Raw genomic sequence first — 111,917 nt, 5'->3', positions numbered from 1 at the left:
CTCGACGCGATGGCGAAAGCCTTGTTGCTTGAAGCGCTGAACGGCGAACTCCGTCAGTTCGGTCGACGGCCAAAGCTTGTCATCGATGCCGGTAATCATGAGGACGGGCCCGTTGATTCTTTCTACTCGGATGGAAGTTCTATTCGCGTATGCAGCATCTCTCAACGGAATGAAATACCAGTCGAAGCTGTCCTTTCTTGCATCGCCGGCGGCCAGCGCCTTGTCCCATTGCTCATAGGTAAGTGTTCGGGCATAGGGAATCTCTTGGCCGCTCTGCGTCCACGCGCCGTATCCGCTTTCGGGGTACGACGGCCACAAGATGCCGCTGGGCACGTAGGCGACTACCGTCCGAATCTCGGGGTAGGTCGCACCTAGAAGCAATGCAAGTTCGCCGCCTCGCGAGACACCCACGACGCCGATGTGCTTCGCGGCGACGCTAGTTTGAGCCGACATCCAATCCAGTGCCGTGCCAAAGTACTCGAGAGGGATGCGGTCGAGCGTTGGCGGCAAGCCTTCTGCGGCGAAATACGCTAAAGCGAGCGCCGCATACCCGTGGGATGCCAACAATGCCGCCATCTCCTGAGACCAGGCCAGCCCTCCGTTGGAACCACCAACTACGAGCACAGCCCGGTGCGGTCCGGGTTGGGCGGGCTCAAACATCTTGCCGAAAAGCCCGCCCTCTCGTACCTCTCGCGACACGACGCCTGGACCGATATAGACGCGACGAATTGGATGAGAGATCGGCGATGACTCGCCTTCCATCTCCGCAACCATCGTCGCGGTGAGAGGGTCCCTACTCATGCCCGCGAAGCCCTTGGCAAGGTCTCCATCCACTGGCGCCCGAGACCAGAAGAGCCCCATGGCATCCACACCTTCGTATGAGCCCGAAATCGGGGCATGACTACTGAGGTCCACAACTCCGTTGGAGTCCGCCTTGAAGGCGGCACTCGAAAAGAGAACAACATCATTAAAGCTACTCCAGAGCTTCAAGGTGATTGCCACCCCGGGCTGAAGGTCCAGAACACGAATCGCAACGGTCTCGTCAACGAGACAGGTTTGGGGCAATGTGTCGAACTTCATTGGCTAGGAAGGAATGTCAGGTTTTGAGCATATTCCGCCGTGGCCGCGAGCGACCGCTTCTGGCCGAAAGTAGCTGGACAGATCGTCGACGCAGAAGGCCCGAAACAGCCGTCGAAAGAGGAGCCCTGCAACGGAATTCTCTGGCACAACGAGCTTGCCTGGTCGATCAACTGGTCGAATGAGTCAGTGCGGTCACAAGTTGACCGTCTCGAAGTACTGCCCACCCCAGCGAATAGCACCATCGCAGTCCGATCTGTTCGCGCCAGTTGAACTCCCATAGTTCATCACCTACGTGCATGCCGTCTACAAGGCGCTGGAACTGCCGTCGTAGCTGCTTTCCAGATCCCGCCAAGCGGCACCGTAGGCAACAGGATCGTCTATGCGGGCAGTCAGACTACGCAGAAGGCGCTGCGTCCCCAGTTCTTCATCCATATCGCATCGCTTTCGTCGATTGCACGGATTCTGGCCTGACTTCGCAGGGTTGGCCAAAGACCGATCCTGGCCGACTGTAGTCGAAGTGAGGTCGACGCCACCGGGCCCGAAGCGGAAGTGGCCGAGTGCCGGAAGCTGCCGCTCCTGAGCGCATAAAGAGCGCTGAATGCGTTGGCAGACTCAATATCTGTAGTCGTCAGGGTTGAGTTCTTCGAGCACTTGATCAATGCCGGGGTGACCTTGATCAGAGTTCAGTCGCACCAGAAAGCACTTGTTGCGACTGAGCAGGTCCTTGCACCAAACGAAGTCCACGTCTTTGTAGGACGCGTCCTCCTCGTCAATCACCTCGAATCGATACTCATACTCTCTGGCGTACTTGTAGTATTTTGTAGAAATGATCCGAATCTTGACTGCGCGGCCATCAAATGTGACGCAGCCTCGCTCGGTCTTGCGATCTGACCATTTGCGCGTCGTCTGACTAACTGACAGTGGCTTGTTGAACGGCATCGCTGCCGACTTCTTTGCGAGCTTGTCGGCTGCTCGGTTGTAAATGTTCGACTTGTGCCCTTTCACCCACCGTACTTCAACGCGAAGCGGGCACGCATTGACCTCCCTCTTTAAGCTTTTCCAAAGATCAATGTTCTTGACGGGCGTCCCATTTGAGCCCCGCCATGCTCTCTTGGGCCAGATGTTCATCGCACTGACGAAATTCTCGGTTACGTATTGAGAATCCGAGAACAGGAGGATCCTTTTGAACCTACTCAAATCGGGAAACATGCGCCTGGCTTCCTGCAAACCGATGGTGCAGGCCTGAATCTCCATCTCGTCAATAGTCGCGCTCTGGTAGCCGGTCGGCGCGTGCTCGCTTGTCTGCGGGTCCCCAGCCTCGTCCACCCACATTAGCACCACACCCACACCAGCTGCTCTCTTCTTGCCAGGGAAAGACGAGCCATCCGTGTAGATGTTCAAAGCCTCCTCGTCATGGATTCCGCCTTGAGTGATCACGATTCCTCCGTAGAGCTTCTCCTCTCTGCACCTTATTGCTTCGCCCCGCTTCGATCAAGAGCTGCCCTACAGCCCGCCAAACCACTCATATATGTGGATCCGGCGCCGGTTGGAAGTCTGCTTCTGGCTATCACGAGCCGCCGGCCCCAAGGTCTGCGAAGTCGTCGGCGACGCGGATCAATTCGCACGTCTCATGACGCCAGATGAAGACCTCCGGACCAAGCCCTTGTCCATCCGCGAGAAAGACGAGTTGGTCACCTTCGCCGTTATCGCCCAACGATACCGCGGCTGAGGGAAATCCACGCCAGGCTCTCGCACGCCCCGTCTCGGGGACGACGCCATTGAGGGTGCGGGCGAGCCGCTTCCTGTCGGAATCGTCCGCGATGGGATACAGGTCCCAGTCGTCGTTCTCGGTTGCGACAGCGCCTCCGTTGCTTCTCATCATGGCTAGGCGATACGACGTCGGCAAGCTGATGCCCAACGCCTGCTCCGCAGCTTGCACGTAGCGCTCATCCAAATCGAACGGCATCGGATCCTTCCATTGGGAACTTCGGGCGAAGGTCAGCTTCTGGCCGGCTGCGGCTATACGTCGCCTCGACCCACGGCCATGGCGATTTGATAGGCGATGCGCTCAGCCTGCCCCTTTCCGGGATAGTCGTCCGGGACGACCTCAATCGCCTCAACTTCAAGGCGACTTCCAAGTTCAGCGTTTGCCCGAGCCACCCCAGCAAGTATCTCGGACACATGATTCGAGAGGTCAAACTGGACCGTCGCCTCCGTCCGGTCCATCGCGAGTAGCCGAATCAACGCGGGGCCAGTCGACGGTGCCTTGCCAAACCGAACGGAGACAAACACGCACGTTGGCCCGGTCACATGCGGATAGCGGTAGAAAACCGAGCGCTGGATCCGTTTGATGTCCATCTTGAGAGGCAGTATTGAATGACAGGTCTTGGCCGACTGTAGCCGGATCGAGGCAGGCTCCGCAGGACTCCAAGTTTCGTACGTCACGCTTCGAAGCGGACAGAAATCAGTGTCGAAACCTGAGTGCTAGCCGATGCGCCAGCAACGCCAAGGCTGACGTGATGCCAAAGCCCTGGACAAAGGTGAGTATGTCCCAATACCACCATTTGTTTAAGAGGCCGCAGTCGAGGCAGCCTATATGTAGAGGAAGGAGAAGAAACGCTCGAAGTGCCGCAACCACCAGCGCTCCACCTAGAACTCCCATCATGCAGACGAACAACATTACCTTCCATGTCAGGTTCTTTCGGAGCCACCAAAGTACGGCAGCAGTGACCGGAATCAAAAAGCTTCCGAATGGGAGCACACTAAATTGAACGAAATCTGCTATCGGCATGGTCGTCAACCTCTTAGTTCATGCTCCGTCAAAGCGCCAATGGCAGGTGAGACTGAAGGTTCGGTTCTGGCCGAACTCTGCCGCAAGCACGTCAACGTCAATGGGCTCAAAGCAGCTGCCGGATTGACAATGAGCTGTCGTTTCTCAATCCACAAGTATTGGTCTGAAAGCTCATCATGATTATCGGAATTGGCTGGTGTGTCCTTCGCACGTCCCGTAGTGTTTACTCCGAGACCGTTGGCGAACCTGCGATCAGTGACATGAACGAAGCCGTACGCAAGGCTGACGAGACACTGTGGGCCGACTTTCGTGAGTGGATGACTACGAATTCGTCGCCTACGTTGCTGTGGATCTTGCATGAGCATCACAACAATCACGATGGTGTGCTGCAGGTGTTTCTATCCAGAAACCATAGAGGCTCGCCGTTCTGGGACATGCTGACTTGGATAGCAGAACACGGCAAAGGGAGCTATGGGCTTTTCTATGTCAAAGATGACGAAGACACCGATCGCGAGGATTTCAGCAATGTCTTCCGAGTACATCGAATCATGAGCGGCCGCGTTGACGAACTGGCGGATCCCTTCTTTGGGCCAATCATTCCCAATCTTGAACCGACGCACCCCTGGGACCGCGATGCTCCTGACGAGATTGAATAGGCTGCCTCGGCCATTGTGATCGACAGTTCTCAGCGACCTCGCCGACCATCTGCTCCTGGTAGACAGGCGACTATAGGCAGCTACATTCAGTAGGCCCATCGCGGGAACCTGTCATGGTCTTGGGATAAACCGGCACCATCTGACCTTGCTTCGCTCGCCCTGCGCAATAGGTTTGACATTGTTCCTCCAGGCGCGAGCCAAGCCAGTCAACGGCATACGCGATCAGCACGCCCGCTACGCCGAAGACCACGATAACGCCAAGCGCAATCAGTCCAGGCGAAATCCGGCGCTTAGTGTTTGGAGAAGGCTCATTTTGGCCGACTAGATGAATGTCTGTACATGGACGCCCCCAAATATGCCAGGCATTCAGTTGATGATGACTTGAAGGTTCGATTGCACCCGTACATTCGGACTTTCGCTGCGGCTTTTCGCCGCTGTCCCTGATGGGGTTTGCTGGTCGGCTCCTCTATCGGTTGTCCGCACTCCGAGTGCCCCGGACGTTTTGGGCTTCGCCAACCACGGTCTAACCTGTTTTGCCATCACTGCGTGATTGCCTGAGCAATCGGTGGTTCAGTCTCCTGCCTTCTGTGTTGATGGGTTGGGTCGGCTACGCAGCGAGCTGCGGCGGCACGTAGTTAGGTCGGAACTCCCGCCCATGGGCTAGCAGTGCCCAGACCGTTCGCACGTTCTTGTTGGCCAGTGCCACAGCAGCCACGTTCGGATGTCGTCGGTTCAGCAGGCTCGCCAGCCACACGTTGGTGTTCACGGCCTTGCGCTGCGCCGCAACAATGGCCGAGCGCGCGCCGTGAATGAGCAAGGTGCGCAGGTACACGTCCCCGCGCTTGCTGATGCCCAGGAGCGTTGGCTTGCCTCCGCTCGAATTCTGCCTCGGCACGAGGCCGAGCCAAGCCGAGAGCTGCCGGCCGTTGTCGAAGCTGTTCGCATCCGCGATGGAGGCCACCAGAGCACTGGCTCCCAGCGGTCCGATGCCGGGAATCTTCTCGAGCCGGAGGCTGAGCTCGCTGCTGCGATGCCAGACCTTGATTTGGTCCTCGAACTCGTCGACCAGCTTGTCCAATTCCTTGAGGTGCTCGGTTAGGCGAGCGATGAGTCGGCGGAACGTTCCGGGCAGCTGGTTGCTCGCGTCTTCAAGCAGCTCGGGGACTTGCTTGGCGACGTGGCAGATGCCCTTCGGGATGACCAGGCCGAACTCGCCCAGGAGGCTGCGAATCTGGTTCGCCTGCGCCGTGCGGGCGATGACAACGCCTTGGCGCGCGCGATGCAGCGACAGCACGGCTTGCTGCTCGACGCTCTTCACCGGCACGAATCGCATGTTGGGTCTGGTGACGGCCTCGCAGATGGCTTCCGCATCAGCCACGTCGTTCTTGTTGCTCTTCACATACGGCTTGACGAACTGTGGCGACATCAAGCGAACCGTGTGGCCGAAGCCCTGCAGGGTTCGCGCCCAGTGGTGGGCGCTGCCGCACGCCTCCATGCCGATGAGACACCGAGGCAAGTTCACGAAGAATGCCGTCATTTGGTCGCGCCGCAGTTGCTTGCGCAACGCGACCTTGCCATGCTCATCCACTGCGTGAACCTGGAACACGTTCTTTGCCAGGTCAATGCCAACAGTCGTAATCTTCATGGTGGACGCCCCTTTCAGTTCAAGTGGTTGCTGACACTTCCACTGTGGCACATCGATGCCGGTACGGGTGGGGGCGTCCATCCCATTGGTTGTGGCCGTCCTGGGTCACAGCGGAACGTCACTCATAGAAGAAATGACAGTGACCCTTCCCGATTCGCACAGGCCGACCAAGTCGGGCGGAAGTTCTGCTGTGATTTCTGTTCGCGCCAGAACGTAGCTGCAATCCAACTCGTAGTAGCACATTCCGGGGATGCCGAGTAGCTCGAACACGAGCGAGGCTAGCCGACCACCAGAGACCGGTCGCTCGAAGCTGACCGAGTCGATCCCGTCGACTTCACCGCCGCCAACAAATCCGATTTCGCAAAGGTCGTCGTCGTCCGGCGTGAATTCCAGCCGACCGCCGGCATCACTGACGTCACCATACCTTTGCAGAATCGAAACGACCGAAGCAGAAGCAGCGGCGCTGGGCTCGCCGCGGGCAAACTTCTGCACAAATACTGAGTAGCTCATGTTGGTCGAATGTTGACGTGCATTCCGCCGGTGTACACAAATTGAGCCCCGTCGGCGAATGTCGGGTCTTGGCCGAGGCTGTGTGGAAACGCACTCGGCACATGAGTATGCCGAACTCGGCCGCTCGACAGCGCACAGTAGAGACAGAACGCGGCCGTCAGACCAGCGCCGCAACGGGCAGACCGATCTACGCGGCGAGAGTGCGACTAAAAGGGCTCATGCCCCAGCCAATTGCATCGCCTTCATCGTCCTGGTGAATCCCAGCACCTTCATGACCCGCTTGAAGTTGTAGGCCAGCACATGCAAGCTCATCTCGGTGCTCACATGCGCCAGAGTCCTGGTCAGGAAGTGGGTTGATCCCATCCAGTGTTTCAGCGTACCGAACACGTGCTCCACGGTGCGTCGTCGCAAGGTCATGGCGTCGGGCTTGCGATCAAGGCGTTGCTGCACCCGATCAAGCACCGCTTCGTGTTCCCAGCGTCGGATTCGGCGGTAGCTGCTGGTCGTGCACTGGTCTCTCATGGCGCAACCAGGGCAGGCGCTGGGCCAATAGACGTGCAGCTTGTTGTCGTTCTTCTCCAGCGTGCTGAACCTGTAGATCGCTCGTTCACCCGCAGGGCATTGGTATTCGTCGTCCTTCGCGATGTAGATGAAGTCGGTCTTGTCGAAGCGACCCGCGGCCTTGGCGTTCGATGTCATCGGCTTGGGCACGAAGGCCGTGATGCCGTCGTCCTCACAGGCCTTGAGTTCCGTGCCATTGAAGTAGCCCCGGTCGGCGAAGGCTTGAAGTCTGGGCTTGTCCATCGCCTCGCGCGCAGCACGTGCCATCCTGTTGAGCTGCGCGCGGTCGTTGCCGACGTTCGTGACCTCGTGCGCCACGATCAAGTGGTTCTTCGCATCGACCGCCGTCTGGACGTTGTAGCCCACCAAGCCTGAACCCTTTGCCTGCGAGATCATCGAGCGTGCGTCGGGATCGGTGGTTGAACGTTGCCCATCCGGATCGTGCTGCAACTGCTCCTTGGTTTCATCGAGCTGGCGCATCTGATCGCGCAACCTCTTGATCTTGTCCTGCAGCCGCTCGGTCTTGGCTTCGACCTCCGCAGGCTGCGTGCGGTCGGCGGTCTCCAGCGCGTCCAGATAGCGCTGAATGCTTTGCTCGATCTGCTGCTGGCGTTTGTCGATCTTGGCTGGCGTGACGTTGCGGTCCCGGCTGTTCACTGCCTTGAACTTGCTGCCATCGATGGCCACGATGGCCTGCGTGAACAGCTTGAGCTCTCGGCACATGCCGACGAAGCGCTTGCAGACATTGCGGATGCCAGCGCCGTTGTCGTGACGGAAGTCGGCAATGGTCTTGAAGTCCGGGGCCAGCCGGCCGGTGAGCCACATCAACTCGACGTTGCGCTGAGCCTCGCGTTCCAAACGCCGGCTGGACTGGATGCGGTTCAGGTACCCGTAGATGTAGAGCTTGAGCAGCACCGCCGGGTGGTACGCCGGCCGGCCGGTCGCGGCTGGATCTGCTCCTTTGAAGCCGAGTGCTTGAAGATCAAGTTCATCGACAAAAACGTCGACAACGCGCACCGGGTTGTCTTCGCCGATATAGTCATCAAGACATTCCGGCAGCAGTGCAACCTGCTGTCGGTCTTCGCCTTCGATGAATCGCTTCATGGGCACCTCGCTGGGAACGGGTGCCATGATTTTATTTGGATGAGTGCCGACGGCGAAGCGTTTTCACACAGCCTCGGCCGAGAGCCGAAGCCTAGCTCGCGGGCCGGGGAGCTATTACTAGGTCAAGATGGCATGGCTTGTCGCTTACAGGGATTCGGCCGCGTGCAGTCGGGCATCGAGTTGCGCGCACCCGCTGCGCCGTCGCCAAGCTCACCTTGATGTAATTTGGCCCCACTTCTTACAGGTGCCGAGCGTGTAACGGGTGAACGGCCGGCTCATGGCACGCAGGCCAAAAAGACAACGGCCGCCCAGTTTAAGGGGGCGGCCGTCGCATGCGAGGTTCTCTTCGCGCTTGCGCGCTATTTCCACTCCAGGTGGAACCCGTTGCCGGGTGGCGCCATCTCCGTATCTCTCGCCGGAAGATAGCCTTCGTAGAACATTTGAATCAACGTATGGCACCGTTGATTGCTACCGGAGATTGACTCGATTATGGGATGAATGCCGTCGACTGGACCGGTTGGCCTTATCGGGCTGATTCTTTTCACTTTCCGTGTCAGCACTTTTTCATTTACTTGGCAAGGTTTTCACTTTACGTGGCACCCGACACCTAGCGGCTTACACGTCGATATTCGCCGCCCGCAGCGCGTTCTGCTCGATGAACTCGCGACGCGGCTCCACCTCGTCGCCCATCAGCATCGTGAACACACGATCGGCCTCGATCGCGTCGTCGATCTGCACGCGCAGCAGGCGGCGCACGGTCGGGTCCATCGTGGTTTCCCACAGCTGCTCGGGGTTCATCTCGCCCAGGCCCTTGTAGCGCTGGCGCGAGGTGGCGCGCTCGGCTTCGCCGATGAGCCACTTCATGGCCTGGCGGAAGTCGTCGACCTTTTCTTCCTTGGCGCGTTCGCCTTCGCCGCGCTTCACCAGCGCGCCTTCGGGGCTCAGCAGGCCGCGGAAGGTGTTGGCTGCTTCGGCGAGCGCGGCGTAGTCGGCGCCGTGCACGAAGTCTTGCGTGATCACGCTGCTCTTGATGTTGCCGTGGTGGCGGCGGCTGATGCGCAGCAGCGGCTTGTCGGTGCGCGCGTCGAACTCGTTGCTCACCTCGGCCGGAATGCCGGTGGTGTTGAGCTCACGCAGCTTGGCCTGCAGCGCCACGGCCGATGCCTCGGCGGCGGGCGTGGTGTCGAGGTCGAGCGCCACGCCGTCGGCGATGGCGCGCAGTGCCTCGGCGTCCATGAAGTTGCGCAGGCGCGCGATCACGGCCTCGGCCACCTGGTGCTTGCGCGCCAGCTCGCCCAGGGTATCGCCGCTCAGCGTGGTGGAGTTGGCGCCGCCGGTCTGCAGGCTCGCGTCTTTCAGCGCCACCTTGAGCAGGAAGGCGTCGAGCGCGGGGCCGTCCTTCAGGTACTGCTCTTCCTTGCCGACCTTCACCTTGTACAGCGGAGGCTGCGCGATGTAGATGTGGCCGCGCTCAACCAGCTCGGGCATCTGGCGATAGAAGAACGTCAGCAGCAGCGTGCGGATGTGGGCGCCGTCGACGTCGGCGTCGGTCATGATGATGATGCGGTGGTAGCGCAGCTTGGCGACGTTGAAGTCGTCCGCGCCGCCGCCCGCGGTGGTCGCGCCGGCACGGCCGATGCCGGTGCCCAGCGCGGTGATCATCGTGAGAATTTCGTTGCTGGTGAGCAGCTTCTCGTAGCGTGCCTTCTCGACGTTCAGGATCTTGCCGCGTAGCGGCAGGATGGCCTGGAACTTCCGGTCGCGGCCCTGCTTGGCGGAGCCGCCGGCGGAGTCACCCTCCACCAGGTAGACCTCGCACAGCGCCGGATCTTTCTCCTGGCAGTCGGCCAGCTTGCCGGGCAGGCCCATGCCGTCGAGCACGCCCTTGCGGCGCGTCATTTCGCGGGCCTTTCGGGCGGCTTCGCGGGCACGGGCGGCCTCGACGATCTTGCCGCAGATGATCTTGGCGTCGTTCGGGCGTTCCTGCAGGTAGTCGGTGAGCAGCTTGCCGACGATGTCTTCCACCGGCGCGCGCACTTCGCTGGACACCAGCTTGTCCTTGGTCTGGCTCGAGAACTTGGGCTCGGGCACTTTCACGCTCAGCACGCAGCACAGGCCTTCGCGCATGTCGTCGCCGGTGACTTCGACCTTCGCCTTCTTCGCGAACTCGTTCTCTTCGATGTACTTGTTGATGACGCGGGTCATCGCGGCGCGCAGGCCGGTGAGGTGGGTGCCGCCGTCACGCTGCGGGATGTTGTTGGTGAAGCACAGCACCTGCTCGTTGTAGCCGCTGTTCCACTGCATCGCCACTTCGACGCCGATGTGCGTGCCGGGGATGCCGCCGTAAGTGTCGGCCGGGCGCTCGCCTTCGGCATAGAACGAGTTCGGATGCAGGACGGTCTTGCCCTTGTTGATGAACTCGACGAAGCCGCGCACGCCGCCGGCGCCGGAGAAGTCGTCTTCCTTGCCGGTGCGCTCGTCCTTCAGGCGGATGCGCACGCCGTTGTTCAGGAAGCTCAGTTCGCGCAGGCGCTTGCTGAGAATCTCGTAGTGGAAGTCCGAGTTCTCCTTGAAGATCTGGGTGTCAGGAAGAAAGTGCACCTCGGTGCCGCGCTTGTCGGTGTCGCCGATGATCTTCATGGGCGAGACTTCGACGCCGTTCACCGTCTCGAGCAGGCGGTTCTGCACGAAGCCGCGGCTGAATTCGAGTTCGTGGATCTTGCCTTCGCGGCGCACCACCAAACGCAGCATCACGCTCAGCGCGTTCACGCAGCTCACGCCCACGCCGTGCAGGCCGCCCGACACCTTGTAGCTGTTCTGGTTGAACTTGCCGCCGGCGTGCAGTTCGGTGAGCGCAATTTCCGCAGCCGAGCGCTTGGGCTCGTGCTTGTCGTCCATCTTCACGCCGGTCGGGATGCCGCGGCCGTTGTCGGTAACGGAGATCGAGTTGTCGCTGTGGATGGTCACGACGATGTCGTCGCAATGGCCAGCCAGCGCCTCGTCGATGGAGTTGTCGACGACTTCGAACACCAGGTGGTGCAGGCCGGTGCCGTCGGAGGTGTCGCCGATGTACATGCCGGGGCGCTTGCGCACGGCTTCAAGCCCTTCGAGGATCGTGATGGAGCCTTCGCCGTAGCTGGTGTCGGGGGCCACGGTGTCGATCTCGGGGATGTAGACGGGCTCGGTGTGGGGCACGTCGGGCTTGTTTTCTTCAGCACTCATTCGGATATTCCTCTAACTCTCACGGTATTCACGTGATATTTCGGGCTCTCAAAAGCTCAATTCGCAGCCTCTTGAAAGCGCAAACCCGCGGAGGGCCGCGGGCTGTATGCGCAAGGCGCTGCGTGGTGTGTCTGCTAGATACGCATCGGCATCACGACGTACTTGAAAGATGCGTTCTCGGGGATGGTTAACAAGGCCGAGCTGTTGGAATCGGCCAGATCCAGCTTGACCATGTCCTGGTCCATGTTCGACAGCGCGTCGATCAGGTAGGTCACGTTGAAGCCGATTTCGATGGCGTCGCCGCCGTAGTCGATGTCGAGTTCGTCCTGGGCTTCTTCCTGCTCGGCGTTGTTCGACGCGATGCGCAGCGTGCCCGGCTCGATGTTCAGGCGCACGCCCTTGAACTTCTCGCTGGTCAGGATGGCGGTGCGCTGCAGGCTGGCCAGGAGCGGCGCGCGGCCCAGCGTGACGGTGTTCTTGTGGTTCTTCGGGATGACGCGGTTGTAGTCGGGGAACTTGCCCTCGACCAACTTGGTGACGAACTCCATGCCGCCGAAGCTGAACTTGGCCTGGTTGTTCGCGAACTGCATCTCGATGGCGCCTTCGGCGTCGGACAGCAGGCGCTGCATTTCGAGCACGGTCTTTCGCGGCAGGATGACTTCCTGGCGCGGCACTTCGACGTCGAGCGTGGCCGACGAGAACGCCAGGCGGTGGCCGTCGGTGGCCACCAGGCTCAGCTGCTTGCCTTCGGCAACGAACAGGATGCCGTTCAGGTAGTAGCGGATGTCGTGCACGGCCATGGCGAACGACACCTGCGAGAGCAGGTCTTTCAGCGTCTTTTGCGGCACGCTGAACACGGGGCCGAAATTGGCTGCTTCCTGAACCAGCGGAAAGTCTTCGGCGGGCAGCGACTGCAGCGTGAAGCGGCTCTTGCCGCCCTTGAGCACCAGCTTGCTCGCGCTCGATTCGAGGCTCACGGTCTGGTCGGCCGGCATGGTGCGCAGGATGTCGATCAGCTTGCGCGCGCCGATGGTGGTGGTGAAGTTGCCTTCGTCGCCGCCGAGTTCGGCGGTAGTGCGGATCTGGATCTCGAGGTCGCTCGTGGTCAGCTGCAGCTGGCCGCCGGTCTTGCGGATCAGCACGTTCGCCAGGATCGGCAAGGTGTGACGCCGCTCGACGATGCCCGCCACCGACTGCAGCGCGGCGAGGACTTTGTCTTGGTTTGCCTTCAAAACGATCATGTCTTCTTCCTCTTCTCTATCTCTTTGAATCAGCCTGTAAGACGCCATTCTCCGCTGTCGCGAGGGGCACCCTTGATGACATTCGGCGGTCAGCCCTTGAGCGTCTGTTCGAGCACGTGGAGCTGCTGGTTGAGCTCGGTGAGCTGCTGGCGCTCGCCCGAGATCTTGCGCACCGCGTGCAGCACCGTCGTGTGGTCGCGCCCACCGAACAGCTCGCCGATTTCCGGCAGGCTTTTCTGCGTGAGCTCCTTGGCCAGGTACATCGCGATCTGCCGTGGCCGCGCAATGCTGGCCGGGCGTTTCTTGCTGTACATGTCGGCGACCTTGATCTTGTAGTAATCGGCCACCGTCTTCTGGATATTCTCGACGGAGATCTGCCGATTCTGGATCGACAGCAGGTCGCGCAGCGCCTCGCGCGCCAGGGCGATCGAGATCTCCTTCTGGTTGAAACGCGAATACGCCAGGATCTTGCGCAGCGCCCCTTCGAGCTCGCGCACGTTGGAGCGCACGTTCTTGGCGACGAAGAAGGCCACTTCTTCCGGCATTTCGGCCGATTCGGCGCGCGCCTTGTTGATCAGGATGGCCACGCGCATTTCAAGCTCGGGCGGCTCGATGGCCACCGTGAGGCCCGAATCGAAGCGCGAAACCAGGCGCTCGTGGATGTCCGCCAGCCCCTTCGGATAGGTGTCGCTGGTCATCACGATGTGCGACTTCTTGGCGAGCAGGGCTTCGAACGCGTTGAAGAACTCTTCCTGCGTCCGGTCCTTGTTGGCGAAGAACTGCACATCGTCGATCAGCAACAGATCGAGCGAGTGGTAGCGCTCCTTGAACTCATCGAAAGTCTTGCGCTGATAGGCTTTGACCACATCCGAGACGAATTGCTCGGCGTGGATGTAGAGAACTTTGGAATCCGGCTTGTCGGCCAGCAGCCGGTTACCCACAGCGTGCATCAGGTGGGTCTTGCCCAGGCCGACGCCGCCGTAGATGAAAAGCGGGTTGTAAAGATGGCCCGGCATGCCGGCCACGTGCATGGCCGCGGCGCGCGCCATGCGGTTGGCCGTGCCCTCGACCAGGGTGTCGAAAGTGAGGCCGGAATTCAGGCGGTTCTTGAAGCCGGCCGCGGCCGGCTCCTCGCCCGGTCCGGCCACGTCGCGCGGCACGTCCGTTTCGGTCATGACGGCCACGGGTGCAGAGCGCACGGGCACTTCGCGCGGAGCGAGCGCTAACTCGATGGCGACCGGCTGGCCGTACATCTTCTCGGCCATGGCGGCGATCTTGCCGGCGTACTGGGCCCGGATCCAGTCGAGCTTGAAGCGGTTGGCAACGAACACCGTCATGCGCGACAGGTCGTCGGCGACCTGCGCTGTCAGGGGCTTGATCCAGGTGTTGAACTGCTGCTCGGACAGCTCCTGCGCGAGCTGGTCGACGCAGGCCTGCCACAGGCTTTCGCCGATGCCGTCAGTCGACATGGGCGCTTGAAAAAGTGATGAGACCCTCGGGCATTTTTGGTATAGGTATTGTGGATATTCTCTGCTGGAAGGCGCTCGGCATTCTAACTTGTCAAAACCTTATCCACACGCTGGCCGGCATGTCGAAAGGCCCGCAAATCTGCTCGAAGATTGTTCCGGCGGCCAATGTTTGCGATAATTGCGGGTTTCCCTGAAAACCTCATTGCGTCTTTCGGGGGCCATCCGAAACACGCTCCCCAGCGCCCGCAGGTTTTTTCATGCGGAAATCAGGGAATCTGGAACCATCATGAAACGCACATACCAAGCATCCAAAGTCCGCCGCGCCCGTACCCACGGCTTCCTGGTCCGCATGAAGACCCGCGGCGGCCGTGCCGTCATCAACGCACGCCGCGCCAAGGGCCGCAAGCGCCTGGCCGTCTGACGGCAGACCACCTGCCGTTGCCAGCAGCCGACACGTCAGCGCAGGCTCCCGCAGCCAGCGCTTCCGGTCCAACCGGCAATGACGTGCACAGCCCGGCTTCCATGCAGCGGCTCAAGACCCGCGCGCAATTCCAGGCCGTCCTCGCAGGTGCCACCGTGGCGCGCACTGCTCATTTCGCATTGCATCGCTGTGCGCTCGATCTCGCATCGAGCGCACAGCCGTTGTTCGCGTCCGACGACGTCTGGCTGGGTGCCATGGTGCCCAAGCGCTGGGCGCGTCGTGCTGTCACGCGCAATGCCATCAAGCGTCAGATCTACGCCGTGAGTGCCGCTCCCGGCGTCGCCTTGCCGCGTGCTGCGCACGTGGTGCGCCTGCGCGCCGGTTTCGACCGCAAGGAATTCGTGAGCGCCACCTCGGACAAGCTCAAGGCCGCTGTGCGCGCCGAGCTCCAGCAACTGCTGGCGCGGGCTGCGCGCACCCCCGCGGCGCCTGCGGCTCCCTCCTCTTCGCCATGAAACGCCTGCTGATCGGCCTCGTGAAGGCCTACCGCCTGCTGCTGAGCCCCTGGCTCGGCCAGTCGTGCCGCTTCACGCCGACCTGCTCCGTGTATTCGATCGAGGCGCTCGAGGTGCATGGCGCGCTCAAGGGCAGCTACCTGACTCTGCACCGCATCGCGCGCTGCCAGCCCTGGTGCCAGGGCGGCCACGATCCGGTTCCACCGAAATCTCAGCGTCGCACTGACAAGTCAGGATCGCTGTTTTCGTCTCTTCTCTCCTCCGACAAGAAGTCTTCGTCATGAACGATATCCGCCGCACGATACTGTGGGTGATTTTTGGGTTCTCGCTGGTGCTGCTGTGGGACCAATGGCAGGTCTTCAACGGCAACAAGCCGACCTTCCTGCCGTCGACCAAGCCGGCCGCCACGGCCGCCGCTCCAGCCAACGCACCTGCAGCCAGCAACGGCGTGCCGACCGCATCCGGCACCAGCGGCAACGCGGGCGCCGTGCCCACGCAAGCCGCCGCGGCCGCGCCGCGCGAGCAGGTCAACGTGACCACCGACCTGTTCAAGGCAACGATCGACAGCGAAGGCGCCACGGTCAACCACCTCGAACTGCTGAAGTACGACGAAGCCGACCGCACCAAGCACGTGGTGCTGTTCGAAAACGGCTCGTCCGCCACGCGCTACGTCGCGCAGACCGGCCTGCTGAACCAGGTCGACACCGGTGAGCGCTTCCCCAACCACCTGACGCCGATGACGCCGAAGGCCGGTCCGCGCGAAATGGCCGATGGCCAGAACACGCTGGAAGTGGGCTTCGAAAGCGCCCCCGTCGGCGGCCTGAAGTACATCAAGACCTACGTGTTCCACCGCGGTGACTACACCATCGGCGTGCGCCACGAAGTCGTCAACGTGAGCGACCAGCCGCGCGACGCGCAGCTCTACATGCAGCTGCTGCGCCACGGCACGGTGGCCGCCAGCACGATGTTCGGCACCAACACCTTCACCGGTCCGGCCGCGTACACCAACGAGAAGAAGTTCCACAAGCTCGACTTCAAGGACATCGCCAAGGGCAAGATCGAGCCGCCTCCGCCGGCCAACGACGGCTGGATCGCGATGGTGCAGCATTACTTCGTGTCGGCCTGGCTGCTCAAGGGCGACCCGGCCAGCGAGCAGCTGCGCCGCGAGTTCCGCGTGAAGGACCTGGGCGACAACCTCTTCACCGTTGCCATGGTGGCCACGCTGCCGAAGATCGCCCCGGGCGCCACGCAGGTCGTGAACAGCGCGCTGTTCGCCGGCCCCGAGGAAGAAAAGAAGCTCGAGGCCATCGCCCCCGGCCTGGACCTGGTGAAGGACTATGGCATCTTCGCCATCATCTCCAAGCCGCTGTACTGGCTGCTGAACCAGCTGCACGGCATCCTGGGCAACTGGGGCTGGTCGATCGTCGCGCTGGTGGTGCTGCTGAAGGCGGCCTTCTACTGGCTCAACGCCAAGGCCTACGCCAGCATGGCCAAGATGAAGGCCATCAATCCGAAGATCATGGAAATGCGCGAGCGGCTGAAGGACAAGCCGCAGGAAATGCAGCAGGAAATGATGCGGATCTACAAGACCGAAAAGGTCAATCCGATGGGCGGCTGCTTCCCCATCGTGATCCAGATCCCGGTGTTCATCGCGCTCTACTGGGTGCTGCTGTCGTCGGTCGAAATGCGCCACGCACCGTGGATCGGCTGGATCACCGACCTGTCGGCACCGGACCCCTGGTACATCCTGCCGGTCGTGATGACGGCCACCTCGCTGTTCCAGACCTGGCTCAACCCGACGCCGCCCGATCCGATGCAGGCCAAGCTGATGTGGATCATGCCGCTCGCGTTCAGCGTGATGTTCATCTTCTTCCCGGCCGGCCTGGTGCTGTACTGGATCACGAACAACGTGCTGTCGATCGCGCAGCAGTGGTTCATCAACAAGCGACTGGGCGTGCTCGGCACCAAGTAGCCGCACACCACCCCAGCCATCCCACGAAGGGCCGCGTCAGCGGCCCTTTTTGCTGAAAGAATCCGCCCATGCTCGCCCGCACCACCGATCCCATCGTCGCCGTCGCCACAGCCTCGGGGCGCGGGGCGGTCGGCATCGTGCGGGTGTCGGGCGCGAAGCTGGCGCCGTTGATCGAAGCCCTCTGTGGCCGCGTGCTCAAGCCGCGCGAGGCCACCTACCTGCCGTTCCGCGATGCGGACGGCGAGCCTGTCGACCACGGCCTGGCCATTCACTTCCCTTCGCCGAACTCTTTCACTGGCGAGGACGTGCTCGAGCTGCAGGCCCACGGAGGCGCGGTCGTGCTGCAGCTGCTGCTGGCGCGCTGCCTCGAAGCCGCGGCCGAGCCCGACCCCGTCACCGGCCGCCCCCGCCTGCCCGGCCTGCGGGTGGCCGAACCCGGCGAGTTCAGCCAGCGGGCGTTTCTCAACGGAAAGATCGACCTGGCGCAAGCCGAGGCCATTGCCGACCTGATCGACGCCAGCACCGAGGCGGCCGCGCGCAGCGCCGGGCGTTCGCTGTCGGGCGCGTTCTCGCGCGAGATCCACACGCTGCGCGACGCGCTGATCCACCTGCGCATGCTGGTGGAGGCCACGCTCGACTTTCCGGAAGAAGAAATCGACTTCCTGCAGAAGGCCGATGCCACCGGGCAGCTGGCAAGGCTGCAGTCGCAACTCGCCGCCGTGCAGCAGCGCGCGCGCCAGGGCGCGTTGCTGCGCGAAGGCATCAAGGTCGTGATCGCGGGCCAGCCCAACGCGGGCAAGAGCTCGCTGCTCAACGCGCTGGCCGGTGCCGAGTTGGCCATCGTGAGCGCGGTGGCGGGCACCACGCGCGACGTGGTCTCGCAGACCATCCAGATCCATGGCGTGCCGCTGCACGTGGCCGACACCGCCGGCCTGCGCGAGAGCAGCGACGAGGTCGAGCAGATCGGCGTGGCGCGCGCCTGGGGCCAGATCGAAAGCGCCGATGCCGTGCTGTTCCTGCACGACCTCACCCGCGCGCACCTGGACGACTACGCCGCCGCCGATGCGGAGATCCTGGCCGGCCTGCGGCAGAAGCTGCCCGCGAGCGTGCCGGTGCTCGATGTCTGGAACAAGCAGGACGCAGCGCCCGCTACCCACCCCGAACAAGGCATCGCCCTGTCCGCCAAGACCGGCCTGGGTATCGAGGCCCTGCGCGAACAGCTGCTGGCCATGGCCGGCTGGCAGGCCGTGCCCGAGGGCGTGTACCTCGCGCGGGCGCGCCACGTGCAGGCGCTGGCCCGGGTCGAAACGCACCTGGCGCTGGCCGCCAGCCACCTGGCGGCACAGGCCCAGCTGCTCGATCTGCTGGCCGAAGAGTTGCGGCTGGCCCAGAACGCCCTGAACGAGATCACCGGCGAATTCGGCGCGGACGACCTGCTGGGGGTCATCTTTTCGCGCTTCTGCATTGGTAAATAACTACAGGCGACCTGAAAAACGTAAACAGTTGTAGCCGAACCTCGCGGCCATCGCGGATACTTCGGCTCACATCGGGGGCCGAAGAAACATGTCAATCCAGAACCTGAGCCGCGCCATCGCGGAGAACATGAGCACCGACGCGTTTGCGTTGACGTTCAATGTCCAGCAGTGGGAAACGCTGGCGGGCTATCTGCAGCCCATCGATGCCGGCGTCGGTGACATATTGATCGAGCAGGGCACGCCCGACCGCTCGGTGTTCTTCATCGAGAGCGGCGCCATCAGCGTGCACCGTGTCAGCAGCAAGGAGCAGATGCGGCTGGCCGTGCTCACGCCCGGCTCGGTGGTCGGCGAAGGCTCGTTCTTCTCGCGGCAGCCGCATTCGGCCAACGTGGTGGTCACTGGCGCGGGCCGTGTGTGGCGGCTCACGGCGATCCGCTTTGCGGAAATGTCGAACCGCCAGCCCAACATGGCACTGGAGATCGCGATGGCGCTCGGCGCCGTGATCGCCAAGCGCATGGCGCACCGCTCCAAGCGCGTTGCCGTGACCTGACGAAACCCCGATCGCCCGCCGCCGGATAGTCGACCAGCAAGCCAGTTTCCGTTCTGGACCCCGAGAGTAGAGAGTAGTCAGCAAGTAAGCCATGGCCCTGATCTGTCCGGTCTGCAGCACGGAAAACCGTGACGGCGCGAATTTCTGCAGGAGTTGCGGCGTCAAGCTGTCCGCCGCGGGAGACCGGATTCCGCCGCCGCCGAGCCCTGAACGCGAATGGGCCACCACCGCCCCCGCCCAGTTGCGCGCGCCGACCATTCCGGCGCCGCTGTTCGACCCGGAGGAGCCGCCGCCCGCGCGCTCGTCGTTCTTCAGTCGGACGCCCGCCGCGCGGCAGAACGACGAACACTCACAGACCGTGTTGATGGTGCACGACGACGGGTTGCCGCGCTCGCCCGCGCCGCCCGCTGCGTCGCCGGGGCTGGAGTCGACTTGGGCCTCGAAGCCCGAAATGAAGAAGAGACGCCGGGCCAAGGTCCGGCAGTCCGTGCCGGTCGACCGCCCGCCGCGCAAGCGCGTGATCCTGCTGTGGCTCGGCCTGCTGGTGGTTGCGGTGGCGATGATCGTCGCAGGCTGGTACGGCTACGGAACGCGCAAGGCGCCTGCCGCCGCCGAAGGGGCTGCGCCGGCCGTCGAGGCCCCCGCTCCCGCGGCCCCGCCGCTGCCGCCGCCGACCGAGTCGTCACCGCCTGCAGCGCCCGCGGCGCCGGCGGACCCCCAGCCCATCGAGCCAGCCGAGACGCCGCCTGCCGCGGAAGCCGCACCTGCACCCAAGCCCGTTGCCAAGCCGCGCAAGCAGGCGACCGCCGCCGTGCAGCCGTCGAACGCGCCTGAACCCGCTGCTCCGGTCCCCGCTCCCGCTCCGCCGCCGGCACCTGCCGCCCCTGCCGAGCCTCAGGCCATGTGCGGCGACCGCAATTTCATCGCCAAGGCACAGTGCATGGCGGCGCAGTGCCTGAAGCCCGAGTTCAAGGCCCATGCGCAGTGCGAAGCGGTGCGCCGCCAGCAGCGCCTCGAAGAAGAAAAGCGCAACCCGAGCCTGATCAACTGATCGGCCGGGACCGAAGCGAAGGCTGCCGGATCGTCAGCCTTTTTGCAGCCGCTCCACGGCCATGGCCAGCGCGGCAGGCTTGCCGGACAGCACCAGCGTGTCGCCGTCCGACAGCACCGGGTTGTCGGCCAGCGCGCGCGGCTGGCCGTCTTGGCGGCGCAGGCTGGCGACCCGCACGCCCAGCGTGTGCAGCGCCACCTGTTCGAGCGTCTGGCCGACCGCACGTGCGCCGGCGTTGAGGGTGAAGCTGTTGAGGCGCTCGTGGTCGATCTCGTCGGCGTTGTCGTCGTCGGCGCCGTGGAAGTAGCCGCGCAGCAGGTTGTAGCGGGCATCGCGCTGGTCCTGCACCACGCGGATCACGCGCCGCATCGGCACGCCGACCAGCGCCAGCGCATGGCTCGCGAGCATCAGCGAACCTTCGATGGCCTCGGGCACCACCTCTGTGGCGCCTGCGGCCTGCAGCTTTTCGAGATCGTGGTCGTCCTGCGTGCGCACGATCACCGGCACGTGCGGCGCATGGGCGCGCGTGTTGGCCAGCACCTTCATCGCGCCCGGCACGTCGAGATAAGTGACGACCACCGCGCTGGCACGCGCCAGGCCCGCGGCCATCAGGGCCTGCAGCCGCGCCGCGTCGCCGAACACCACCGAGTCGCCGGCGGCAGCGGCCTGGCGCACGCGGTCAGGGTCGAGGTCGAGTGCCATGTACGGAATGCCTTCGCGTTCGAGGATGCGCGCCAGGTTCTGGCCGCAGCGCCCGTAGCCGCAGATGATCACGTGCTGCGCGGTGTTGATGGTCTTGCGCGCGATGCTCGTCATCTGCAGCGACTGCTGCAGCCAATCGCTGGCCACGAGCTTTCGCACGATGGCGTTGCTGTACATGATGATGAAAGGCGTGGCCAGCATCGACAGCACCATCGAGGCCAGCACCGGGTTGGCCAGCCACGGTGGCAGCAGGCTGCGTTCCTGCGCCAGCGTCAACAGCACGAAGCCGAATTCGCCCGCCTGCGCGAGGTAGAGGCCGGTGCGCAGCGACACGCCCGAGGTGGCCCCGAGCACCCGCGCCAGCACCGTCACCAGCCCCAGCTTGAATGCCAGCGGCACCAGCAGCAGCACGCCCACCAGCAGCCAGCGCTCGACCACGATGTGCCAGTCGAGCGACATGCCCACGGTGATGAAGAACAGCCCCAGCAGCACGTCGTGGAAGGGGCGGATGTCGGTCTCGACCTGGTGCTTGTATTCGGTCTCCGACACCAGCATGCCCGCGATGAACGCGCCCAGCGCCAGGCTCAGGCCGGCCAGCTCGGTGAGCCAGGCCAGGCCCAGCGTTATCAGCAACACGTTCAGGATGAAGAGCTCTTCGCTGCGCCGCCGTGCCACCAGCGTGAGCCACCAGCGCATGATGCGCGGGCCGCCGTAGAGCAGCACGCCGATCAAAAAGCTTGCCTTCAGCAGCGCCAGGCCCAGCGCCTTGGCCAGCGCCTCGGGTGGGGCGCCCAATGCGGGAATCAGCACCAGCAGCGGCACCACGGCCAGGTCTTGAAACAGCAGCACGCCCATCACGCGCTTGCCGTGTTCGCTCTCGAGCTCGAGCCGCTCGGCCATCAGCTTGACCACGATGGCCGTGCTGCTCATGGTGAGCGCGCCCGACAGCGCCAGCGCCGTCTGCCAGCCCAGTTGCCACGTCGGGGGCAGCAGCAGCCGGGCGATCAGCAGTGCGCCGACCGTGGCGATGGACATCGTCAGCAGCACCTGCAGCAGGCCCAGCCCGAACACGTGCTTTCGCATCGCGCGCAGCTTCGGCAGGCTGAACTCCAGCCCGATCACGAACATGAGGAACACCACGCCGAATTCGCCCAGGTGCTGGATGCCTTCGGTGTTCTGCGCCAGGGCGAAGGCGTGCGGCCCGATCAACACGCCAGCCGACAGATAGCCCAGCATCGGCGGCAGCTTGAGGGAGCGGCACGCCACCACGCCGATCACCGCGGCCAGGAGATACAACAGCGTGAGATCGAACGAAGACATAGGCGCCGATGCTAGAGCAATGTCCGTGCCCCGGGCTTCCCCGGGCCATGTGATCCCGGGCGCCGGCCGGCCCGTAAAATCCGCAGATGAGCTCCCGCCCCGTTCCGGCCCCAGTGGTCGACCCCGAAGCCATCCTCGCTCGGGCACGCCTCACCTTCGACATCGAAGCCGAAGCCGTCACCGGTCTGAAAGACCGCGTCGGCCCGAGCTTCGTCGATGCGGTGCGCAAGATCCTCGAAGTGCGCGGCCGCGTGGTCGTGATGGGCATGGGCAAGAGCGGCCACGTCGGCCGCAAGATCGCCGCCACCCTCGCCTCCACCGGCACGCCCGCGATGTTCGTGCACCCGGCCGAGGCCAGCCACGGCGACCTCGGCATGATCAAGGCGGTCGACCTGGTGCTGGCCATTTCCAACAGCGGCGAGGTCGACGAACTCACCGTCATCCTGCCGGTCGTCAAGCGCCAGGGCGTGCCCCTGATCGCCATGACCGGCCGCCCCGAATCCACCCTCGCCCGCCATGCCGACATCGTGATCGACGCGGGCGTGTCCAAGGAAGCCTGCCCGCTCAACCTCGCCCCTACCGCAAGCACCACCGCCCAGATGGCGATGGGCGACGCGCTGGCCGTGGCGCTGCTCGACGCGCGCGGCTTCGGCTCGGAAGACTTCGCGCGCTCGCATCCGGGCGGCGCGCTCGGGCGCAAGCTGCTCACCCACGTGAGCGACGTCATGCGCTCGGGCGACGAAGTGCCGCGCGTGCCGCCGTCGGCCAACATCAGCGAGCTGATGCGCGCGATGAGCATCAAGGGCTTCGGCGCCGCCGCGGTGATCGAGCCCGACGGCCGCGCCTCGGGCATCTTCACCGACGGCGATCTGCGCCGGCTGATCGAGGCGGGCGCCGATTTGCGCAGCCCCAAGGCGGTCGACGTCATGCACCGCGACCCGCGCACCATCCGCGTCGACGCGCTGGCGGTGGAAGCCGCCGAGCTGATGGAGCAATGCGGCATCACCCGCCTGTTCGTGATCGACGGTGCGGGGGTGATCGTCGGCGCGATCAACACCAACGACCTGATGCGCGCGAAGGTCATCTGATGCCGCTCGAGTTCCAGGCCGAGACCTTGCTCGCCGCGCAGGACGTGCGCATCGTTTTCTTCGACATCGACGGCGTGCTGACCGATGGCGGCGTGTACTTCACCGAGCACGGCGAAACGCTCAAGCGCTTCAGCATCCTCGACGGCTACGGCCTGAAGCTGCTGCGCAAGGCCGGCATCGTGCCGGCCGTGATCACCGGGCGCGACTCCAAGCCGCTGCGCGTGCGGCTCGAAGCGCTGGGCATCGAGCATGTGCGCTACGGCACCGAAGATAAGCTGCCCGCAGCGCAGGCCATGCTCGACCAGCTCGGCTTTACGTGGGCGCAGGCCGCCGCCATCGGCGACGACTGGCCCGACCTGCCGGTGCTCATGCGCGTCGGCTTCGCGGCGGCACCGGCCAATGCCCATGCGGAAGTGCGCGGCATCGTGCGCTACGTCACCCAGGCGCGCGGCGGCGAAGGCGCGGCGCGCGAATTCTGCGACCTGCTGCTCACGGCCTGCGGCCAATACCGCGCGATGCTCGACGCTGCCCGGGGCCCGACCACATGAACAACGTGAAACGCGCATGGGGCATGGTGCGCGAAGTCCTCGACCGCGCCACGATCTACCTGCCGATCATCCTCACGGCCGCCGTCGCGCTCGGTACCTACTGGCTGGTGCGCAACGCGCCCAAGCTGCTGGAGCCCACGGCCAAGGTCGCGCCCACGCATGAGCCCGATTACTTCATGCGTGAGTTCGTCATCAAGAACTTCCTGCCCAATGGCGACCTGCGCAGCGAATTGCACGGGGTCGAGGGCCGGCACTATCCCGACACCGACACCATCGAGATCGACAAGGTGCGCATGCGCACCGTGTCGCCCGAGGGGCTGGTGACGCGGGGGTCGGCCGACCGCGGCCTGTCGAACTCCGATGGCAGCGAGGTCCAGCTGTTCGGCAATGCGATCGTCATTCGCGATCCTTCGGTGGGGCCGAACGGCAAGCCTGCGCCGCGCCTCGAGTTCCGCGGCGAGTTCCTGCACGCTTATGTCGACACAGAACGCGTCACGTCGAACAAGCCGGTCACGCTCATTCGCGGCACCGACCAGTTCACCGGCGACACGCTCGACTACGACAACCTGAGCGGCGTGGCCAACCTGAACGGCCGGGTGCGCGGCGTGCTGATTCCGTCGGCGGCTCCGGCCGCTCCTGCTCCCGCCAAGAAGCGCTGAAGAAGACATCTCCTGCATGACCACGCCTCCGCTTGTCTTCATCACCGGTGCATCGAGTGGCATCGGCCAGGCGCTGGCCGCGAGCTTCTACGACGCGGGCTACCGCCTGGCGCTGGTCGCCCGGCGCACGGGGGAAATCGAAGCGTGGGCGAATGCCCGGCAACTGAGCGCAGACCGCTACCGGATCTACAGCGCCGACGTGGCGCAGACCGACAGCATCGTCGTCGCCGGCAACGCCTGCATCGCGCAGCAGGGGCTGCCAGACGTGGTGATCGCCAATGCCGGCATCAGCGTCGGCATCGACACCGCCGAGCGCTCCGACCTCGATGTGCTGGCGCAGACCTTTGCCACCAACAACGTCGGTCTCGCCGCCACTTTTCATCCGTTCGTGCGGGCGATGGTGCAGCGCGGCAGCGGGCGGCTGGTTGGCATCGGCAGCGTGGCGTCCATCCGCGGATTGCCGGGGCATGGCGCGTACTGCGCCAGCAAGGCCGGCGTGGTGGCGTACTGCGAGAGCCTGCGCGGCGAATTGTTCAACAGCGGCGTCAAGGTCGTCACCCTCTGCCCGGGCTACATCGACACGCCGCTCACGCAGGGCAACCGGTACGGCATGCCTTTTCTCATGAAGGCGGAAGATTTTGCGGCCCAGGCACTGCGCGCCATCGAGGCAGGCACGAGCTACCGCGTGATTCCCTGGCAGATGGGCGTGATCGCCAAGATCATGCGCATGCTGCCCAACGCCGTGCTCGACCGGGCGGTGCAAGGGCGCGAACGCAAGAAGCGAAGCGGCGAAGCCTGAGCAACAAGCGCCGGGCGATCGCCCATTGAAAAAGGCTCCCGAGGGAGCCTTTTGTCTGTGTGCCTTAGAGCGCAGGGCTTAGTAGCCGCTATTGCCGCCACCACCGTAGCCGCCGCCACCACCACCGCCGGAGCGGCCACCGCCGCCACCGCCACGGGGGCCGGCGCCGTAGGGGCTGCGGAAACCGCCGTCGCCACCACCACCGCCGCCACCGCTGCGGCCACCACCGCCACCGCCGTAGCCGCCGCCACCGCCGGAGCGGCCACCGCCGCCACCACCGTAGCCGCCACCACCGCCGCCGTAGCCTCCGCCACCACCGCCGCCATAACCACCACCGCCGCCGCCGTAGCCGCCACCACCGCTGCGCGGGGGACGAGCTTCCATCGGACGTGCTTCGTTGACGACGACGCTGCGGCCACCAAGGGGCTGGCCGTTCATGCCGTTGATTGCTGCTTGTGCTTCCGCGTCACTGCCCATCTCGACGAAGCCGAAGCCCTTCGAGCGGCCGGTGTCACGTTCCATCATGACCTTGGCGCTGGTCACTGCGCCGAACTGCCCGAAGGCCTGTTCGAGATCTCCGTCGCGCACCGAGTAAGGCAGGTTGCCGACGTACAGTTTGTTGCCCATCAAGGGACTCCTATAAACACATCAAGAAAAGCGATGGAGTCCCGAAAGCATCACTCAAACGAGAGCCGTCGAGTCGCGCGAAACTGACCGATCACCGAACTGCCCCCCGACCAAAATGAAGAGGGAGGCTCGTGCATTATGGGTGAAATATCCGAATTGCAAGCGGGAATTTGCGTCTTGAGGTAGCACCTGTCAAAACTATTGGAAAGCTAGTGCCTACTTGCATTTTTGGGCGAGGTCCTTGGCGCTACATGTAGAATTTGCCCCGTCATTGGGGAGTAGCCGCCTTCCGATTTGCGAGAAGGGCCCGCGTCAACAGACTTGTCCTGCCCCACACAGGACATGGCGCGTGCAGTTAACACACCTGGCGAGACCTTTGACCGTGCAACTTCGGGAATATGGCCGAAGGTGTTGCACGGTCAATTGCGTCCTTCGGCCCAAGGAACCCCACATCCATCATGGAAGCTTTTCTCGTTGCAACCGGCGTAGTTGCGCTCGCCGAAATGGGCGACAAGACCCAACTCCTGGCCCTCTTGCTCGCTGCCCGTTTCAGGAAACCGTGGCCCATCGTCCTGGGCATCTTCGCCGCCACCATCATCAACCACGCGCTGGCGGGTGCCGTCGGCAACTACATCACGCGCTGGCTCGGACCGGAGGTGCTGCGCTGGATCCTGGGCGGCTCGTTCATTGCGATGGCCGTCTGGATGCTGATTCCAGACAAGCTCGACGACGACGATGCCCCGGGCGCGTCGAAGTTCGGCGTCTTCGGCACCACGGTGATCGCGTTCTTCCTCGCCGAGATGGGCGACAAGACCCAGATCGCCACCGTCATGCTTGCCGCCCGCTTCACGCACGACTACTTCTGGGTGGTCGCAGGCACCACGCTGGGCATGATGCTGGCCAACGCGCCGGTGGTGTGGCTCGGCGAGAAGATCGTGCGGCGCGTGCCGATCAAGCTCGTGCACGGCATCTCGGCCGCGATCTTCCTGGTGCTGGGCATCATCATGATCGTCGGCTGGTAATCCGACGGGGCGATATACTGCCCCTTGCGCCGATTTGCTTCAGCTTGCGGGCGCTTTATAAATTCAGCTAAAGACAGGCGCGGCAGACCCGGCTCGTTTTTGGCGAGGCCGGGTTTTTTCATTCATGTCGTCGTCACCACCTTTGGTCGTCACCTCGCAGTCGATGCAGTTCGCAGGCCCGCTGGCCCTGCGCAGCGGCGCGTCGATCAGCGACTACACGCTCGCCTACGAAACCTACGGCACCCTGAACGCCGAGCGCAGCAACGCCGTGCTGGTGTGCCATGCGCTCAATGCCTCGCACCACGTGGCGGGCGTCTACCAGGGCCAGGCCCGCTCCGAGGGCTGGTGGGACAACATGGTGGGCCCCGGCAAGCCGGTCGACACCGACCGCTTCTTCGTGATCGGCGTCAACAACCTCGGCTCCTGCTTCGGCTCGACCGGCCCGATGCACGTCAACCCCGCCACCGGCCGCGTCTACGGCGCCGACTTCCCGGTGGTCACGGTCGAAGACTGGGTCGACGCGCAGGCCGCGCTGCTCGACGCGCTCGGCATCCAGACGCTCGCGGCCGTCATGGGCGGCAGCCTCGGCGGCATGCAGGCACTGTCGTGGACGCTGCAGTACCCCAGCCGCGTGCGCCACGCCGTGGTCGTGGCCAGCGCGCCCAACCTCACGGCCGAGAACATCGCCTTCAACGAAGTCGCGCGCCGCGCCATCGTGACCGACCCCGACTTCCACGGCGGCCACTTCTACGAACACGGCGTGATCCCGAAGCGCGGCCTGCGCATCGCGCGAATGATCGGCCACATCACCTACCTCAGCGACGACGTGATGAACGAGAAGTTCGGCCGCATCCTGCGCAGCGCCGTCGAGGGCGAGGTGGCGGGGCTCGACTACCGCTACTCCACGCAGGATGTCGAGTTCCAGATCGAAAGCTACCTGCGCTACCAGGGCGACAAGTTCAGCGAATACTTCGACGCCAACACCTACCTGCTGATCACCCGCGCGCTCGACTACTTCGACCCCGCGCGCAGCCACGGCGGCAAGCTCAGCACTGCACTGGCTCAGGCCACGGCCAAGTTCCTGCTCGTGAGCTTCAAGACCGATTGGCGCTTCTCGCCCGCGCGCAGCCGCGAACTCGTGAAGGCGCTGCTCGACAACCGCCGCAACGTGAGCTACGCCGAGATCGACGCGCCGCACGGCCACGATGCCTTCCTGCTCGACGACGTGCGCTACATGGGCGTGGTGCGCTCGTACTTCGAGCGCGTCGCCAAGGAATTCCAATGAGCGACCTCGAACACCAAAGATTGATCGCAGAGCTCGTGCCCCAAGGCTCGCGCGTGCTCGACCTCGGCTGCGGCGACGGCGCCCTGCTCGACCTGCTGCAGCGCGAGCGCGGCTGCACCGGCTACGGCGTGGAAATTGCCGACGGCAACGTGCTGCAGTGCATCCGCCGCGGCGTCGACGTGATCCAGCTCAACCTCGACGAAGGCCTGGCGATGTTCGACGACGCCTCCTTCGACGTGGTGCTGCAGATCGACACGCTGCAGCACCTGCGCAATGCCGAAGTGATGTTGCGCGAGACCGCGCGCGTCGGCCGCATCGGTGTTGTCGCCTTTCCCAATTTCGCGCACTGGCCCAACCGCCTGAGCGTGGCGCGCGGCCGCATGCCGGTGACGCGCCGCCTGCCCTACCAGTGGTACGACACGCCCAACATCCGCGTCGGCACCTTCAAGGACTTCGAGGTGCTGGCCGGCAAGAACAACCTGCGCGTGCTCGACGCCTTCGGCCTGCAGGACGGGCGCGACGTGCGCTGGCTGCCCAACGCGCGCGCCAGCACGGCGGTCTTCAAGTTCGAGCGCGGCGGCGGCTGAACCCTTTGGAGCGCACCACCGGATGAGCTTCACGCTTGCACAGCCGGTCCACAGCGAGCTGCTCATCAAGAAGAGCCGCTTCATCGGCTGCGTGCAGCCGGTGGCTGACCGCGCGGCCGCGCTGGCCGTGGTCGCCTCGCTGCGCGCCGAACACCCCGCGGCCGCGCATGTCTGCTGGGCCTTGATGGCCGGCGGCCAGTCGGCCGCGAACGACGATGGCGAGCCCGGCGGCACGGCCGGCCGGCCGATGCTGGAAGTGCTGCGCCACCAGCAGGTCGAGGGCGCGCTCGCGACCGTGGTGCGCTACTTCGGCGGCGTGAAGCTGGGCGCGGGCGGCCTCGTGCGGGCCTACACCGACGCGGTTGCGCAGGCCCTGCTCGGCGCCGAGCTCGTGCCGCTGGTGCGCCAGCGCAGCCTCGGTTGCTCGGTGCCCTATGCGCTCGAAGGACTCGTGCGGCGCGAACTCGTCGCTGCCGGCGCGGTGCTCGACGATGTGCAGCACGGCGACGACGTGGCCTTCGCCTTCTCGCTCCCCGAGCCCGATGCCGACGCTTTCATCGCCCGTCTCGACGATGCTGCGCAAGGGCGCGTCGTCTGGCCGAAGGCGTAACGCGCTTCGCAGGTGCTGAGGGCGCGGGCGCAGTCATCGCGAGAATGCCGCGCGGCGCCACCGGCACCGGCTCGTCGTCGGGCCCGCGCCGCGCCATCTCCGCGGTCACGATGCCGGTCGGCACCGCGAGCACGCCCCAGCCCAGCAGCATCATCACCGAGGCGATCGCGCGGCCCAGGTCGGTCTTGGGCACGAGGTCGCCGAAGCCCACCGTGGCCATCGTCGAGATGGCCCAGTAGATCGCCACCGGAATGCTCGTGAAGCCGTGCACCGGCCCCTCGACCACGTACATCAGCGTGCCCATCACCAGCACCACCAGCATCACGAAGCCGACGAACACCGTGATCTTGCGCCGGCTCGACGCCACGGCAGACACCAGCGCGCGGTACTCCACCGAGTAGCGCGATAGTTTGAAGATGCGGAACACGCGCAACAGGCGCAGCACCCGCACGTCGATCAGGTACGCCATCTCGGGCGCAAAGGCCACCAGAAAAGTCGGCAGCAGCGCAAGCAGGTCGATCACGCCGTAGAAGCTCAGCGCATAGCGCAGCGGCTTGTTCACGCAGCACAGCCGCGCGATGTACTCCAGCGTGAAGAGAATGGTGAACACCCATTCGAGCGCATTGAACAGCGGCCGCCACTGCTCGCGGATCGACTGCACGCTGTCGAGGATCACCACCAGCACGCTGGTCACGATCACCGCGATCAGCGCCAGGTCGAACATCAGGCCCGCGCGCGTGTCGGCCTCGAAGATCACCGTGAACAGCGTACGCCGCCAGCCGTGCGCGGGCTTGTCGAAGCGCGAATCGGTAGCCGACGAAATGGCGCGCGAGGGGTGCGTGGCCTGCGCGGTGGAAGGAGTTTCGGAGTTCGGAAGGCTCATGACGCCGCATTGTCATGTCCACAGTCGATTTATTCAGTTACGCTTCTTGCGCAATGAAGTGCCGCAGGCCATGAGTGCGTTCTTACGATAGTCCCTTTCTTGAGGAGCTCCCCTTTGGCTACACAGTCCCCCTTCTTCGGCAAGCGTGATCGTGACACCGACTCGTTGACATCCCGCCCCGCGCCGCTCGTCGGTTCGGGCACCAATCTCTCCGGAACCCCCGTCAATCCCTCGTCGCTGACCGCACAGCAAGGCGGACTGAACGCCGCTGCTGCTACAGCATCTGCCGCCGCCAAGGAAGGCGGCAGCAAGCTCACCGTCGGCCCGAACATCAAGCTCAAGGGCGTGGAGATCACCGACTGCGACACGCTCGTCGTCGAAGGCCTCGTCGAGGCCACCATGGACTCGCGCCTGATGCAGATCGCCGAACAGGGCGAGTTCAAGGGTTCGGCCGAAATCGACATCGCCGAAATCCGCGGCGTATTCGACGGCAGCCTCACGGTGCGCGAAAAGCTCGTGATCCACTCGACCGGCAAGGTCACCGGCAAGATCCGCTACGGCAAGATCGTGATCGAGGAAGGCGGCCAGCTTTCCGGCGAAATCAGCTTCGGCGCCAAGCCGTCGCTGCACTCCGCAGCCTGAAGCCCGTCAAGCTTTCGGCGGGGTCCACCCAAAGCGCTCCAGCAAGGCACCGGCCGCGGCCGGTGCCTTTTCTTTGGCGCCATTGATGAAGTAGACAAACACGTCGCGCTTCTTCGGCGACACGGCCCAGCCCTGCGCGCGCTCGGCCCAGGTGTCCAGCGCCTTCGGCGCGTAGCCGGTCTTGAGCTTGGCGTCGGCCATCATGAGCCGCGCATAGGCGAAATCGCCTTCGGGCTCCTCGAAGGACGGAAACTTGTCGGCGTCGGTGAACACCGTCGACACCTTGTGCTTCTTCGCGAGGGCCTTGTAGGCGGGCACCATGAAGCTCTCGTGCCGCACGTCCATCACGTGCCGCAGCGCGCGGCTGCCCTCCTTCTTCGGCAGCAGCGCGAGAAAAGCCTCGAAGTCTTCCGCATCGAACTGCTTGGTCGGCATGAACTGCCACACGATCGGCCCGAGCTTGTCGCCGAGCTCGGCCACGCCGCTGTCGATGAAGCGCTTGATCGAATCGCCCGCGCCCGACAGCAGCTTGCGGTTGGTCGCGAAGCGCGAGGCCTTGAGCGAGAACATGAAGTCGGCCGGCGTGTCGTCGTGCCACTTCCTGAAGGTCTCGGGCTTGAAGGTGCTGTAGTAGGTGCCGTTGATCTCGATGGCGCTGACCTTGCGGCTCGCGTAGTTCAACTCCTTCGCGTGCGCGAGCCCCTTGGGATAGAAGTTGTCGCGCCAGGGTTCGTAGGTCCAGCCGCCTATGCCCACCTTGATGTTTGCCTTGCTCACATGGCCCTCCGGGTTGAGATCGCCCGCACTCTACGCGCGGTCGCCTCAAGGCGCAAAATGCGCCTTTTCGTCACCCGCGGAGAACCCACCGATGAACGCCCCCCTGCACCGCGAAATGCCTGCCGGCACGCTCGACGCCGAGCGCGCCCTGTCCGACGTCACCGCCCAATGGGACGGCGACATCCTCAAGCAACTCACCAACTACATCGGCATCCCGGCCAAGTCGCCCGGCTTCGACAAGGACTGGTCGGCCAACGGCTACCTCGAGACCGTGCTGCGCAACGCCGCCGCCTGGGTCGAGGCACAGAAGGTCGAGGGCCTGAAGCTGGAGATCGTGCGCCTCGAAGGCCGCACGCCGGTGCTGTTCTTCGAAGTGCCGGCCACCGGCACCGACATGGGCGAGACCGTACTGATGTACGGCCACCTCGACAAGCAGCCCGAGTTCACCGGCTGGCGCAACGACCTCGGCCCGTGGACGCCCAAGTACGAGAACGGCCTGCTCTACGGCCGCGGCGGTGCCGATGACGGCTACGCGGTGTACGCCAGCATCGCCGCGCTGCAGGCGCTCAAGAGCCAGGGCGCGGCGCACCCGCGCATCGTCGGCCTGATCGAGACCTGCGAGGAAAGCGGCTCCTACGACCTGCTGCCCTACGTCGACGCGCTGCGTCCGCGCCTGGGCAATGTCGAACTGGTGATCTGCCTCGACTCCGGCGCCGGCAACTACGACCAGCTGTGGCTCACCACCTCGCTGCGCGGCATGGCCAGCGGCACGCTCAAGGTGGAAGTGCTGACCGAAGGCATCCACTCCGGCGATGCATCGGGCCTCGTGCCCTCGAGCTTCCGCATCATGCGGCAGGTGCTCGACCGCCTCGAAGACAGCGCCACCGGCCGCCTGCTGCCCGCGAGCTTCCACTGCGAAGTGCCGGCCGACCGGCTGGCGCAGGCCAGGGCCACCGCCGCGATCCTCGGCGAAGAGGTCTACAAGCGCTTTCCGTGGGCGCACTACGATTGCGGCGGCTCGACCATGTTCGCGCTGCCGACCACCACCGATCCGGTCGAGGCCCTGCTCAACCGCACCTGGAAGCCCACGCTGTCGGTGACCGGCGCCGAAGGCTTCCCGGCGCTGAAGGACGCTGGCAACGTGCTGCGTCCGTACACCGCCTTCAAGCTGTCGCTGCGCCTGCCCCCGCTGGTCGATGCGGCCGAGGCGGTGCAGAACCTCAAGACGCTGCTCGAAGACAACGCGCCCTACCAGGCCCGCGTGACCTTCGAGAGCAACGGCGGCGCCACCGGCTGGAACGCACCCACCATCACGCCGTGGTTCGAGGACGCGCTCAACAAGGCCTCGCAGGCGCACTTCGGCGCGTCGTGCGGCTACATCGGCCAAGGCGGCACCATTCCGCTGATGAACATGCTCAGCGCCGGCTTCCCGAAGGCGCAGATGATGGTCTGCGGCGTGCTCGGCCCGAAGAGCAACGCGCACGGCCCCAACGAGTTCCTGCACGTGCCCTACGCCAAGAAGCTCACCGCGGCCGTGGCCGAAGTGATCGCAGCATTGCCGGCAGCGCATCGCGCGGCCACATCGGAGCCGGTGGCCGCTTGAGCGAGGCGCTGCCTTTGCCGCAGCGCGTTTCGCTGTCGACCCCGGACGGCGAGACGCTCGCCCTGCGCCGGCTGCCGGCGCCCGGCCCGGCGCGCGCCGTGATCGCGGTGGTCCATGGGCTCGGCGAGCATGCGGGCCGCTATCACGCGCTCGCCGAATGCCTGCACGAATGGAACTTCGCCGTGTGGGCGCACGACCACTTCGGGCATGGCGAATCGACCGGTGCGCGCGGCGGCCTGCCCAGCGAACTGCGGCTGGTCGACGACCTCGCGCTGGTCATCGACGATGCGCGCCGCGAGAACCCCGGCCTGCCGCTGGTGCTGCTGGGGCACAGCCTGGGCGGACTGGTCGCCGCGAGCCTGGTGGCGCGTGGCGTGCGGCAGGTCGATGGGCTGGTGCTTTCCTCGCCGGGGCTCGATCCGGGCCTGAGCGGTTTCCAGAAGGCGCTGCTCGCGGTGCTGCCGCGCATTGCGCCGAACCTGCGCGTGGGCAACGGCCTCGACGACAACTACCTCTCGCATGACCCGGCGGTGGTGCAGGCCTACCGCGACGATCCGCTCACGCACGACCGCATCGGCAGCCGCCTTGCGCGCTTTCTCGCGTACGAAGGCGAGACGGTGCAGCAGCGGGCTGCGAACTGGCCCGTGCCGACGCTGCTTCTCTATGCGGGCGACGATCGCCTCGTGGTGCCCGCTGCCAGCCGCGCATTCGCTGCGGCGACGGCATCAAGCGGCAAGGTCGAGGCGCACTGCTTCGACACGCTGTACCACGAGATCTTCAACGAGCTCGAAGCCGACGCGGTCTTCGCGGCCCTGCAAAGCTGGCTCAACCGGCGCTTTCCGCCGCTGGCCTGACGGCGCGCACGCGCGCCAGCCAGATCAGCGCCGCGCCAGTCAGCACCACCGGCACCAGCGAACCGAAGTTCAGCAGCCGCCAGCCCTGCGTGGTCACCAGCACGCCCGAGGCGAACGAGGTCAGCGCCAGCGTCGCGAACACGCAGAAGTTGAGCGCGCCCTGCGCGCGGTCGCGCTCCTCGGCGGTGTAGGCCGTGAGCGAGAGCGTGGTGCTGCCGGTGAACAGGAAATTCCAGCCCACGCCCAGCAGGAACAACGCGACGATGAAGTGATGCAGCTCCACGCCCGAGAGCGCGATGGCGATGCAGCCGAGGTTGAGCACCAGCCCCACGCCCATCACTGGCAGCGCCCCGAAGCGGCGGATCAGGTGCCCGGTGAAGAAGCCCGGCGCGAACATGCCGATCACGTGCCATTCGAGCACCAGCGCGGCATCGGAAAACGGCAGGCTGCAGATCTGCATCGCGATGGGCGTCGCGGCCATCAGCAGGTTCATCACGCCGTAGCCAAGCGCGCCCGCGGCGGCAGCCACGATGAACACCGGCTGCCGCATGATCTCGGCCAGCGGTCGGCCGCCGGCTGCCTCCTTCCGCGTGGGCGCGGCCGGGAATTCGATGAAGTGCATCACTGCCATCGACAGCAGCGCCACCAGGGCCAGCGCAACGTAGGCGCCGGCGAACGGCACCGCAAAAGCTTCGCGCGTGGCGGTGGCGAGATTCGGCCCGGCGACAGCGCCAATCAGCCCGCCCGCCATCACCATCGACACCGCCTTCTCGCGCCAGGCCGGCGCCGCCAGCTCGGCAGCGGCGAAGCGGTAGAGCCCCGCGTTGGCGTTGTAGTAGCCCGCAACCACCGTGGCGAAGCACAGCAGCCAGAAGTTCTTCGTGACCGCCGCGAAGCAGCACAGCAGCGACGATGCCACCGCCACCGCCAGCCCGATCTGGAACGAGCCGCGCCGGCCGAAGCGCTGCTGCGTGCGCGCCACCAGCCCGGTGCTGAGCGCGCCGCCCACCACGTAGCTCATCACCGGCAGCGTCGCCATCCAGCCGTGCGGCGCGATGGCCAGCCCCACCAGCCCGTTGATGGCGATGAAGGTCACGTTGTTCGTCAGGAGCAGGCCCTGGCAGATGGCGAGCAGCCACAAGTTGCGGTTCATGGCGCCGTCTCCCGGATCGCGCGCTGCAGGTCGCGCTCGATTTCGCTGAAGACGATCGGCGGCAGCTCGCCCAGCGTGCCTTCGGTGCCGTCGAGTGCCACCGCGCGCACGGTCTGCAGCTCCTTGCCGTCGGGGCTGTCCTGCACGAACCAGCCTTCCTCCAGCTGCAGGCAGATGCGGCGTCCGCCGGGCACGGCCTTGTTGAAGCTGTTGACCATGCCGCCGTCACCCACCTCGCGCTGCCAGCCGCGCGTCTCCAGGCCCATGAGGGCGGCGTTCGACACGGCGCGGCCGCTCCAGTGGGGGAGTTCGCGGCGGGTGCGCAGCGCCTCGTCGAGCACGAAGGCCGGGCGCATCAGCTGCTCGAAGGGCTGCACGATTTCGTAATCGGCCAGCACGGCGGCCCATGCGGTCGCCAGCGACGGGTCGAGTGCCGTGATTTCCAGCGGATGCGGCAGGCCGATGCGCGCGGACTCGGGCAGCTTCACCGCGTCGTCCTGCAGGTTGGCCAGTTCGCCTTCGGCGCTGACGCGGAAGGTGCCTTCGAGCTTGTCCGATGCGTCGAACAAGCCCCAGACCAGCGGCCGGCTGAAGACCCGCAGCACGGGGTGGTTGGCGAAGAAGGGCATGAACTCGTCGGGGCCCCATCGGCGCTGCGTGCACATCGCGGCTTCCAGTCGCTTGATCTGCGTGGTGGCGACGGTCTTTGCCAGCTTGCGCAGCTCCTTCAGCTGGGTGGTCGCGGCGGCGGCCTTGCCGGCGTCGTCGTTCGCGCCCGGCTTGGGCAGCGTCTTGAGGGCCTTGCCCCTGGCGTCGTGCACCACGGGCTGGAAGTTGTCGTCCATGCGCACCTCGAAGCTGCGCGGGCCGAAGTCGAGCGTCAGTCGCGCGCGGGTGTCGAGGCCGAGGTCAGGCACGGTGCGGTCGGCCAGCTGGTCGAGGCTGAGGCCGCGCTGCTCGGCCACTTCGCCGAGCATGCGGTCGGCGCGGGTGCGCAGGTCGTCGTGGCGGGTCTGGCGCGCGAGTTCGGCCAGGTGCATCAGGGCGGCGTCGCTGCCGATTTCGCCGAGCATCACCATCGCGTCGTAGGCCCGCACGCGGTCGAGCGCGGCGCGCCACTGGCGCAGCAGGCCGTAGAGCTGGCGTGCGGTTTCGCCGTCGCCGAGGCGGCCCTGCAAAGCGAACATCCAGCGCTCCTTGGCCGGGCGGCCGTTGCCGATCCACCAGGCCAGCAGCGCGCGGCCGAAGCGCGCGAGGGAATCGGGCGTGAGCGCGTCCAGCAGCGGAGCGAGCCCCGGATAGGGTGCGTCGGGCTTGCCGAGCATCATCGCCATCAGCACGTCGGGCACCACGTCCTGCGGCAGCGCGAGCCCGCCTTGCTTGAGGAGCAGGCGGGGCAGTGACGCCAGCGGCAGGGTCTTCGGCACCACGGGCAGGCTGTCGGGCAGCAACTCTTCGGGGGCGATGGCCAGAAGCTGCGCCACCGCGTCGGCGGCTTCGGCGCCATAGGCGAGCGCCTGCCGGCGTACCGCATCGGCGTGGCCGGCATCGTGCAGCCAGCGCAGCGCGGCTTGCGCCGCCTCGTGCGCCGGGCCGGGTTCGCCCAGCGCGATGGGAACGAGGCCGCGCGCGGCCGCATCCGGGTAACGCGCAAGCCACTCGCCCGCTTCGCGCCGGACCCAGCGGTTGGTGTGGAAGCCCTTGGCGATCCAGCCGGCGAGCGGGTCCCATTCGATGACCGATGCCAGCTCGAACATCGCGCGCGAGCCCTGCTTGAGGAAGCGCGGCAGTCCCGGCAGCGCGGCCGCGCCGAATGCATGGAGGATGGGGCGCATGCGCGAGACATCGCCCATGTAGAGCTCGGGCGCGGGCCCGAGCGTGAACACTGCGATGGCCAGCGATTCGGGCAGGTGCCAGATGTATTCGGCAACGCTCCAGTGGGTGGCCGGAGGTTCGCCGAAGTCTTCCGGCCCGATCTCGCGGCCGTTTGCCGCGACAGCCTCGATGAGCTCGGGGCGCAGGCCCAGCATCCACAGGGCCTTGTGCACCTTGCCGCCCTCGCGGATCTCCGCGGGTGCGTTGGGCTGGTTGCGCGCGAATTCGTCCATCCACTGGTCGGCGCGTTCGCGCGAGACGCGGAGCTCGCGGGTCAGCCAGTCGGACGATTCGCCCGTGGCCTGCAGGTACTGCGGCGGCGGCAGATTGCTCCAGTGCAGCAGCGCCGTCGGCGGCAGTGGCTGCAGCGCCAGCGTCGGGATGACGGGCAGCGCCTGCCGGTTCTTCCAGGGCGGGCGCCGCAGCAGCGCGGGCCAGGCGTCGGGGGCGGCATCGGTCACGTCGGCGGAGCTGTCTTCCTGCAGGCGCGCGAGCGTCTTGCGCTGGCTGTCGTCGCAGGAGGCCTCCAGCGGTTGCTGCCACTCGGGGTTCGCGGCCAGCAACTCCAGGATCAACGCGGCGCCGGCCTGGTGTCGCGCCGGGTTCGCCGACAGCAGTTCGCGCAGCACGAACAGCGGCCAGCGGGCAGCCTGCTTGACGAGGGCGTTCTTGCAGTCGATCTGCTTGACCTGGGCCACGAAGAAACGCACCACGGCTGGGTCATGGATGGCCAGCAGGTCGGTGACGGCTTCCTTGTGCGGGGACGGCTCGAAGAACAGCTCGGCTGCCGCGGCGCCGTGCATGTCGAGCATGCGCAGCCGTGCGGCGCGCGGCGGATAGAAGCTGGAACGGTGGCGGCGAAAGAAGTCGAGGCTGTCGGCCAGGCTGCGTTCGTCCAACAGCGAGCCGCCGCACTGGCCGCAGGGCCGGTCGTTGAACTGTGCGAGCGCTTCGCGCATGCCCTTGGACCACCGCACGGTGCCATCGGGCTGCGCGTCCAGACCTTCTTCTTTCGACTTGCGACTGCCCGCCATGCCATTGCTCTCCATTGATGCCAGCGGGATTGTCGGCCAACACGCACGGGCCAAAAAAAGCGCCCTCGCGGGCGCCGGAATCCTGGAGAACGCAGTCCGTCAGTTCAGGACTGCTTGCCTTGCAGCAGACCGCTGAGCGAACCCAGCAGGTCGTCATGGTTGCCAAGGCCCTGGTCGGGGACCTTGCCGTGCGGCGTGAGCTGGTCGATGAGCGCCGGCAGCATGGTGGCGAGCATCGGCAGCAGCGTTTGCGCATTGATGCCGAGCTTGGACGCGATGCTGGCGATGGTGTCGCTGCCCAGCGCGTTCTGCAGCTGGTCGCCCGACACCGGCTGGTTTTCTCCCTTGCCGATCCACGAACCGATGACGTCGCCCATGCCGGCCTGCTCGAACTTCGAGACCAGACCGCCCAGGCCGCCCTGCCCGCCGTTGTTGGCGAGCAGCCCGCCCAGCGCGCCGGCCAAGCCTCCCAGATCGCCCAATCCGCCGCCTTGCGGTTGCTGCTGTTGCGCAGCGCCTCCGAGCACTTGACCGAGTACCGAATCGAGCAATCCCATGGCTGTTTCCTTGGTGTGTGACAGAACCGTCTGCATTGTTAAATGCCGCGGACCGTAAGCAGAAAGTGGCACGTCCACTTTCGAACTGGCAACGTGACAAATTACTTGGTACGCGCTGTCCGTTTGGGGAGCAATGCGGGGCTGACCCCCTGCACGCCCACCAGGCCCAGCACGGTAACCAGCGAATTCTGCGCGCCTTTCCATGCATCTGTCACGTCAATGGACTCGCTCAACGAATGGAATCCGGAGGCCTTGCCGCCACCGCCGACGATGATCGCGGGAATGCCCAGCGCGATCGGCACGTTGGCGTCGGTGCTGCCGCCGCGCAGCAGCGTCTTGTTGCCGAAGGCGGCGTTCGAGCGGATCGCGGCCTCGACGATCACCGAATCGGGCGGCGTGCGGCCGCCGGGGCGGTCGCCGATGAGCTTGGTGCTCACGCTCAGCGTGCTCACGTTCCAGCGCCTGTTTTCCTCGACCACTGCTTCGTCGATGGCGGCCAGAATCTTCTTCTCCGTTTCGAGAAGCGAGGCCATGTCGTCGGAGCGGATGTCGATGGCCATGCGCGCATCTGGCGCGATGGTGTTGACCGAAGTGCCGCCGCCGACCGTGCCGACAGTGAACGTTGTCTTCGGGAAACTCGGCGTGCGCACGTCGGCGATCTTCGCGATGGCGCGGCCCATGCCGTGGATGGCGCTGGGCACCTGGCCGAACGCGCCGAAGCTGTGGCCGCCGGGACCCTGGAACGTGACCTCGTAGCGGTGGCTCGCGGTGCCGAGCACCAGCACCGCGCCTGGCGACGACGGCTCCAGTCCCACCATGCCGTCGATGTCGAGGTTGTCGCGAAAGATGGCCTTCATGCCGCGCAGGTTGCCGAGTTCTTCCTCGCCGACGTTGGCGACGATCATCAGGTCGCCCACGGTCTGGATCTTGTTTTCGTTCAGCACCTTGAGCCACGACAGAAGCACCGACAGGCCGCGCGTGTCGTCCGCGATGCCGGGTGCGTGCAGCCGGCCGTCGTGCTCCTTCACCTTCACGTCGGTGCCGGCGGGGAACACGGTGTCGAGGTGGGCCGAGATCAGCAGCTTCGGGCCGCCGCCGATGCCCTTGCGCAGGCCGACCACGTTGCCTTCGGCGTCGATCTTCGCGTGCGTCAGTCCCAGCGCCTTCATGCGCGCGAGAAACGCCTCGGCGCGCTTGTGCTCCTTGAAGGGCGGCGCCTCGATCTCGGTCAGCATCTTCAGGTCTTCGACCGAGTGTTCATGGTCGGCCTTGACCGCGTCGAGCAGCTTCTGGATGGCGGGCGAGGCCATCAGCTGGGTGTAGGCCTTGTCGACCTCGGGGCTGACTTGCGCGGGCGTGGGGGCGACGGCCTGGCTCTGGGCGAGCGCGCCCTGTGTGGCGCATAGCAGCGCGGCAATAACGAGAGGTGCAAGGCGCAGAACGCTTGGCAGGCGGGACATCGGCAAAAGTCCTTCTTTTGTCTTAATGAAGTAACGATTGTTTCCCAAGCTTTCCGCGCGCGCGTCGCGGAAAACACCCACCTCGCGGCCCTGCCTAGAGTCCGGCCAGGGACACCAGCGCGGCCAGCGCCGCCGTTTCAGCGCGCAGCACGCGCGCGCCGAGGGTGATGGGAGCGAAGCCGCGGGCGATGGCCTGCTGTTCTTCGGTGCTGCTCAGGCCGCCTTCGGGGCCGCTCAATACAGTCACGCCTTGGTCGTTCGGGGCTTGAAGTGTGTCGGCGAGGCTGCGTGTGCCCTCGGCAAGGCTCAGCACAAGGCGCACGGCCGAGGCTTCATTGGTTTCGAGCCAGCCCGTGAAGGACTGCACCGGATGGATCACCGGCACGCGGTTGCGCCCGCACTGCTCGCAGGCCGCGACCGCGATCGCCTCCCAGTGCGCCCGCTTCTTCTCGGCGCGCTCGCCCGACAGGCGCAGCACGCCGTGGGCAGTGGCCAGCGGCTGGATGCTCGCCACGCCGAGCTCGGTGGCTTTCTCGACCAGCCAGTCCATGCGCTCGTTGGCCGGCATGCCGACCGCAAGGTGCACGGCGCGGGGCGCTTCGCGCTCCACCGGCAGGTGGGCGCCGACGGCCACGGCGACGTCGCTGCGGCCCATGCGCTCGACCGTGGCTGCATATTCGCCGCCCGCGCCGTCGAACAGCGTGAGCGCATCGCCGGGCTGCATCCGCAGCACCTGCACGTGGCGCGCGGCACCCGCCGGCAGCGCCAGGCTGACGCCGGCGCTCAGCGGCACGGAACAGTGAAAACGCGGCATGCTATGAAATCGATAGCTGCGAGCGACCGTTGTACGGCCGTCACAGGGTGGTGCTTTTTCAGTTTTCCTTCAGACACGGCCGTAGGCGAAGCCCGTGATGGCCGAAGTGCCCTCGATTTCGTCGATCACGCGCAGCAGTGGCGTCAGCTCCATGTAGCGGCTGGCGGTGGCGCGGATGTAGGCAATGAAGCGCGGCGTGTCGGCCAGGTACTTGGGCTTGCCGTCGCGCAGCGTGAGGCGCGCGAAGATGCCGGCCACCTTCAGGTGGCGCTGCAGGCCCATCCACTCGACCGCGCGGTAGAAGGCGCCGAAGTCTTCGTCGACAGGCAGGCCGGCCTTGCGCGCAGCCGTCCAGTAGCGGATGGTGATGTCGAGCACGAACTCCTCGTCCCAGCTCAGGAAGGCGTCGCGCATCAGGCTGGCGATGTCGTAGGTGACGGGGCCGTACACGGCGTCCTGGAAGTCGAGCACGCCGAGCGCTGCTCCGTTGCCGATCATCAGGTTGCGCGGCATGAAGTCGCGGTGCACGTAGACGGCGGGCGACGCCAGGTTGCTGTCGACGATCAGCTTGAAGCTGCGATCGAGCCGCTCCTTCAGCTTGCCTTCGACGGCGATGCCGCGGTGGCGGCCGATGTACCACTCGGGGAACAGCGACAGTTCGCGCTCGAGCAGCGCCCGGTCGTAGGGCGGCAGCACGCCGGGCTTGGAGGCCAGTTGCCAGCGGATCAGCGCGTCGATGGCCTGGTCGTAGAGCGGGCGGCTCGCGTCGGGCTTCGCCGGATCGATCACGTCCAGCATGGTCTGGCGGCCCAGGTCGTCGAGCAGGAGAAAGCCGTTCGGCTTGTCCCATTCGAGCACCGTGGGGGCGAGCACGCCGGCGCCGGCCATCAATTGCGCCACCTGGACGAAGGGGGCGCTGTTCTCCTTGTCCGGCGGCGCGTCCATCACGATGCGCGTGGGGGCGGCTGTGTCGGCGGTGTCGAGGCGGAAGTAGCGGCGGAAGCTCGCGTCGGCCGAGGCGAGCCGCACGGTGTCGGGCAACAACCGGTGGGCAGGCGCGATGGCGGCCAGCCAGCCCCGGAACACTTCGGCCCGCTGCGGATCAGTCCAGAGGATGGTCTGGGCGGGGCTTGGGGCTAATGAGGCCGGAGGCGGGGATGCTGTCATGGATAATCGATTCTACAAATCCGCCTGGCGCGGCAATCCCCCTTGGCCGGCTTCCGGCCGATGCGGGTTGCTGCCGGCCCCTGCAACCCGCCGGCCTGCCGCGCCGTCCCCCGACGATTTTTCGTTCCGAACCGATGCCTACGACCCAAAGCCCTCACGCTTGGCACCTTGTGCGCTCGCTGCCCTTCCCGGGCGAGTCGACCGCTTTCCTCGGAACGGCTGGGCGGGAGGCCTGATGAACCGACGTCGTGTCGCCCCGCGGCGCTCGCGCCCGCCGCTACCGCTGGCTGTTTTGTCGCTGGCCCTGATGCACGCACATGGCGCCTCCGCGCAGACGGCCGGCAACTTCGACGCCCCGCTCACGCTGAAGCGCACGCCGCTGCTGACCGAAACCCTGACGCCCGCGGACCGCGGCCAGATGCCCAGCATCGTCACCGGCGACCGCATCTCCGGCCGGCCCGACCTGGAAACCGTGGTCGAGGGCAACGCCACGCTGCGGCGCGGCGCCGTGTCCATCACCGCCGACCGGCTCGAGTACTACCAGCCCGACGACCGCGCCAAGGCCACCGGCAACGTGCGCGTCAACCAGGCCGGCAACGTGTACGAAGGCCCCGAGCTGCAGCTCAAGCTGGAGACCTTCGAGGGCTTCTTCAACAACGTGCGCTACCAGTTCCTCGTGAACGAAGCGCACGGCGAGGCCAAGCGCATCGACTTCGTCGACGCCAACGTGTCGATCGCCCGCGAAGCCACCTACACCACCTGCCGCCGCGAAGACTTCCCGGGCTGGATGCCGGCCTGGTTGCTGACCGCGACCACGATGACCACGGACACCGAGGAAAACGAGGGCGTGGCCAAGAATGCGCGGCTGAGCTTCATGGGCATCACCACGCCGCCCATTCCGAGCGTGAGCTTCCCGCTGTCGAACGAGCGCAAGAGCGGCCTGCTGCCGCCCACCATCGGCATCGACAACACCAACGGCATCGAGATCGCGCAGCCGTACTACTGGAACATCGCGCCCAACCGCGACGCCACGATCACGCCGACGATCATGAGCAAGCGCGGCATCAATTTCAGCAACGAGTTCCGCTACCTCGAGAAGGGGTACAACGGAACGATCCGCTTCGACCTGATGGGCAGCGACCGCCTGATGGGCCAGCGTTACCCCGATCTCGGCAGCACCAAGCGCTGGGGCGTGTGGGGCACGCATCACCAGGACTTCGATGCCAAGGCGCTGGGCCTCGACTCGCTGTCGGCCAACATCAGCATCAACCGGGTGAGCGACAACGACTACTGGCGCGACTTCACGCGCACGCCGTCGCTCGCGCAGCGCCAGCTGCCCAACGATGCATCGCTCAACTGGAGCAAGGGCGACTGGAGCGGCATCGTCCGCACGCTGAAGTACCAGAACCTGCAGTACGACTTGTCGCCGATCGTGCCGGCGTACGACAAGATGCCGCAGATCACGGCCAACTACAACAAGTACGACTGGCACGGCTTCGACGTTTCGCTGAACCTGGACTACACGCACTTCCGCGTGAACACGATCCTGCCGTCGCAGCTCGGCTACGACGCCACCCAGCAATCGCAGCCCGACGGCGACCGTGCCATGGCCGTCGCCTCGATCAGCCGCCCGTTCATCACGCCGAGCTCGTTCGTCATCCCCAAGCTGATGCTGAACGCGGCCTCGTACAACTACTACCTGCCGCAGTCGTCCATTCCGACGGTCACGGTCAACGGTACCCAGTACGTCAACGGCCAGGTCTACAACCCGAGCTCGCTGTATTTCTTCCCGACTTCCAGCAACCGGGCGGTGCCGACCTTCAGCCTCGACAGCGGCCTGACTTTCGAGCGCGACGCCAACTACTTCGGACGCGCCTTCCGCCAGACGCTGGAGCCGCGTGCCTACTACGTCTACACGCCGTATCGCAACCAGAGCATGCTGCCGAACTACGATTCGGCGGCCAACGACTTCAGCTTCGCGACCATCTACACCGAGAACGCGTTCTCGGGCGGCGACCGTGTCTCGGACACCAATGCCCTCACGCTCGGCGTGACCTCGCGCCTGATCGATCCGGCCACCGGCGTCGAGGCCGCGCGCTTCGGCATCGCGCAGCGGCTGCGCTTCAGCGACCAGAAGGTCACGCTGCCCGGCGGCACGCCGGTGACCGACCGCGCGAGCGACCTGCTCGTGGGCGCCCAGATCAACTGGACGCCCAAGTGGAGCCTGGACACCCTCGTGCAGTACAACCCCGACACGCGCAAGTCGGAGCGCTCGGCCATCAGCGCGCGCTACAACCCCGAGCCATATCACAACCTGAGCGCGGCCTTCCGCTACCAGGCGCCCAGCACCCCGACCGCGACCGACGGCAGCAAGTCGATCGACGTGGGCTGGCAATGGCCCATCAACGACCTGTGGGGCGACAAGGGCAAGAACCTCGGCCCCGGCAAGGGCCAGGGCGGCGGACGATGGTATGCGGTCGGCCGGCTCAACTACAGCCTGCAGGACAAGAAACTCACGGACGGCGTGCTCGGCTTCGAGTACGACGGCTGCTGCTGGATCGGGCGCGTGGTGCTGCAGCGCATCACCACGGGCCAGGTGACGGCGAACACCCGCATCATGTTCCAGCTCGAATTCGTCGGCTTCTCCAGCATCGGCTCCAGCCCCATGCAGGCCCTGCGGCAGAACATCCAGCGCTACGAACCCCTGCGCCAACCGGGCGAAGCGCCGAGCCGCTTCACCAATTACGACTGAGACGACTGACTGAGCGACGCCATGAAATACATCCGTTCCATCATCACCCTGGGCTGCCTCGCGGCAGTGGCTGCAACGTCGGGTGCGCAGGGCTTCCGCTCCGGCACCGGCATCACGGACATCATGCGCGCCGGGCCGCGCCTGGGCCCGCCGGCCGCGCGGCCGTCGACGGCGCCTGCCGCGGCGCCCGTGCAGCGCTCGGCTGAATTCATCGTCGCGCTGGTCAACTCGGAGCCCATCACCAACACCGACGTGCAGACGCGCGTGTCGCGGCTGATCAAGGAGAACCCGGACGCAGAGCGCGTTCCCCGCGGCGAGCTCACCCGGCTCGTGCTGGAGCGGCTGATCACGGAGCGTGCCCAGCTTCAGCTCGCGAAGGAAAACGGCATCAAGGTCGACGACGTAGCCATCGACCAGGCCGAGCAGACCGTGGCGCGTCAGAACGAGATCAGCCTGGTCGAGCTGCGCCGCCGCGTGGCCGCCGAAGGCATCGCGCAGCAGGACTTCCGCAACGACCTGCGCGACCAGCTGCTGCTCACGCGCCTGCGTGACCGCGAGGTCGAGTCGAAGGTCAAGATCAGCGACGCCGAGGCCGACGAATACCTGCGCGACCAGCGCAATCAATCCGTCAAGAACGCGGCGCTGGAAAACCTCAACCTCGCGCAGGTGCTGGTGGCCGTTCCCGAGAACGCCACCGACGCCCAGGTGGCCGCGGCACAGAAGAAGGCACAGGACCTCGCCCAGCGCGCCCGCGCCGGCGAAGACTTCGCCAAGCTGGTGCGCGAGAACTCCGATTCGCCGGACCGCGCCAACGGCGGCGCCATCGGCATGCGCAGCGCCGACCGCTATCCGTCGCTGTTCGTCGAGGCCACGCAATCGACCGCGGTGAACGGCATCGCCGGGCCCGTGCGTTCCAGCGCCGGCTTCCACGTGCTCAAGGTCATCGCCAAGGCCCAGATCGGGTCGGGCGACGCCACGGTCACGCAGACCCAAGTGCGCCACATCCTGCTGCTCAACGACCCCAAGCGCACCACGGCGCAGGCGGTTGCGCAACTGGCCGAATTCAAGCGCCGCGTGCAGGCCGGCACCGCCGACTTCGCCGGCCTTGCCCGCGACAACTCGCAGGACGGCAGCGCCAAGGACGGCGGCGACCTCGGCTGGTCGCGCCCGGGCCAGTTCGTGCCCGAATTCGAGGAAGCCATGGACCGGCTCGCGCCGGGCCAGATCAGCGACCCCGTGGTGTCGCGCTTCGGCGTGCACCTGATCCAGGTGGTCGGCCGCCGCGATTCCAAGCTCAGCCAGTCGGAGCAGCGCGAAGCTGCGCGCACCGCGCTGCGCGAACAGCGCGTAGAGGAGGCCTTCACCACCTGGGTGCAGGAAGTGCGCGCACGCGCCTACGTCGAATACCGCGACCCACCGCAATCCTGATTCGATGGCACACATCGCCAGGAAGCGGTTCGGGCAGCACTTTCTGTCCGACGGGGGGATCATCGATGCGATCGTGCGCGAGATCGCGCCGCAGCCTGGCGACGCCATGGTCGAAATCGGGCCGGGGCTCGCGGCGCTGACGCAGCCGCTGGTCGAGCGGCTGGGCCGCCTCACCGTGATCGAGCTCGACCGCGACCTCGCCAAGCGCCTGCGCGAGCATGCGCAGCTCGACGTGATCGAGTCCGATGTGCTGAAGGTCGACTTCGCGGAACTGGCCGCCAGGTTCTCGGCCAAGCCGCTGCGCGTGGTGGGCAACCTGCCCTACAACATCTCCACGCCTATCCTGTTTCACCTGCTGGGTAGTGCCCATCTGGTCGCCGACCAGCACTTCATGCTGCAGAAAGAAGTGATCGACCGCATGGTGGCCAGGCCCGCCACCTCGGACTACAGCCGCCTGAGCGTGATGCTGCAGTGGCGCTACGAGATGCAGAACGTGCTGTTCGTGCCGCCCGAGAGCTTCGACCCGCCGCCGCGCGTGGACAGCGCCGTGGTGCGGATGGTGCCGCTGGCGACGCCGCCGGCGGTCGATGCGGCCCGTCTGGGGGAGATCGTGCAGGTCGCCTTCAGCCAGCGCCGCAAGCTGCTGCGCCACACGCTGGGCAAGTGGCTGCAGGAGCACGGCTTCGCTGGCGAATTCGATGTCCAGCGGCGGGCCGAAGAAGTGCCCGTCGACGAATACGTCGCTCTGGCCCAGGCCATCATCCCGTGAAACCCATGAAAAAAGCCCGTCTGCGACGGGCTTTTTAACGGAGGCTGCAAACGCCTAAGCCTGCTTGCTTAGGCGGCGGCGAGCCAATAACCCGCATTGAAGGGGCTGCTCATGCGCAGCGCCAGGGGCGACACGTCGACCAGTTTGTCGGTCGGCATTTTTTCGCCGGCCGGTTCGGTGGAGGCTGCCGCTGCGGTTGCGGTGGTGTTCACTTCGATGCCATCGAGGGTTTCAGCGTTCGGCTGAGCCTCGTTCGCCCGTTCTGCTTGGCTGGTAGATGCAGAACGGGCTACAGAAAAGAATAGAAGCACCGGAACGGGACCTTGCGGTCGCCCCAGTAGTCCGAGGCGTCGCGGAAGATGTCGAGCAGCTGCTCGCGCGCTTCCTTGTCGAACTTGGCGTTGGCCGGGATCTGCTCCAGCACGATGACGAAACCTGGCTGCGGGCCCGATTTATGCAACGGGTCGGTCATGCAGTCGTACAGCGCGTCGAAGTTCTTCCCGAAGTGGGCCGGGAACGTGAACTGCTGCGCGATCAGGTCGAGCACGTCCTGCTTGGTCTGGGCGTTGCCCAGGTTGGCGTACAGGAAGTGCTGGCCGGCCGCGTTGGCCGCGTCCTGCAGGTCGTTCACGCGGAACGCGCGGATCGATTGCACGATGTTCGGGCGTACGGCACGAAGGGATAAGGTCATCTCCGCTGGTCTTTCCATAGTCATCATCATTTCTTCGGGGCGCTTCGGGGCGCCGCTCAGGTCGTTTTCATCGCTCATGGCGCAATCCGTCTGAAACTCGCATAGTGGTCTGCGGTGTACCAACAGGCCTCGGGCGTCGTGCGTTGTTCACCGCCGCAGACGATTCGTTGTGCACCACGGTTGCGCGAACCGGGCGTCGTAACCGTGTACTCGCGGTAGTGGCCGCGGCGTGCGGGTGGCAAAAGACGCTCGCGATTGCCGAACACCGTGCCGTCCTTGTCATACCGGAAGGGACCGCCACTCAGGATGGCCTGGTAGGTTCGTTGGCCCTGTGCCGGCAATTCGGACAGAGCGATCGTTTCCTCGGTGGACGTTTTTCCGGCGCCGAACCATCCGCGGGCCTCGGCCCCCGTCGTCAACGCCACCAGCATCAGACTGGTGAGCGCAAACTTTGTGACAGAGGACGTGATCGAGGCGTAAGCCGCCATGGGGCACCACAAGAAAAGAGCGGGGGGTTCGAATCGGCGATCAACGTCGGGTTAACCCGCAAATTCAAGCCCGCGAGTGTGCACCACGCTGGCGAAAATAGCAAGCGACTGCTCAAAGTTTGAGCAGTCGCGAAGGGATCGAGTGGCGCTTTAAGTTGGCGGCCACTCTCGCCAAATGGCTTATCTCTCGGCGTTTGCGTCAGCCACTGTCAAGGCTGTCATGTTCACGATGCGCCGAACAGTCGCACTTGCCGTGAGAATGTGCACAGGTTTGGCCGCGCCAAGCAGAACCGGGCCGATCGCGATATTGCCGCCTGCCGCCGTCTTGAGCAGGTTGTAGGAAATATTGGCCGCGTCGATGTTCGGGAAAACCAACAGGTTGGCGTCACCCGCCAGCGCGCTGTGCGGCATGACCACCGCGCGCTGCTTGCTGTCCAGCGCCACGTCGCCGTGCATTTCGCCATCCACTTCCAGCCAGGGCGCCTGCACGCGCAGCAGGTCGAGCGTCTTGCGCATCTTGATGGCACTGGGCTCGTTGCTGGTGCCGAAGTTGGAATGCGACAGCAGCGCCGCCTTCGGCTTCAGGCCGAAGCGCATCATTTCCTCGGCCGCCATGGTCGTGATTTCGGCCAGTTCCTCGGGCGAGGGGTCGTAGTTGACGTGCGTGTCGACCAGGAACACCTGGCGGTCGGGCAGCAGCAGGCCGTTCATGCAGGCGTACACCGGCACGTCCTGCGGCGTGCTCTCGCAGCCGCCGGGGCGCTTGCCGATCACCTGGTCGATGTAGTGCAGGTGGATCAGCGTGGTGCCCCAGGTGCCGCAGATCATGCCGTCCACCTCGTCCTTGTGCAGCAGCATCGCGCCGATCAGCGTGAGGCGGCGGCGCATCTCGATCTTGGCGACCTGGGCGGTGATGCCCTTGCGCTCGGTCATGCGGTGGTAGGTTTGCCAGAAGTCGCGGTAGCGGCGGTCCTGCTCGACGTTGACGATGTCGTAGTCGAGCTCTTCCTTCAGCCGCAGGCCGAACTTCTCGATGCGCTGGGCGATGATGGCCGGGCGGCCGATCAGCGTCGGGCGGGCCAGGCCTTCGTCGACCACGATCTGGGCGGCGCGCAGCACGCGTTCTTCCTCGCCTTCGCAGTACGCCACGCGCTTCTTCGCCGCGCGACGGGCGGTTTCGAAGATCGGCTTCATCGTGGTGCCCGAGGCATAGACGAAGCTTTGCAGCTTGTCGCGGTAGGCGTCCATGTCCTTGATCGGACGGGTCGCAACGCCGCTTTCCTCTGCCGCCTTGGCCACGGCCGGCGCGATCTTCATCATCAGGCGCGGGTCGAAGGGCTTCGGAATCAGGTATTCGGGGCCGAATGACAGCTTTTCACCGACGTAGGCAGCAGCAACGCGCTCGCTCTGCTCGGCCTGCGCCAGATCGGCAATTGCGTGCACCGCGGCGATTTCCATCTCGTCGGTGATCGTGGTCGCGCCCGAATCGAGCGCGCCGCGGAAGATGTACGGGAAACACAGGACGTTGTTGACCTGGTTCGGGTAGTCGGTGCGGCCGGTGGCCATGATCACGTCGTCGCGCACCGCATGGGCGTCTTCGGGCGAGATCTCGGGGTTCGGGTTGGCCAGCGCGAAGATCACCGGGCGCTTGGCCATCTTGGCCACCATTGCCGGCTTCAGCACGCCGCCGGCCGACAGGCCCAGGAACACGTCGGCGCCCTCGATGACCTCGGCGAGCGTGCGCGCGTCGGTCTTCTGCATGTATTGGCGCTTGTCGTCGTCCATCAGCTCGGTGCGGCCTTCGTAGACCACGCCGGCCAGGTCGGTCACGAACACGTTCTCGCGCTTCAGGCCGACCTTGAGCAGCAGGTTCAGGCAGGCCAGCGCCGCGGCACCGGCGCCCGAGGCCACCAGCTTGACTTCGGTGATGTCCTTGCCCGCCACCTTCAGGCCGTTGACCATGGCCGCCGCTACGGTGATGGCAGTGCCGTGCTGGTCGTCGTGGAACACCGGGATCTTCATGCGCTTGCGCAGCTCGCGCTCGACATAGAAGCAATCAGGGGCCTTGATGTCTTCCAGATTGATGGCGCCGAAGGTCGGCTCCAGCGACGCGATGATGTCGACCAGCTTGGCCGGGTCTTTCTCGTCGATTTCGATGTCGAACACGTCGACGCCGGCAAATTTCTTGAAGAGAACGCCCTTGCCTTCCATCACCGGCTTGGACGCCAGCGGGCCGATGTCGCCCAGTCCCAGCACCGCGGTGCCGTTGCTGATGACGGCCACGAGGTTGCCGCGCGAGGTGTACTTGAAGGCGTTGGCCGGGTCCTTGACGATTTCCTCGCAGGGCGCGGCCACGCCGGGCGAGTAGGCCAGCGACAGGTCGCGCTGGTTGACCATCTGCTTGGTCGCCGCGATGGCGATCTTGCCGGGAACGGGAAACTCGTGGTACTCGAGGGCGGCACGTCGCAACTCGGCGCGTTTGTCTTCGGGCGTGGGAGTCGATGAGGTCGAGGGGGTCGAATCTGACATGTGCCGTAGCTCCTGGTGGCGCTTCTTCTGGGGGCGCCGATTGTAGACCTCGGTTCGTAAAGCCATACACCGCATGGCCGGTGCCAACCATGACCAAAAGCACGGGTGCGCTGTCAAGTCGCTGTGGCAATATGCACAGTTCGGATAAAACCTGAAAAAACCTGAAGAGGAGCAACCATGGCCCTGATGGATTTCATCAAGAAACAGTTCATCGACATCATCCAGTGGACCGAGACCGGCGATGGCACGCTGGCCTGGCGCTTCCCGATGGCGGAGATGGAAATCCAGAACGGCGCCTCGCTCACCGTTCGCGAGTCGCAGGTTGCCGTCTTCGTCAACGAAGGCAAGGTGGCCGACGTGTTCGGCCCCGGCATGTACAAGCTCACGACGCAGACGCTGCCCGTGCTCACGTACCTGAAGAACTGGGACAAGCTCTTCGAGTCCCCCTTCAAGAGCGACGTCTATTTCTTCAGCACCCGCCAGCAGGTCGACCAGAAGTGGGGCACGCCCCAGCCGATCACCATCCGCGACAAGGACTTCGGTGCCGTGCGCCTGCGCGCCTTCGGCAACTACTCCTTCCGCATCGGTGACGCCAAGGCCTTCCACACCGAAATCTCCGGCACGCGCGACATCTATTCCGTGGCCGACCTCGACGGCCAGCTGCGCGGCTTGGTGCTGCAGAACATCAGCAACGCCATCGCCTCCAGCGGCGTGCCCTTCCTCGACCTTGCGGCCAACCAGATCCAGTTCGCGCAGGCGCTTGCCGCGCAGCTCGTGCCCGAGTTCGAGAAGATCGGCATCAAGCTCGAGAACATCACGGTCCAGAACGTCTCGCTGCCCGAAGAGCTGCAGAAGATCCTCGACCAGAAGATCGGCATGGGCATGGTCGGCAACGACATGGGCAAGTTCATGCAGTACCAGACGGCGCAGGCCATCCCCAAATTCGCCGAGGGCGCTGCCAATGGCGGCGGCATTGCCGGCGACGCGATGGGCCTGGGCGCTGGCGTGGCGCTCGGCCAGGTGCTCGCGCAGAACCTCGCGCAGGGCCTGAGCCCCAATGCGGCCGCGCAGGCCGCGGCAACGCAGCAGCAACCCGCCGTGGCCGTGGTGAGCCCCACCGACGTGATGACCACGCTCGAGAAGCTCGGCGAACTCAAGACCAAGGGCATCCTCACCCAGGAAGAGTTCGACGCCAAGAAGGTCGAACTACTCAAGAAGCTCGTCTGACCCGGCGCTATGTTCCCGATAGCGCCTGACGCCCGTTCGACGGGCGTCGGAAGCCTCATTGGCTTGAAAAACTCGTGGCCGTCCACGCCATGGCTGATGCGCCATGGCTGAGGAAACCGGCAACCAACGCTACTACCGCGCGCCCTGCCCCGGCTGCGGCGCGCCGGTCGAATTCCGCTCGGCGCAATCGACGCACGCGGTCTGCCCCTATTGCCAGAGCACCGTCGTGCGCCAGGGCGATACGCTCGCGCGCACCGGCAAGATGGCCGAGCTGTTCGACGACTTCAGCCCGCTGCAGCTGTTTGCCGCCGGCCGCATCCAGGACAAGCCCTTCACGCTGATCGGCCGGCTGCAGTACACCTACCCCGGCGGCCGCTGGACCGAATGGATCGCCGCGCTCGACGGCGACCGCACCGCGATCCTCAGCGAGGACAACGGGGCCTACGTCTTCGCGTTGCCCTTCGACCTGCAGCGCGCCGCGCCGCCATGGAACGAACTGCGCGTGGGCGCCACCACCGCCTTCGCCGGCCAGAGCTACACCGTTACCTCGAACGAGCAGGTGGCGCTGACCTCTGCACAAGGCGAACTGCCGCACCTGCCCGAGCTCGGCCGGCCGTTCGCGATGGTCGAGCTGCGCAGCGACAAGGGGCTGGTGCTCAGCATCGACTACGGCACCGCGACGCCCAGCGCCTACCTCGGCCGCTCGGTGCAGCTCGAAGACCTGCAACTCACCGGCCTGCGCGAGGAATCCGCCAAGGACGAGAAGGGTCGCAGCTTCAACTGCCCCAACTGCGGCTCGCCCGTCACCGTCAACCTGGCCGACAGCAAGAGCATCACCTGCGGCTCGTGCAGCAGCATCATCGACCTGTCGCAGGGCATCGGCGGAGAGCTCAGGCACGCCACGCAGGATGAGCCCGTGCGCCCGCTCATCGCGCTCGGCAGCATGGGCCAGCTGCAGGGAGCGCAGTGGCAGGTGGTCGGCTTCCAGCACCGCATGGGCAGCGAGCCCGGCGACGACGAGCAGTTCGGCTGGGACGAATACCTGCTCTACAACAAGAAGCGCGGCTTCAGCTTCCTGGTCGATGCGGAAGACGGCTGGAGCATGGTCAAGCCGACCACCGGCGCGCCGGTGATGGCCGAGAACGGCAGCACCGCCACCTACCTCAGCAAGCGCTACCAGCAGCAGTACGCCTACAACGCCGAGACCACCTACGTGGCGGGCGAGTTCTACTGGCAGGTCGAGCGCGGGCAGAAAACCTTCAACCGAGACTTCGCCAACGGCGGCGCGCTGCTGTCGATGGAGCGCTCTGCCAACGAGCTGACGTGGTCGTCGGGCAGCAAGATCGACAGCGGCGCGGTGGCCACCGCCTTCAAGCTCGACACCAAGAAGGACATGTTCAAGCGCGCCGACGCGCTGCCCGTGAGCGCCGCCTCCGGGCTGGGCTGCGGCACCATCATCCTCATCATCGTCGTGATCATCATCATGCTGATCATCCTGAGCACCTGCAGCAGCTCGTCGGGAGGCTATCGCAGCTCGGGCGGCTCGTATGGCGGTTATTCGAGTGGCGGCGGCCACAAATGACGGCGAAGATGCACGCGATGTCTGACTCTCACCTCACTACTACGACTGGAGGTCCCCATGGGATTTGAATGGCTGAAACCGGGCGTGGTCCTCGGATCGCTCGTGTACGCGCTGATCGGCGTCGTGATCTTCTGGCTCTGCTTTTTGATCATCGACAAGATCACGCCCTATGACCTGTGGGGCGAGATTGTCGAGAAGCAGAACGTGGCGCTGGGGCTGGTGGTTGCCGCGATGAGCCTGGGCATCTGCATCATCGTCGCCGCAGCAATCCATTGAACGACGCGGCCCTGCCCGCGCGCACCCCGGATGCGCGGGGGCCGCAACCCATAGAGATCGCGCTGCTCGCCAGCGTGTTCGTGGTCGCTGCCTGCGGCCTGGTCTACGAACTGAGCGCGGCCGCGCTCAGCTCTTATCTGCTCGGCGACTCGGTGCTGCAGTTCAGCACCATCATCGGCACCTATCTGTTTGCCATGGGCGTGGGCTCCTGGCTCTCGCGCTATTTCGACCGGCAACTGCCGGCGCATTTCCTTCGCATCGAGTTGATGGTGGCGCTGATCGGCGGCGCGCTGCCGGCGATCCTGTTTCTTGCCAACGCCTACGTGCCGAGCGCCTTCCGGCTGCTGCTGTACGGCCTGGTGATGGTTGTCGGCACGCTGGTGGGGCTCGAGATTCCGCTGGTGATGCGCATCCTGAAGCGCAACATCGTGCTCAAGAACCTGGTGTCGCAGGTTCTCACCTTCGACTACCTTGGCGCGCTGGCCGTGTCGGTGGCGTTTCCGCTCATCCTCGTGCCGCAGCTCGGAATGATCCGCACCGGCCTGCTGTTCGGCTTCATGAACGCGGCCGTGGCGGTGTGGGCGCTGTGGTTGTTCCGTCATGAGTTGCGCCGCGTCGGCGCGCATGCGCTGGCCTGCTTTCTCGCACTGGCCGCGCTGGTGGCGGCTTTCGTCTGGGCCGACCACATCACCACGCTGGCAGAAGACAAGTTCTACCAGGACCGTATCGTCTTCAGCGCCACCTCGCCCTACCAGCGCATCGTGGTCACGCGCGGGTTGCTGGGGCACCGCCTGTTCCTCAACGGCAACCTGCAGTTTGCAGAGCGCGACGAGTACCGCTATCACGAAGCGCTGGTGCACCCGGTGATGGCCGCGCAAGGCGCGCCGAAGAAGGTCGCCGTGCTCGGCGGCGGCGACGGCATGGCGGTGCGCGAGATCCTGAAGTACCCCTCGGTCGAGTCGGTCACGCTCGTGGAACTCGATCCGAACATGACGAAACTCTTCACCGATCACGAGACGCTGGCTGCGCTCAACGGCCATTCGCTTTCGTCGCCCAAGGTGAAGATCGTCAACACCGACGCCTTCCAGTGGCTGCAGCAGCCGGGCGACATGTTCGACGTGATCGTGGTCGACTTTCCGGATCCGACCAACTTCGCCATCGGCAAGCTCTACACCAACAGCTTCTATGCGCTGCTCGAAAAGCGCCTGTCGGCCAGCGGTTACGCGGTGATCCAGACGACTTCGCCGCTGGTGGCGCGCAAGAGCTACTGGACCGTGGCGACCACCATCGAGTCGGTCGGCCTGCGCGCCACGCCGTACCACGCGCACGTGCCGAGCTTCGGCGAATGGGGCTACATCATCGCGAGCCGCCGGCCGTACCGCATGCCCGATGCGCTGCCTTCGGGCCTGCGCTTCCTGTCGCCTTCCACGCTGCCGCTGATGTTCGACTTTCCGCTCGACATGGCGCGCGTGCCGGCCGAAGTGAACCGGCTGTCGAATCAAATCTTGGTCACCACTTACGAGCAGGAGTGGGGCAAGGTGATGGCGCACTAGCCAACCATGCAACGGCGCGAATTCCTCGGCGTGGCGGCAGGTGCGGCGGGCGCCCTCGCGCTCGCGGGCTGCGAGTCGCCGACACCGCCCATCGAAGGCGGCTTCACCGGCATCGATGTCACGCGTGGCCATGCGATGCGCGATGGCGCACTGCACAGCGCGTCGCCCGCCGTCGTGAAGCGCACCCGCGTGGTGATCGCTGGCGGCGGCGTTGCGGGCCTCGCTGCCGCACGCGCCCTGCGGCTCTCGGGCATCGACGACTTCGCGCTGATCGAGCTCGAAGACACCGCAGGCGGCAACGCGCGCGGCGGCATCGTCAACGGCATTGCCTGCCCGCTCGGCGCGCATTACCTGCCCGTGCCCGGCGACGACGCGCGCGAGGTGCAGGACCTGCTCGAAGAACTCGGTCTGCGCCGCCGCGTGGCGGGCCGATGGGAGTACGACGAGGTCACCCTCTGCCACAGCCCGCAGGAGCGCCTGTTCATCCACGGCGAGTGGCAGGACGGCCTGCTGCCCATGCATGGCGTGGGCGAAGGCACGCTCGCGCAGTACCGCAAGTTCGCGCAGCGCATCGACGCGCTGCAGCACGCCGCGCACTTCGCCATTCCCACGCTGAAGGTCGCCGTCACGCCCGAACTGCTGGCGCTCGACGCCATCAACTTCGCCAGCTGGCTCGACGGCGAAGGCTTCAGCGACGCACAACTGCGCTGGTACCTCGACTACTGCTGCCGCGACGACTACGGCGCTGGCATCGGGCAGGTGTCGGCCTGGGCCGGCATCCACTACTTCGCGAGCCGGCACGGCTTTCATGCGCCCGGCGATCCGACCGGCAGCGTCAACGACTCGAGCCCCGAGCGCGACGGCATCCTCACCTGGCCCGAAGGCAACGGCTGGCTCACGAAGCAGCTGGCCAGGCCGCTTGGTGAGCGCCTGCGCACCGGCCAGGTCGTCACGCGCATCGCCGAAGTGCGCGGTGGCGTCGAGGTCGATGCGTGGGATGCGGCCACCAAGTCCCTCGTGCGATGGCAGGCCGAGCGCTGCATCGTCGCGCTGCCCGTGTTCATCGCCGCGCGCGTGGTTGAGAACCCGCCCGAGGTGCTGAAGACCGCCGCCGCGCACGTGCGCTACGCGCCCTGGCTCGTGGCCAACGTGCACCTGCGTGGCCCGCTGGCCGACAGGCCCGGCGCCGCGCCGAGCTGGGATAACGTGATCTACGGCACCAAGGGCCTGGGCTACGTCGACGCGCGCCACCAGTCGCTCGACCCGACGCCGCGCGGCACGGTGCTCAGCTGGTACCGGCCGCTGGGCCCGAGCAGCTACGACACCGCCGACGGCCGCAAGCTGCTGCTTGAGCGCCCGTGGACCGGCTGGCGCGATGACCTGCTCGCGGAGCTGTCGGCACCGCATCCCGACCTGCCATCGCTGGCGACGCGCATCGACATCACACGCTACGGGCACGCCATGTCGATCCCCCGGCCCGGCCTGCTGGCGCAGATCGGCCCGCAGCGCACCGCGCCGGATGCCGCGCATCGCGGCAGCATCGTTGCAGGCCGGCTGTCTTTCGCGCATGCCGACTGGTCGGGCTACTCGATCTTCGAAGAGGCGTTCACGCGCGGGCAGGTCGCGGGCAGCGACGCGGCGGCGGCATGAAGACGCTGGTGCTCGGTGGCTACGGCAACTTCGGTGCGCGCATCTCCCGCGCGCTGGCCGGCGATCCGGGCATTGAGCTGCTGGTGGCGGGGCGCGATGCGCAGCGCGCCACGGCGTTCGCGGAGTCGCTGGGCGGCGGCGCGCGCGGGGTTCGCATCGATGTGCAGGCGCCTGATCTCGCGGACACGCTGCGCAGGCTCGGCATCGCGTTGGTGATCCACACTGCCGGACCCTTTCAGAACCAGGACTACCGCGTGCCGCAGGCCGTCGCGGCGGCGGGCGCGCACTACATCGACCTGGCCGATGGCCGGCGCTTCGTGTGCGACTTCCCGTCGGCGCAAGACGCTGCCTTCCGCGATGCGGGCCGTACAGCCGTCAGCGGGGCCAGCACAGTGCCGGCGCTTTCCTCGGCGGTGGTCGACCACCTCGCGGCCGGCTGGCAAGGCATCCGCAGCATCGATATCTGCATCGCCCCCGCGCAAGGCGCGCCGCGCGGCGAGGCCACGCTGGCCGGCGTGCTCGCCTACTGCGGCGAGCCCATCCGCGTATGGCAAGGGAGCAAGTGGGTCGAGCGGCCCGGCTGGGCCGATCCCGTGAAGGTCGAGTTCGCGCGCATGAAGCCGCGCCGCGGTGCGCTCTGCGACATTCCCGATCTCGAGCTCTTTCCCGCACGCTATGCCGGCGTGCAGTCGGTGATGTTCCGCGCTGCGCTCGAAGTCGGACTGGCGCAGCACGCCTTCGCCTTCATGGCGTTCATGCACCGCATGGGCCTGCTGCCCACGCCGCAGAAGCTGGCGCCGCTGCTGCATTCGGCCGGCGGCGTGTTCGACGCGCTCGGTACCGCGCTGGGCGGCATGGTCGTGCGCGTGGAAGGCACGGATGCGCAGGGCGCGCCGGCACGCCGCGCGTGGCACATAGCAGCCGACGACAACCACGGCCCTGAGATCCCCTGCATGGCCGCCATCCTGCTGGCCCGGCGTCTCGCGCGGGGCGATGCGTTGCCTATCGGCGCGCATGCCTGTGCCGGCCTGCTCGCCCTGTCCGAGTTCGAGCCCGAGTTCGCGCGCTGGGGCATGGTGACCGACGTGGTCGAAGAAGCGGCAATCGCAGTGGCAGGCCATGGCGCACCAGCGCTTTGAGTTCGACATGCCGGCGCCGGCCGACGTTGTCTTCGACGCTTTCCACTACCACGTGTGGCGCGCACGCTGGGACTCGCTGGTCGGCAACGCCCGCGTGGTGGGCGGTGCGCCCTGCCCGTTCGTCGGCGCCGAGACCGAGAACGTGGGCGGCGGCTGGCTGCGCGGCTTGTCGATGCGAACGCGCTTCGTGAGCTTCGACCGACCACACGTGGCGGCCGCCTCGATGATCGGCCGCTCCTTCCCCTTCAACCGCTGGGCTGCGTCCATGCGGCACCGCGACACGCAGCCCGGCCATTCGGTACTGATCTATGTCTACACCATCGAGGCCGGGCCGAAGGCGTTGCGCTGGCTGCTGGAGCCGGTGGTCGCGTGGGTTTTCGCACGGCAGACGCAGCGGCGCTTCGCGCGCATGCGCGCATTCCTGGTCACACATGCGCATGAAGTTGTCGCGTGGCAGCGCACGCACCCCTAACAAGAGCGCCCCCAAACGCCGCACCATGAATCACTGAAAAAGGCCTCGCGCGGCCCTGTGCAGTTTTCACCAAGACTTCACACACAGCGCCATTGCTTCACAGATGGTCCGCAAACTCGCGGACGCCAACAAAAACACAGTGGGAGCGTCCATGCTTCAAGTCGCCAATCGAAAACTCGCGTCGTTCAGTGACGTGCTCTTCACCGGACTGGGCCGCGTGCTCGGCTTTCTGCGTCCGGTGGCCCGTGGGCTCGTCGGTTCCTGGCGACCACCGGGTTGGCTGCGCATCGCGGGCGCATTCCTGCTCTTCGGACTGCAGTGGCTGCAGCAGCGGCTGGCCTGGCTGGTGTTGCTCCTGCTGCTCGTGCTGGCCGGCTGGATGGCCAGCCCCCATGTGATCAAGTGGTGGCACGGCCTCACGCCCGATCGCGTCGAACCCGTCGTCGCCACCGCGAAGACCGAGCCGCCGCAGCGCACGCAGATCGAGCTCGACAGGGGCCCGAACCCTTTCGTCATCAATTTCTCGGCCTCGGTGGCACCCATTGCGCGCATCGGCCAGGAGGCCACCGGCGTCACCATCGAGCCCGCCATTGCCGGCCGCTGGACGTGGACCAAGCAGAACCGGCTCGAATTCCTGCCCGCGCAAGACTGGCCTATCGGCCAGCCGTACAAGGTGCAGATCGCCGACAGCGCACTCGCACCGCACATCGAGATGGCCCTGCGCAAGTACGAGTTCACCTCGCCCGAATTCACCGCGCAGATCAACGCCGCAGAGTTCTATCAAGACCCGGTGCAGGCCAACGTGCGCCGCGCGCTCTTTCAGGTGCACTTCTCGCACCCCGTGAACACGGCCGAGTTCGAAAAGCGCCTGGTGCTGACCTACGACCAGCCCTGCAGCTCCTCTTTCTTCAGCGTGGGCAAGTGCGCGAGCGAGAAGTTCACGGTCAGCTACGACAAGCTGCGCCTCAACGCCACCCTGCAATCAGAGCCGCTGCCGATTCCCGAGAAGACTCGCCCGGCGATTCTCAGCCTCACCTCCGGCACGGTCGCGCAGAAGGGCGGCCCGGCGCTGCGTGCCGACATGTCCCGCGCGGTCGACATCCCCGGCCTCTTCAGCCTGAGCATCGCCAGCATCGAACCCACCATCGTCACCGGCGAGAACGGCGAACCCGAGCACGTGATGCACGTCAGCGCCTCGATGCCCGTGCACGAGCGCGAAATGGCGCGCGTGGTGCAAGCCTGGCTGCTGCCCGCGACAGAAGAAGCCAAGGGCGACCCCGACGAAAAGTTCGACTGGTCCGCCGATCCGTCGAAGGTCACCGATGCCGTGCTGCGCCGCGCCAAAAAGATAAACCTCCAGCCCATCGCCAGCGAGCGCGAAGTGACCGAGATGGTCAGCTTCCGCATGCCACAGGCCGAGGGCGGCCGCTACCTGCTGGTGCGCGTGGCCAAGGGCCTGAAGACGCCCGGCGGCTATCAGCTCGGCGCCGCACGGCAAGACGTGCGCCTGCTCAAGACCTTCGCGCCCGAGCTCACCATCATGAGCCAGGGCTCGCTGCTCGCACTCTCGGGCGAGCGCAAGCTGCCGATTCTCGTGCGCGACCTGCCCGGCATCCGCCTCGAAATCGGCCGCCTGTTGCCGCAGCAGTTGCAGCACCTGGTGACGCAGACCAACGGCGACTTCTCGCATCCGCAGTTCTACGGCGGCCTGCAGTCTGACAACCTCGTCGACCGCTTCCAGAAGGAGATTCCGCTCAGCATTCCCGCCGGCAAGGCGCATTACGAAACCGTCGACTTCGCCGAGTACCTGCGCAACGACGTGGCCGACCGCCGCGGCGTGTTCCTGCTCAAGGTGCAGGGCTACGACCCCAAGGCGAAGAAGAAGCCCGAGGGCGATGAGCAGCAAGCTCAGCCCGAAGACGAACAGCAGCAGGAAGAACAGTCGTCCGACGAAGAAGGCAACGGCGAAGGCGGCAGCCCCGAGCAGCAGCTCGACCAGCGCCTCGTGCTTGTCACCGACCTGGGCATCGTCGCCAAGAAGTCGCTCGACGGCACGCGCGACGTGTTCGTGCAGAGCATTGCCAATGGCCAGCCAGTGGCCGGTGCGCTGGTCGAGGTGTGGGGCCGCAACGGCATGATCGTCGCGTCGCAGGCCACGGATGCGACGGGCGCTGCCAAGCTGCCCAACCTCGCCGGCTACCAGCGCGAGAAGGCGCCGGTGGTGCTGGTCGTGCGCAAGGACGGCGACCTGAGCTTCCTGCCCTTCAACCGCAACGACCGCACGCTGGACATCTCTCGCTTCGACGTCGGCGGCCTGCGCGCGGCCGGCGTGCCGAACCAGATGACGGCCTACGTCTTCAGCGACCGCGGCATCTACCGCCCCGGCGACACCATGCACATCGCGATGATGGTCAAGGCCGGCAACTGGGGCACCTCGCTGCGCGACCTGCCGCTCGAAGCCGAGATCATCGATGCGCGCGGCCTCAGCGTGCGCCGCGAAAAGCTCAAGCTCGGCCCCGGCGGCGCTGCGGAAATCGCCCACACCACGCAAGACACATCGCCCACCGGCAACTACACCGTCAATCTCTACCTGCCGCGCGAATCGTCGCCCGGCACGCCCGAGGTCGAAGGCCTGCTGATCGGCAGCACCACCGTGAAGGTGCAGGAGTTCCTGCCCGACCGCACCAAGGTCACGGCCAAGCTCAGCAGCGAAATCGCGGAGGGCTGGGTCAAGCCCAAGGACCTGAAGGCGCTCATCGACGTGCAGAACCTCTTCGGCACACCAGCGCCCGATCGCAAGGTCGAAGGCACGCTCACGCTGAGCCCCGGCTTCCCGGTGTTCCGCGCCTTCACCGACTACGCCTTCTTCGATCCGCAGCGCGCCGCCGACAAGCAGGTCGACGACCTGGGCAGCGTGCAGACCAGCGCCGACGGCAAGGCCGAATTCGACCTGCGCCTGTCGCGCTTCGACGCCGCCACCTACCAGGTGCACGTGCTCGCCAAGGCCTTCGAGCCCGAGGGCGGGCGCAGCGTGTCGGCCGAAGCGCAGACGCTGGTGAGCGACATGCCCTACCTCGTCGGCGTGAAGGTCGACGGTGACGTCGGCTATGTGAGCAAGGGCGCCGCGCGTAACGCCACCGTGATCGCCATCGACCCGCAGGCTAAGAAGACGGCCGTGGCCGACCTGAAGATCGAGCGCGTCGAGCGCAAGGTGCTGTCGGTGCTCATCAAGCAGGACAACGGCTTGTACCGCTACGAGTCGCGCCGCAAGGAAGTCGTGCTCGACGAGAAGCCCTTCGCCATCGCCGCGGCCGGCAACAACGTGGCGCTGGACACAGGCGCGCCCGGCAACTTCGCCTACGTGGTGCGCAATGCGCAGGGGCTGGAGCTCAATCGCGTGGAGTACAGCGTGGCGGGCAATGCCAACGTATCGCGCTCGCTCGACCGCAATGCAGAGCTGCAGCTCACGCTCGACCGCAAGGACTACGAGCCGGGGCAAGAGATTGCGGTGAGCATCCGCGCGCCGTACGTGGGTGCGGGCCTCATCACCATCGAACGCGACAAGGTTTACGCGCACGCTTGGTTCAAGACCGACAAGACCGCCTCGGTGCAGAAGATCGTGCTGCCCAAGGACTTCGAGGGCACTGGCTACATCAACGTGCACTTCGTGCGCGACCCGGCCTCTGACGAGGTCTACATGAGCCCGCTGTCGTACGGCGTCGTGCCCTTCGCCACCGCGCTGACCAAGCGCACCGCCAACCTGCAGCTCACCAGCAGCGAGCTGGTGAAGCCGGGGCAGACCGTGAAGATGAAGCTCACCAGCGACAAGCCCACGCGCGCCGTGGTGTTCGCGGTGGACGAAGGCATCCTGCAGGTGGCGCGCTACAAGACGCCCGACCCGCTGAAGCACTTCTTCCAGAAGCGCGCGCTCGAAGTCGGCACGCTGCAGACGCTCGACCTGATCCTGCCGGAGTTCAAGAAGCTCATGCAGGGCGCCGCACCCGGTGGCGACGGAGAAGGCGAACTCGGCAAGCACCTGAACCCGTTCAAGCGCAAGCGCGACAAGCCGGTGGCCTACTGGTCGGGCCTGGTCGACGTGAACGGCAGCCGCGAGTTCAGCTACACCGTGCCCGAGAGCTTCAACGGCAGCCTGCGCGTGATGGCCGTGGCCGTGAATGACGAGACCACAGCCGCCAAGACCACTCGCACCGTGGTGCGCGGCGACATGGTGATATTGCCGAACGCGCCGCTCGCGATGGCGCCCGGCGATACGGTCGAGGTAGGCGTGGGCCTTGCGAACAACATCGTGGGCTCGGGCAAGGAAGCGCCCATTGCACTCACGCTCACCGCCTCCGGCGGGCTCGAAGTGGTGGGCGACGCCACGCAGACGCTCAAGGTCAACGAGCGCGGCGAAGCCAGCACCAGGTTCAATGTGCGCGCCAAGCCGGGCGAACAGGCGGTGCTGGGATCTTCTGCGCTGGTGTTCACATCGACGCACAAGACCTTCAGCGCGCGCCTGTCCACCGAAGTGAGCGTGCGGCCTGCATCGCCCTTCGTCACGCTGGTGCAGGCGGGTAGCTTCCAACGCGCGGGCGAGCTGTCGAGCCAGGCCGACCTGTACCCGAACTTCCGCCAGAGCGACGTGGCCGTGTCCGCCGCGCCGTGGGCCTTCGCGACCGGCCTCATGCAGTACCTGGAGGCGTACCCGCACGGCTGCACCGAGCAGATCACGAGCCAGACCTTCCCTGCTGTGCTGCTCGCGGGCCGCCCCGAGCTGGTGAAGGAGATGGCGCGCGGCCGCACGGCCGAGCAAGGCCCGATGCCTGAGGCGCGCAAGACCTTCGAGCGCTACCTCGTGCAGCTGCGTGCACGGCAGACGGCCGACGGTGGCTTCTCACTGTGGCCCGGCGCCGGCACCGATGCATTCGCCACGCTGTACGCAGTGCACCTGCTGGTCGAAGCCAAGGACCACAAGCTGCCCGTGCCGCAAGACCTGCTGCAGAAGGCCAACGCCTACCTGCAAGGCTGGCTCGGCAGCGGCGACGCATCGCTCGACGGCTGGCGCCAGCGTACGCAGGCAGCCTACCTGCTGACCCGCCAGGGCATCATCGCGCCGGCCGCGCTGGCCAACCTGCGCGAAGCATGGCGCAGCAAGCAGACGCAGGGCTGGAGCGACGACCTCGGTGCCGTCTACCTTGCCGCGAGCTACCAGCTCGTGAAGCAGGAGCAGGTGGCCAACGAACTGCTGAACCCGGTGTGGTCCGACCTGCTCGCGCGCACCGAGAAGAAGCAGCGCCGTAATGTCTGGGGCGCCTACTACGACCCGCTGGTGCACGACAGCATGACGCTGCACCTGGTGGGCCGCCACTTCCCGTCGCGCCTGAAGACGCTGAAGCCCGCGGTGTGGGAAGGCATGGCGGCGATGGTGCGCGACGGCTGGTACAACAGCCTGTCGTCGGCCTCGATGCTGCTCGCGGTCGATTCGTACTTCGAGGCCGTGGGGCAGAACGTCGAGGGCAAGCTCACGGCGAGCGCCGTCAACGCGCAAGGCCAGGCCGCAGCGCTTGCGCTGGGTGCGGTGAACCCGATCACGCGAGCCGCGGTGCCGACCGGCACGGCCAAGCTGAAGCTGTCGAACGACAGCGACTTCAACCTGTACTACAGCTGGGCCGAACAGGGCTTCGAGCGCAACGTGCCCGCCACGGCGGTGAACAAGGGCCTCGAAATCTTCCACGAAGTGCTCGACGCCAAGGGCAACCCGATCACCAAGGCCAAGCTCGGCGAAGAGGTCACGGTGCGGGTGCGAGTGCGCAGCCTGGAGCGCGCGCAGCTCAACGACGTGGCGCTGGTCGACGTGCTGCCCGGCGGCCTCGAGCCGGTGCTGCAGGCCGTGGGCGATGACGACGATGCCAACGCCGACGCGCCCATCTGGAAGAAGCGCCTGGGCGGAGGCGGCTCGTGGAAGGTGCAATACGCCGACATCCGCGAAGACCGCGTCGTGTTCTACGGAAGCGTCAACAAAGACCTGCTCGAAGTGACCTACAAGGCACGCGCCACCAACGTGGGCGACTACGTGGTGCCGGCAGCGTACGGCGAGGCGATGTACGACCGGCGCGTGTTCTCGCGCTCGGCGGGTGCGCGCTTCCAGGTCGTCGGCAACTGAGGCAAGGCAGGCTCGCCATGCGCATCGGCATCGCGTTTGCACGAAGAAGGCTGCGCAAGCCCGCGCTGTGGGCGCTGGCGGCTGTCTTCGTGCTCGCGCTGCTGCGCCTGTGGCCGCATGCGGCGCTGAGCGAAACCGTCGGCAGCTCCCGCGCCGTGTATGCGCAAGGCGGCGAGCTGCTGCGCCTCACGCTCGCAGGCGACGAGCAATACCGACTCTGGGTGCCGCTCGATCGCATCTCGCCCACGCTGGTCGACGCGGTGCTGCTGTACGAAGACCGGCGCTTCTATGCGCACCCCGGCGTCAACCCCGCCGCGCTGGCGCGCAGCGCCTGGCGCATTGCCAGCGGCGAACGCAGGCAGGGCGGCTCCACGCTCACGATGCAGCTCGCGCGCCGCGTCTACGGCATCGACAGCCGCACGCCCACCGGCAAGGTCGCGCAGATCTTCGCGGCGCTGTGGCTCGAAGCGCGCTTCAGCAAGCACGACATCCTGGAGGCGTATCTCAACACCGCGCCCTACGGCGGCAACATCGAAGGCGTGCAGGCCGCGAGCCTCATCTACTTCCGCAAGGACGCCGCGAAGCTCAGCCTGCCCGAAGCGCTGACGCTTGCAGTGATTCCGCAGAACCCCGTCAAGCGCATCGCCGAGCGCGGCCGCAATGCCGAGCTGCAATCTGCGCGCGAACGCCTGTGGGCACTGTGGGCCGAGCGCGACCCGACCGCGAAGCAGCACGCGCCCGATGCGCAGCTCGCGCTGTCGGCGCAGTCGCGCGGCAGCCTGCCCTTTCTTGCGCCGCACGCCACCGACATGCTGCTCGCGCAGGAGCGCGGCGTGCAGGAGGTGCGCACCACCATCGACCTGCGCATGCAGGCCACGCTCGAACGCGTGATGGGCCAGTACCTGCGCACGCATGCCGACGTGGGCATGACCAACGCGAGCGCGCTGCTGCTCGACGCCTCGACCATGCAGGTGCGCGCGATGATCGGCTCGGCCGACTTTCGCAACGACGCCATCTCGGGACAGGTCAACGGCGTGCTGGCCAGGCGCTCGCCGGGCTCTACGCTCAAGCCCTTCATCTACGCGCTGGCGCTCGACCAGGGGCTGCTGCATCCGAAGACGATGCTGAAGGATGCGCCTACCTCCTTCGGCCCCTACACGCCCGAGAACTTCGACCATCGCTTCGCCGGCCCGCTGCCCGCGCAGGAGGCGCTGATCCGCAGCCGCAACGTGCCCGCAGTCGCCGTGGCCGCCAAGCTCTCGAAGCCGGGGCTCTACGACTTCATGCGGCTTGCGGGCGTGCAGAAGCTGCAGAGCGAATCGCACTACGGCCTTGCGCTGGTGCTGGGTGGTGGCGAGGTCACGCCCGAGGAGCTGGCGGGCATGTACGCGACGCTGGCCAACGGCGGCATCTCGCAGCCCATTCGCTACACGCAGCCCGCGCCCGACGAGCGGCCCGCGCAGCCGCTGCGCCTGCTGAGCGAGGAGGCTTCTTTCATCACGCTCGACATGCTGCGCCACACGCCGCGCCCCGACACCACGCTGCCCGCGCGCCCCGCTATCGCATGGAAGACGGGCACGTCATGGGGCTTTCGCGATGCGTGGACGGCCGGCGTGTTCGGCCGGCACGTGCTGGTGGTGTGGGTGGGCAACTTCGACGGCACCAGCAACCCCGCGCTGGTGGGCGTCGATGCGGCCGCGCCGCTGTTCCTGCGCATGGTCGATGCGCTGCGCGCCGAGCGGCTCGACCCCGGCGAGGTCGCGTCGCGCCAGCCGCCCGACTTGCGGCAGGTCGAAGTCTGCGCTGCGACGGGCGGCCTGCCCGATGCGCTGTGTCCGGTGCGCACCATGACGTGGTTCATCGCCGGCAAGTCGCCGATCCAGGTCAGCAACCTGCACCGCGCGGTGTGGGTCGACGAGACGACCGGCAAGGTGGTCTGCGGCCCGCAACCGAATGCGCGCCAGCAGGTGGTGGAGCAATGGGGCAGCGACATGCGCCGCCTGTTCCGCCAGGCCGGCCTGCCGCGCGCGAGCGCACCGGCCGATGGCTGCGAGAAAGACGGCGACACACCGGAAAGCGCGCCACTCATCACCTCGCCCCTGCGCGGCGTGCGCCACACACTGCGCGTGAAGAAGCCCGAACCTCTGGTGCTGCGCGCCGAAGCCGCTGCGGGCACGCAGGCGATCTACTGGTTTGCCGACGATGCGCTCATCGGCCGCGCCGCGCCCGGCGAAGGCATCATGTGGATGCCTGACCTCGCGGCGTCGGGTCGGCGTTATGTGCTGCGCGCGGTCGACGACCAGGGGCGCGCCGAGTCGCGCGAAGTGACGGTCGACATCGCTCCCTGAAGGGATGTCATGGCGGCGTCACGCCCCCTCGGCATGGTCACGCGTTTTCGACTTGAACACTTTCCTGCTCATGACACGTCTTGCCTCCCTGTCCTTCGTTGCCCTTGCCGCTGCACTCGCATGCGGCGCCGCGGCTGCACAGACCGCCTTCCCCGCTACGCTCTCCGGCCACGCCGTGCTGCCTGCGCAAAGCTTTGTGGCCGCGCCCAAGGACGCGCCGGCCGACCTGCAGGTCAGCGGCAAGTTCACGACCGGCAAGCGCGTCGAGGCGGTCGGCACGGTCGAAGGCCTGTCGGGCGGCCGCGGCACGGGCGTGTCGGTGCCCTTCAAGGGCCAGCCCCTGCAGGGCCATTCGGGCATCAAGAAGATGGACGACGGCAGCTTCTGGATCCTCACTGACAACGGTGCGGGCGCCAAGGCCAACTCGCCCGACTTCATGCTCTACCTGAACCACTACAAGGTGGACTTCAAGGGCGGCAAGCTCAATCGCATCAACACCATCTTCCTGCACGACCCCGACAAGAAGGTGCCCTTCCGCATCGTCCACGAAGGCACCAAGCAGCGCTACCTGACGGGCTCCGACTTCGACCCCGAGAGCTTTCAGTTCGCCGGCGGCGCGCTGTGGATCGGCGAAGAATTCGGCCCCTTCCTCATCAAGGCCGACCTGAAGGGCAAGGTGCTCGCGGTGTTCGACACGCAGGTCGACGGCAAGGTCGTGCGCTCGCCCGACCATCCGGCCGTGACCACGCCGGGCGCACCGGGTGGCGCGGTCGACTTCCAGATCAAACGCTCCAAGGGTTTCGAAGGCATGGCCTCGTCGAAGGATGGCAGCAAGCTCTATGCGCTGCTCGAAGGCCCGGTGTGGAACGCCGAGGCCAAGGACTACGAAAAGGTCGAAGGCAAGGAAGCGCTGCGCGTGCTGGAGTTCGACGTGGCCACCGAGAAGTGGACCGGCCGTCACTGGAAGTACGTGCTCGAAGCCAATGGCAACGCCATCGGCGACTTCAACATGATCGACGGCACCACGGGCCTCATCATCGAGCGCGACAACGGCGAAGGCACGAGCGACAAGGCCTGCCCCGAAGGCCAGAAGCGCACCGACTGCTTCCACGACATCGCCAAGTTCAAGCGCGTCTACAAGGTCGAGCTGAACGACGCGAACGTGGGCGGCCCGGTGCGCAAGATCGGCTACATCGACCTGCTGAACATCGCCGACCCCGACAAGCTCGCGCGCAAGCCGCTGAACGACGGCGTGCTCAAGTTCCCGTTCTTCACGATCGAGAACGTCGACGTGGTCGATGCCACGCACATCGTGGTCGGCAACGACAACAACCTGCCCTTCTCGAGCAGCCGCGAGCCGAACAAGGCGGATGACAACGAGCTGGTGCTGCTGGAAGTCGGGGCGCTGCTGCAGGCGAAGTAAGTTGCCATAGCCGGAGCGAAAGCCCCGGCTCGCAGGTTGGGTGGCAGGGGAAAGCTTTCTTCAGATGAGTATCATTCTCATCTTCGTCAGTCCTTTTCCCTCTTCATGAATCTCCGAACGACCCCGCCCGCCGTCCGGCGCGCGCCGTGACCATCGGCGTTCGTTATCGCCTAGGCGTGGCCTCACGTGCGGTTGCGGCCATCTTCGGCGGCTACGGCATCGCCGCCCTGTCCGCCGCCGTGCTCGCGCTCTGCCTGCCCGCCGCCTTCGGCATGGCCCGCAGCGAAGCCGCGATGACCGGCACGCTCGCTTCCTTCGCCATCTTCGCGTTCGCGGTGATGTGGGTTTTTGCTGCGCGCACTGCGCTGCGGGCCTGGTCCGGCCTCGTCATCGTCGCGGCGCCGCTGGCCGCGCTGTTGCTGCTGCTCATGCGCGCCACCGGAGGCGCCGCATGAAGGAGGGCTTCCGCCAGTCGATGGCCTGGCTGCACACCTGGTCGGGCCTGCTGGTCGGCTGGGTGCTGTTCATGGTGTTCGCGGCCGGCACGGCTTCGTATTTCAAGGACGAGACCACGTTCTGGATGAAGCCGGAGCTGCATGCAGTCGCGCAGAACGCTGTGCCGCCCGTCAAGGCCGTCGAGAGCGCCGTGGCCTATCTGCAGCAACGTGCCGCGGACAGCCCGCGCTGGTTCATCAACCTGCCGAATGAGCGCCAGCCGTCGACCGACGTGCTGTACCTCGCGCCGCCCGCACCGGCCGGCGCAGCAGCAGCTACTGGTGCCAAGCCAGGCGAGAAACCCCGCCGCCGCTTCGACCGCGCCTCGCTCGACCCCGCCACCGGCGAAGCCGTCAGCGCACCGCGCGTCACGCGCGGCGGCGAATTCTTCTACCGGCTGCACTTCGACCTGCACTACATGCCCGCGCTGTGGGCACGCTGGATCGTCGGCTTCTGCGCGATGTTCATGCTGGTGGCGATCTTCAGCGGCATCGTCACGCACAAGCGCATCTTCAAGGATTTCTTCACCTTCCGCCCGAAGAAGGGCCAGCGCTCGTGGCTCGACGCGCACAACGTGACGGCCGTGCTCGCACTGCCCTATCACCTGATGATCACGTACACGGGCCTCGTCACGCTGATGTTCATGTACATGCCCTGGGGCCCGCAGGTGGCCTACAAGGACCGCGGCGGCGAGCAGGCCTTTTTCTCCGAGGCCTTCCCAGGCGGTGGCCGCGACCAGATCAAGGCCTCGGGCAACAGGGTGCCGCGCGCGCCCATCGCGCCGATGATGGCGCAGGCCTCCGCGCACTGGGGCGGCGCGGCGGTGGGCCGTGTCACGGTGCATCAGCCCAACGACGCCAACGCGGTGGTCTCGCTCACGCGCGCCGAGGGGCCGCAGCTGTCGTACGACCAGCCGTCGATGCAGTTCAACGGCGCGACCGGCGCATTGATCGGCGCGTTCGGCGACGTGCCCAAGCCGGCGGCCGAGACGCGCGGCGTGCTCTACGGCCTGCACATCGGACGCTTTGGCGATCCGCTGCTGCGCGCGCTGTTCTTCCTCTCGGGGCTCGCGGGCTGCCTGATGGTTGCGACGGGGCTTCTGATGTGGGCCGTGAAGGAGCGGCAGAAGTTCGCGAAGACGCTCAAGCAGGGCGGGCGCGTCAGCTTCGGGCTGCGGCTGGTCGACGGACTGAATCTCGGCGCCATCGCCGGCCTGCCCGTCGCGATGGCCGCCTTCTTCTGGGCCAACCGCCTGCTGCCGGTCGACGTGGCCGAGCGTGGCGAGGCGGAGATCCGCTGGTTCTTCATCGTCTGGGGCGCGACTGCCGTGCTGGGCCTGCTGCGTCCCACCTTGCGCATGTGGCAGGCGCAGCTTGCGCTGGGCGCGCTGCTGTTCGCGGGGCTGCCGGTGCTCAATGCGTTCACCGGCCCCGCGCCGCTGACCGTGAGCCTGCGCACCGGCCCGACCTCGGTGGCGGGCTTCGACCTGGTCGTGATCGCGCTGGGCCTGGGGCTCGCGGGCGCGGCATGGATCGTGGAGCGCAAGCGGCGCAAGTCGATTGCGAAGCAGGCGGCAGCGAAGACGCAACCACCACCATCGACGCTCGCCACTTCGGGCCAGGGTTCATGACGACGGACTCGCTGCTCCTCGGCCTCGTGTTCGCCGCATCGCTCGCGGGCTTCTGCGCGCTGAGCCTCGCGATGGACCGCCACAGCGAAGACGTCTTCGGCCGCGGCAGCACGCCGGGCCCGTGGCGGCGCTGGCTGCAACTGGGTGGCGCCGCGCTGCTGTGCCTGTCGCTGGTCGCGAGCCTGCGGGCGGCGGGCAGCACGATCGGCTGGGTGCTCTGGCTGGGCGCGCTCACGGCAGCCGCGCTGGCCACGGTGGGGCTGCTCAGCTATGCGCCGCGGCGCTTTCACTGGATCGCATTTGCCGCTGCGTCGGTCACGCTGTGCAGCTTGCTGCTGGCGGCGTCGGTCACGTGATGCGCAGCGCGCCGTGGCGCGAGGCCGGGATCACCACATGCCGACCGCCCGGCGTCGCCACCACCGCGACCTTCAGACGCTGCTTCATGCTGCGCGCCGCACCGAGCTGCCGCCCGAGAGCACGCCCTGCGTCATCGGCAGCGCCATGAAGTCGTGCGGGAAGCCCATCGCCACGGCGCTGGCCGCATCGAGGCGCTGCAGCACGGAGCCGTCGAGCTCCACATCGAGCGCGCCGAGGTTGTCCTCGAACTGCGCGAAAGTGCGCGCGCCGATGATCGGCATCACCGTCGGTGCACTACGGTGCAGCAGCCACGCCAGCGCGATCTGCGCGGGCGAGCGGCCCTGCTCCTTCGCAACCTGCGCGACCACGCCGGCGATATCGAGCGAGCGGGCGTTCAGCGCGCCGTTGCCAGCGGCCACGTCCTTGCGCGAGCCCGTCACGCCTGAATCGGGGTCCTTGCGATAGTCCAGGTCGGCGCGCGTGTACTTGCCCGACAGCACACCGCTGCCCAGCGGCGACCACGCCATCACGCCCAGCCCGAGTTCGTGTGCCATCGGCAGCAGTTCGCGCTCCACGGTGCGCTCGATCAGGCTGTATTCGATCTGCAGCGCCACCAGCGGCGCCCAGCCGCGCAGCTCGGCCAGCGTCTGCATGCGCGCGACCTGCCAGGCCGGCGTGTCGGAGATGCCCGCGTACAGCACCTTGCCCGAGCGCACGAGGTCGTCGAAGGCGCGCATCACTTCGTCGAAGGGCGTCAGGTTGTCCCAGATGTGCAGGTATAGCAGGTCGATGTAGTCGGTGCCCAGGCGCTTCAGGCTGGCCTCCACCGAGCGGACCATGTTGCGGCGATGGTTGCCGCCCGCGTTCGGGTTGCCCGGCTGCATGTTGAGCGAGTACTTGGTGGCCACGACCACCGACTCGCGCCTGTCGGCGATGAACTGGCCCAGCAGCCGTTCCGAGCTGCCGTTGGTATAGAAGTTGGCGGTGTCGATGAAGTTGCCGCCGCGGTCCACGTACGCATCGAACATGCGGCGCGATTCGCCCGCGTCCGCGCCCCAGCCCCATTCCTGGCCGAAGGTCATCGTGCCCAGCGACATGGGGCTGACGCGCAGGCCGGAGCGGCCGAGGGTGAGGTAGTTGTCGAGCTTCATGGTGAATGTCCTTTCGAGGTGAAATGCCAGCGTTGGCCTGGCGACAAAGTTACCTGCCGGACGCCATGGAACAAAGCCGTGCCACCTTCAAGCTTTATGAAGCGCCGCTTCAAGAATGGCCGCACTGAGGCGCAATCTGCCCTTTGCCCTGCTCGGCGTCATGCCCACAGTGGCGCTGGTCATCGCAGCGCTGTACCGCGTTGTGCCGCATGCGCAGCTGGCCACTCGGGCCGCAGCCAACGCAGTGCTGACTGCCGCTCGTGGCTGGGGTGCGTGGTGCTACCGCGTTGCAGAAGACGGCGCGGCCCTGCATCGCTGGCGCCGCTGCACGCTGGCAGGCACGGCGCTGCTCGACCGCATCCTGCGCAACCTGGTCGACAACGCCATCCGTCACACGAAGCACGGTGGAGTGCTGGTCGGCTGCCGGCGCGCGGGCAATGCCCTTCGCGTCGAGGTGTGGGACGCCGGCCCCGGCATTCCTCCCGAGGCCTGATCAGCGGACCCAGGGCCGCGGTGGCACCGGTGGCGGGATGCGCGGCGGCTGCCCGCCGATGGGCGCCACGGCATTGCCGAGTGAACGGCCGACAGGCACGGCGGGATTGGAAGAAGACACCAGCGTGGGCGTCGAAATTTCGAAGGCGTCGTAGTTGCCCAGCGCCAGCGCATAGGCGACCAGGTTGGCCAGCTGCGTGGCGCCGCCCTCGTTCGCCGACGGCGGCTTGAGCACCGGCTTGCTGACGGGCTGGTACGGCTTGCCCTTGGGGTTCATGCCTGTCAGCACCTGTCGCGCATCCGCGCGGGCCGTGTGATACGCATTGAACACCACGTCCTTGGCGATATCGACCATGCGTTCCGAGATCTGGTCGGTGTCCTTGTGCATCAGCTCGGCAACGCGCTCGGCACGCACCTGCATGCCTTCCACGTAGGCGTTGATCTTGATGAGTTGCTGGCGCAGGTCGGACGCGGCCATGCGCACCTTGGCCGCCACGCCCGGATAGAGCACGGCGTCGTTCAGGCCAGTGATCTGGTCCGGCATGGAATTGATCAGATTGGCGATGTGCTTGTACTGCGACATGGCCGCTTCCGCGGCGGCCATCGCATCGCGGTCGTCGCGAAAGAGCGCTGCGGCGTCCTCGTTGCCGCGCTTGGCGATCACGCCGTCGGCCTCACGGATGCTCTTGCCGTGCAGGTAGCGGTCGAGGCCGCCTTCGGCCTCGCCGACGATCAGGCCACCGAGCTTGACGGTGCCAGTCACCACCTGCTTGAGGTACTTGGCGCCGGGCACTGGAATGGCGCCCAGCCCCGCCTTGGCCACGGCGGCAACGCCCTTGAGCACCAGCTTCTGCATGTCGGCGGTGTTGCCGCAGTACTCGCCCAGCAGCATGGTGAGCTTCTTCTTGAACGGCACGCTGAAGCTGTCGTTCGACTTGGCGCGGAAGGCATCCCAGGTCCGCTCGACCAGGTCGGTCTTCTGGACGACGGCCGCGCTCACCACGCCCCAGTCCTTGGTGCGCATCCGGTCGAGGAGCATGCGCACACCTGCTGACATTTCTTTCTCGTAGTACTCGGAGAGGCTCTTTCCGAGTTCGTCGAATCTGGTTTGCGGAATATCAAGCATGTAGAAATCTGGGTGTGTGTTGTGGTGGTGGAACGATCGGCCTCGATGCTAGGCCGGGCTCTTGTGCGGCGCATTGGACCAAAGGCCAATGGCAAGCGCCATAACACAAACTAGCGAGGGCGGCGGCCCAGGAGCCCGGCACGGCGGGCCACGATCACGGCCTGGGTGCGGCTGTTCACCTCGAGCCCGGCGAAGATGGCCGAGATGTGCGCCTTCACGGTTCGCTCGGTGGTGCTCAGCCGCTGCGCGATGTCGGCGTTGCGCAGGCCCTCGCGGAACATGGCGTGATCGTCGATCAGCAGGACGGTGGGCATGGGCTGGGAAATGACCCGGGCGGGCTCTTGTTAACTGGCTCAGGACCCTACCTGTGCCCTCGGCCAGATGATTATTAATAAAAACGACTTGTTGCGTGGATAGATTGCGCGGACTGCATCGGACGACCGGTCCGGTTCGCTTGCGTTTTCAATCTTTCCATCCATTTCGCCATGTCGCCCCTTTCGTCTTTCAGCCGCCCCTTCGCCATCACTCTTGTCGCGGCCCTGTGCCTCTCGGCATGCGGAGGAGGCAGCGACGGCGGCGCCTCGTTTCCCATCACCGGCACACCGCCGGCAACCACGAATCCGCCCGCCGTCGTGGTGGCTGGCCCGCCAAAGGACCTGGGCTTCACCGACACCGCGCCCGTGCCCGATGCGGTCGCCATCCCACCCTTCGTCGACAACGTCGCGACCAACCAGCGCGGCGATGCGCGCTACGCGACCAAGGAAACCAACGCCGGCGTGCGCGTGGTGGCCGGCTTCCTCGACTTCTGGCAGCCCAGCACGCTGCTGGTCGATGCAGGCGTGTCGGCCCCCGCGCTGGGCAGCTTTCCGGCAGTCGTTGCATCCACATGGAGCGGCATTCCGGGCGACGCGACCGACGGCAAGATCCTCAGCAGCGGGGTGTTGAACAGCAATATCCAGTACGTCGTCGACGTCACCAATGCGCGCACCAGCGCGCAGGAACTGGCCGCCTACCTGGACGACCGCCGCGGCAAGGGCTACAGCATCAGCGACGGCATGGGTCCACTCACCAACGCCTGGCGCACAGCCACGCAGCAGGTCACCACCATCACCGGCATCGCACCGGACGCCACCACGGTGCTCTATAACGACGGCGGCAACGATGTGGGCGTGGCCGGTGCCGCGAACCCGGCCTTCGGCACGGTGGTCGACCTGCTCAAGAACATCGGCGAGAACGGCTCCACCGAGCCCGCCAAGCGCTTCTACAAATACGCGCGTCCCTGGCGCTGGAGCAGCAGCGTGAAGGTGGTGCCCGCGCTGGAGCCCGCCAAGAGCGGCACGCCCGCCACCGACGGCGGCTTCGTGAGCGGCCACACGGCCGAGGCGGTGCGCGATGCCATCGCCTCCGCCTACGTCGTGCCGCAGCGCTTCCAGGAAATGGTGGCGCGTGGCCTCGAACTCGGAGAGAACCGGATTCTTGCGGGCATGCATTCGCCGCTGGACGTGGTCGGTGGGCGACTGCACGGGCAGGCCGTGGCGACAGCGAGTCTTTCCACCGGCGCCAACGTCGCGCGCAAGAGCGCGGCCTACGCACAGGCGCAGACCGTGCTGATGGCCGCGGTGGGCGCGAGCGATGCAACCGCCTTCAACAATTTCGCCCATTCGCAAGGCACCGCGGCCGACCGCTTCGCCGACCACGCCGCGAGCAAGGCCGACTACCTGCGCCGCCTGACCTTCGGCTTCAAGCAGGTGGCCGATGCGACCAAGCCCGCCGTGGTGCCCAAGGGCGCCGAAGTGCTGCTCGAAACGCGCCTGCCGTACCTCGACGCCACCCAGCGCCGCGTGGTGCTCAAGACCACGGCCGTAGCCTCGGGCTACCCGGTGATGGACGACCCTGAAGGCTGGGGCCGCCTCAACCTGTTCGACGCAGCCGACGGCTATGGCGTCTTCAACGGCGACGTGGTCGTGACCATGGACGCCAGCCTTGGCGGCTTCAATGCGCTGGACAGCTGGCGCAACAACATCTCCGGCGCCGGCAAGCTCACCAAGAAGGGCAGCGGCACGCTCGCGCTCGGCGGCAGCAACAGCTACACGGGCGGCACGCAACTCGCAGAAGGCACGCTGCAGGCGGATGCCGCAGCGGCCTTCGGCAAGGGCAATGTCTACGTCGGTGGCGGCACGCTGGTCTGCAATGCGCCTTCGACGGTCACGATGGCGGGCGCCTACACCCAGCTGGCAGGCACGACGCTGCAGCTGAATCTCGGCGGCAATGGCGCCGGCCGCCTGAGCGTGGCCGGCGTGGCCGCGCTGGACGGAACGCTGACCCTGAGCTTCAAGCCCGGCTTTGCGCCCAGCGCAGGCGACACGCTCACGGTCATCAGCAGCGGCGCGCTGACCGGCCGGTTCTCGGCCATCAACGCGCCGGGTTTCAAGGTCACGCCGACCTATACGGGAACGCAACTCGTCGTGCGCTTCGACGCATGAGCTAGCAGCGCGGCGGCCATGGCTTCTTTGTGAAGCCCGTCTTCATAATGGCCGCCATGTCCCCCGAGCTCCTGCCCGCCATTGCCGCCTTCGCCCGCGTGGCGCACCACGCCAGCTTCACGCGCGCCGCGCAGGAGCTGGGCGTGTCGCCCTCGGCCCTCTCGCAGACCATGCGCACGCTCGAACAGAAGCTCGGCGTGCGCCTGCTCGACCGCACCACGCGCCGCGTTGGCGTGACGGAACTGGGCCAGCAGTTTCTCGAAGGTGCGCAGCCCGCGCTGGCCGCGCTCGCGCAGGCGGTCGAAGGCATCGACGAGGCGCGCGACAAGCCGGCCGGCCTGCTGCGCCTGAATGTCTCGCGCGTGGCGGCGGAGCTGCTCTTCTTTCCGCACTTCGGCGCGTTCGCCGCCGCCTACCCGGACATCACGCTCGAGTTCGTCTGCGACAACCGCATGGTCGATCTCGTGGAAGGTGGCTTCGATGCCGGCATCCGCCTCGGCGAAAGCCTGGCGCAGGACGTGATCGCCGTGCCGGTGGGCGGGCCGGTGCGCATGGTCACCTACGCGGCGCCCAGCTACCTGAAGGGACGCAAGCTGCCGCGCACGCCCGAAGACCTGCGCGAGCACCAGTGCCTGAACTACCGCCTGACCACGGGCGGCATCTATCGCTGGGAATACGCGCAGGACGGCCGCGTGCTGGACGTCGAACTCGCCGGCCCGCTGGTCAGCAACGACAGCGACCTGCTGCTGGCGGCCGCACGCTCGGGCGCGGGCATTGCAACGTCTTTCGAGGGCGCGGTGCGCGACGACTTTGCAAGCGGCAAGCTGGTGCCGCTGCTGGAGCCCTGGTGGCCGACCTTTCCGGGCTTCTACCTGTATTACCCAAGCCGCGCGCAGATGCCGCGCAAGCTGCGGGTGTTCATCGACTTCCTGCAGGCGCGGCATGCGCCGCCGCCGGTGTCGCAGCGGGCCGTCAAGAATGCGTCGGCACCGCGATCGCGCCGGCCCGCTACAGCTCGCGCACAGCGCGCGGCAACCGCTCGGCCAAAATCGTGACCAGCGAACGGGCCTCGGCCTCGTCGAGCGAAGGCGCGATCCTGAAGGTGCGCTGCCCGTAGTCGAACGCGATCGGTCCCATGCCCGCGCCGAACAGCGGCGGCATCGCGGCGCGTTGATTGCGGAAGACATCGAACGAGAACTCGACGACCCGCAGGCGCGAAATCGCATGGACCGCATAGGCGCGCGTGCGCCCCAGGCCCCAGATTTCGACGCGATGAACCAGCGACCCTTCTTCGACCGAAATCAGTTCGCGGCCGAAGACCTGCCACAACACGCAGAAGAATGCCCATGCACCACCGAGGGTCCAACCCGTGAGCCAGAGCGTGAGGAACCACCGGTCGGTGTCGTGGCGGGTCGGGTGCAGCAGCTGGTTCGCGACCGTGAACTCGCCGAAGCACCAGCCAGTCAGCCACACGCACATGAAGAGCAGAAGCAGCCAGTGCTTGCGCGCGGGCACCACGGCCCGAAGCCCGCCGCCGGGCGTCGTTTCGATGGCGTAGCGGGCGGCCAGCGGCTGGACGTTCATGGCGTCCGGGCGTCAGGCCCGCATCAGCGCCTCGATCTCGTCCGCCTTCACGGGCACGCCGCGCGAAATGAGCTCGCAGCCGGTGGCCGTGACGATCGCGTCGTCCTCGATGCGGATGCCGATGTTGTGGAACTGCTCCGGCACGCCGTCGGCGGGCCGCACGTAGATGCCGGGTTCCAGCGTCAGCACCATGCCGGGATGCAGGATGCGGCTCGGCCGGTTCTTGATGACCTCGTTGGACAGAGGATCTTTCCGCTCGCTCACCTCGCCGACCTGGGTGGGCTCGACGTAGCTGCCGCAGTCGTGCACGTCCATGCCGAGCCAGTGGCCGGTGCGGTGCATGTAGAACTGGAAGTAGGCGCGCGAGTCGATCACGTCCTGCACGCCGCCGACCTTGTTGGCATCGAGCAGGCCGAAGTCGAGCATGCCCTGCGCCAGCACCTTCACCGCGGCGTCGTGCGGGTCGGTGAAGCGGTTGCCGGCCTTGGTGGCGGCGGCCGCGGCGTCCTGGCTGGCCAGCACCAGGTCGTACAGCGCGCGCTGCGGGCCGCTGAACTTGCCGTCGCCCGGAAAGGTGCGCGTGATGTCGCTGGCATAGCCGTCGAGTTCGCAGCCCGCGTCGATCAGCACCAGCTCGCCCTTGCGCACCGGCGCCGCGTCGGCGCGGTAGTGCAGCACGCAGGCATTGGCGCCGGCCGCGACGATGGAGTAGTAGGCCGGGTACTGCGAGCCTCCGAGGCGGAATTCATGCAGCAGCTCGGCGTCGAGGTGGTACTCGCGCGCATCCTTGCCCTCGCGCAGCATGCGGGCCGACAGCTGCATCGCGCGGACGTGCGCACGGGCGCTGATCTGCGCGGCGCGGCGCATGATGTCCTGCTCGTGCGCGTCCTTGATCAGGCGCATTTCGTCGAGCGGGCCGCACAGGTCGCGCTGTTCCTCGGGGCACAGCGCGCCGTAGCGCACGCGGGCGCGCACCGACTGCAGCCAGCCGTCGATGCGGGTCTCCAGGCCCTTGTGGATGGCGAACGGGAACCACACGGTCGAGCGGTTCTCGAGCAGCTTGGGCAGCTTCGCGTCGAGGTCGGTAACCGAGAAGGCCTCGTCGACGCCGAGTGCCGCGGGCGCCGCGTCCGGGCCGAGGCGGTAGCCGTCCCAGATCTCGCGCTCCAGGTCCTTCGGCGCGCAGAACAGCGTGGCGCGGCCGTCGCCCGCCAGCACCAGCCAGGCGTTGGGCTCGGTGAAGCCGGTCAGGTAATAGAAGTAGCTGTCGTGGCGGTACAGGAAGTCGGTGTCGCGGTTACGCGGGCGCTCGGGCGCGGTCGGGATGATCGCGATGCCGTCCTTGCCCAGTTGCGAGGCGAGGCGCGCGCGGCGCTCTGCGTAGATCGTCGTCGTGGAGGCTGCTGCTGAAGTCATCTTGGCGTGGTGTTCAGTTGGGCGAGTCGTTCGGGGGTGCCCACATCGGTCCAGGGGCCGGTGTAGAGCTCGGCGCTCACGAGTTCATTGTCCATCGCGGCGCGCAGGATCGGCGCCAATGGGGCTTTGCGGCCGGCCGGGTTGCCGGGGGGGATGTCGCAGTACGGCGGTGCGAAGAGCGCGGCGCGGTAGAGGCCGATGGTCGAGAAGGTGAACTTCTCGGGCGCGGTGTTGAGCGCGAGGCCGTCCGCCGAGAGGCCGAAATCGCCCTTCAGGTTGTGCGCCGGGTTCGGCACCAGCCACAGGTGCGCGAGCTTGCCGCTGGCGATGAAACGGTCGACCGAGGCCTGCGAGAAGGCGAAATCCGGCGCGAACACGTCGCCGGCCGCGACCCAGAACACGTCGCCGAGCATAGGCAGCGCACGGACGATGCCGCCGGCCGTTTCGAGTGCGCCGCCGAAGTCGCGGCCCTCGTCGGAGTATGAAATTGATAGCGCAACACGCCCATCCAGAAAGGGAGTCAGGCCGAATCGGTCAGAAATCTGTGCGCCAAGCCAGTCGGTGTTGGCCACCAGCTCGGTGAACCCGCCGGCGGCCAGCGCCTCCATCGGCCACTGCATCAGGGGCTTGCCGCGCACTTCGAGCAGGGGCTTGGGCGTGGCGTCGGTCAGCGGCCGCATGCGCTCGCCGCGCCCGGCGGCCAGGATCATCGCCCGCACCGAGGTCACCGCGCTCACGCCGAGACCCGGCCGCGCTGCAGCTCGTTGCGTTCGCTATGAAGGGGCTGGAACAGCGACACCAGGCACTCCATCAGCGCATGTGCCTTGGCCGAATGGTCGCCGCCGAAGTTGCAGACGTACACGTCGAGCGTCACGCCGCGCTGCTCGGGCCAGGTGTGGATGCACAGGTGCGATTCGGCCAGCAGCACCGTGGCCGTGACCCCGCCCGGCCCCTGCGGCGTGGCAGGAAAGGAGTGGACCAGCTTGCCCACCGCCTGCAGCCCCGCGGCCGACACCGCCTTGATGCAGACCGCCCCCAAGGCGGGGCCGTCGGTGAGCCATTGAAGGCCGCATTGGCAGTCGTGAAGGTCGGCGGTGAGGTGCAGCCCATGCATGGGTGGCAACTCTAGCAGTCCGCCCGCCGCACAAGAACATCGGAAGGGTGTTCAGGCCGTATCGGGGCCGGTTGGGGCTCGCCCGGTAAAATCGCGGGTTCTCCCGACCCCAATCCTCCCTTTTCCCTCCGAAAGTCCACCGCACATGGCAAACCACGCCCTGATGGCCAACGCAATCCGCGCTCTGGCTATGGATGCCGTCCAACAAGCAAATTCCGGACATCCGGGCGCACCGATGGGCATGGCCGACATGGCCGTCGCACTCTGGGGCGAACACCTGCGCTACAACCCCGCCAACCCGCACTGGTTCGACCGCGACCGCTTCGTGCTCTCGAACGGCCACGCCTCGATGCTGCTGTACTCGGTGCTGCATCTCACCGGCTACGACCTGCCCATCGGCGAGCTCAAGAACTTCCGCCAGCTGCACAGCAAGACCGCCGGCCACCCCGAAGTCGATGTGACCCCGGGCGTGGAAACCACCACCGGCCCGCTGGGCCAGGGCATCACCAACGCCGTGGGCTTCGCGCTGGCCGAGAAGCTGCTCGCCGCCGAGTTCAACCGCAAGGACCACGGCGTGGTCGACCATCACACCTACGCCTTCCTGGGCGACGGCTGCATGATGGAAGGCATCAGCCACGAAGCCTGCGCGCTCGCCGGCGCCTGGCACCTGAACAAGCTGATCGCGCTGTACGACGACAACGGCATCAGCATCGACGGCCAGGTCAAGCCCTGGTACATCGACAACGTGGCCGAACGCTTCCACGCCTATGGCTGGCACGTGATCGGCCCGATCGACGGCAACGACGCCGCCGAAGTGTCCAAGGCCATCGCCAAGGCCAAGCAGTCGACCGACAAGCCCACGCTGATCAACTGCAAGACCGTCATCGGCAAGGGCAGCCCGAACCGCGCCGGCACCGCCAAGGCGCACGGCGAGGCGCTCGGCGCCGAAGAAATCAAGCTCACGCGCGACGCCATCGACTGGCACTACCCGGCCTTCGAGATCCCGGCCGAGGTGTACGCCGACTGGGACCACAAGGAAGCCGGCGCCAAGACCGAAGCCGCCTGGAACGACAAGTTCGCCGCCTACGCCGCCGCGTTCCCCGAACTCGCCGCCGAGTTCACCCGCCGCATGAAGGGCGAGCTGCCCAAGGACTTCCACCAGGTCGCCTTCGACACCGTGGTCGCCGCCCACACCAAGGCAGAGACCGTGGCCAGCCGCAAGGCCAGCCAGCTCGCGCTCGAAGCCTTCACGGCCGCGCTGCCCGAAATGCTCGGCGGCAGCGCCGACCTGACCGGCTCGAACCTCACCAACACCAAGAGCACGCCCGCGCTGCGCTTCGACGCCAAGACCGGCGCCGTGGTCCGCACCGAGCCCACCGAACAGCACCCCGAAGGCCAGATCGGCCGCCACATCAACTACGGCGTGCGCGAATTCGGCATGGCCGCCATCATGAACGGCGTGTCGCTGCACGGCGGCTACATCCCCTACGGCGGCACCTTCCTCACCTTCAGCGACTACAGCCGCAACGCCATCCGCATGGCCGCGCTGATGAAGCGCCGCGTGGTGCACGTGTTCACGCACGACTCCATCGGCCTGGGCGAAGACGGCCCGACGCACCAGTCGATCGAGCACGCCGCCTCGCTGCGCCTCATTCCGAACCTCGACGTCTGGCGTCCGGGCGACACGGCGGAAACTGCCGTGGCCTGGGCCGTGGCGCTGCAGAACCAGTCGCGCCCCACGGCGCTGCTGCTGAGCCGCCAGAACATCGCCTACGCGGCAAAGTCGGAGCTGGGCGACATCAGCCGTGGCGCCTACGTGCTGTCCGAGCCGGAAGCCGTCGGCCTGAAGAACAAGAAGACCGTGGCCGTGATCATCGCCACCGGTTCGGAAGTGCAGCTCGCGATTGCCGCGCAGAAGCTGCTGGCCGACAAGAAGATCGCCGTGCGCGTGGTGTCGATGCCCTCGACCACCACCTTCGACCGCCAGGACCTCGCCTACAAGAAGGCCGTGCTGCCGAAGAAGCTGCCGCGCATCGCCGTCGAAATGGGCTGCACCGGCGGCTGGTGGAAGTACGGCTGCGCCGCCGTCGTCGGCATCGACACGTACGGCGAATCGGCGCCCGCGCCGGAGCTGTTCAAGTACTTCGGATTCACGGCGGAGAACGTGGCCGCTACGGTGGAAGCCGCATTGCGCGACTGATCGCGCCGGTTCACGACAAACAAGTTTTTCAACCTTAGGAGCAAGTCAGATGGCTATCAAACTCGGTATCAACGGCTTCGGCCGCATCGGTCGCAACGTGCTGCGCGCAGCAGTGCAGAACTTCAAGAACGACATCGAGATCGTTGCCATCAACGACTTGCTCGAGCCCGACTACCTCGCCTACATGCTCCAGTACGACTCGGTGCATGGCCGCTTCAAGGGCGAAGTCACGGTTGAAGGCAACACGCTGATCGTGAACGGCAAGAAGATCCGCCTGACGCAGGAGCGCGACCCCGCGCAACTGAAGTGGAACGAAGTCGGTGCCGACGTCGTGCTCGAATCGACCGGCCTCTTCCTCACCAAGGAAACGGCGCAGAAGCACATCGATGCGGGCGCGAAGAAGGTCATTCTGTCGGCACCGTCGAAGGACGACACCCCCATGTTCGTCTACGGCGTGAACGACAAGAAGTACGCCGGCGAAGCCATCGTCAGCAACGCCAGCTGCACCACCAACTGCCTGGCCCCGCTGGCCAAGGTGCTGAACGACAAGTGGGGCATCAAGCGCGGCCTGATGACCACCGTGCACGCAGCCACCGCCACGCAGAAGACCGTGGACGGCCCGAGCAACAAGGACTGGCGCGGCGGCCGCGGCATCCTGGAAAACATCATTCCTTCGAGCACCGGCGCAGCCAAGGCCGTGGGCGTGGTGATCCCCGAGCTCAACAAGAAGCTCACGGGCATGAGCTTCCGCGTGCCGACCTCCGACGTGTCGGTGGTCGACCTGACGGTCGAGCTGGTGAAGGAAGCCACGTACAAGGAAATCTGCGCCGAAATGAAGGCACAGAGCGAAGGCGCGCTCAAGGGCGTGCTGGGCTACACTGAAGACAAGGTCGTGGCCACCGATTTCCGCGGCGACCCGCGCACCTCGATCTTCGACGCCGAAGCCGGCATCGCGCTCGACGGCACCTTCGTGAAGCTCGTGAGCTGGTACGACAACGAATGGGGCTACTCGAACAAGTGCCTGGAGATGGTGAAGGTCGTTTCGAAGTAAGGCTTCGCGGCTTCAGCAAAAAACGCGCCTTCGGGCGCGTTTTTTATTGGGCTCTTGCCCACCGTTATCGCAGCTTCTCGTTCCTGCGAATTTCGCTGCTCAGCTGCGAGGTCAATCGCGTTGCAGCCCTTCGAGCCGCCAATCCGAAGTCGCCCTTGAACTCGCCGAACTCCGCAGTGCCGTTGCCCGTCGCACGCACGTGCGTGACCTCGGCGCCGGCAGCATCGGTCACCACGCACGACACCTCGGCCGTGAACGAGGTCGGCGGCCAGCTGATGAAGGACGATGAACTGGAGTCGGTCTTGATGCGCGGCGCGAACACCAGCGACACGCCGGCCGCCTCGTTCGCCTTCGCGTCACCGGCGGTGCGCAGCACCACCACGTCGCGGTACACCGCGCGCAGCGCATCGCGGATCGACTTCTCCAGGTCGCGGTACGGGTAGTAGCTCACGCGGTCGCCGCTGCCGCCGGGGGTGATGACTTCCAGGTCGCGATCCGCATCGGTCATCACGTAGGCGACCTTCTTTTGAATCAGGTGCGCCTGCGAACGCTGCGGCGCGGTCTCGGTGATCATCGTGATCGGATGCACGCAGCCAGCGAGCATGGATGACATCAGTGCCACGAGTGCCGCGCCCGCAACACGTCGAATCGCGGTCATCGGAAGTAAGAAGAACATCATCATCGAAGCGCCTCCAGGCCTGTGACGTCAGCGGCCGATGGCGGCCACGAACTGCGGATCGGCATACACCTGCCGCAGCAAGGCGCGCACGAGGCGCGGGTACGCGGCCTGTCCGGCCGGCACGGCGACGATGCTCGCGTAGCTCGAATCGAAGGCGGTCTCCGCGCGGTAGGTCTTGCGCAGGCGCTGCGTGCCCTCGCGCGTGACGGTGACTTCGACGTCCATGCGGCCGGTGCCGTTGATCACGCCGAGGTCGATCTCGTTGACCAGGATGCGCGCCGCGATGCGCGTGGGCGCCTTCGGGTCGTAGACGGAGATTTCGCTGAGGTCGCGCATCAGCGCGTCTTGCAGGTATTGCGCGAAGCTGCCGCTGGGTGACAGCAGCCTGGCGCTGCGAAGGTGCACGGTGTTGACCTTGTCTTCCGCTTCGGTGGGCTGTGCCTTCGTGAGCGCCACGGGGCCGGGGCGCGTGGCCTCGAGGCGGTCGAGCGTCTCGTAGTCGGCCGCGTAGGGCGGCGCCAACAACGGCGCGCAGCCGGTCGTCAGAACAAGGGCGGCCAGTAGTGCGCCGGGCGCGAGCCAGGCGCGCAAGCGGAAACCTCGCGAACGAAAGATCGCCATGCCTGCAGTCCCTCTCTCCATGCGGCCGTGCGATGCATACATGGTGCATCCGCGATGCCTGCTCCCCGGCGCGAAGGTAGCACGCATCGCGCCGCGCGCGAAGGCGGGAAACTCAGGCCGGCTTCAGACCGGTTCGAGCACGTGGATCAGCTTGCTCTCGGTGAACTCTTTCGTCTTCTCGCTGTGGGCCTTCATGTGCGGTGCAACCGCATGCGCCTGCAGATGTGCCAGCGTTTGCCATTTCTCGACGACCACGAAAGTGTCTGGGCCGAAGCTGGCCTTCGAAGTCGGGATGCCCTGCGCATCGACCGTGGCGCCGTATTCGATGCAGCCCTCTTCGGCCAGCACGGCCGCGCGATTGGCGGCAAAGGCTTCGAGCAATTTGGCGCGCTGGCCTGGCTTGGCGGTGATGACGGCGACGACGTGAATCATTGAAAGAGTCTCCAGTAGCTAAGGTAGTAGGACGGTCGAATCTAAGAGATTCGGCGCCGTCGCGCTGGTCCGGTCCGCGACAACACCACGGCCTTGTCCCTATCATCGCCCGCATGTTCTTCCCGCTGCCCCGCACGGCCACTGCGCCCTTCTGCCCTTCCGAAGTGAAAGGCAGCGTGGCCGTCCCGCAAGACCTGCCTTTCTTCAAGAAGCTGATGCGCTACGCGGGCCCCGGCCTGCTGGTGTCGGTCGGCTATATGGACCCGGGCAACTGGGCGACCGACATCGAGGCCGGCTCTCGCTTCGGCTACGGCCTGCTGTTCGTGGTGCTGCTCGCGAGCCTCGCGGCGATGCTGCTGCAGACGCTGTGCGTGCGGCTGGGGCTCGTGGCGCAGAAGGACCTGGCGCGTGCCTGCCGCGAGCACTACTCGCCGCGCGTCAACCGCCTGCTGTGGCTCGGCGCCGAGCTGGCCATCGTGGCCTGCGACCTCGCCGAGGTGCTTGGCAGTGCGCTCGCGCTGCACCTGCTGTTCGGCGTATCGATTCCGGTGGGCATCGCCATCACGGCCTTCGACACGCTGCTGGTGCTGGGCCTGCAGGGCGCGGGCTTCCGCCGTGTCGAGGCCATCGTGCTCGGGCTGGTCGGCACCATCGCGGGCTGCTTCGTCGTCGAGCTGGCGATGTCGCCGCCCAACTGGTTCGGCGTGGCGATGGGTTTCGGCCCGAGCCTGGAGCGGCTGCACCAGCCGGGCGCGCTGTACCTGGCCATCGGCGTCGTCGGCGCGACGGTGATGCCGCACAACCTGTACCTGCATTCGTCCATCGTGCAGACCCGGCTGATTGCCGACACCGATTCGGCGCGCCGCGAGGCGGTGCGCTTCTGCACGCTCGACGCGGTGGTGTCGCTGTCGCTCGCGCTGCTGGTCAACGCGGCCATCATGGTGCTCGCGGCCAGCGCCTTCCATGCCACGGGACACCGCGAAGTGACCGAGATCGACGACGCCTACCGGCTGCTCGAACCCATCGTCGGCAGTGCTTTCGCGGCCACGTTGTTCGGCATTGCGCTGCTGGCGTCGGGGCAAAGCTCGACCTTCACCGGCACCATCGCGGGCCAGATCATCATGGAAGGTTTTCTCGACCTGAAGATCCCGTGCTGGCAGCGCCGGCTGATCACGCGCGGGCTGGCGCTCGGCCCGGCCTGGCTCGGCGTCTGGTGGTTCGGCGATGGTGGCGTGGGCAAGATGCTGGTGCTCAGCCAGGTGGTGCTGAGCTTCCAGCTGCCCTTTGCGATGTGGCCGCTGATCCGCTTCACGAGCAGCCGCGCGATGATGGGCGGCTTTGCCAACGGGCCGGTGGTGAAGTCGCTGGCCTGGCTGTTGTTCGGCGTGATCAGCGCGGCCAACGTGTGGCTGGTCGCCACGGTGGTCTCGGGCAACTAGCGCTTGCCCGCGTCCTTCCACAGGTGCACCAGCGCCTCGGGCGCCTCGGCTTCCGGCACCTCGAAGCTCACGGAAATCTTCTGGTCTTCTCCGGCGCTTTCAACGAGCACCTCGACACGGTAGTAGCGCTGGTCGCCGCTGGACAACGTGGCACCTGCCTGCCCCGCATGCGGTACCGCGCTTTGCAGCGCATCGCCTATCTGCTGGCGCAGTTCGGCGGTGCAGTCGCCGAGCTGGAAGCTGCGCGGCTGCGACAGGCCGGGCATGTAGGCCAGCCCGCCCTCGCGCGTCACGCGCACGATGGTCGCCTTGTCCAGTGGCGGCAGGCGGATCATGGCGAAATCACTCCCACGCCTTGCCAGGCATCAGCCACCGCCTTGTGCACCGCGCTGCCAGCGCCGAAGCGCCGCGAGGCGACGTCGGTGCTGAGCGTTGCGAAGGCCTCGAAATCGGCATCCTGGCGCAGGCGCTTGTCGCATACCGCGTCGTACCAGACACGGCCTGCGGTTTCCCACGCCTGCCCGCCGATGGCCATGGCCGCCAGGTAGAAGGCACGGTTCGGAATGCCCGAGTTGATGTGCACGCCCCCGTTGTCCTGCGAGGTGGTGACGAAGTCCTTCATGTGCGCCGGCTGCGGGTCCTTGCCGATCACCGGGTCGTCGTAGGCGGTGCCGGGCTCGGCCATCGAACGCAGGGCCTTGGCCCTCACGCTCGGCATGAAGAGGCCCGCACCGATCAGCCAGTCGGCCTGCTGCGCCGTCTGCCGCAGCGAGTGCTGCTTGACGAGCACGCCGAACACGTCGCAGATCGATTCGTTGAGCGCGCCGGGCTGCCCCTGGTAGACGAGGCCGGCCTCGTGGTCGATCACGCCGTGCGTGAGCTCGTGGCCGATGATGTCCACCGCGATGGTGAAGCGGTTCATGACCTCGCCGTCGCCATCGCCGAACACCATCTGCTCGCCGTTCCAGAAGGCGTTGTCGTAGTCCTTGCCGTAGTGCACGCTGCCGGTCAGCGGCATGCTCGCGCCGTCGATGGAGTCGCGCTCGTACACGTCATGGTACAGACGCCAGGTTGCGCCCAGGTAGTCGTAGGCCTCGTCGGCCGCAATGTCGCCGGTGGCGGGCTTGCCCTCGGTGCGCACCAGCTTTCCCGGCAGCGTGGTTGTGTGGCCTGCGTCGTGGATGGCGCGTTCCGGTGAATTCGGCCGCGCCGGGCGTGGCCGCGCGGCTGTCGTGCTCGCTGTGCCCGAGGCAAGCTTTGGCGGCACGAAGCCGCGCAGCGCGCGGTGCTCGCGATCGATCGTCAGCGTGTTCACTGCACGCGCGCTGATGGACGCGCTGGCGTGCTCGGCAAGGCGGCTCAGCAGGTACGGCGGTATGAAGCCGGGCGGCAGGATCTGCAGCGTGCGCGACGGCATGGGCGGGCCTTTCGTCGGGTGTCGATTGATTCAAAACACCGTAGCAGAAACACCCGTCCGCGCTTGTCGGATCGAAGCTCAAGCCCTCGGCGGCATGTCGTCTTTTCCGAGCGCGGCGGCCATGAAGTCGACGAAAGTTCGCACGCGTGCCGACAGCTGGTGGCGCTGCGGGTACACCGCGTAGATGTCGGCGTCGGGCGTGCGGTAGTTGGCCAGCACCTGAACCAGCCGGCCGCTGCGCAGGTAGCGCGCGATGTCCCACTCGGCGCGCATCAGGATGCCGTGACCGTCCAGGGCCCAGTTGACCGCGATTTCGCCGTCGTTGGTGCTGAGCGCGCCACGCGTCTTCACGGCCTCGGTGCGCTGCGCCGTGCCGCGCCCGGTGCTCAGCCGCCAGATGCCATAGGCCTCGTCGCCCTGGCGGATGCCGATGCAGCGGTGGTGCGTGAGGTCGTTGGGCACCTTGGGCTGCCCGGCGCGCGCCAGGTAGGCGGGCGAAGCGCACAGCAGCCGCCGGTTCGACGCGATGCGCCGCGCGATCACGCGGGCCTCGGGCGGCGCGCCGAAGCGGATGCAGACGTCGAAGGCGTCGTCGGTCAGCGGCGGTGGATTGACCGAGAGCTGCAGCTGCACCTCCACCTGCGGATGCCTGCGTGCGAACTTCGAGATCAGCGGCGCCACGTGGCTGCGGCCGAAACCCAGCGTGGCGTTCACGCGCAGCAGGCCCTGCGCCTCGCCCTTCGCGCCGCCCAGCAGCTGCGCCATGTCGTCGATCTCGCCGAGGATGCGGCGCGCGTGCGCCACGTACAGCTCGCCCTCGGGCGTGAGGCTCATGCGCCGCGTGGTGCGGTTCACCAGCGTCACGCCCAGGCGCGTCTCCATCTGCGCGAGCCGCTTGCTCACCGCAGGCGTGCTGATGCCGAGTTCGCGCGCTGCGGCGCTCAGGCTGCCGCAGGCCGCGAGCGAGGAGAAAAAGCCGAGGTCGGCGGGCTGGACCGGAGCAACCATGAGCGATCCGATTGTTGAACTGAGGTTAATGATGGATTCACTTTCGGCATGAATCGTTCGGCACATCGGATCCTACAGTGGGCAACCACCACTACAGCGCACACAAGGACATCGATGAGCAGCTACAGCATTGCCACCATTCCCGGCGACGGCATCGGCAAGGAAGTGATCCCGGCGGGGCGCCAGGTGATGGAGGCGCTGGCCGCGGCCTCCGGCGGCGCCCTGCATTTCAGCTTCGAGGACTTCGGCTGGGGCGGCGACTGGTACCGCGCGCACGGCGAGATGATGCCGGCCGACGGTCTCGACGCGCTGCGCAAGAAAGACGCGATTCTTTTCGGCTCCGCGGGCGATCCGCACATTCCCGACCACATCACGCTCTGGGGCCTGCGCCTGAAGATCTGCCAGGGCTTCGACCAGTACGCCAACGTGCGGCCCACGCGCATCCTGCCGGGCATCGACGGTCCGCTCAAGCGCTGCGCGCCCGGCCAGCTCGACTGGGTGATCGTGCGCGAGAACTCCGAGGGCGAATACGCCGGCGTCGGCGGCCGCGTGCACCAGGGCCACCCCATCGAAGCAGCCACCGACGTGAGCATGATGACCCGCGCGGGCGTCGAACGCATCATGCGTTTCGCTTTCAAGCTCGCTCGTTCGCGGCCGCGCAAGCTGCTCACCGTGGTCACCAAGAGCAATGCGCAGCGACACGCGATGGTGATGTGGGACGAGATCGCGCTGCAGATCTCGAAGGAGTTCCCCGACGTGAGCTGGGACAAGGAACTGGTCGACGCCTGCACCGCGCGCATGGTCAACCGCCCGGCCTCGCTCGACACCATCGTCGCCACCAACCTGCACGCCGACATCCTCAGCGACCTCGCTGCGGCGCTGGCGGGCAGCCTGGGCATTGCGCCCACCGGCAACATCGACCCGGAGCGGCGCTATCCGTCGATGTTCGAGCCCATCCACGGTTCGGCCTTCGACATCATGGGCAAGGGGCTGGCCAACCCGGTCGGCACCTTCTGGTCGGTGGTGATGCTGCTCGAGCACCTGGGCGAGGCCGAGGCCGCGCGCCGCGTGATGGCTGCGGTGGAGCACGTCACGGCCAACCCGTCGCTGCACACGCGCGACCTGGGCGGCAGCGCGACCACCGAGCAGGTGACGCGCGCGGTGTGCGCGCACATTGCCGGCGAGCCCGTGCGGCTTGCGGCCTGACCGATTCGAGCGACACGACGGTATCCGCGCGCCTCGATGCGCGCATCACAACAACGAGCCGGAGACAACACCATGACAGCAGCTTTCTTCCCCCAGCGCCACCGGCGCACGGTGCTTCGGGCCGCGGCGCTCGCGCTCGGCCTCGGCGCCTCTGCCCTCGCCTTTGCGCAGCAGGCACCAGTCAACTGGCCGACCCGGCCCATCAGCCTCGTCGTGCCCTTCCCCGCCGGCGGCACCACCGACGTGCTGGCCCGCGCGCTGGCCGACAAGCTTTCGCAGTCACTCGGCCAGCCGGTGGTGGTCGAGAGCAAGCCCGGCGCCGGCGCCACGCTTGGCGCCGACTACGTGGCCAAGGCCAAGCCCGACGGCTACACGCTGCTGATGGGCGCGGTGCACCACACCATCGCCACCAGCGTCTACAAGAAGCTGCCCTACGACTTCCAGAAAGACCTGGCGCCGATCACCGTCGTGGCCATGGTGCCCAACGTGCTGGTCATCAACGCCGCGAACACGCCCGCGAAGAACGTGGCCGAACTGGTTGCGCTCGCCAAGGCCGAGCCCGGCAAGCTGGCCTACGGCTCCAATGGCAACGGCACGGCGCAGCACCTGATCGGCACGCAGTTCCAGTCCAGCACCGGCACCACGCTGCTGCACGTGCCCTACAAGGGCAGCGGCCCGCTCACCACCGACCTGCTCGGCGGCCAGGTGGCGATGTCCTTCGACACCATCACGCCGGTGCTTCAGCACATCAAGAGCGGCAAGCTGCGCGCGCTGGCCGTGACCACGGTGCGCCGCTCGTCGGTGCTGCCCGACGTGCCGACGCTGGAGGAAGCGGGGCTCAAGGGCTTCGACATCGGCACCTGGTTCGGCGTGCTTGCGCCGGCCGCCACGCCGAAGGAGATCGTCGCGCGCCTCAACGCCGAGATGGTGAAGATCATCCACTCGCCCGATTTCGCGCAGCGCATGCAGGCCATCGGCGCCGAGCCGCTGGGCGGCACGCAGGAAGAGATGGCGCGGCAGATCCGGGAAGAGACAGCCCGATTCGCGAAACTCGTCAAAGAGGGCGGAGTGGCGATCGACTAGCGAGCAGTCTGTTACGGGTGTGCACACCTCGCCCGGGCGGGCGTCTTGCCAAGGTCATAGGATCGGGGCTTCCGAATTCACCGCAGCCCTGCCCATGTTCATCGTCACCCTCACCTACATCCGCCCGCTCGAAGAAGTCGACGCGCTGATGGACCCGCACATGGTCTGGTTGAGGAAGCACTACGAAAGCGGGCTGTTCGTGGCTTCGGGCCGCCAGGTGCCGCGCACGGGTGGCGTGATCCTCGCCCGGTCGGGCGACCGTGAAGGGCTGGAGGCCGTGCTGGCGCGCGATCCGTTCGTGCAGGGCGGCGTGGCGCGCGCCGACGTGACCGAGTTCGTGCCCAGCATGACGGCCCCCAGCATCGAGGTGATCAAGACGTTCTGAGGAAGAACGTCTTTTTTTCGCTCAGGCTCCCGGCACTTCTTCGTGGCCGCCGGGGTGCCGCGCAAAGCGCGCGGCCTCGCGGTCGTGCACCGGCGCCGGATCGTCCCATGGCCAGCCTCCGAACTGCGTGCGGCGGTAGTCGGCCATGGTCTGGCTGATCTCGGCCTGCGTGTTCATCACGAAGGGGCCGTACTGCGCCACCGGCTCGGCGATCGGGCGGCCCTGCAACACCAGGAACTCGCTCGTCTCGTCGTTGCCGTTGACGATCTCGACGGCCGCATCCGCGCGCAGCTCGACAGCGGCCGGGCCTTCCACGCGCTCGCCGGCAATGTGCGCCACCGCCCCCTTGAAGAAGTACAGCATGCGCCGCGTGCCTTCGCCCGTGGCGGCCGGCAACGTCCATTGCGCGCCGGGCGTCATCTTCAGCGTCCAGATCGCCACGTCGGCATCGGCCTGGGCAGCCCATGAGTCGGGCGGCGGCGCCAGCGGCTGGATCGGGTCCTGTCCGCTGGCGGCGTCGCCGAGCCGGCCCGCGATGACTGCAACCTCGGTGCGGCCGCCCTTCGCATCGTCGGAGGCGAAGCGCGGAATGGCGTCGGACCAGAACATCGTGAAGTGCGGCTCGGCCATCTTGCTCCTGGCTGGCAGGTTGAGCCAGATCTGGAACAGCTCCAGCGGGTTCGGCGCGCCGGCGTCGAGCAGCGGGAACATTTCAGAGTGCACGATGCCCTTGCCGGCCGTGAGCCACTGCACGTCGCCGCCGCCGAAGCGCGCGGTGGCGCCCAGCGAGTCGGAATGATCGACCAGGCCCTTGCGCACGATGGTCACGGTTTCGAAGCCGCGGTGCGGGTGCGAGGGAAAGCCCGGCACCGTGTCGCCGTGGTACATGCTCCAGCCGTCCTTGCGGCTGAAGTCCTGGCCGATCTGGCGACCGGCCAGCGAGGCCTCGGGGCCCATCTGGCCGTTGGCCTTCGGGTAGGCGTCGTCGTGATAGACGCAGAACAGGAACGGGTCGATCGTCTGCCACGGGAAGCCGAGCGGCTTGACCTGGACGACGGGGCCCTTGTTGTTGTCGGACATTTCGATATTCCTTTCCATGTGGGGCGCGGCCGATGATGCCGTGCCAGTGGATGGAATATCGGGGCGCCGCCGCCTTCCGGTAGAGGCCTTCCGTGCAACAGTGAAGAGCGCGTATGGAACGATGGGCATCGCTCTGGTTCTTCAGCGGCGTGGCGTTACATCACGGGTTCTGGTGCGTCACGGCGGCGTTCGGGTCCATGTACACCAGCTCCCACAGGTGGCCGTCGATGTCCTGGAAGCCATGGCCGTACATGAAGCCGTAGTCCTTCGGCTCGCCCGGGATGGTGCCTCCGGCCGCCTTTGCCTTGGCCACCAGCTCGTCGACTTCGGCGCGGCTCTCGCACGAGAGGCACAGCAGCACTTCGGTGCTCTTCGACGTGTCGGTGAGGCTCTTGGTGGTGAAGGTCTTGAAGAACTCCTCGACCAGCAGCATGACGTGGATGCTGTCCTTCTGGACGACCATGCACGCGGCATTGGCGTCGGTGAACTGCTCGTTGAAGGTGTAGCCCAGCGCGGCGAAGAAGGTCTTGGTCTTCTCGAGGTTCTTGACGGGGAGGTTCACGAAGATCTGCTTGGTGGCCATGGTGTCGTCCTGTATTGGTGGATGGATGGATGTGGAGGCGTTTCGCGGCGTTTTGTGTACGCCGTCCACAAAAGATACCAAAGAAAATGGACGGCGTCCACATATTCTTTCAAGCGGGTGAATTGGCCTGGGGCCGGTGGGCGGCGAATGGGTGGAGAGACGCGTGCGGGCGGCATGCCCTCTTGGTGCTTGACGTTGCCGGCGCCGGCATTGCATCCGGCAAAAAAGACGGGGCATCATGGCCGCCATGGAAATCGAGTTCAAGTTCTGCATTCCCGCCGACCGCCTGAAGGCCGTCGAAGCCGCCCTGAAGCGTGGCGCCGTCGTGCGCACGCGCCTGCAGGCCCGCTACTTCGACACCGCCGACCAGCGGCTCGCCGCCGACGGCATGGTGCTGCGGCTGCGCAAGGAAGGCCGGCGCTGGGTGCAGACCGTGAAGGCCACCGGCGACAACGCGCTGCACCGGCTGGAGCACAACGTCGACCTGGGTACGGCGGCTGCGGCGCCGCAGATCGATCCGCAGCGCCATCAGGGCACGCCCGTGGGCGACCGGCTTTCGAAGCTGCTGGCCGAAGGGGGCGGCGCGCCGCTGGTCGAGCGGCAATCGACCGACATCGTGCGGCTCACGCGCGACGTGCGCGTCAACGGGCCCGGCGGCGCTGTGGTGGAGATGGCGCTGGACATCGGCAAGGTCGTCGCGCACGCGGGCACGCCCGAGCAGCGTGAATCACCGGTGTGCGAGCTGGAGCTCGAACTCAAGCGCGGCGACGTGCAGGGCCTTGTGTCGCTCGCGCGGCGTTGGTCGCAGCAGCATGGGCTGTGGTTCAGCACCGTGTCGAAGGCGGAGCGCGGCGCGCGCCTGCTCGCGGCGCAGGAGACCGTCGAAGCGGCGAAGGCCGAAGCGCCACGCTTCGCCACGCAGCACCCCGACGGGCGAGCCGTGCAACAGGCCGTGGTGGCATCGTGCTTGGCGCAGATGCTGCCCAATGCCAGCGAGATCGCCGCGGGGAGTGCCGATGAAGAGCAGATCCACCAGCTGCGCATCGGCATCCGCCGGCTACGCACGGCGTTGCGCGAGCTGCCGGAGCTGGGCCAGTTCGACACGGCCGAATGGGAGCCGCCGCTGGTCGACGCCTTCCGCGCGCTGGGCGCATTGCGTGATCGCGAACAGGTCGTGAAGCTCGCGCAGCCCCGGCTGCGCGAGGCGGGTGCGCCGGACTTCGATCCGCTGGCCGGCGGCGACACGGCGGCCAGCACGCTATCGCCCGGTGACATCGTGCGCGCCCCGGCGTTCCAGAACGCGCTCGTTTCGCTGATCGGCTTTACCGCGGCGGAGCCTGTGGAAGCAGCACCGGCGACCGTCGCCGCCGAAGACAACCCGGCAGTTCCTTCAGCACCCGCGCCCATCAATGCCAATGCCGTGCGCCGCCTGCTGCGCAAACGCCTGCAGCGCCTGCACAAACAGGTGCTGTGCGACGGTGAGCGCTTCGAGTCGCTCGATACCGAAAGCCAGCACCGCGTGCGCAAGCGACTCAAGCGCCTGCGCTACCTCGCCGAGTTCGTGGCGCCGCTGTTCGAGAAGGAAGACGGCAGCGCCGCCGCGCGCTACCTGAAAGCACTGCGCCCCGCGCAGGATGCGCTGGGCGAGTTCAACGACGAGGCCGTCGCGCTCGCGCTGTACCGCGAGGCCGTCGAGCGCGATGCGCGTGCGTGGTTCGCGGTGGGATGGTTCACCGCGCGGCATGCAGCCGGCGCGAAGGCCTGCCACAAGGCGCTGGCGAAGATCGAGGATGCGCCGCGGTTCTGGAAGAAGAACTGACCGGACGGCCTAACGAACCGCCATCGCGTCAGTGATGGTGCCCGTGCGCCCCATGAACATGCCGGTGCTCGATTTCCACCGGCAGCGCCGCACGCACATCCGTCACCTGCAGGCTGAAGCGCAGCGCCTTGCCGGCCCATGGATGGTTGCCGTCGAGCAGCACGACCGGGCCCTTGATTTTCATGACGGTGAAGACATGCTCGGTGCCGTCGTCGAGCCGGCCCTGCAACTGGCCGCCGACCTTCACGCCCGGCGGAAAGTCGGTCTTGGGGATGCTGCGCACTAGGGTCTCGTCGCGCTGGCCGAAGGCGTCTTCGGGCGCGAGGTTCAGCACGGTCTGGTAGCCCTTTTCCTTGCCATCGAGGGCTTCCTCGATCTTGGGCAGCGTGTTCTCGTAGCCGCCATGCAGGTAGGCCATCGGCTCGGGGCTCGCTTCGACGAGCTTGCCCTGGGCGTCGGAGACCTTGTACTTGATGGTGACGACGGTGTCTTTTTCGATTTTCATGGGGTGGCATTTTCAGTGGAAACGAAAAGGCCCTGAGCCTTCCCGGAAGACGGCAGCTCCTGCAGCATGTCCATGTGGTCGAGCTTGCTCATCACCAGGTCGATGAAGGCCGACACCGCCAGCGGCAGGTGCTTGCGGCTCGGGTAGACCACGCTGAGCCCCCGGCCGGTGTACTCGTACTGCGGCAGCACCCGCACCAGCCGCCCTTCCTGTTCGTCGCGCGTCGCCATCGCCGGCGGCAGCTGCGCAATGCCCAGCCCGGCCAGCGCCGCCTTGCGTAGTGCCTGCGCGGTGTTGCCGGTGAACCGGCCGGTGACCTGCACTTCTTCTTCCACCCCCTCGGGGCCCGTGAGGCGCCAGATCGTGTGTCCGCTGGGGTGCGGTGGCGTCACGCAGTCGTGGTCCGCCAGCTCCTGCAATGTTGTGGGCTCCCCGCGTTGCGCGATGTAGGCGGGGCTTGCCAGCAGGCCGCCGCTGCGGGTGGCCAGCCGCCGGCCGATGTACCCCGAATCGCGCAGCACACCGCCGCGGAAGGCCACGTCGATCTGCTCCGCGATGAGGTCGGCGGCCGCGTCGCTGAGCACGAAGTCGAGCTTCACCAGCGGATGCGCGGCCAGAAAGTCGGACACCCATTCCATCGGGAAGAAATCGAAAAAATCCGCCGGCGCCGCCACTCGCACGAGGCCGCTGGGCTCCTGGCCTCCGGCCACCAGCGCCTGCCCGGCTGCAGCCAGCCCGTCGACCAGCCCCGCGCACCGGTCATGAAAATCCTGCCCGGCGCTGGTCAGCGTCAGCTTGCGTGTCGAGCGCTGCATCAGCCGCGTGCCCAGTTGCGATTCGAGCTGCTGGATGCGCCGGCTCACTGTGTTGGGCGGCAGGCCCAGCCGCCGGGCCGCCTCGGCAAAGCTGCCGTGGCGCACCACCTGCACGAACATGGCGACGTCGTTGAGGTCGAACATGGCGGGTTGATTCCTTCAATTTTTGGACGAGTGCAATCCGACTCTACTGTCTAGTCGATCAATGGGTGCGTGCCTAACCTTATGCCCATGACTTCTTCATCTACTTCCTCTCCCATGCAGCGCCGCATCGTCTGGGGCGTTCGCATCCTGCTCGCGCTGGCTTTCGGCGCCGCCGGCGCCTCCAAGCTGGCCGGTGTGCCGCAGATGGTCCAGGTGTTCGACGCGATCGGCTTCGGCCAATGGTTCCGCTACGTGACGGGCCTGGTCGAGGTCGGCGGTGCGCTGCTGCTGCTCGTGCCCGCAACCGGCTTCTTCGGTGGCCTGCTGCTGGCCGCGACCATGGTCTGCGGCGTGGCCACGCACCTGGTGCTGATTGGCGGCAACCCCGTGCCGGCAATGGTGCTGGCGCTGCTGTCGGGCTTTGTCGCCTGGCGCCTGCGGCCCGTGTCCCGGCTGGTCGTCACAGCGGCCTGAACTCTTTTCTTCAACTCTATTTGGAGTACCCCATGACCCAGCAACAACCCCGCATCGGCATCATCCTCGGCTCGACCCGCGAAGGCCGCTTCGGAGAGAAGCCCGCGCAATGGATCCACGAGATCGCCAAGCAGCGCACCGACCTCGCCTTCGAGCTGGTCGACCTGCGCGACCATCCGCTGCCCTTCTTCAACGAGGCGGGCGCGCCGGCCTGGGGGCCGGTGAAGAACGAAGCCGCGCAGCGCTGGCAAGCCAAGCTGGCCACCTTCGACGGCCTTGTCGTCGTCACGCCCGAATACAACCACGGCCCGAGCGCGGTGCTGAAGAACGCGATCGACTGGGCCTACAAGGAATTCATCCGCAAGCCGATCGGCTTCGTAGGCTACGGCGGCGTGGGCGCGGCGCGGGCCGTGGAGCAACTGCGGCTGGTGGCGGTCGAGATGCAGATGGCGCCGGTGCGCAACGCCGTGCACATCGGCATGGTCGAGTTCCTCGGCATCTGGCAGCAGGGCAAGAGCTTCGACGACTTCCCGCACCTCGCGCAGTCGGCCACCGGCATGCTCGACGACATCGCCTGGTGGGCCAAGGCGCTGAAGACGGCGAGGGAGGCTGTATGACCACCGCTGCTGTCGAAACGCTGGCCCGCGCCATCGTCTACCGCACGCGCGGTTCGCAGCACGGCGGCATCGTGCGGCTGATGAGCCCCGGCGACCTGGGCGAGTTTCTCAAGCCCTTCGTGTTCCTCGACCTCTTCGGCTTCGACACCACGGGCGGCCACAAGGGCTTCGGCCTGCACCCGCACTCGGGCATTGCCACGCTCACTTACCTGATCGAGGGCGACACCCTCTACGAGGACACGACCGGCGAGCAAGGCACGCTGCTCGGCGGCGGCGTGGAATGGATGCGCGCCGGCAACGGCGTGTGGCACACCGGCGGACCCGCGCCGGGCGTGAAGCGCGTGCGCGGCTTCCAGCTGTGGGTGGCGCTGCCGGCTTCGGAAGAGAACGCGCCGGCGCAAAGCATGTACCTCGCGCCCTCGCAGGTGCCGCAGGAGGGCCCGGCGCGTGTGCTGCTCGGGCGCTACGGCGCGGCGCAGAGCGCCATCGCGGCACCGGCTCCGATCAACTACCTGGCCGTGCAGCTGAAAGACGGCGAGCGCTGGAGCTACGTGCCGCCCGCCGGCCACACGGTGGGCTGGGTTGCGGTCAACGAAGGCGCGCTCGAAACGGGCGACGACAGGGGCGGCCCGATCGGCAGCGGCGAGCTCGCGGTGTTCGAGGAGTCGAGCGCGGTCATCGACTTCGTGGCCCGTGGCGACACGTCCTTCGTGCTGGGCTCGGCGGTGAAGCACCCCCACGAGCTGGTGATGGGCCACTACTCGGTGCACACCAGCCGGGCGACGCTCGACCAGGGCGAGGCCGAAATCCGGCGCATCGGCGCACGGCTGCGCCAGGAAGGGCGCCTGCCCTAGCACCCCATCGGTGCGCCCGGGCGCACGAACGACAGCCTCCAACCACGCCGGCGGCGCGCATTTTCGGGTGCGCGCCGCCGGCTTTTTTGTGTTCCGCCCTCTGAGCGGCACCGGTCTGGAGGGCCACCCAAGGGCTTACCCCATCACGCGGGCCCGCATATTGCTTAAGACTGTCGCTGGTTGACTGTCGACAGCTCGAAGTCAATCCGACGAACCCATCAACAAGGCAAGGCCCGCCCGGCCGGGCCTGTGGAAAGGAACGCGATATGCAACTGCACGCAGTGGACCGCAAGGCCCCGCCCGTCTCAGACGCCGAGCGCCAGGTCCGACAAGACCTGGCCGCGGCCTACCGGCTGGTGGCGCACTACGGCATGGACGACAGCATCTACACGCACATCTCCGCGCGTGTGCCGGGAACCGAAGACCAGTTCCTGATCAACCCCTTCGGGATGCTGTTCCGCGACATCACCGCCTCGTCGCTGGTCAAGATCGACCTGGAAGGCCGCATCCTCGACGACTCCCCCTACGACGTGAACCCGGCCGGCTTCACCATTCACAGCGCGGTGCACGCGGCGCGCCACGACGCGGCCTGCGTGCTGCACACCCACACGGTGGCGGGCGTGGCGGTGTCGTCGCTGGCCGGCGGGCTGCAGCCTTGCAACCAGTGGGCGCTGCAGTTCTATCAGCGCGTGGTCTATCACGACTTCGAGGGCATCGCGCTCGACCCCGAGGAGCGCGAGCGCCTCGTGGCCGACCTGGGCCCCACGGCGCGCGCGCTCATCCTGCGCAACCACGGCCTGGTGACGCTGGGCCGCACGGTGTCGGAAGCCTTCATCCTGATGCTGAACCTGGAGCGTGCCTGCCGCGTGCAGGTCGCCATCCAGTCGAGCGGCCTGCCGGTGTACCCGGTGCCGGCCGAGGTCTGCGAAAAGACCGCGCAGCAGTACGAGGCCGGCGGCGGCAGCTACCTGCCCGGCCAATCCGACCCGAACGCGCGCGAATGGCGCGCGATGCTGCAGCGCATCGAGCCCGCACCGGCCACGTCGTTCCGCGACTGAGCCGCTGCCCCCCGCTTTCCCATCCCGTCCCCCTGACCCTGTCCACCACCTCGAAAGAGCCAGAAGGAGTTCGCCCTCATGAAACGTCGCAACCTCATCCAGATGGGTGCCGCTGCCACCGCCGGCCTGACGCTGGCCGGCGTTCCCCTGCACCTCCTGGCCGCGGGCAGGAAGGGCGGCGTGATCAACGCCGTCGTCCAGCCGGAGCCGCCGGGGCTGATGCTGGGCATCACGCAGAACGGCCCCACGCAGATGATCTCCGGCAACATCTACGAAGGCCTGCTGCGCTACGACGAGAAGATCACCCCGCTGCCCTCGCTGGCCACCGCGTGGACCGTCAACAAGGAAGGCACGCTCTACACCTTCAAGCTCAAGCCCGGCGTCACCTGGCATGACGGCAAGCCCTTCACCTCGGCCGACGTGGTGTTCTCGGCCGACGTGTTCCTGCGCAAGACGCATGCGCGCCTGCGGGCCAACCTGGCTGCGGTGGAAAGCATCCGCGCGGTCGATCCGCTCACCGTCGAGTTCAAGCTCAAGTACCCCTTCGGCCCCTTCATCGGCATCTTCGAGGTCGGCAGCATGCCGATGATCCCGAAGCACATCTACGAAGGCACCGACTTCGCGACCAACCCCGCCAACGCCACGCCCATCGGCACCGGGCCGTTCAAGTTCAAGGAGTGGGTCAAGGGCTCGTACATCCAGCTCGTGGCCAACGACAAGTACCACGTGAAAGACGTGCCGTTGGTCGACAGCGTCTACTTCCACGTCATTCCCGACGCGGCCTCGCGCGCCGCGGCCTTCGAATCGGGCAAGGTCGACCTGGTGCCCGGCGGCGCGGTCGAGTACTTCGACGTGCAGCGCCTGTCCAAGCTGCCGGGCGTCGCGGTCACCACCAAGGGCTGGGAGTTCTTCGCGCCGCATTCGTGGCTGTGGCTGAACAACCGCAAGGCGCCGATGGACAACATCAAGTTCCGCCAGGCCGTGATGTTCGCCATCGACCGCGAGGCCATGGCCAAGATCGCATGGCAGGGCTTCGCCAAGCCCGCCACCGGCCCCTTCAACAGCAACATCAAGTTCTACAGCACCGACGTCGCCAAGTACCCGCGCAACGTGGAAACGGCCAAGAAGCTGCTGGCCGAATCGGGCTACAAGGGCGAGACGCTGCGGCTGCTGCCGCTGCCCTACGGCGAGACCTGGTCGCGGCAGGCCGAGATCCTGAAGCAGAACCTGGCACAGGCCGGCATCAAGGTCGAGATGACCGCCACCGACGTTGCCGGCTGGAACCAGCGCCTGAACGACTGGGACTACGACCTCGCCTTCACCTACGTCTACCAGTACGGCGACCCGGCACTGGGCGTGGCGCGCAACTACACCACCGCCAACATCGCCAAGGGCTCGCCCTTCAACAACGTCGAGGGCTACTCCAACCCGAAGGTCGACGAGCTGTTCGATTCCGGTGCGCGCGAGACCGACCCCGAGAAGCGCAAGGCCATCTACCTGCAAGCGCAAAAAATCCTGCTCGACGAGGTGCCCGTGGCCTGGCTGCTGGAGCTCAACTTCCCCACGCTCTACCGCACCAAGCTCAGCAACATCGTGAGTTCGGGCATCGGCCTCAACGACAGCCTCGGCAACGCAAGCGTCGGCTGACGCGCGGAGTGACGACCGAATGAAACGTACGCAGTTCATGTTGACCCGCGTGCTGCAGGGCCTGGTGGCGATCCTGCTGATTGCGACGGTCAACTTCATGCTGGTGCGCGCCGCGCCGGGCGATCCGGTGTCGGTGCTGGCCGGCGAGGCCGGCGCGTCCGACCCGCAGTTCGTGGCGCAGCTGCGCGCGCAGTTCGGGCTCGACCAGCCGCTGTCGACGCAGCTCGCCACCTACGTCGGCAAGGTGGTGCGGCTCGACCTCGGCTATTCGTACCGCCAGCAGCAGCCGGTGCTGAAGCTCATCATGGACCGGCTGCCCGCCACGCTGCTGCTCACCGGCACGGCCTTCGCGCTCTCGCTGCTCTTTGGCATCACGCTGGGGGCGCTGTCGGCGCGGCGCGCGGGCACGTGGGTCGACAGCGCCATCACCGTGGTGGCGCTGCTGTTCTATGCCACGCCGCTGTACTGGCTCGCGCTGATGGCGGTCCTGGTGTTCACGGTACAGCTCGAATGGCTGCCGGGCTTCGGCCTCATGACCGTGGGCTCGGGCCACACCGGCTTCGCGCTGGCGCTCGACGTCGCCAAGCACCTGGTGCTGCCGGCACTCACGCTCGCGCTGTTCTACATGGCCGTCTACGCACGCATGACGCGCGCTGCGATGCTCGAGGTGGCGCAGATGGACTTCGTGAAGACCGCGCGCGCCAAGGGCGTGAAGCCCGGCCGCATCCTGCGCGCGCATGTGCTGCGCAACGCGCTGCTGCCGGTGGTCACGCTGGCGGGTATCCAGGCCGGCGGGATGATCGGCGGCGCCGTGCTCACCGAGACCGTGTTCGCCTGGCCCGGCATCGGCCGCCTGATGTTCGACGCGCTGCTTCAGCGCGACTACAGCCTGCTGCTCGGCGCCTTCCTGGTGACGGCGGCGATGGCAGTGCTCTTCAATCTCATCACCGACCTGGTCTACACCCTGGTCGATCCGCGGATCGAGCTGACATGACGACGACGATGCAAAGCGATTTCTGGCGGCGCTTTCGCCGCAACAAGGGCGCCGTGGCCGGCATGGTCGTGCTGCTGATCGTGGCAGCCGTTGCACTGCTCGGGCCGTGGCTCGCCACCAACGACCCGTGGGCCATGGTCGAGCAGCCCTTCGTGCGCCCCTGGACCGAGCCCGGCTTCCTGCTGGGCACCGACACGCTCGGGCGCGACATCCTTGCGGGCCTGGTCTACGGCGCGCGCATTTCGCTCTTGATCGGCGTGGTGTCCACCATCGTGGCGCTGCTGATCGGCGTCACCTTCGGTGCTGTGGCCGGCTACTTCGGCGGCTGGATCGATGCGGCGCTGATGCGCTTCACCGAGCTGTTCCAGGCGGTGCCGAGCTTCGCGCTGGCCATCGTGCTGGTGGCGATCTTCGAGCCTTCGATCAAGTCCATCGTCGTGGCCATTGCCATCGTTTCGTGGCCGCCGGTGGCGCGCCTCGTGCGAAGCGAGTTCCTCACGCTGCGCCAGCGCGACTTCGTGCAGGCCGCGCTGCTCGCGGGCCAGTCGACGCCGCGCATCATCCTCACGCAGATACTGCCCAACGCCATGTCGCCCATCATCGTGATGGCCTCGCTGATGGTGGCCACCGCCATCCTGCTCGAAAGCAGCCTGAGCTTTCTGGGCCTGGGCGATCCGAACCAGATGAGCTGGGGCTACATGGTCGGCGCCGCGCGCACCGTGCTGCGCCAGGCCTGGTGGATGGCGCTGTTTCCGGGGCTTGCCATCGTGCTGACCGTGCTCGCGCTCAACCTCGTGGGTGAAGGCCTGAGCGACGGCCTCAACACGCGGCTGCACGGAAGGGGCAAGTAAGAAATGAACGCCACCGTGACGCCCATGAAACCCCTGCACCCCGTGCTCGACATCGTCGACCTGAGCATCTCGCTGCCCTCGGGCGCCGACCGCGCGCTGGCCGTCGAGGGCGCCACGCTCTCCGTGCTGCCGGGCCAGACGCTGTGCGTGGTCGGAGAGTCCGGCTCGGGCAAGTCGATGATCGCCAACGCCGTCATGGGCCTGTTGCCGCGCCCGCACGTGGCGCCGGTGGCGGGCCGCATCATGTTCGAGGGCCACGACCTGCTGCAGCTCACAGAGCCGCAGATGCGCGAGCTGCGCGGCCGGCGCATCGGCATGGTGTTCCAGGAGCCGATGACCGCGCTGAACCCTGTGATGCGCATCGGCGAGCAGATCGGCGAAGTGTTCGACGCGCACGGCAGCGTGCCCGCGGCCGAGAAGCGACGCCGCATCCTCGCGGCGCTGGCCGACGTGGGCCTGCCCGACCCCGAGCTGCTGATCGACGCCTATCCCTTCCGCCTCTCGGGCGGCCAGCGCCAGCGCGTGATGATCGCCTGCGCGCTGGTGCTGGAGCCCGTGCTGCTGATCGCCGACGAGCCCACCACCGCGCTCGACGTGACCACCCAGGCGCAGATCCTCGCGCTGATACGCGAGCTGCAGCAGCGCCGCGGCACGGCGGTGCTCTTCATCACGCACGACTTCGGCGTGGTCAGCGAAATCGCCGACCACGTGGTGGTCATGCAGACCGGCCACGTGGTCGAGAGCGGCCCGGCCGCGCAGGTGCTCGGCGCGCCGCAGCATCCCTACACGCGCAAGCTCATCGCCGCCATTCCCGACGGCCAGGCGCAGACCGTGCCGCACGACGACCTCACGCGCGTGCTGCAGGTGCAGGACCTGTGCAAGACCTACCGTTCGAGCGGCGGCCTGTTCAAGCGCGGCCGTGCGGTGCAGGCGGCAAAGGACATCAGCTTCGAGCTGCACCGCGGCGAAACGCTGGGCCTCGTGGGTGAGTCGGGCTCGGGCAAGTCGAGCGTCGGGCGCTGCCTGGTGGGGCTCGCACCCTTCGACAGCGGCCGCATCATCTTCAAGGGCCGCAATCTGGCGCAGGGCCGCAACTTCCGCAGCGCGGCGGCCGGCAAGATCCAGATGGTGTTCCAGGATCCGTACGCATCGCTCAACCCGCGCCACCGCGTGGGCGCGGCCATCGCGGGCGGGCCCATCGCACAAGGCGTGGGCAAGGCCGAGGCGATGGCGCGCGCCATGGAGCTGCTGCAGCTCGTGGGCCTGGGCGCCGATGCGGCGCAGCGCTATCCGCACGAGTTCTCGGGCGGGCAGCGCCAGCGCATCGGCATCGCCCGCGCGCTCGCGATGCAGCCCGAGCTGCTGGTGGCCGACGAGCCGGTGTCGGCGCTCGACGTGTCGGTGCAGGCGCAGGTGCTGGAGCTCTTCGCGCAGGTGCGCGCGCAGTTCCAGCTCGCGATGGTGTTCATCACGCACGACCTTCGCGTGGCCGGGCAGATGTGCGACCGCATCGCGGTCATGCAGCGCGGCGAGGTGGTGGAGTACGGCGAGACGCAGAAGGTGCTCAACGATCCGCAGCACGCCTACACGCGCAAGCTGATCGACGCCGTGCCGCGCCTCGCGCCGCAGGCCGACATGTCTGCGAAGGTGGCCTGATGCCTTGCGTTGCGCTCCTGAGCGATGTGCTCGACATGCACTACCTGGCGCCCGCTTTTCGCGAGCATTGCCCCGACATCGATTTGCGCCTTGGGTCCGACCTCGGCCCGCTCGACCAGATCGATGCGGCCGTCTGCTGGTTTCCGCCGCATGGCCTGCTGGCGAGCCTGCCGCAGCTGCAACTGGTGCAGTCGCTGGCAGCGGGCGTCGACCACATCACGGCCGACCCCCGGCTGCCGCGCGCGCTGCCGCTGTGCCGCATCGTCGATCCGGAGATGGCCACGGGCATGAAGGCATACGTGTGCTGGGCCGTGATCCAGCACCAGCGGCAGATGCCCGCCTACCTTGCGAGCGCGGCCCGGCGCGTGTGGGAAGAGCAACCGATGAGCCCGCCCGGGCGCCATCGTGTCGGCATCGCGGGGCTCGGCACCCTGGGGCTGGCCTGTGCCGAGGCGCTGGCCGTCATCGGCTATGCGGTGCGCGGCTGGAGCCGCAGCGCCAAGGCCGAACTGCCGGCCGGCGTCACGGGCTTTCACGGCGATGCGCAGCTCGACGAATTCCTCTCGGGCTGCGACACGCTGGTGTGCCTGCTGCCGCTCACGCCGCAGACGCAGGGCTTTCTGGACGCAGACCTGTTCGCGCGGCTGCCGCGTGGCGCGCACCTGGTCAACGTAGGGCGTGGCGCGCATCTGGTCGAAGCCGACCTGCTGCGCGCGCTGGACCTCGGCCAGCTCTCTGCCGCCACACTCGACGCCTTCACACAGGAGCCGCTGCCGGCCGACCACCCCTTCTGGGGCGACCCGCGCATCCTGGTCACGCCACACATCGCCACCCGCACCGACACCTCTGTGATCGCGCGGCAGACACTTCACAACCTCGCGCTCGTGCAGCGCGGCGAGCGGCCCCACACGGCCGTCGACCTCGACCGGGGCTACTGAGCCGCGAGGTTTTCTTCTCTATCGCAATTCAAGCAAGAAAAACGGAGCAGGCCCCATGAACGCATCGATTCCCAACGCCGCCCTGCAATCGGCACACGCCGAGCGCGCGGCGAACGACATTGCGGCCCATCTGCACCCCTTCACCAATCTCGCGGCGCATCCGCAGGTCGATCCGCTCGTGATCGAGCGCGGCGACGGCATCTACGTGCAGGACGACCAGGGCCACCGCTACCTGGAAGCCATGTCTGGCCTGTGGTGCGTCTCGCTGGGCTTCAGCAACGCGCGCCTGGCCAAGGCCGGCAGCGAGGCGCTGCACACGCTGCCCTGCTATCACACCTTCAACCACCGCTCGAACGCAGCCGCCATCGCGCTGGCCGAGAAGCTGATTGCGATGGCGCCGGTGCCCATGTCCAAGGTGTTCTTCGCCAACTCGGGTTCGGAGGCGAACGACACGGCCGTCAAGCTGGTCTGGTACTACCACAACGCCATCGGCAAGCCGGCCAAGAAGAAGATCATCGCGCGCCGCAACGCGTACCACGGCGTCACCGTGGCGGCGGCCAGCCTGAGCGGGCTTGTTCCCAACCACCGCGACTTCGACCTGCCGATCGACCGCATCCTGCACGTCGACTGCCCGTACCACTACCGCTATGCCGAGCCCGGCGAAACCGAAGAAGCCTTCGCCACGCGGCTGGCCGATGCGCTGGAGCAGCGCATCCTGGCCGAAGGGCCCGACACCGTGGGCGCCTTCATCGCCGAGCCTGTGATGGGCGCGGGCGGCGTGCTGGTGCCGCCGGCCACCTACTTCGAGAAGGTGCAGGCCGTGCTGCGCAAGTACGAGGTGCTGCTGATCGCCGACGAGGTGATCTGCGGTTTCTGCCGCACCGGCGAGATGTTCGGCTCCACCACCTTCGGCCTGCGGCCCGACATCCTCACGGCCGCCAAGGCGCTGTCGTCGGGCTATGTGCCGATCTCGGCCGTCATGGTGTCCGAGCAGGTGCATGCGGCCGTGGCCGCCAACAGCGGAAAGATCGGCACCTTCGGCCACGGCTTCACCTACTCGGGCCATCCGGTGACCGCAGCCGTGGCGCTCGAAACACTGCGCATCTACGAAGAGGAAAAGGTGCTCGCGCATGTGCAGTCGCTGGCGCCACAGTTCCAGGCTGGCCTGCGCCGCTACGCCGGCCATCCGCATGTGGGCGAGGTGCGCGGCGTGGGGCTGATCGGCGCGATCGAACTCGCAGCTGAGCCGGCTACCCGCACGCCGTTCGATCCGGCGATGAAGGCCGGCGCGCGGCTGGCCGAGCTTGCATTGCAGGAAGGCCTGATCGTGCGCGCCATGGGCGATGCCGTTGCCTTCTGCCCGCCGTTGATCATCACGCCCGCGCAGGTCGACGAGATGTTCGAACGCTTCGACCGCGCGATGGCCCGCTTCGAGGCTTCGCTGGCGTGAACACAGCGAACGCCGCAGTGCTGCTGCGACCGCCGGGCTCCAGGAGCACCGGCGTTGCGCTGTTCTTCTGCGCGCTGATGGCCTTTGCGAGCTACGACGCCTTCTGCAAGCACATGCTGCAGTTCTACCCGGCGCCGTTCATCAACCTGATGCGCTACCTGTCGGTGATCTGCATCGCCTTTGCCATGCTGCTGCGCCATGGCGACCTGCGCATCTGGCGGGCGCCGCAGAAAAAGCTGCTGCTGTTGCGCGGCACGATGCTCGCGACGGTGGCCACCTGCTTCATGACGGCGCTGATCTGGATGCCGCTGGCCGAGGCCACTGCGATCTACTTCACCGCGCCGCTGCTCATGGTGGCGCTGTCGCCCTGGCTGGTCGGTGAACAGGTGCAGCGCAGCCGCTGGGTGGCGGTGAGCGTGGGTTTTGCCGGCATGCTGCTGATCGTGCGGCCCGGCGGCAACCTGCCCTGGGTGGGCACGGTGCTGATGGCGGTGTCGGCCGTCTGCTATGCGATCTTCCAGCTGCTCACGCGCCGCCTCGCGGGGCTCGTTGAAAGCCCGGTGCAGTACGCGTACACGGCGATCGTGTGCCTGGTGGTGACGGCCGTGCCGGCGCCCTTCTTCCTGCCGGCCGAGCGGCCCGCCGCCGGTGCGGTGTTGCTGCTGCTTGCGGGCGGCGCGTGCAGCGGGCTCGCGCAATGGCTGCTGCTGGCCGCCTTCGAGCGCGTCGAGGCCGCGACGCTGGCGCCGCTCAACTACTTTCAGCTGCTGCTCGCAGTGGCCTTCAGCACCTTCTGGTTCCACAGGCCGCCCGATGCGCTGGCAATGGCGGGCATTGCGCTGATCATGGCGGCGGGCGTGTACCTGGCGCGGCGGCCGATCAAGAATAAGAACCCGATCCCTCTCACATGACGAGACAAACACCATGGCTTTTTCTTCTTCCACCGCCGACAGCGCCGGCTTCGAGTCCGTCGAGGCGCAAGACCTCGTCGGGCTGGTCGAAGCGCAGCTGACGCGCGCGATCGTCGAGGGGCGCCTGGCGCCCGGCAGCCGCATCGTCGAGGCCGAGATCGCGCGCCGCATGGGCGTGAGCCGCGCCCCGGTGCGCGAGGCCGCGCGCCGGCTCGAACGGCAGGGCGTGCTGGTCGCGCGGCCGCGCCACGGCTTCGCGGTGCGCACCATCAGCGTCCAGGAGATCGACGACCTGTTCGAAGTGCGCCTGAGCCTGGAGATGACCTCGGTCGAGCTGGCCTGCCGCAAGGCCGACGACGCGGGGCTGCAGCGCCTGCGCACGCTGGTCGACGGCATGGTGCGCGAGGCGCCCACGCAGCCGCAGCACGTGCGCATCGCGACCGACCTGGCCTTTCACACGCTGATCTGCGAGCTCTCGGGCAACGCGCACCTGCACCGCATCTTCTCGAACACGCAGACCGAGATGCAGATGATCATCGCGCTGATCGACGCGGTCTACCACGACCCCGAGACCATGGCCAACACGCACTACCCGATCGTCGATGCGCTGATGAGCCGCGACGTCGATGCATCGCGCCTGGCCATGCGCGAGCACCTCGACGACGCCTGGCAGCAGGTGCGCGCGCTGTTCGTGAAGCAGCACGGCACGGTTTCTCCATCTACCCCGACTCCAACGCAAGGACCCGCGCGATGAAGATCGTCTACAGCGACGCCCACAAGGACCACGACCCGCAGCTCTTCATGGTGCGTGGCCGCCTGAAGCGCAGCAACGAGCAGCCCGAGCGCGCCTTCCGCCTGCTGTCGGCGGTCGAGCATGACGGCCACGAGGTCATCGCGGGCGAAGACTTCGGCGCCGGCCCGCGCGCCGCGATCCACACGCCCGAGTACCTGCGGTTCCTCGAGACGGCCTATGCGCGCTGGCGCCTGCTCGACGACCCCTCCGACGAGGTCATGCCCAACATCCACCCCTTTCCGGGAGAGCCCTGCACCTACCCGGAGAGCGTGGTCGGGCAAGCCGGCTACCACATGGGCGACAACGCCTGCTCCATCGGCCCGCACACCTGGGCTGCGGCCGTGGGCTCGGCCCACGTGGCCACCCATGCGGCACAACTGGTGCTGCAGGGCGAGCGCGCGGCCTATGCGCTGTGCCGCCCGCCGGGCCACCACGCGTATGCAGACCGGGCCAACGGCTTCTGCTACCTGAACAACACCGCCATCGCCGCGCAGCAGCTGCGCGCGGCGCACGAGCGCGTGGCGATCCTCGACATCGACGTGCACCATGGCAACGGCACGCAGGGCATCTTCTACCGCCGCGCCGACGTGCTGACGATTTCGCTGCACGGCGATCCGCGCAACTTCACACCCTTCTTCACTGGCTACGCGCACGAGCGCGGCGAAGGCGCGGGCCTGGGCTACAACATCAACAAGCCGCTCGCGCTGGGCACCGACATCGATGGCTACCTGCCTGCGTTGCGCGATGCCTGCGAGAGCATTCGCGCCTTCGCGCCCGGCGCGCTGGTGGTGGCACTGGGACTGGACACGCACGAGCGCGATCCCTACAAGGGCATGAAGATCACCACGCCGGGCTTCGCGCAGCTGCTCGCCGAGATCGCGCGTCTGGGCTTGCCGACCGTGCTGGTGCAGGAGGGCGGCTACCTCTCCGACGACCTGGGCCCCAACCTCGCCAGCGCGCTGCGCGGCTTCGCGGGCGCCGCATGACGGCAGCGGACGGGTTCGACGATGCGGACGTCTTGAGCGAAGGCTCGCCCGAACTCGACGCCGAATGGGTGCGCGCGTTCGCGCTGCGCCATTACGGCATCGAGGGCGAGATGCGGCCGCTGACCGGCGAGCGCGACCGCAACTACCGCCTCGAATCGGCGCTGACCGGCGAGCGCTTCATGCTGAAGATCTCCCACCCGAGCGAAACACCGCTGGTGGCGGACTTCCAGACCCAGGCGCTGCTGCACATCGCGGCGGCCGACGCGGGGCTGCCTGTGCAGCGCATCGTGCCCACGCGCGAGGGCCAGCCCTCGCTGCTGTGCGATCCGGGCGACGGCCTGCCGCGCGTGGCTCGGCTCTTCAGCTATCTGCCGGGCTTGCCCTTGCCCGAAGCGCCGCGCACCGCCGCGCAGCAACTGAACCTGGCGCGCATGCTGGCCCGGCTCGACCTCGCGCTGCGCGACTTCGACCATCCGGCCGGCGCGCTCGCGCTGCCCTGGGACATCCAGCGCGCCGACAGCGTGCGCGGCCTGCTCGCGCACATCGGCGATCCGCAGCGGCGCGCGCTGGCCGGGCGCTCGCTCGACCGCTTCGAGCGCGATGCGAAGCCCGTGCTGGCGGGCCTGCGCACGCAGCCCATTCACAACGACTTCAACATCTACAACGTGCTGGTCGACCCCGCCGACACCGACCGCATTGCCGGCATCCTCGATTTCGGCGACATGGTGCGCGCGCCGCTGATCGACGACCTCGCAGTGGCCGCGGCCTACCAGCTCGATCCGGCGGGCGATGCGCTGGCGGGCATCGTGCCCTTCATTGCCGCGTACCACGCCGTGCTGCCGCTGACGCGCGAGGAGGTCGACGTGCTGTTCACGCTGATCACCGCGCGGCTCGTGATGGTGGTGGCCATCAGCGGCTGGCGCGCCGCGCGCCACCCCGACAACGCGGCCTACCTGCTGCGCAACAACGCGCTTTCGTGGGCCCGCCTGCAGGCCTGCGACCGCATCGGCAACGACGTCGCGAGCACCGCCTTCCGGTGCGCCTGCGGCATGAACCAGAGTCACGCAAATGCCTGAAGAATCGCTCCTGGAGCGCCGCGCGCGGCTGCTCGGTCCGGCCTACCGCCTGTTCTACGAAGCGCCGCTGCACCCGGTGCGCGGCGAGGGCGTGTGGCTCGACGACGCCGACGGCAAGCGCTATCTCGATGCGTACAACAATGTCGCGTCGGTGGGGCATTGCCATCCGCACGTGGTGGAGGCCATCGCGCGGCAGGCCGGCGTGCTCAACACCCACACGCGCTACCTGCACGAGGGCGTGCTCGACTACGCCGAGCGCTTGCTCGCCACCATGCCGCGCGAACTCGGCCATGCGATGTTCACCTGCACCGGCAGCGAGGCCAACGACCTCGCGATGCGCATCGCCAAGGCCCACACCAAGGCCGAAGGGCTGATCGTCACGCGCTTCGCGTACCACGGCGTGACCGAATCGATCGCGCAGGCCTCTCCTTCGCTCGGGCGCTTCGTACAGCTTGGCCGCGCGGTGCGCACCGTGCCG

At 66.7% G+C, this 111,917-nt stretch carries 101 protein-coding genes and 1 riboswitch (2 of these 102 cut by a window edge); of the genes, 60 read left to right on the top strand and 41 right to left on the bottom strand.

Annotation, left to right across the window (positions count from 1 at the left end; all coding sequences use genetic code 11):
- The 4 genes from ACTG4X_RS00815 to ACTG4X_RS00800 form a co-directional block, all read right to left on the bottom strand.
- Window positions 1–1,080 carry the 5' portion of an acyl-CoA thioesterase/bile acid-CoA:amino acid N-acyltransferase family protein gene (locus ACTG4X_RS00815; RefSeq protein ID WP_440533061.1) on the bottom strand. Its footprint begins 192 nt before the window's first position, so the window shows 1,080 of its 1,272 coding nt (coding positions 1–1,080); the start codon lies at window positions 1,078–1,080; its stop codon lies off the left edge, out of view.
- Between the two features lie 612 nt (window positions 1,081–1,692).
- Window positions 1,693–2,517, bottom strand: a complete 825-nt coding sequence (locus ACTG4X_RS00810; RefSeq protein ID WP_440533060.1) for a ribonuclease HI — start codon at window positions 2,515–2,517, stop codon at window positions 1,693–1,695.
- A gap of 130 nt (window positions 2,518–2,647) precedes the next feature.
- On the bottom strand, window positions 2,648–3,046 hold the full coding sequence (locus tag ACTG4X_RS00805; RefSeq protein ID WP_440533059.1) for an SMI1/KNR4 family protein: 399 nt from the start codon (window positions 3,044–3,046) through the stop codon (window positions 2,648–2,650).
- Window positions 3,047–3,099: 53 nt separating this feature from the next.
- Window positions 3,100–3,438 carry a hypothetical protein gene (locus tag ACTG4X_RS00800; protein ID WP_440533058.1) on the bottom strand — a complete coding sequence of 113 codons (339 nt, stop codon included), beginning with the start codon at window positions 3,436–3,438 and terminating at the stop codon, window positions 3,100–3,102.
- A gap of 693 nt (window positions 3,439–4,131) precedes the next feature.
- Between ACTG4X_RS00800 and ACTG4X_RS00795 the strand changes: the two genes are divergently transcribed.
- The gene (locus ACTG4X_RS00795) at window positions 4,132–4,527 is read left to right on the top strand and encodes an Imm7 family immunity protein (protein WP_440533057.1); all 396 of its coding nucleotides are present in this window, start codon (window positions 4,132–4,134) and stop codon (window positions 4,525–4,527) included.
- A gap of 607 nt (window positions 4,528–5,134) precedes the next feature.
- On the opposite strand, the gene ACTG4X_RS00790 is transcribed toward ACTG4X_RS00795, so the two are convergent.
- The 6 genes from ACTG4X_RS00790 to dnaA form a co-directional block, all read right to left on the bottom strand.
- The gene (locus ACTG4X_RS00790) at window positions 5,135–6,172 is read right to left on the bottom strand and encodes an IS110 family transposase (RefSeq protein ID WP_097197991.1); all 1,038 of its coding nucleotides are present in this window, start codon (window positions 6,170–6,172) and stop codon (window positions 5,135–5,137) included.
- A 105-nt stretch (window positions 6,173–6,277) separates the two neighbouring features.
- On the bottom strand, window positions 6,278–6,682 hold the full coding sequence (locus ACTG4X_RS00785) for a hypothetical protein (protein WP_426389768.1): 405 nt from the start codon (window positions 6,680–6,682) through the stop codon (window positions 6,278–6,280).
- A gap of 216 nt (window positions 6,683–6,898) precedes the next feature.
- Window positions 6,899–8,347: an IS1182 family transposase gene (locus ACTG4X_RS00780; RefSeq protein ID WP_440533056.1), complete on the bottom strand. Its 1,449-nt coding sequence runs from the start codon at window positions 8,345–8,347 to the stop codon at window positions 6,899–6,901.
- Window positions 8,348–8,962: 615 nt separating this feature from the next.
- Window positions 8,963–11,569 carry a DNA topoisomerase (ATP-hydrolyzing) subunit B gene (gene gyrB / locus ACTG4X_RS00775; RefSeq protein WP_097197559.1) on the bottom strand — a complete coding sequence of 869 codons (2,607 nt, stop codon included), beginning with the start codon at window positions 11,567–11,569 and terminating at the stop codon, window positions 8,963–8,965.
- 134 nt (window positions 11,570–11,703) lie between these two features.
- Window positions 11,704–12,810, bottom strand: a complete 1,107-nt coding sequence (gene dnaN / locus ACTG4X_RS00770) for a DNA polymerase III subunit beta (protein WP_093054972.1) — start codon at window positions 12,808–12,810, stop codon at window positions 11,704–11,706.
- 89 nt (window positions 12,811–12,899) lie between these two features.
- Window positions 12,900–14,279: a chromosomal replication initiator protein DnaA gene (gene dnaA / locus ACTG4X_RS00765; protein WP_019653666.1), complete on the bottom strand. Its 1,380-nt coding sequence runs from the start codon at window positions 14,277–14,279 to the stop codon at window positions 12,900–12,902.
- A gap of 286 nt (window positions 14,280–14,565) precedes the next feature.
- On the opposite strand from dnaA, the gene rpmH reads away from it, so the two are divergent.
- From rpmH to ACTG4X_RS00730, 7 genes are all read left to right on the top strand, one after another.
- Complete coding sequence (gene rpmH / locus ACTG4X_RS00760; protein ID WP_007834827.1) at window positions 14,566–14,700, top strand: 50S ribosomal protein L34; 135 nt, start codon at window positions 14,566–14,568, stop codon at window positions 14,698–14,700.
- Window positions 14,701–14,801: 101 nt separating this feature from the next.
- Window positions 14,802–15,215: a ribonuclease P protein component gene (locus ACTG4X_RS00755; protein WP_093054974.1), complete on the top strand. Its 414-nt coding sequence runs from the start codon at window positions 14,802–14,804 to the stop codon at window positions 15,213–15,215.
- On the top strand, window positions 15,212–15,499 hold the full coding sequence (gene yidD / locus ACTG4X_RS00750; RefSeq protein WP_093054976.1) for a membrane protein insertion efficiency factor YidD: 288 nt from the start codon (window positions 15,212–15,214) through the stop codon (window positions 15,497–15,499). The genes ACTG4X_RS00755 and yidD overlap by 4 nt, the downstream gene beginning before the upstream one ends.
- Window positions 15,496–17,187, top strand: a complete 1,692-nt coding sequence (yidC, locus tag ACTG4X_RS00745; RefSeq protein ID WP_093054978.1) for a membrane protein insertase YidC — start codon at window positions 15,496–15,498, stop codon at window positions 17,185–17,187. Before yidD ends, yidC begins: the two co-directional genes overlap by 4 nt.
- 68 nt (window positions 17,188–17,255) lie before the next feature.
- Window positions 17,256–18,662, top strand: coding sequence for a tRNA uridine-5-carboxymethylaminomethyl(34) synthesis GTPase MnmE (gene mnmE, locus ACTG4X_RS00740; protein ID WP_093054980.1), 1,407 nt, complete (start codon window positions 17,256–17,258; stop codon window positions 18,660–18,662).
- Between the two features lie 88 nt (window positions 18,663–18,750).
- Window positions 18,751–19,212: a Crp/Fnr family transcriptional regulator gene (locus ACTG4X_RS00735; RefSeq protein WP_093054982.1), complete on the top strand. Its 462-nt coding sequence runs from the start codon at window positions 18,751–18,753 to the stop codon at window positions 19,210–19,212.
- A 91-nt stretch (window positions 19,213–19,303) separates the two neighbouring features.
- Window positions 19,304–20,263, top strand: a complete 960-nt coding sequence (locus tag ACTG4X_RS00730; protein WP_440533055.1) for a zinc ribbon domain-containing protein — start codon at window positions 19,304–19,306, stop codon at window positions 20,261–20,263.
- A 33-nt stretch (window positions 20,264–20,296) separates the two neighbouring features.
- On the opposite strand, the gene ACTG4X_RS00725 is transcribed toward ACTG4X_RS00730, so the two are convergent.
- Window positions 20,297–22,285 carry a monovalent cation:proton antiporter family protein gene (locus ACTG4X_RS00725; protein ID WP_258352084.1) on the bottom strand — a complete coding sequence of 663 codons (1,989 nt, stop codon included), beginning with the start codon at window positions 22,283–22,285 and terminating at the stop codon, window positions 20,297–20,299.
- Window positions 22,286–22,371: 86 nt separating this feature from the next.
- Between ACTG4X_RS00725 and ACTG4X_RS00720 the strand changes: the two genes are divergently transcribed.
- Genes ACTG4X_RS00720 through ACTG4X_RS00705 form a run of 4 tightly spaced genes read left to right on the top strand, consistent with a single transcriptional unit; the run spans window position 22,372 to window position 25,379 of the window.
- Window positions 22,372–23,373 (top strand): KpsF/GutQ family sugar-phosphate isomerase, encoded by a 1,002-nt coding sequence (locus ACTG4X_RS00720; RefSeq protein WP_093054988.1) that lies wholly within the window; start codon window positions 22,372–22,374, stop codon window positions 23,371–23,373.
- Complete coding sequence (locus ACTG4X_RS00715) at window positions 23,373–23,921, top strand: KdsC family phosphatase (protein WP_440533054.1); 549 nt, start codon at window positions 23,373–23,375, stop codon at window positions 23,919–23,921. Before ACTG4X_RS00720 ends, ACTG4X_RS00715 begins: the two co-directional genes overlap by 1 nt.
- The gene (gene lptC, locus ACTG4X_RS00710; protein ID WP_177142316.1) at window positions 23,918–24,580 is read left to right on the top strand and encodes an LPS export ABC transporter periplasmic protein LptC; all 663 of its coding nucleotides are present in this window, start codon (window positions 23,918–23,920) and stop codon (window positions 24,578–24,580) included. Before ACTG4X_RS00715 ends, lptC begins: the two co-directional genes overlap by 4 nt.
- A gap of 16 nt (window positions 24,581–24,596) precedes the next feature.
- Window positions 24,597–25,379 (top strand): SDR family oxidoreductase, encoded by a 783-nt coding sequence (locus ACTG4X_RS00705; RefSeq protein WP_440533053.1) that lies wholly within the window; start codon window positions 24,597–24,599, stop codon window positions 25,377–25,379.
- A gap of 78 nt (window positions 25,380–25,457) precedes the next feature.
- Here the strand turns inward: ACTG4X_RS00705 and ACTG4X_RS00700 are convergent, their stop codons facing one another.
- Entirely contained in the window at window positions 25,458–26,006 is a 549-nt protein-coding gene (locus ACTG4X_RS00700; protein ID WP_093054994.1) for an RNA recognition motif domain-containing protein, read from the bottom strand.
- A gap of 261 nt (window positions 26,007–26,267) precedes the next feature.
- Window positions 26,268–26,453, top strand: a riboswitch (yybP-ykoY riboswitch).
- Between the two features lie 11 nt (window positions 26,454–26,464).
- On the opposite strand from ACTG4X_RS00700, the gene ACTG4X_RS00695 reads away from it, so the two are divergent.
- From ACTG4X_RS00695 to ACTG4X_RS00680, 4 genes are all read left to right on the top strand, one after another.
- A complete protein-coding gene (locus ACTG4X_RS00695; RefSeq protein WP_093054996.1) occupies window positions 26,465–27,028 on the top strand; it encodes a TMEM165/GDT1 family protein in 564 nt (187 codons plus the stop codon).
- Between the two features lie 124 nt (window positions 27,029–27,152).
- Window positions 27,153–28,313, top strand: a complete 1,161-nt coding sequence (gene metX, locus ACTG4X_RS00690; protein ID WP_093054998.1) for a homoserine O-succinyltransferase MetX — start codon at window positions 27,153–27,155, stop codon at window positions 28,311–28,313.
- A complete protein-coding gene (gene metW / locus ACTG4X_RS00685; RefSeq protein ID WP_093055000.1) occupies window positions 28,310–28,900 on the top strand; it encodes a methionine biosynthesis protein MetW in 591 nt (196 codons plus the stop codon). The genes metX and metW overlap by 4 nt, the downstream gene beginning before the upstream one ends.
- 22 nt (window positions 28,901–28,922) lie before the next feature.
- A complete protein-coding gene (locus ACTG4X_RS00680) occupies window positions 28,923–29,510 on the top strand; it encodes an IMPACT family protein (protein WP_093055002.1) in 588 nt (195 codons plus the stop codon).
- On the opposite strand, the gene ACTG4X_RS00675 is transcribed toward ACTG4X_RS00680, so the two are convergent.
- Window positions 29,455–30,393, bottom strand: a complete 939-nt coding sequence (locus tag ACTG4X_RS00675; protein ID WP_097197568.1) for an ion transporter — start codon at window positions 30,391–30,393, stop codon at window positions 29,455–29,457. The two genes, ACTG4X_RS00680 and ACTG4X_RS00675, sit on opposite strands and share 56 nt — an antisense overlap.
- Before the next feature lie 114 nt (window positions 30,394–30,507).
- On the opposite strand from ACTG4X_RS00675, the gene ACTG4X_RS00670 reads away from it, so the two are divergent.
- Window positions 30,508–31,035 carry a bactofilin family protein gene (locus ACTG4X_RS00670; RefSeq protein WP_093055006.1) on the top strand — a complete coding sequence of 176 codons (528 nt, stop codon included), beginning with the start codon at window positions 30,508–30,510 and terminating at the stop codon, window positions 31,033–31,035.
- Window positions 31,036–31,041: 6 nt separating this feature from the next.
- Here ACTG4X_RS00670 and ACTG4X_RS00665 read toward each other — a convergent pair whose 3' ends face one another.
- The gene (locus tag ACTG4X_RS00665) at window positions 31,042–31,812 is read right to left on the bottom strand and encodes a DUF72 domain-containing protein (protein WP_093076426.1); all 771 of its coding nucleotides are present in this window, start codon (window positions 31,810–31,812) and stop codon (window positions 31,042–31,044) included.
- A gap of 91 nt (window positions 31,813–31,903) precedes the next feature.
- On the opposite strand from ACTG4X_RS00665, the gene ACTG4X_RS00660 reads away from it, so the two are divergent.
- Window positions 31,904–33,415, top strand: coding sequence for a M20 family metallopeptidase (locus ACTG4X_RS00660; RefSeq protein WP_093055010.1), 1,512 nt, complete (start codon window positions 31,904–31,906; stop codon window positions 33,413–33,415).
- Entirely contained in the window at window positions 33,412–34,269 is an 858-nt protein-coding gene (locus ACTG4X_RS00655; RefSeq protein WP_440533052.1) for a lysophospholipase, read from the top strand. Before ACTG4X_RS00660 ends, ACTG4X_RS00655 begins: the two co-directional genes overlap by 4 nt.
- Here ACTG4X_RS00655 and ACTG4X_RS00650 read toward each other — a convergent pair.
- The 6 genes from ACTG4X_RS00650 to ACTG4X_RS00625 all read right to left on the bottom strand — a co-directional run bounded on the left by ACTG4X_RS00650 (window position 34,241) and on the right by ACTG4X_RS00625 (window position 42,329).
- The gene (locus ACTG4X_RS00650; RefSeq protein ID WP_097197570.1) at window positions 34,241–35,422 is read right to left on the bottom strand and encodes an MFS transporter; all 1,182 of its coding nucleotides are present in this window, start codon (window positions 35,420–35,422) and stop codon (window positions 34,241–34,243) included. The genes ACTG4X_RS00655 and ACTG4X_RS00650 overlap by 29 nt on opposite strands.
- On the bottom strand, window positions 35,419–38,331 hold the full coding sequence (locus ACTG4X_RS00645; protein WP_440533051.1) for a DUF4132 domain-containing protein: 2,913 nt from the start codon (window positions 38,329–38,331) through the stop codon (window positions 35,419–35,421). Before ACTG4X_RS00645 ends, ACTG4X_RS00650 begins: the two co-directional genes overlap by 4 nt.
- Window positions 38,332–38,435: 104 nt before the next feature.
- Window positions 38,436–38,888 (bottom strand): YidB family protein, encoded by a 453-nt coding sequence (locus tag ACTG4X_RS00640; RefSeq protein ID WP_218132223.1) that lies wholly within the window; start codon window positions 38,886–38,888, stop codon window positions 38,436–38,438.
- Window positions 38,889–38,989: 101 nt separating this feature from the next.
- Entirely contained in the window at window positions 38,990–40,348 is a 1,359-nt protein-coding gene (locus ACTG4X_RS00635; RefSeq protein WP_097197571.1) for a M20/M25/M40 family metallo-hydrolase, read from the bottom strand.
- Between the two features lie 94 nt (window positions 40,349–40,442).
- Window positions 40,443–41,162, bottom strand: coding sequence for a 16S rRNA (uracil(1498)-N(3))-methyltransferase (locus tag ACTG4X_RS00630; RefSeq protein ID WP_440533050.1), 720 nt, complete (start codon window positions 41,160–41,162; stop codon window positions 40,443–40,445).
- A gap of 69 nt (window positions 41,163–41,231) precedes the next feature.
- Window positions 41,232–42,329, bottom strand: a complete 1,098-nt coding sequence (locus ACTG4X_RS00625) for an aminoglycoside phosphotransferase family protein (protein WP_440533049.1) — start codon at window positions 42,327–42,329, stop codon at window positions 41,232–41,234.
- A gap of 235 nt (window positions 42,330–42,564) precedes the next feature.
- Between ACTG4X_RS00625 and ACTG4X_RS00620 the strand changes: the two genes are divergently transcribed.
- The 3 genes from ACTG4X_RS00620 to rsmA are packed head-to-tail and all read left to right on the top strand — an operon-like array spanning window position 42,565 to window position 47,278.
- A complete protein-coding gene (locus ACTG4X_RS00620; protein WP_093055024.1) occupies window positions 42,565–45,081 on the top strand; it encodes an LPS-assembly protein LptD in 2,517 nt (838 codons plus the stop codon).
- Between the two features lie 21 nt (window positions 45,082–45,102).
- Entirely contained in the window at window positions 45,103–46,509 is a 1,407-nt protein-coding gene (locus ACTG4X_RS00615) for a peptidylprolyl isomerase (RefSeq protein ID WP_093055026.1), read from the top strand.
- 4 nt (window positions 46,510–46,513) lie between these two features.
- On the top strand, window positions 46,514–47,278 hold the full coding sequence (gene rsmA, locus ACTG4X_RS00610; protein WP_440533048.1) for a 16S rRNA (adenine(1518)-N(6)/adenine(1519)-N(6))-dimethyltransferase RsmA: 765 nt from the start codon (window positions 46,514–46,516) through the stop codon (window positions 47,276–47,278).
- A gap of 68 nt (window positions 47,279–47,346) precedes the next feature.
- Here rsmA and ACTG4X_RS00605 read toward each other — a convergent pair whose 3' ends face one another.
- From ACTG4X_RS00605 to ACTG4X_RS00590, 4 genes are all read right to left on the bottom strand, one after another.
- A complete protein-coding gene (locus ACTG4X_RS00605; RefSeq protein WP_176928788.1) occupies window positions 47,347–47,490 on the bottom strand; it encodes a hypothetical protein in 144 nt (47 codons plus the stop codon).
- Between the two features lie 77 nt (window positions 47,491–47,567).
- Window positions 47,568–47,993: a barstar family protein gene (locus ACTG4X_RS00600; RefSeq protein WP_086011111.1), complete on the bottom strand. Its 426-nt coding sequence runs from the start codon at window positions 47,991–47,993 to the stop codon at window positions 47,568–47,570.
- 50 nt (window positions 47,994–48,043) lie between these two features.
- Window positions 48,044–48,457 carry a ribonuclease domain-containing protein gene (locus tag ACTG4X_RS00595; RefSeq protein ID WP_093055030.1) on the bottom strand — a complete coding sequence of 138 codons (414 nt, stop codon included), beginning with the start codon at window positions 48,455–48,457 and terminating at the stop codon, window positions 48,044–48,046.
- 180 nt (window positions 48,458–48,637) lie between these two features.
- Window positions 48,638–50,986, bottom strand: a complete 2,349-nt coding sequence (locus ACTG4X_RS00590; RefSeq protein ID WP_093055032.1) for an NADP-dependent malic enzyme — start codon at window positions 50,984–50,986, stop codon at window positions 48,638–48,640.
- A 177-nt stretch (window positions 50,987–51,163) separates the two neighbouring features.
- Between ACTG4X_RS00590 and ACTG4X_RS00585 the strand changes: the two genes are divergently transcribed.
- From ACTG4X_RS00585 to ACTG4X_RS00525, 13 genes are all read left to right on the top strand, one after another.
- The gene (locus tag ACTG4X_RS00585) at window positions 51,164–52,213 is read left to right on the top strand and encodes an SPFH domain-containing protein (protein ID WP_093055034.1); all 1,050 of its coding nucleotides are present in this window, start codon (window positions 51,164–51,166) and stop codon (window positions 52,211–52,213) included.
- A 103-nt stretch (window positions 52,214–52,316) separates the two neighbouring features.
- Window positions 52,317–53,795 carry a DUF4178 domain-containing protein gene (locus tag ACTG4X_RS00580; RefSeq protein ID WP_440533047.1) on the top strand — a complete coding sequence of 493 codons (1,479 nt, stop codon included), beginning with the start codon at window positions 52,317–52,319 and terminating at the stop codon, window positions 53,793–53,795.
- A 57-nt stretch (window positions 53,796–53,852) separates the two neighbouring features.
- Window positions 53,853–54,071, top strand: a complete 219-nt coding sequence (locus tag ACTG4X_RS00575) for a DUF350 domain-containing protein (RefSeq protein ID WP_093055038.1) — start codon at window positions 53,853–53,855, stop codon at window positions 54,069–54,071.
- On the top strand, window positions 54,068–55,624 hold the full coding sequence (locus ACTG4X_RS00570) for a polyamine aminopropyltransferase (RefSeq protein ID WP_256330752.1): 1,557 nt from the start codon (window positions 54,068–54,070) through the stop codon (window positions 55,622–55,624). The genes ACTG4X_RS00575 and ACTG4X_RS00570 overlap by 4 nt, the downstream gene beginning before the upstream one ends.
- Before the next feature lie 6 nt (window positions 55,625–55,630).
- The gene (locus tag ACTG4X_RS00565) at window positions 55,631–57,274 is read left to right on the top strand and encodes an FAD-dependent oxidoreductase (RefSeq protein WP_440533046.1); all 1,644 of its coding nucleotides are present in this window, start codon (window positions 55,631–55,633) and stop codon (window positions 57,272–57,274) included.
- Window positions 57,271–58,413, top strand: a complete 1,143-nt coding sequence (locus tag ACTG4X_RS00560; RefSeq protein WP_440533045.1) for a saccharopine dehydrogenase family protein — start codon at window positions 57,271–57,273, stop codon at window positions 58,411–58,413. The genes ACTG4X_RS00565 and ACTG4X_RS00560 overlap by 4 nt, the downstream gene beginning before the upstream one ends.
- Complete coding sequence (locus ACTG4X_RS00555) at window positions 58,394–58,885, top strand: SRPBCC family protein (RefSeq protein ID WP_440533044.1); 492 nt, start codon at window positions 58,394–58,396, stop codon at window positions 58,883–58,885. Before ACTG4X_RS00560 ends, ACTG4X_RS00555 begins: the two co-directional genes overlap by 20 nt.
- Before the next feature lie 151 nt (window positions 58,886–59,036).
- Entirely contained in the window at window positions 59,037–65,048 is a 6,012-nt protein-coding gene (locus tag ACTG4X_RS00550; RefSeq protein WP_440533043.1) for an alpha-2-macroglobulin family protein, read from the top strand.
- A 17-nt stretch (window positions 65,049–65,065) separates the two neighbouring features.
- A complete protein-coding gene (gene pbpC / locus ACTG4X_RS00545) occupies window positions 65,066–67,396 on the top strand; it encodes a penicillin-binding protein 1C (RefSeq protein WP_440533042.1) in 2,331 nt (776 codons plus the stop codon).
- Between the two features lie 70 nt (window positions 67,397–67,466).
- Window positions 67,467–68,819, top strand: coding sequence for an esterase-like activity of phytase family protein (locus ACTG4X_RS00540; RefSeq protein ID WP_440533041.1), 1,353 nt, complete (start codon window positions 67,467–67,469; stop codon window positions 68,817–68,819).
- A gap of 146 nt (window positions 68,820–68,965) precedes the next feature.
- Window positions 68,966–69,274 (top strand): DUF3649 domain-containing protein, encoded by a 309-nt coding sequence (locus ACTG4X_RS00535; protein ID WP_440533040.1) that lies wholly within the window; start codon window positions 68,966–68,968, stop codon window positions 69,272–69,274.
- Window positions 69,271–70,944 (top strand): PepSY-associated TM helix domain-containing protein, encoded by a 1,674-nt coding sequence (locus ACTG4X_RS00530; protein WP_440533039.1) that lies wholly within the window; start codon window positions 69,271–69,273, stop codon window positions 70,942–70,944. Before ACTG4X_RS00535 ends, ACTG4X_RS00530 begins: the two co-directional genes overlap by 4 nt.
- Window positions 70,941–71,300, top strand: coding sequence for a DUF3325 domain-containing protein (locus tag ACTG4X_RS00525; RefSeq protein ID WP_093076403.1), 360 nt, complete (start codon window positions 70,941–70,943; stop codon window positions 71,298–71,300). The genes ACTG4X_RS00530 and ACTG4X_RS00525 overlap by 4 nt, the downstream gene beginning before the upstream one ends.
- Window positions 71,301–71,384: 84 nt before the next feature.
- On the opposite strand, the gene ACTG4X_RS00520 is transcribed toward ACTG4X_RS00525, so the two are convergent.
- Entirely contained in the window at window positions 71,385–72,452 is a 1,068-nt protein-coding gene (locus ACTG4X_RS00520) for an aldo/keto reductase (RefSeq protein ID WP_440533038.1), read from the bottom strand.
- A 115-nt stretch (window positions 72,453–72,567) separates the two neighbouring features.
- Here ACTG4X_RS00520 and ACTG4X_RS00515 point away from each other — a divergent pair, with 115 nt between their 5' ends.
- The gene (locus tag ACTG4X_RS00515) at window positions 72,568–72,945 is read left to right on the top strand and encodes an ATP-binding protein (protein WP_440533037.1); all 378 of its coding nucleotides are present in this window, start codon (window positions 72,568–72,570) and stop codon (window positions 72,943–72,945) included.
- Here the strand turns inward: ACTG4X_RS00515 and ACTG4X_RS00510 are convergent, their stop codons facing one another.
- Window positions 72,946–73,983 carry a hypothetical protein gene (locus ACTG4X_RS00510; protein WP_143062575.1) on the bottom strand — a complete coding sequence of 346 codons (1,038 nt, stop codon included), beginning with the start codon at window positions 73,981–73,983 and terminating at the stop codon, window positions 72,946–72,948.
- A gap of 197 nt (window positions 73,984–74,180) precedes the next feature.
- A complete protein-coding gene (locus tag ACTG4X_RS00505; protein ID WP_440533036.1) occupies window positions 74,181–74,384 on the bottom strand; it encodes a response regulator transcription factor in 204 nt (67 codons plus the stop codon).
- 171 nt (window positions 74,385–74,555) lie between these two features.
- Here ACTG4X_RS00505 and ACTG4X_RS00500 point away from each other — a divergent pair, with 171 nt between their 5' ends.
- Window positions 74,556–76,553, top strand: a complete 1,998-nt coding sequence (locus ACTG4X_RS00500; protein WP_440533035.1) for a phosphatase PAP2 family protein — start codon at window positions 74,556–74,558, stop codon at window positions 76,551–76,553.
- Window positions 76,554–76,609: 56 nt separating this feature from the next.
- Complete coding sequence (locus ACTG4X_RS00495; protein WP_093076653.1) at window positions 76,610–77,608, top strand: LysR family transcriptional regulator; 999 nt, start codon at window positions 76,610–76,612, stop codon at window positions 77,606–77,608.
- Here the strand turns inward: ACTG4X_RS00495 and ACTG4X_RS00490 are convergent.
- Genes ACTG4X_RS00490 through ACTG4X_RS00475 form a run of 4 tightly spaced genes read right to left on the bottom strand, consistent with a single transcriptional unit; the run spans window position 77,562 to window position 80,667 of the window.
- The gene (locus ACTG4X_RS00490) at window positions 77,562–78,137 is read right to left on the bottom strand and encodes a hypothetical protein (protein WP_440533034.1); all 576 of its coding nucleotides are present in this window, start codon (window positions 78,135–78,137) and stop codon (window positions 77,562–77,564) included. The two genes, ACTG4X_RS00495 and ACTG4X_RS00490, sit on opposite strands and share 47 nt — an antisense overlap.
- Before the next feature lie 12 nt (window positions 78,138–78,149).
- Complete coding sequence (locus ACTG4X_RS00485; protein ID WP_093055063.1) at window positions 78,150–79,553, bottom strand: aminopeptidase P N-terminal domain-containing protein; 1,404 nt, start codon at window positions 79,551–79,553, stop codon at window positions 78,150–78,152.
- Window positions 79,550–80,263, bottom strand: coding sequence for a nucleotidyltransferase family protein (locus ACTG4X_RS00480; protein ID WP_440534453.1), 714 nt, complete (start codon window positions 80,261–80,263; stop codon window positions 79,550–79,552). Before ACTG4X_RS00480 ends, ACTG4X_RS00485 begins: the two co-directional genes overlap by 4 nt.
- 23 nt (window positions 80,264–80,286) lie before the next feature.
- The gene (locus tag ACTG4X_RS00475; RefSeq protein ID WP_093055064.1) at window positions 80,287–80,667 is read right to left on the bottom strand and encodes an S-adenosylmethionine decarboxylase family protein; all 381 of its coding nucleotides are present in this window, start codon (window positions 80,665–80,667) and stop codon (window positions 80,287–80,289) included.
- Between the two features lie 145 nt (window positions 80,668–80,812).
- On the opposite strand from ACTG4X_RS00475, the gene tkt reads away from it, so the two are divergent.
- Together tkt and gap are read left to right on the top strand one after the other, a co-directional pair.
- Window positions 80,813–82,867: a transketolase gene (gene tkt / locus ACTG4X_RS00470; protein WP_440533033.1), complete on the top strand. Its 2,055-nt coding sequence runs from the start codon at window positions 80,813–80,815 to the stop codon at window positions 82,865–82,867.
- Window positions 82,868–82,916: 49 nt separating this feature from the next.
- Window positions 82,917–83,918: a type I glyceraldehyde-3-phosphate dehydrogenase gene (gene gap, locus ACTG4X_RS00465; RefSeq protein ID WP_093076388.1), complete on the top strand. Its 1,002-nt coding sequence runs from the start codon at window positions 82,917–82,919 to the stop codon at window positions 83,916–83,918.
- Window positions 83,919–83,982: 64 nt separating this feature from the next.
- Here gap and ACTG4X_RS00460 read toward each other — a convergent pair whose 3' ends face one another.
- The 3 genes from ACTG4X_RS00460 to ACTG4X_RS00450 form a co-directional block, all read right to left on the bottom strand.
- Window positions 83,983–84,531 (bottom strand): hypothetical protein, encoded by a 549-nt coding sequence (locus tag ACTG4X_RS00460; RefSeq protein ID WP_256329039.1) that lies wholly within the window; start codon window positions 84,529–84,531, stop codon window positions 83,983–83,985.
- Between the two features lie 93 nt (window positions 84,532–84,624).
- A complete protein-coding gene (locus ACTG4X_RS00455; protein ID WP_440533032.1) occupies window positions 84,625–85,218 on the bottom strand; it encodes a hypothetical protein in 594 nt (197 codons plus the stop codon).
- A gap of 123 nt (window positions 85,219–85,341) precedes the next feature.
- Window positions 85,342–85,650, bottom strand: coding sequence for a putative quinol monooxygenase (locus tag ACTG4X_RS00450; RefSeq protein ID WP_093055072.1), 309 nt, complete (start codon window positions 85,648–85,650; stop codon window positions 85,342–85,344).
- A 113-nt stretch (window positions 85,651–85,763) separates the two neighbouring features.
- On the opposite strand from ACTG4X_RS00450, the gene ACTG4X_RS00445 reads away from it, so the two are divergent.
- Complete coding sequence (locus ACTG4X_RS00445) at window positions 85,764–87,089, top strand: Nramp family divalent metal transporter (protein ID WP_093055074.1); 1,326 nt, start codon at window positions 85,764–85,766, stop codon at window positions 87,087–87,089.
- Here the strand turns inward: ACTG4X_RS00445 and ACTG4X_RS00440 are convergent.
- The 3 genes from ACTG4X_RS00440 to ACTG4X_RS00430 form a co-directional block, all read right to left on the bottom strand.
- Window positions 87,086–87,424, bottom strand: coding sequence for a protealysin inhibitor emfourin (locus ACTG4X_RS00440; protein WP_093055076.1), 339 nt, complete (start codon window positions 87,422–87,424; stop codon window positions 87,086–87,088). The genes ACTG4X_RS00445 and ACTG4X_RS00440 overlap by 4 nt on opposite strands.
- A complete protein-coding gene (locus tag ACTG4X_RS00435; protein ID WP_440533031.1) occupies window positions 87,421–88,506 on the bottom strand; it encodes a M4 family metallopeptidase in 1,086 nt (361 codons plus the stop codon). Before ACTG4X_RS00435 ends, ACTG4X_RS00440 begins: the two co-directional genes overlap by 4 nt.
- Window positions 88,507–88,584: 78 nt before the next feature.
- Window positions 88,585–89,514 carry a LysR family transcriptional regulator gene (locus ACTG4X_RS00430; RefSeq protein WP_093055080.1) on the bottom strand — a complete coding sequence of 310 codons (930 nt, stop codon included), beginning with the start codon at window positions 89,512–89,514 and terminating at the stop codon, window positions 88,585–88,587.
- A 114-nt stretch (window positions 89,515–89,628) separates the two neighbouring features.
- Between ACTG4X_RS00430 and ACTG4X_RS00425 the strand changes: the two genes are divergently transcribed.
- From ACTG4X_RS00425 to ACTG4X_RS00415, 3 genes are all read left to right on the top strand, one after another.
- Complete coding sequence (locus ACTG4X_RS00425) at window positions 89,629–90,720, top strand: tartrate dehydrogenase (protein ID WP_093055082.1); 1,092 nt, start codon at window positions 89,629–89,631, stop codon at window positions 90,718–90,720.
- 72 nt (window positions 90,721–90,792) lie between these two features.
- Window positions 90,793–91,803, top strand: a complete 1,011-nt coding sequence (locus ACTG4X_RS00420) for a tripartite tricarboxylate transporter substrate binding protein (protein ID WP_440533030.1) — start codon at window positions 90,793–90,795, stop codon at window positions 91,801–91,803.
- 94 nt (window positions 91,804–91,897) lie between these two features.
- Window positions 91,898–92,188, top strand: coding sequence for a YciI family protein (locus ACTG4X_RS00415; RefSeq protein ID WP_093055086.1), 291 nt, complete (start codon window positions 91,898–91,900; stop codon window positions 92,186–92,188).
- 21 nt (window positions 92,189–92,209) lie between these two features.
- Here ACTG4X_RS00415 and ACTG4X_RS00410 read toward each other — a convergent pair whose 3' ends face one another.
- Window positions 92,210–93,268: a pirin family protein gene (locus ACTG4X_RS00410; protein WP_218132224.1), complete on the bottom strand. Its 1,059-nt coding sequence runs from the start codon at window positions 93,266–93,268 to the stop codon at window positions 92,210–92,212.
- Window positions 93,269–93,428: 160 nt separating this feature from the next.
- Window positions 93,429–93,851 carry a VOC family protein gene (locus tag ACTG4X_RS00405; RefSeq protein WP_093174549.1) on the bottom strand — a complete coding sequence of 141 codons (423 nt, stop codon included), beginning with the start codon at window positions 93,849–93,851 and terminating at the stop codon, window positions 93,429–93,431.
- A 238-nt stretch (window positions 93,852–94,089) separates the two neighbouring features.
- Here ACTG4X_RS00405 and ACTG4X_RS00400 point away from each other — a divergent pair, with 238 nt between their 5' ends.
- Entirely contained in the window at window positions 94,090–95,670 is a 1,581-nt protein-coding gene (locus ACTG4X_RS00400) for a CYTH and CHAD domain-containing protein (RefSeq protein WP_440533029.1), read from the top strand.
- Between the two features lie 28 nt (window positions 95,671–95,698).
- Here ACTG4X_RS00400 and ACTG4X_RS00395 read toward each other — a convergent pair whose 3' ends face one another.
- Both ACTG4X_RS00395 and ACTG4X_RS00390 read right to left on the bottom strand, forming a co-directional pair.
- Complete coding sequence (locus ACTG4X_RS00395; protein WP_097197592.1) at window positions 95,699–96,175, bottom strand: FKBP-type peptidyl-prolyl cis-trans isomerase; 477 nt, start codon at window positions 96,173–96,175, stop codon at window positions 95,699–95,701.
- Window positions 96,172–97,134, bottom strand: a complete 963-nt coding sequence (locus ACTG4X_RS00390; RefSeq protein WP_097197593.1) for a LysR family transcriptional regulator — start codon at window positions 97,132–97,134, stop codon at window positions 96,172–96,174. The genes ACTG4X_RS00395 and ACTG4X_RS00390 overlap by 4 nt, the downstream gene beginning before the upstream one ends.
- An 87-nt stretch (window positions 97,135–97,221) precedes the next feature.
- Here ACTG4X_RS00390 and ACTG4X_RS00385 point away from each other — a divergent pair, with 87 nt between their 5' ends.
- The 15 genes from ACTG4X_RS00385 to ACTG4X_RS00315 form a co-directional block, all read left to right on the top strand.
- Window positions 97,222–97,608: a DoxX family protein gene (locus tag ACTG4X_RS00385; RefSeq protein WP_440533028.1), complete on the top strand. Its 387-nt coding sequence runs from the start codon at window positions 97,222–97,224 to the stop codon at window positions 97,606–97,608.
- A gap of 32 nt (window positions 97,609–97,640) precedes the next feature.
- Window positions 97,641–98,225: an NADPH-dependent FMN reductase gene (locus ACTG4X_RS00380; RefSeq protein ID WP_093055098.1), complete on the top strand. Its 585-nt coding sequence runs from the start codon at window positions 97,641–97,643 to the stop codon at window positions 98,223–98,225.
- Window positions 98,222–99,079 (top strand): pirin family protein, encoded by an 858-nt coding sequence (locus ACTG4X_RS00375; protein WP_440533027.1) that lies wholly within the window; start codon window positions 98,222–98,224, stop codon window positions 99,077–99,079. The genes ACTG4X_RS00380 and ACTG4X_RS00375 overlap by 4 nt, the downstream gene beginning before the upstream one ends.
- Window positions 99,080–99,345: 266 nt before the next feature.
- A complete protein-coding gene (locus tag ACTG4X_RS00370; RefSeq protein WP_093055102.1) occupies window positions 99,346–100,137 on the top strand; it encodes a class II aldolase/adducin family protein in 792 nt (263 codons plus the stop codon).
- A 78-nt stretch (window positions 100,138–100,215) separates the two neighbouring features.
- Window positions 100,216–101,784, top strand: a complete 1,569-nt coding sequence (locus tag ACTG4X_RS00365) for an ABC transporter substrate-binding protein (protein WP_097197594.1) — start codon at window positions 100,216–100,218, stop codon at window positions 101,782–101,784.
- Between the two features lie 19 nt (window positions 101,785–101,803).
- Complete coding sequence (locus ACTG4X_RS00360) at window positions 101,804–102,778, top strand: ABC transporter permease (RefSeq protein ID WP_093076361.1); 975 nt, start codon at window positions 101,804–101,806, stop codon at window positions 102,776–102,778.
- On the top strand, window positions 102,775–103,629 hold the full coding sequence (locus tag ACTG4X_RS00355) for an ABC transporter permease (protein WP_093055108.1): 855 nt from the start codon (window positions 102,775–102,777) through the stop codon (window positions 103,627–103,629). Before ACTG4X_RS00360 ends, ACTG4X_RS00355 begins: the two co-directional genes overlap by 4 nt.
- Before the next feature lie 3 nt (window positions 103,630–103,632).
- Entirely contained in the window at window positions 103,633–105,285 is a 1,653-nt protein-coding gene (locus tag ACTG4X_RS00350; protein WP_093076357.1) for an ABC transporter ATP-binding protein, read from the top strand.
- Entirely contained in the window at window positions 105,285–106,223 is a 939-nt protein-coding gene (locus ACTG4X_RS00345) for a 2-hydroxyacid dehydrogenase (RefSeq protein ID WP_097197596.1), read from the top strand. The genes ACTG4X_RS00350 and ACTG4X_RS00345 overlap by 1 nt, the downstream gene beginning before the upstream one ends.
- Before the next feature lie 55 nt (window positions 106,224–106,278).
- A complete protein-coding gene (locus ACTG4X_RS00340; protein ID WP_440533026.1) occupies window positions 106,279–107,673 on the top strand; it encodes an aspartate aminotransferase family protein in 1,395 nt (464 codons plus the stop codon).
- Entirely contained in the window at window positions 107,670–108,584 is a 915-nt protein-coding gene (locus ACTG4X_RS00335) for a DMT family transporter (protein ID WP_093076351.1), read from the top strand. The genes ACTG4X_RS00340 and ACTG4X_RS00335 overlap by 4 nt, the downstream gene beginning before the upstream one ends.
- Before the next feature lie 13 nt (window positions 108,585–108,597).
- Window positions 108,598–109,338 carry a GntR family transcriptional regulator gene (locus ACTG4X_RS00330; RefSeq protein WP_093076349.1) on the top strand — a complete coding sequence of 247 codons (741 nt, stop codon included), beginning with the start codon at window positions 108,598–108,600 and terminating at the stop codon, window positions 109,336–109,338.
- On the top strand, window positions 109,335–110,363 hold the full coding sequence (locus ACTG4X_RS00325; protein ID WP_093055120.1) for a histone deacetylase family protein: 1,029 nt from the start codon (window positions 109,335–109,337) through the stop codon (window positions 110,361–110,363). The genes ACTG4X_RS00330 and ACTG4X_RS00325 overlap by 4 nt, the downstream gene beginning before the upstream one ends.
- Window positions 110,360–111,439 carry a phosphotransferase gene (locus ACTG4X_RS00320; RefSeq protein ID WP_440533025.1) on the top strand — a complete coding sequence of 360 codons (1,080 nt, stop codon included), beginning with the start codon at window positions 110,360–110,362 and terminating at the stop codon, window positions 111,437–111,439. The genes ACTG4X_RS00325 and ACTG4X_RS00320 overlap by 4 nt, the downstream gene beginning before the upstream one ends.
- On the top strand, window positions 111,432–111,917 hold the 5' end (the start) of the coding sequence (locus ACTG4X_RS00315; RefSeq protein ID WP_440533024.1) for an aspartate aminotransferase family protein. Its footprint extends 786 nt past the window's final position; the window shows 486 of its 1,272 coding nt (coding positions 1–486); the start codon lies at window positions 111,432–111,434; its stop codon lies beyond the right edge, outside the window. Before ACTG4X_RS00320 ends, ACTG4X_RS00315 begins: the two co-directional genes overlap by 8 nt.

This window comes from Variovorax sp. YR566 (assembly GCF_051992195.1).
In the GTDB taxonomy this organism is placed as follows: domain Bacteria; phylum Pseudomonadota; class Gammaproteobacteria; order Burkholderiales; family Burkholderiaceae_C; genus Variovorax.
Note: the sequence above shows the minus strand (reverse complement) of the source record. Positions and strands in the feature narration are given on the sequence as shown.

Excerpts from the sequence above, each read along its gene's own strand:
- ACTG4X_RS00805 (WP_440533059.1), bottom strand. The coding sequence starts at position 3,046 with ATGCCGTTCGATTTGGATGAGCGCTACGTGCAAGCTGCGGAGCAGGCG.
- ACTG4X_RS00800 (WP_440533058.1), bottom strand. The coding sequence starts at position 3,438 with ATGGACATCAAACGGATCCAGCGCTCGGTTTTCTACCGCTATCCGCAT.
- ACTG4X_RS00795 (WP_440533057.1), top strand. The coding sequence starts at position 4,132 with ATGAACGAAGCCGTACGCAAGGCTGACGAGACACTGTGGGCCGACTTT.
- ACTG4X_RS00790 (WP_097197991.1), bottom strand. The coding sequence starts at position 6,172 with ATGAAGATTACGACTGTTGGCATTGACCTGGCAAAGAACGTGTTCCAG.
- ACTG4X_RS00785 (WP_426389768.1), bottom strand. The coding sequence starts at position 6,682 with ATGAGCTACTCAGTATTTGTGCAGAAGTTTGCCCGCGGCGAGCCCAGC.
- ACTG4X_RS00780 (WP_440533056.1), bottom strand. The coding sequence starts at position 8,347 with ATGAAGCGATTCATCGAAGGCGAAGACCGACAGCAGGTTGCACTGCTG.
- gyrB (WP_097197559.1), bottom strand. The coding sequence starts at position 11,569 with ATGAGTGCTGAAGAAAACAAGCCCGACGTGCCCCACACCGAGCCCGTC.
- dnaN (WP_093054972.1), bottom strand. The coding sequence starts at position 12,810 with ATGATCGTTTTGAAGGCAAACCAAGACAAAGTCCTCGCCGCGCTGCAG.
- dnaA (WP_019653666.1), bottom strand. The coding sequence starts at position 14,279 with ATGTCGACTGACGGCATCGGCGAAAGCCTGTGGCAGGCCTGCGTCGAC.
- rpmH (WP_007834827.1), top strand. The coding sequence starts at position 14,566 with ATGAAACGCACATACCAAGCATCCAAAGTCCGCCGCGCCCGTACCCAC.
- ACTG4X_RS00755 (WP_093054974.1), top strand. The coding sequence starts at position 14,802 with ATGCAGCGGCTCAAGACCCGCGCGCAATTCCAGGCCGTCCTCGCAGGT.
- yidD (WP_093054976.1), top strand. The coding sequence starts at position 15,212 with ATGAAACGCCTGCTGATCGGCCTCGTGAAGGCCTACCGCCTGCTGCTG.
- yidC (WP_093054978.1), top strand. The coding sequence starts at position 15,496 with ATGAACGATATCCGCCGCACGATACTGTGGGTGATTTTTGGGTTCTCG.
- mnmE (WP_093054980.1), top strand. The coding sequence starts at position 17,256 with ATGCTCGCCCGCACCACCGATCCCATCGTCGCCGTCGCCACAGCCTCG.
- ACTG4X_RS00735 (WP_093054982.1), top strand. The coding sequence starts at position 18,751 with ATGTCAATCCAGAACCTGAGCCGCGCCATCGCGGAGAACATGAGCACC.
- ACTG4X_RS00730 (WP_440533055.1), top strand. The coding sequence starts at position 19,304 with ATGGCCCTGATCTGTCCGGTCTGCAGCACGGAAAACCGTGACGGCGCG.
- ACTG4X_RS00725 (WP_258352084.1), bottom strand. The coding sequence starts at position 22,285 with ATGTCTTCGTTCGATCTCACGCTGTTGTATCTCCTGGCCGCGGTGATC.
- ACTG4X_RS00720 (WP_093054988.1), top strand. The coding sequence starts at position 22,372 with ATGAGCTCCCGCCCCGTTCCGGCCCCAGTGGTCGACCCCGAAGCCATC.
- ACTG4X_RS00715 (WP_440533054.1), top strand. The coding sequence starts at position 23,373 with ATGCCGCTCGAGTTCCAGGCCGAGACCTTGCTCGCCGCGCAGGACGTG.
- lptC (WP_177142316.1), top strand. The coding sequence starts at position 23,918 with ATGAACAACGTGAAACGCGCATGGGGCATGGTGCGCGAAGTCCTCGAC.
- ACTG4X_RS00705 (WP_440533053.1), top strand. The coding sequence starts at position 24,597 with ATGACCACGCCTCCGCTTGTCTTCATCACCGGTGCATCGAGTGGCATC.
- ACTG4X_RS00700 (WP_093054994.1), bottom strand. The coding sequence starts at position 26,006 with ATGGGCAACAAACTGTACGTCGGCAACCTGCCTTACTCGGTGCGCGAC.
- ACTG4X_RS00695 (WP_093054996.1), top strand. The coding sequence starts at position 26,465 with ATGGAAGCTTTTCTCGTTGCAACCGGCGTAGTTGCGCTCGCCGAAATG.
- metX (WP_093054998.1), top strand. The coding sequence starts at position 27,153 with ATGTCGTCGTCACCACCTTTGGTCGTCACCTCGCAGTCGATGCAGTTC.
- metW (WP_093055000.1), top strand. The coding sequence starts at position 28,310 with ATGAGCGACCTCGAACACCAAAGATTGATCGCAGAGCTCGTGCCCCAA.
- ACTG4X_RS00680 (WP_093055002.1), top strand. The coding sequence starts at position 28,923 with ATGAGCTTCACGCTTGCACAGCCGGTCCACAGCGAGCTGCTCATCAAG.
- ACTG4X_RS00675 (WP_097197568.1), bottom strand. The coding sequence starts at position 30,393 with ATGAGCCTTCCGAACTCCGAAACTCCTTCCACCGCGCAGGCCACGCAC.
- ACTG4X_RS00660 (WP_093055010.1), top strand. The coding sequence starts at position 31,904 with ATGAACGCCCCCCTGCACCGCGAAATGCCTGCCGGCACGCTCGACGCC.
- ACTG4X_RS00650 (WP_097197570.1), bottom strand. The coding sequence starts at position 35,422 with ATGAACCGCAACTTGTGGCTGCTCGCCATCTGCCAGGGCCTGCTCCTG.
- ACTG4X_RS00645 (WP_440533051.1), bottom strand. The coding sequence starts at position 38,331 with ATGGCGGGCAGTCGCAAGTCGAAAGAAGAAGGTCTGGACGCGCAGCCC.
- ACTG4X_RS00640 (WP_218132223.1), bottom strand. The coding sequence starts at position 38,888 with ATGGGATTGCTCGATTCGGTACTCGGTCAAGTGCTCGGAGGCGCTGCG.
- ACTG4X_RS00635 (WP_097197571.1), bottom strand. The coding sequence starts at position 40,348 with ATGTCCCGCCTGCCAAGCGTTCTGCGCCTTGCACCTCTCGTTATTGCC.
- ACTG4X_RS00630 (WP_440533050.1), bottom strand. The coding sequence starts at position 41,162 with ATGCCGCGTTTTCACTGTTCCGTGCCGCTGAGCGCCGGCGTCAGCCTG.
- ACTG4X_RS00625 (WP_440533049.1), bottom strand. The coding sequence starts at position 42,329 with ATGACAGCATCCCCGCCTCCGGCCTCATTAGCCCCAAGCCCCGCCCAG.
- ACTG4X_RS00620 (WP_093055024.1), top strand. The coding sequence starts at position 42,565 with ATGAACCGACGTCGTGTCGCCCCGCGGCGCTCGCGCCCGCCGCTACCG.
- ACTG4X_RS00615 (WP_093055026.1), top strand. The coding sequence starts at position 45,103 with ATGAAATACATCCGTTCCATCATCACCCTGGGCTGCCTCGCGGCAGTG.
- rsmA (WP_440533048.1), top strand. The coding sequence starts at position 46,514 with ATGGCACACATCGCCAGGAAGCGGTTCGGGCAGCACTTTCTGTCCGAC.
- ACTG4X_RS00600 (WP_086011111.1), bottom strand. The coding sequence starts at position 47,993 with ATGACTATGGAAAGACCAGCGGAGATGACCTTATCCCTTCGTGCCGTA.
- ACTG4X_RS00595 (WP_093055030.1), bottom strand. The coding sequence starts at position 48,457 with ATGGCGGCTTACGCCTCGATCACGTCCTCTGTCACAAAGTTTGCGCTC.
- ACTG4X_RS00590 (WP_093055032.1), bottom strand. The coding sequence starts at position 50,986 with ATGTCAGATTCGACCCCCTCGACCTCATCGACTCCCACGCCCGAAGAC.
- ACTG4X_RS00585 (WP_093055034.1), top strand. The coding sequence starts at position 51,164 with ATGGCCCTGATGGATTTCATCAAGAAACAGTTCATCGACATCATCCAG.
- ACTG4X_RS00580 (WP_440533047.1), top strand. The coding sequence starts at position 52,317 with ATGGCTGAGGAAACCGGCAACCAACGCTACTACCGCGCGCCCTGCCCC.
- ACTG4X_RS00575 (WP_093055038.1), top strand. The coding sequence starts at position 53,853 with ATGGGATTTGAATGGCTGAAACCGGGCGTGGTCCTCGGATCGCTCGTG.
- ACTG4X_RS00565 (WP_440533046.1), top strand. The coding sequence starts at position 55,631 with ATGCAACGGCGCGAATTCCTCGGCGTGGCGGCAGGTGCGGCGGGCGCC.
- ACTG4X_RS00560 (WP_440533045.1), top strand. The coding sequence starts at position 57,271 with ATGAAGACGCTGGTGCTCGGTGGCTACGGCAACTTCGGTGCGCGCATC.
- ACTG4X_RS00555 (WP_440533044.1), top strand. The coding sequence starts at position 58,394 with ATGGCGCACCAGCGCTTTGAGTTCGACATGCCGGCGCCGGCCGACGTT.
- ACTG4X_RS00550 (WP_440533043.1), top strand. The coding sequence starts at position 59,037 with ATGCTTCAAGTCGCCAATCGAAAACTCGCGTCGTTCAGTGACGTGCTC.
- pbpC (WP_440533042.1), top strand. The coding sequence starts at position 65,066 with ATGCGCATCGGCATCGCGTTTGCACGAAGAAGGCTGCGCAAGCCCGCG.
- ACTG4X_RS00540 (WP_440533041.1), top strand. The coding sequence starts at position 67,467 with ATGACACGTCTTGCCTCCCTGTCCTTCGTTGCCCTTGCCGCTGCACTC.
- ACTG4X_RS00530 (WP_440533039.1), top strand. The coding sequence starts at position 69,271 with ATGAAGGAGGGCTTCCGCCAGTCGATGGCCTGGCTGCACACCTGGTCG.
- ACTG4X_RS00525 (WP_093076403.1), top strand. The coding sequence starts at position 70,941 with ATGACGACGGACTCGCTGCTCCTCGGCCTCGTGTTCGCCGCATCGCTC.
- ACTG4X_RS00520 (WP_440533038.1), bottom strand. The coding sequence starts at position 72,452 with ATGAAGCTCGACAACTACCTCACCCTCGGCCGCTCCGGCCTGCGCGTC.
- ACTG4X_RS00515 (WP_440533037.1), top strand. The coding sequence starts at position 72,568 with ATGGCCGCACTGAGGCGCAATCTGCCCTTTGCCCTGCTCGGCGTCATG.
- ACTG4X_RS00510 (WP_143062575.1), bottom strand. The coding sequence starts at position 73,983 with ATGCTCCTCGACCGGATGCGCACCAAGGACTGGGGCGTGGTGAGCGCG.
- ACTG4X_RS00505 (WP_440533036.1), bottom strand. The coding sequence starts at position 74,384 with ATGCCCACCGTCCTGCTGATCGACGATCACGCCATGTTCCGCGAGGGC.
- ACTG4X_RS00500 (WP_440533035.1), top strand. The coding sequence starts at position 74,556 with ATGTCGCCCCTTTCGTCTTTCAGCCGCCCCTTCGCCATCACTCTTGTC.
- ACTG4X_RS00495 (WP_093076653.1), top strand. The coding sequence starts at position 76,610 with ATGTCCCCCGAGCTCCTGCCCGCCATTGCCGCCTTCGCCCGCGTGGCG.
- ACTG4X_RS00490 (WP_440533034.1), bottom strand. The coding sequence starts at position 78,137 with ATGAACGTCCAGCCGCTGGCCGCCCGCTACGCCATCGAAACGACGCCC.
- ACTG4X_RS00485 (WP_093055063.1), bottom strand. The coding sequence starts at position 79,553 with ATGACTTCAGCAGCAGCCTCCACGACGACGATCTACGCAGAGCGCCGC.
- ACTG4X_RS00480 (WP_440534453.1), bottom strand. The coding sequence starts at position 80,263 with ATGATCCTGGCCGCCGGGCGCGGCGAGCGCATGCGGCCGCTGACCGAC.
- ACTG4X_RS00475 (WP_093055064.1), bottom strand. The coding sequence starts at position 80,667 with ATGCATGGGCTGCACCTCACCGCCGACCTTCACGACTGCCAATGCGGC.
- tkt (WP_440533033.1), top strand. The coding sequence starts at position 80,813 with ATGGCAAACCACGCCCTGATGGCCAACGCAATCCGCGCTCTGGCTATG.
- gap (WP_093076388.1), top strand. The coding sequence starts at position 82,917 with ATGGCTATCAAACTCGGTATCAACGGCTTCGGCCGCATCGGTCGCAAC.
- ACTG4X_RS00460 (WP_256329039.1), bottom strand. The coding sequence starts at position 84,531 with ATGTCATCCATGCTCGCTGGCTGCGTGCATCCGATCACGATGATCACC.
- ACTG4X_RS00455 (WP_440533032.1), bottom strand. The coding sequence starts at position 85,218 with ATGGCGATCTTTCGTTCGCGAGGTTTCCGCTTGCGCGCCTGGCTCGCG.
- ACTG4X_RS00450 (WP_093055072.1), bottom strand. The coding sequence starts at position 85,650 with ATGATTCACGTCGTCGCCGTCATCACCGCCAAGCCAGGCCAGCGCGCC.
- ACTG4X_RS00445 (WP_093055074.1), top strand. The coding sequence starts at position 85,764 with ATGTTCTTCCCGCTGCCCCGCACGGCCACTGCGCCCTTCTGCCCTTCC.
- ACTG4X_RS00440 (WP_093055076.1), bottom strand. The coding sequence starts at position 87,424 with ATGATCCGCCTGCCGCCACTGGACAAGGCGACCATCGTGCGCGTGACG.
- ACTG4X_RS00435 (WP_440533031.1), bottom strand. The coding sequence starts at position 88,506 with ATGCCGTCGCGCACGCTGCAGATCCTGCCGCCCGGCTTCATACCGCCG.
- ACTG4X_RS00430 (WP_093055080.1), bottom strand. The coding sequence starts at position 89,514 with ATGGTTGCTCCGGTCCAGCCCGCCGACCTCGGCTTTTTCTCCTCGCTC.
- ACTG4X_RS00425 (WP_093055082.1), top strand. The coding sequence starts at position 89,629 with ATGAGCAGCTACAGCATTGCCACCATTCCCGGCGACGGCATCGGCAAG.
- ACTG4X_RS00420 (WP_440533030.1), top strand. The coding sequence starts at position 90,793 with ATGACAGCAGCTTTCTTCCCCCAGCGCCACCGGCGCACGGTGCTTCGG.
- ACTG4X_RS00415 (WP_093055086.1), top strand. The coding sequence starts at position 91,898 with ATGTTCATCGTCACCCTCACCTACATCCGCCCGCTCGAAGAAGTCGAC.
- ACTG4X_RS00410 (WP_218132224.1), bottom strand. The coding sequence starts at position 93,268 with ATGTCCGACAACAACAAGGGCCCCGTCGTCCAGGTCAAGCCGCTCGGC.
- ACTG4X_RS00405 (WP_093174549.1), bottom strand. The coding sequence starts at position 93,851 with ATGGCCACCAAGCAGATCTTCGTGAACCTCCCCGTCAAGAACCTCGAG.
- ACTG4X_RS00400 (WP_440533029.1), top strand. The coding sequence starts at position 94,090 with ATGGCCGCCATGGAAATCGAGTTCAAGTTCTGCATTCCCGCCGACCGC.
- ACTG4X_RS00395 (WP_097197592.1), bottom strand. The coding sequence starts at position 96,175 with ATGAAAATCGAAAAAGACACCGTCGTCACCATCAAGTACAAGGTCTCC.
- ACTG4X_RS00390 (WP_097197593.1), bottom strand. The coding sequence starts at position 97,134 with ATGTTCGACCTCAACGACGTCGCCATGTTCGTGCAGGTGGTGCGCCAC.
- ACTG4X_RS00385 (WP_440533028.1), top strand. The coding sequence starts at position 97,222 with ATGACTTCTTCATCTACTTCCTCTCCCATGCAGCGCCGCATCGTCTGG.
- ACTG4X_RS00380 (WP_093055098.1), top strand. The coding sequence starts at position 97,641 with ATGACCCAGCAACAACCCCGCATCGGCATCATCCTCGGCTCGACCCGC.
- ACTG4X_RS00375 (WP_440533027.1), top strand. The coding sequence starts at position 98,222 with ATGACCACCGCTGCTGTCGAAACGCTGGCCCGCGCCATCGTCTACCGC.
- ACTG4X_RS00370 (WP_093055102.1), top strand. The coding sequence starts at position 99,346 with ATGCAACTGCACGCAGTGGACCGCAAGGCCCCGCCCGTCTCAGACGCC.
- ACTG4X_RS00365 (WP_097197594.1), top strand. The coding sequence starts at position 100,216 with ATGAAACGTCGCAACCTCATCCAGATGGGTGCCGCTGCCACCGCCGGC.
- ACTG4X_RS00360 (WP_093076361.1), top strand. The coding sequence starts at position 101,804 with ATGAAACGTACGCAGTTCATGTTGACCCGCGTGCTGCAGGGCCTGGTG.
- ACTG4X_RS00355 (WP_093055108.1), top strand. The coding sequence starts at position 102,775 with ATGACGACGACGATGCAAAGCGATTTCTGGCGGCGCTTTCGCCGCAAC.
- ACTG4X_RS00350 (WP_093076357.1), top strand. The coding sequence starts at position 103,633 with ATGAACGCCACCGTGACGCCCATGAAACCCCTGCACCCCGTGCTCGAC.
- ACTG4X_RS00345 (WP_097197596.1), top strand. The coding sequence starts at position 105,285 with ATGCCTTGCGTTGCGCTCCTGAGCGATGTGCTCGACATGCACTACCTG.
- ACTG4X_RS00340 (WP_440533026.1), top strand. The coding sequence starts at position 106,279 with ATGAACGCATCGATTCCCAACGCCGCCCTGCAATCGGCACACGCCGAG.
- ACTG4X_RS00330 (WP_093076349.1), top strand. The coding sequence starts at position 108,598 with ATGGCTTTTTCTTCTTCCACCGCCGACAGCGCCGGCTTCGAGTCCGTC.
- ACTG4X_RS00325 (WP_093055120.1), top strand. The coding sequence starts at position 109,335 with ATGAAGATCGTCTACAGCGACGCCCACAAGGACCACGACCCGCAGCTC.
- ACTG4X_RS00320 (WP_440533025.1), top strand. The coding sequence starts at position 110,360 with ATGACGGCAGCGGACGGGTTCGACGATGCGGACGTCTTGAGCGAAGGC.